This window comes from Streptomyces panaciradicis, assembly GCF_023516615.1.
GTDB classification, from domain to species: Bacteria; Actinomycetota; Actinomycetes; order Streptomycetales; family Streptomycetaceae; genus Streptomyces; species Streptomyces panaciradicis.
The window spans coordinates 1-114,879 of sequence record NZ_JAMGBF010000005.1; the positions used below are offsets into that span (position 1 = coordinate 1).

Here is a 114,879-nt window from a genome sequence, read left to right on the forward strand (position 1 = left end):
CGCGGCCCGGCACCCACAGGCCCGCCGGTCCCGTCGCCTCGCCCCGCGCGCCCCTCCACCTGCCGTCCGCCACCGGCCCCGGTGACGGACGCCCGCACACCACGCTGCTCGCGCCCGCGCCCCCGATGCTGCGTCACCCCCTCGGTCTGCAGCGGGCGTTGCGTCCGCTCAAACGCCGTATCGACTCGCCCGTGGGCCACGAACTCGACGAGCACGCCACCGCCGACCGCATCGCCCGGCTCGGCGCGGCCCCCGAGGGGTGGCTGCCGGTCATGCGCCCGGCCCGGGAGCGCTGGCTGCGCCTGAACCTGGTGTACGACACCGGGCCCACGATGCCGGTCTGGCGCCCCCTGGTGCGCGAACTGCACACCACGCTCGCGCAGTCGGGCGTCTTCCGCACGGTCGTGCCCTACCGGGCCGGAGCCGACGGGACGGTGCGCGGCCCGGGCACCCCCACGACCACCGACGGCCGTACCGTCACCCTGCTGGTCAGCGACTGCATGGGCCCCCAGTGGCGCCAGGGGCCGTCGGGCGCCCTGTGGTTCGCCACGCTGCGCCGGTGGGCGTCGCGGATGCCGCTGGCCGTCGTACAGCCCCTGCCGGAGCACCTGTGGCGGGAGACGGCCCTGCCCACCACACCGGGACGGCTGGCGGCGCCGTATCCGGCCGCGCCGGCGTCGGCGCTCGTCTTCACGCCCTACGAGCCGCGGGAACCGAGTGCGGCCGTGCCGTTGCCCGTCATGGAGCCGGAGGCCGGCTGGCTGGCCAACTGGGCGGCGCTGCTCGCGGCCCCGGGCTGCTCCGACGTCCCGGCCGCCGTCGCCCTGCTGGACCGGCCGGCCGCCACGGAGGACCGCGCGGACGCCGCCCTGCTGTCGGCGGAGGAGCTGGTCCTGCGGTTCCGGGCGACCGCGTCACCGGAGGCGTTCCGGCTGGCCGGGCATCTCGCGGTCGGCCGGCCCGACCTGCCGGTGATGCGCCTGGTCCACGCCGCCCTCGAACCGGACCCCCGCCCGCAGCACCTGGCGGAGGTCATCCTCAGCGGCATGCTCGGCACCGTCCCCGGGCCACCGGGCTCCTACGCCTTCCGCCCCGGCGTGCGCGACCTCCTCCTGCGCGGCCTGCCCCGCACGGCGCGCACCAGGACCGCCGAACTCCTCGAACGGGTGGGCGCGTCGATCGACCGGCGGGCCGGCCGCTCGCGGGGCGAGTTCCGTGCCTCCACCCCGTCGGCCCCGGGCACGGGGACCGGGGCGGGCGCGGACGGCGAGGCGTTCGCGACGGTGAGCGCGGACAGCGTGCGGCGGCTGACCGGTTCCCGGCGTCCGGCCGGTCCCGGCGTGCCGGGCGGCTCCCCGTCCCGGCCCGAGCCCCGGCGCCCCGCCGTGCTCTTCGAGGCCGACGACCTCACCGGCCGGCCCGAGGCCCGGATCGCGCTCGAGTACGCGGTGGACCGGATCCTGGAGCGCTCCGGGCTGCCCCGGCGCGAGGTGCGGGTCCGTGCGGACGGCTACCTGGTGCTGGCCCGGCCCGGCGCCTACACGCTCCCGGTGCTGGTGGCGGCCCTGCGCGGACTCGGCGAGGCGGTCGGCGGGCCGGCCGACCCGCAGCGGCTGCGGGTGACGTTCTGGCACACGGACGGCCCCGGCGATCCCGTCGTACCGCCGGAGGTCCGCGCCCTGCAGGGCCGTACGGCCGCCGACGTCCTGCTCGTCGTCTCGCCGTCCTGGTACGAGGAGTTCGCGGCGAGTTCCGCCGCGCTGGAGGAGCCGCGTTTCAAGCCGCTGCACGGCGACGTCCCGGACGAGCCGCCCGTCGCCTGGTACCTCACGCTGTCGACGGCGGGTCCCGGGCCGGAGGAGCGGGACCTGGTGAAGGGCCCGTTCATCACCCACGACCTGCGCCGGCTGGGCATCCCCGCCCCCGGCCGCACGGCGATCGTGCACACGCAGCCGGACGGCCCCCTGACCCTGCTCAACCCAGCCCGTCCGCACGGTCTGCGCCCGCCCCGGCGCACCACCTACTACGAGGTGGACCTCACCAGCCACCAGGCGTTCCACACCGTCTCCCTGCCGAGTTCCGGCAAGGGCGCCTTCGCGGCCGCCGTCGAACTGTCGTGGCACGTCGTCGATCCGGTGGCGTTCGTCCGCGCCGAGATCACACGGGTCGCGCAGCGGCTCCTCGACCATGTGCTGGACGCGGCCCCCCGCATCACCCGCCGGCATCCGCTGCGCCGGGCGGGCGCGGCGCAGCGGGCGCTCGACTCCGGGCTGGGCAGGTGGCCGGTGCCGGGGCTGGCGATCTCCTGCGCGGTGCGGCTCAGCTCCGAGAGCGCCCCGCCGCCCCTGCCGCGGCCGCCCGCGCCGCGGCCGGTGTCCGCTCTGCTCGCCGACGCCGGGACGGTGCTGCTCGGCTTCGACGGTCCCGTCACCCGGCTGTTCTCCGCGCGGACCGCCCGGGAGGCCACGGTGGACCTGCTGTCCGTGGTGGCCGAACAGCGCGACCCCGAGGACGCGCTGGCGGGCCGGCCGCTGCCGCGGGCCGCGGGGCAGGAGGTGTTCGCGCATCCGCTGGACCTGCTGCGCGCCTTCGCCCACGACCGGCTGGGCCCGCCGCTGCGCGACCGCCTCGACCAGCTCGAACTGCGAGCGGTCCCGGACGCCCCGCTGACCCACAACGCGGTCGTCCTCGTGCGCACCCTGCACCACGCCGACCGGCGGGTGGCCGTGGTCTCGGACGTCTGCGAACAGGCGGTACGCCGGTATCTGCGGCCGTTCCGGCTCCCCCTGACCGGCGTGCACGGCCGCGCCGCCGACCTCGCCCTGCTGATGCCCGACCCGGACTGCCTGCGGCGGGCCCTGTCCTCCGCCGCCGCGCCGGCCTCGGCGAGCGTGCTGATCGGCTCCACGGTCGCCGAGCTGACCGCGGCCCAGCAGCTGGGGCTGCGCTTCATCGGCCTGGCCCGCAATCCGACGATCGAGCACGGCCTGCGGGAGGCGGGCTGCGAGGTCACCGTGCCCTCCCTCGCGCCGCTCCTCGAAGCCGCCCAAGCCCTCTGATCCGCCTTTATCTCTTATTTACTTCGGACATAAGCCGCAAAACCGCCCATTCAGCGGCACCCCGCCCGGCCCCCTCCAAGCGGCGCCCCGCTCCCGGCCCCCGCACGATGCGAGGGAGGCCCGCCGCCCGGCGGGCCTTCCGGAACAGGAACAGAGAACGAGGCCCGCCACTCTCCACCGGCGGCCCCCACGGTCTGCGCTCTCGGGAGGACCTGCCATGACCGCCAGTCTGGAGCAGCTGCGCCGCTGCCATTTCGCCGTCGACCTGGGGGCGGCCCGGACCCGCGTCTACGTGAAGGGCGCCGGGCTCGTCGTCGACCAGCCGTCCGTCGCCGCCGTGAACACCAAGACCGGCGCGCTGATCGCGGTCGGCGAGTTCGCCGAGAAGATGACCGGCCGCACCCCGCACTACATCCGCGTCGTGCGGCCCGTCTCCGGCGGCACCGTCGTCGACATCGAGATGGCCCAGCGGATGCTGCGGCACCTGCTCGGCGACAAGATCCGCCGCACCCTGCGCCGCAAGCCCTTCCTGCGCGCGGCGGCCTGCACCCCGCACGACGCCGACCCGCTGGCCCAGCGGGCGGCCATCGAGACGCTCGTGGGACTCGGCGCCCGGCGCGTGGAACTGGTGGACACGCTGATCGCCGCCGCCGTGGGCTGCGGACTGCCCGTCGAACGCCCCGAGGCCACCATGATCATGGTGTGCGGAGCGGCCGCCACCCAGGTCGCCGTGCTGTCGCTGGGGTCGATCGTGACCGCCGAGCGCATCCCGGTCGGCGGGGAGGCCGTCGACCACGCCATCGTCCAGCACCTGCGCCACGAGCACGAGCTGATGCTGCCGAGCCAGTCCGTACGGCCCCTGCAGCTGGCCCTGTCCGGCAACGGACTCACCCTCCAGGGCCCCGCCTCCACCGAGATCCACGGCCGCGACGTCGCCACCGGCCTCGCCCGGTCGGTGCAGGTCGACACCGCCGCCGTCCGGGACGCCATCGAGACGCCGCTGACCGCCGTGCTCGACGGCATCGGACGGGTGCTGCGGGACTGCCCGCCCGACCTGGTGGCCGACCTCGCCGACCGCGGGATCATGATGGTCGGCGGCAGCGCGCTGCTCCCCGGCCTCGACCAGATGCTGCGCGCGGCCACCGGCATGCCGGTGGCCATCGCCGAACGCCCGGACGTGTGCGCCGTCCAGGGCCTGGGCTACATGCTGGAGGGCCGGATCGAGCCGCTCGTGCTCGACCCGCTGGCCACCTGAGCGGCACGGGTGAGCGACCGTCTCCCGCCGCTCCTCGAGGCCGTCCTCTGCGTCGGCACCGACCTCGAACTGCGCGCCACCCTCCAGCACATCGTCGACAGCGCCGCGGAACTGACCGGCGCCCGGTACGCGGCCCTGGGCACCGGGGACCCCGGCCGGGACGGTCTGACGCAGATCCGCACGGCGCCGCCCGCACCCGGCACCGCGGTCGTCCTGAGCGTGCCGATCCGCGTGCGCGAGGAGGAGTTCGGCGACCTGTACCTCGCCGGCAGGCAGGACGGCACGCCCTTCACCGCCGAGGACGAGCGGCTGCTGCGCGTCCTCGCCGTCCAGGCCGGCATCGCGATCGGCAACGCCCGGCTGTACGAGGCGGCCCGGCAGCGCGAGCGGTGGATCGAGGGCGCCGCCGCGGTGACCACCGCGCTGCTGTCCGGCGGGCGGGCCGCCGACGCGCTGACGACGGTCGCCGAACGCGCCCGCGTCCTCGCCGACGCCGGCGCCGGCGTCGTCCTGCAGCCCACCGCGGAGGGCGGCATGGAGATCGTCACGGCGTCGACGTACGACGACCCGGGTGACATCGTCGGCGCCACCATCCGGCCCGGCAGCCCGGTGCTCGTGCAACTCCTGGGCGGGGAACCGGTGTTCATCGACGACTCCGCCACCGACCCGCGCATGACGACCCATGTGCGGCACCGGTTCGGGCCCAGCATGATGCTGCCGCTGCGGGCCGAGGGCCGGCTCATCGGCACCCTCGCGCTGCCCCGCCGGCGCGGGGAGCGGCCGTACACCGACACCGAACGGCTGCTGGCCACCCAGTTCGCCTCCCAGGCCGCCCTCGCCCTGGTCCTCGCCGACGCCCGGCGCCGCCGCGAGCGCCTCGCGGTGTTCGAGGACCGCGACCGCATCGCCCGCGACCTGCACGACCTCGTCGTCCGGCGGCTGTTCGCCACCGGGATGATGCTGGAGTCCACCCAGCGCCGCGGCCCCGAGCCGGACGTCGACGCCACGCTCTCCGAGGCGGTCGACGAACTCCGGTCGACGGTCCAGGAGGTCCGTACGACGATCTTCGCGCTGCAGCAGCCGCCGGCCGACGCCCCGGCGACCTTCCGCGGCAGGGTGCTCCGGGAGACGGCGGGGGCGGCGGCTCTGCTGGGCTTCGCCCCGTCCACGCGGTTCACCGGCGCCGTCGAGGGCCGGATCACGGACCCGGCCGCCGGCCAGCTGCTCACCGCACTGCGCCGTGCTCTCGCCGCCGCCTCCCGGCGCCCGGGCGTCTCCCGGATCGAGGTCGCCGTGGACGTGACGGCGGCCCTCCCGGACGGCCGGGACGCCGTCCGGCTGACGGTCCGCGACGACGCGACGGCGGACGGGGACACGGGCACGGGCACGGGCACCACGGTCACCTGGCAGGCGCCCCTGTGACCGGCGCCCGGGCGGCGGTCAGCGGGCGAACCAGCAGCGCACCGCGGTCCCTTCCGGACCGGTGTGCACCCGCACGAGGTCGGCGACGAGGTTGACCAGGAGCAGGCCGCGGCCGCCGCGCTGCTCGCGCGGTGCGGGCCGGCGCCCGGCCAGCGGGTCGGTGAGATGGCCCTTGTCGCACACCTCGGTCACCACGTGGCCGTCCTCGGCCCACACCCGGACGGTGCCCGTGCCGCCGCCGTGCACCACGCTGTTGGTGGCCAGTTCGGCGATGACCAGGGCGAGGTCCTCGACCCGGGCGGGCGCCAGACCGAGCCGGGCGCCCTCGCCGGTGACGAGGTGCCGGGTCTCGCTGAGCGAGTCGGCGTCGAAGCGCACGACGGGGGCGTCCGGGGCGGGCGGCAGGGGCTCGTTGTAGCGGGCGACGACCGCCTCGGGGGCGTAGGCGCTGCTCCTTACGGCCTCCCGTGATCCGCCGCGCAGGAGCGTGGGGTGGGTGGCGTGCGCGTCGGCGATGACCTCCGGGGGCAGGCGCCGGGTGTCGTAGGGGCAGAGGATGGTCGCCTCCCGGCCCCGGAACGCCGCGTTGATCAGCGCCTCGTGCTGGGCGCAGGCGGGGTACTCGGCGGGGCTGCGGCCGGCCCAGACCGGCTCGCCGACCATGTGGACGCGCGTGCCGGGCGCATGGGCGTCGGCGAAGGACCGCAGCACGCCGGGGATGATCCGGCCGGGATTGCGCCCGGCCTCGCGCATGTCCAGGAACCGCACGGCGTCGCCGTCGGTTCCCAGGGCGTCGCGGATGATCCGGAGGTTCTCCGCGGGCACGGCCACGGCGACGGGTTCGCCGGCCGTGAGCGCGGCGCGCACGAAGGGGACGGTGCCGTCCAGGTACTCCCGCTCGTCGCCGTAGAGCAGCGCGGGGTGGACGAAGGGGTCCTGCCCGGTGGTCGCGGTGCTCATGACGACGGCACCTCGATCGTGGGGATGCCGGGCCAGAACAGGTCCAGCAGACGGCGCAGACTGACGGGAGGTTGCTGCAGCACGATCCTCCTGCCCTCCTCCAGTGACTGCGCCGCGGCGGCGAGCGCGTCCGTGCCCGCGACGTCGACGAAGGTGAGCGCGGACAGCTCCAGCCGGTACACGGGCCGCGCCTCGTGCGCGGCACGGCTCAGCGCCCCTTCCCACTGCGCCAGGGTAGCGAGTCCGACCTCGCCGCCGACCCGCAGGCCCGCCCCGTCCGGCAGCGGGAACACCGTCAGCCACGGTGCGGGGGCGGGTCCGGACGGCGTCCGGCAGGGGACTTCCACGCCCTTCTCCCCTCTTCTCGCGGCCGCTCGGTCGACCCCGGTGGTCGTGGATCGCGTACCCGGCCGCGGCACGGCCATTCCCGGCGACGGTCGGTGTGTACTCCGTCGCCCTACGGGCAGGCGCAGGGTCAGCACCGCCGGGTCCCCGCGGGGCTGGTACGGGAGGCCCGCGCCCGGCGGCGGCCGGTGACTCAACGTCATGACGACTGTCGGGAGCAGCGAGGCGGACATGACCTCAGTGGTACACACACCTCTCGGGGGGAAGCCGAACACCCTGGTCATCGACGGGAGGGTGGAGGAGGACCGGGCCGTGCTCACCGCACGCGGCGAACTCGTCCACGGCTGTACGGACGTGCTGTCGACGGCCCTGGAGGGGCTGCCGGCGCACGTGCGCCGAGTGGATCTGGACATGACCGGCGTGGTCTTCATGGACACGGCGGGGCTGCAGTTCCTGGAGCGGCTCGGCGCCTTCGGCCGCCGGCGGGAGGTCCCGGTGCGCTCCCGGCACTGGAACGGCCAGCCGCGCCGGATCCTGGAACTGGCCGGCCTGAACCCCGACGCCCCCTTGCGGGACGCGCCCCACCCGGTGGACGGGGAGGCCGAGTCGCCGGGCGCCTCCGCGGTGGCCCGGGAGCGCGCGGAACAGCTGCGGGAGCTGCGCACGGAGGTCGAGCAGCTGAAGCAGGCGATGGCCTCCCGCCCGGTCATCGACCAGGCCCGGGGTGTGCTGATGGCCGTGCACGCCTGCACCTCCGAACAGGCGTGGGAGATCCTGCGCGAGGCCTCGCAGCGCTCCAACATCAAGCTGCGCGCCGTCGCCGCGGCGGTCACGGCCGGCGCGGAGCCCGACGGCCCCGCGCCTTCCGAGGAACTGCGCCGGGCCCTGCGCACGGCGGTCTCGCACCATCTGCGCTGACGCCGGCCGAACCGGTCGGGAACGTCAGTAGGGCAGGATCCGCCCCGACGGCGTCCTGGTGTCGACGGGGGTGTCGCGGGGCTGGCTCGGGCGGCGGCTGACACGGACGCGTATCCGCTGGTTCATGACGACCTCCTCGGGTCTCTCGGTCCCTCTGGCCGACGTGAACCAGCCTGGTCCGCGTACCGCCCCGGCACATCGTGCCGACGAAGGCACCTGCCCTGCCTCTCCAGCGGGACCCGGCCGGGCGCCCGCTACTCCCCGGGAAGGAGGGTGACCCCAAGATCCCCCCGACGTCGCACCCATAAACGATCGTTTTCGGCCACGCCCCGAGTGACCTGGCGGAATCAGCTCAGTCCGAGGGAGGACAGCGCCGTCGTCCAGTCGGACGCGACCGCCTCTCGAGCGTCGTCCAGGCCGACCGTGCCGTTGCACACGGCCTTCTTCAGCTTGTTCTCCACCGTGTCCTTGTTGGCCGCGGTCGTGTCGCCGTAACGCGGCTCGGGCCAGAGGTTCTCCGCGCTCTTGGGCGCTCCGCCGAGTTCGAGCGGGACGAGGTGGTCCTCCTCGTAGTCGGCCGTGCTGGTGTCCTCGTAGCCGTACTCCGCGATCTGCCGGACCTTGAGCGCGTTGGTGTAGGAGGTCGACGGGCGCACGGTGGAGGTCCATCCGGACACGCATATCGTCGAGCCGATGGTGTCCTGCGTGACGTCGGGGTTGTAGGCGCCGGGCTGGCAGACGGGGTCGGGCAGGGGCAGGTAGTCCTGCGAGCAGCCGGACGCGTGGGCGGTGGCGCCCGTACCGAGGATCAGGCCGGCGACGGCGAGACCGAGGGACGTGCTCGTGGCGGTGAGGCGGCGCATGGCGCGCATGGGGGTTCTCCCGCGTTCGGCCCGGGGATTCCGGGCAGTCGTGGGCATGACAGCACCGGCCGGGTCTATGCGGGTAGAAGCATCTGGCGAAGATTCGGTGAACTGGCCGAGTTCTTACCGCCCCATGGCGGCTGGTTTCCCAACCCCTGGCTTGAACTTGGGAGTTGGGAAACCAACCGGATACGAAGAGCGCGCGGTCAGTGCGCGGCGAACTGCACGCGGGTCGGCTGGACGACGTTCGGCTTCACGGCGATCCCGTCCACCGTCAGCCGCTCGCCGTAGATGTCGGTGATCCTCAGCGACCCGCCGCAGCCGCTCCCCTTCTCGGAGAGGAAGTAGTTGTACGAGGTGCGCGGCAGCGCCAGCCATCCGCTCCCGGCGCGCACCTCCAGCCGCGCCACCGGGTTGCGGTGCCCGAGCACCTGGATCCCACACCAGTACCGGCTGGACCCGGTCTTGTACCGCACCGAGAGCGTGCCGGCGCCGGCGGGGCTGACCAGCTCCCAGGACACGGCGATCCGCCCGGCCGACGGCGCGGCGAGCTTGGCGAACGCCTGGACGCTGAGGTCGAGTTGTCCGACGGCGCAGTCCCCCGGGCACTCGTTGACGATCCGCACCGTGACGGAGGCACCGCTCGCGGCGCGGACCCGTACGTACGCCCCGCACGCCTTGGACGTCTCGTAGTCGGCGGTGTTCATCGCCGCGATCATCATGTCCGCGCTCGGACCGAACAAGCAGGCGCCGTCGCCGTCGGCGGCGTCGTAGTGCGTGGCGACGCCCTGGCGGGTGGTGCCGGGGACGATCCGCCCGGCCAGGGAGGCCGCGGCCGGTACCGCGCGCGGCGCCCTGGTCGGCTCGGGCCGCGCCGAGGCACCGGTCGCTCTGGCCGACGGCGTGGCGGAACGGGCCGTGGGCGACGGGGAGGCCGACGCCGGTCTCCGTCCGGACGGCGTCGGCGACGGGCTCGCCTGCTCGACGCCCGCGACGGCCGTGGCCGAGGTGTGCCCGGCGGTGGCGGTCGCGCCCCCGCCGCCGGGCCGGAACGCGACAACCAGGGCCACGACGAGCGCCGCCGCGGCGACGGCGACGACGGACACGAGAGCCGGACGCCGGCCACGGGGCCGGCGGTGCGGAGTTGGGGACGCCACGGGCGAGGTCCTTACCTGGTTCGGTGACGGGATCATCGCCCCTGGGTCGCCGCCGGCGGCGAAAAGGTTGCCGCCGGTTCTCAGGACAGCGCGCTGCCCGCCCGCCAGGTCGCCCAGTCGACGTTCCAGTCCCCGTAGCCGTTGCCCTCGGCGACGGGGTCCTTGGAGTGGACGACGGTGACCGGATCACCGAGGTGGACGTGCCCGAAGAATCACCGCGCGTCGCTCGTGCTCATGCCGATGCAGCCGTGACTGCCGTTGACCCGGCCGAACTTGCCCGCGTTCCACGGCGCCGCGTGCACGAACGTCCCCGAAGGGGTCAGCCGCACTGCCCACTTCACCGAACCGAGGTTGTACGCCTCGGGGCCGAAGATGCCCACGGTCCGCGAGTTCATCCGGATGCTGGGGACCTTCTCCAGGACGACCATGGTGCCGTTCCAGGTCTCGAAACCGGGCTTGCCGCTGGAGACCGGAAGGGTGCGCAGCACCTTCCCGTCCTCCTTGACCGTCATGGTCTTGCGGTGCGTGTCGACGGTGCTGACGACCGCGTGCCCGACGTGGAAGCGGACGACGCGCTGCTGGGTGCCGTACACCCCGCCGCCCGCGTCGACGCCGCTCAGGGCCATCCGCAGGGTGACCTCGGTGCCGGGCGTCCAGTAGCCCCGGGGCCGGTAGTCGACGCGGTCCTTGCCGCTGTGGTCCTTCACCCAGCTCCAGGCGCCGTCGACGTGCGGGCTGGTGGTGACCGAGAGCCTGCGCTCCACGGCCGCCCTGTCCCGGACGGGCTTGTTGAAGGCGACCGACACCGGCATGCCGACGCCGACGGTCGCGCCCTTCTCCGGGCTGTACTCGCCGACGAACGTGCGCGCCCGCGCGGTGGCGAGGGTGGTCCGCCGCGTCACCGTCTTTCCGTCCGCGTCCTCGGCCCGCGCGACGACGGTGTACTTCGTCGCCGGGGCCAGCAGGGCGGACGACGTCCAGGTGTGTCCGTCCGCCGACAGCGATCCGCCGAACTCGTCGGTGTCCGGGGCGCTCACCCGTATGTCCACGAGCCTGCCGCCCGAGGAGTGGACCCGCACCCTGTCCCCCGGCGAGGCGGCCGCGCCGCCGCTTCCCGGCTGCACGGTGATGACCGACGCCGGGCTCTTCGTGGCCTGCTTGCCGTCGCTCTTCGCGCCCCCGCCGCCGTCGCAGGCGGTCAGGAGCAGCGCGGCGAGGCCCACCGCGGCCGTCACTCTCCTCGCCACCCGGCCGCCACCGGGAAGGTCCGCTCCTCGCGGTCGTCGTGCCCGGCGCACCTGCATGAGTCCCTCCTCGTCGAACTCTCCTCCACGCTACGTCGGACGAGTGCCACGCCGGGACCGAGGAATGTGTCGCGCCGCGCGTTTTCAGTGGCTCACCGGCGCGTGGTGGCCGGGGGCCTGCTCGGGGTGCCCTCGGCGCGCAGGGGGCTGTGGCCGGGCCCGGGCCGGCCCGCGGCCTCCGTCGTCCGGCGCGGGTGGTGCCGGGGTACGACGTCCTGCGGGAAGGTCAGCTGGGCGTTCATCCACTTCAGGGCGGCGGGCATCTCCCGTACCCAGGTGGGGAAGTTGTGGCTGCCGTTCTCGGGGAGGATCGAGGCGACCCGCATGGGCGGCTTGACGGCCTTGATGAACGCCTGGGTCTCGGCGTAACCCTTCTCGCCGTGCTTGCTGTTGGCGACCAGCACCGAGACCTGGGGGGCGGGCAGGTGCGCGAGCCGCCACATCAGGTCGTGGCCGTCGACCCGGGCCTGGCGGCCGAGGCCGCTGCCGAAGAGGTTGCCGGTCGTGGGGTCGTCCTTGACCTTGTAGTCGGGCGACAGGGCGGCGGCCGTGGTGTAGACGTGCGGATTGCGCATCGTGAGCTGGAGGGCGCAGCTGGCACCGGACGAGTACCCCATGACGCCCCAGGCGCTGGCGTCGTGGCCGGCCCGGTACACGGACCGCACGGCCTCCGGCAGGTCCTTGGCCAGGAACGTCTCGGTCTGCGGCCCCCCGGGCACGTCCACGCACTCGGTGTCGCGCGGCGGGGCGATCGTCGGCCGGATCATCACCATGATCGTCGGCTGCATCTGGCCCTTGCTCTGCAGATCGCCCGCGGTCTGCGAGACCCGCAGGTGCTGCGCGAGGTTGAAGATGCTGCCCGGGTAGCCGCTCAGCGCGACGATCACCGGGAAGCGCATGCGGTGGTACGCCTTCTGGAAGTACTGCGGCGGCAGATAGACGAAGGCCGGGTCGACGACGCCGGTGCGCTTGCCGATGATCTTGACGGACTCCACCCGGCCGACGGCGGCGGCCGGCCCCTGAGGCAGCCCGCTGACCCGGCTCAGCTGCTCGCTGCCGGCCGGCTGCACGAGTGAGCCGTGCACGCTGCTTATGCCGTTCACCGAGCCGTCGCCGTTCTGGTCGGCCGCCTGCGTCACGCCCACGGGGGCGGTGTCGACGTTGCCGAACAGTTCTCCCCAGGAGCCGAAGAACTGGTACGACGAGTTCACTCCGCAGGCGAAGGCGGCGACGATCGTCACCTGTGTCACACCGATGGCGCACAGCCGTCCCAGCACCTGCCACAGCCCCGGTTTGGCGAGCCGTGGCCACAGCCAGACCAGCAGCGCCACAGACAGGGCTGCCAGCGCCAGCATCGCGTATACGGTCGTTCGACTGGTCAAACCCATGTCACTCAGTCCCTGAGATCCCTGCCCGTGCACTTGTCCTGCACAGGAGGAGGGCTGAAGAGCCTTCCGCGTTCCGTAACGAGAGCTTTGAGCGGAAGACATGGCCTGTTCCGCTATGTCACGCGGCGGGAAGACGGCGGGGCGGTCGAGGTGACCCGGGCGGGTTCTCAGCGCTTCGGGCCGGGCGGGGCGTAGAGCGCCTCGATGTCGGCGGCGAACTTGGCGGCCACGTATCCGCGCCGCACCTTCTGCGAGGGCGTCAGCTCCTCCCCCACGGCGAAGCCCCGGCTCAGGATGCGGAAGCGCCTGATGGACTCGGCCGCGGACACCGTCCGGTTGGCCTCGTCCACCGCGGCCTGGACGGCCGACCTCAACTCCGGATCGTCGCGCAGTTCCGCGACGCCGTGCGTCCGCGGCCGGTCGTGCTCACGCCCCCACCAGACGACGAACTCGGGGTCGAGGGTGATCAGGGCACCGATGTAGGGCCGCCGGTCTCCGACGAGCACGCACTGGTCGATCAGCCAGTGGGCCCGCAGCCGGTCCTCCAGCGGGGCGGGCGCCACGTTCTTGCCGACGGCCGTGACGATGAGGTCCTTCTTGCGGCCGGTGATGGTCAGATAGCCGTCGTCCAGTTGGCCGACGTCACCGGTGCGCAGCCAGCCCTCCTCGTCGAACGCCTCGGCGGTGGCCTCCTCGTCGTGCAGATAGCCGCCGAAGACGTTCGGGCCCTTCACCAGCACCTCGTCCCCCGGACCGATGCGCACCGCACAGCCGGGCAGCGGACGGCCCACGCTGCCGACCCGCTGGGCGCCCGGCAGGTTGAGGGTCACCCCGGAGGCGGTCTCGGTCAGCCCCCAGCCCTCCAGCACGGTGACGCCGGCCCCCCGCATGAAGTGCCCGAGGGCGGCCCCCAGCGGTGCGCCGCCGCTGCACGCGTAGGCGACGTGGCCGCCCAGCGCGGCCCGCAGCTTCGTGAGGACCAGCCGGTCGAACACCCGGTGCCTGGCCCGCAGCCACAGGCCCGGTCCGCCGTGGTCCAGCGCCTCGCTGTAGGCGACGGCCGTGGCCTCGGCGGCCCGGAACATCCGCGCGTGCCCGCCCGCCACCGCCGTGCGCTGGGCGGTGTTGCGCAGTTTCTCGAAGATCCGGGGGACGGCCAGCAGCAGCGTGGGCCGGTAGGTGCGCAGTTCCGTGGTGAGGTTGCCGAGGTCGCTGGTGTGCGCGACCTGCGCGCCGTTGTGCACGGCGGCGAGCGCGACGACCCGTGCCAGGACGTGGGCCGGCGGCAGGAACACCAGGAGCCTGGTGCGGTCGGTCAGGACGTTCTCGGTGATCCCGTCGGCGGCGGCGACGTTGCGCACCTCGGCGACCAGGTTGCCGTGGCTGATCAGACAGCCCCTGGGCCTGCCGGTCGTACCGGAGGTGTAGACGACGGTGGCCAGCGCGTCGGCGCCGACCGCACGCCGCCGCCGCTCGACCAGTTCCGGGGGCACCGTCCGGCCCAGCTCGACGAGGTGCCCGAGCCCGCCGTCCAGGCGCCACACCTGGCGCACCGAGGCCACCTCGGCGGCGGTGACGACGCGGGCGCGCTCCTCGCCCTCGACGAACGCGGCCCTGGCGCCGCTGTCGCGCAGGATCCACTCGACCTGCTCGGCGGACGAGGTCTCGTACACGGGCACGCTGACCGCCCCCGCGGTCCAGATCGCGAAGTCGCACAGCATCCACTCGTAGCGCGAGCCCGACATCAGCGCGATCCGGTCGCCCGGCGCGATCCCGGCCGCCATCAGACCCGCGGCCAGCGCCATGACCTCGTCGGCGAACGCGCGGGACGTGACGGTCCGCCAGCCGCCGTCGGCCTTGCGGGCGAACGCCTCGTGGCCGGGGCGGTGCAGGGCGTTGTCGACGATGTCGTCGGTCGCGTTCGCCCGGGGCGACGTGACGTACTTGGCCGGGGTGTACCACGTCCGCGCGTGCGATGGCTCCTCCATACCACCATGGTCGCGCTCCGCCCGGCCCCGGTAAGGGGACCAACAGCACCGCGTGAGGGCCCACCGGCCCAGGACGGCCCGCGGAAGGGCGCCCGACGATGGGGGCACGATGAGCCTTCAGCCCCGCCCCGACGACGTGCCCGCGGGCTACCCGTTCGCGTACGAGCGCGAACTGCGGCTCCGCGACGGCCGCCGCGTCGTGATCCGGCCGATCGTGCCGTCGGACGCGCCGGACCTGGCGGCGGCGATCCGGTCGGCGGACGCCGACACGCTGCACCGCCGCTTCCTGGGCGGCCCGCCGCGCCTCACACCGGACCTGCTGGACCGGCTGACGCGCCTGGACTACGTCGGCCGGTTCGCCCTCGTCGCCTCGGAAGCCGCCTCCGGACGGGGCGTGGCCATCGCACGGTACGAGCGTCTGGCGGAAGGCGTCGCGGAGGTCAGCGTCGCCGTGGACCCGGCCTGGCGCCGCGTCGGCCTGGCGACCGCGATGGTGGAGTTGCTGGCCCAGGCGGCGCTGGAGCGGCACATCCACAGCTTCAGCGCCTCCTACCTCGCCGAGAACCGCCCGGTGGCGGCGCTGTTGTCCCTCGCCGAACTCACCGGCCCCCAGGAGGTCGACCTCGGACTGGCCGAGTCCGAGGTCGAGCTGGACCGCCGCAGCGTCACCGCGGCCGTGCAGGCGATGGACACGCGGTGGGGGTCAGCCCTTGACCGCGGAGCCGGCGACCCCCTGGACGAACCACCGCTGGAAGAACGCGAAGACGATCAGGACGGGCAGGATCAGCAGGACGCCGAAGGCGAGGACCTGTCCCCAGTCGACCGGCATCTGCCCCTGGAAGACGCTCATCTCCAGCGGCAGGGGCCGCACGGCGGGGTCGGAGACCATCAGCACGGGCCAGAGGAAGGCCCCCCACTGGGTGAGAAAGGTCAGGATCGCGACGGAGGCGAACACCGGCTTCGACATCGGCACGACGATCGCGAAGAAGGTCCGCCAGGGGCCCGCACCGTCGATGCGGGCGGCCTCCTCGATGCTGGGCGGGATCGCGCGGAAGAAGGTCGAGAACTGGTAGAGGGAGAAGGCGTTGGCGATGAACGGGACGGCCTGGATCCAGACGGTGTTGCGCTGGTCGTTGAACAGGTAGAACAGCGGGACGGCGACCGCCTCGAACGGCACGAGCATCAGGAGCAGGACGAGGGCGAAGACGGCGCCCTGGCCGCGCCACCGCAGCCGCGTCAGGCCGTAGGCGGCCATGGAGTTGACGATCAGACCGCCGAGCACCACGACGGTGGCCAGGAGCAGTGAGATGCCCATGAAGCGCCAGAAGTAGCCGGTGGCGTCGGAGTCGAAGCTGCTGAGGACGGCCCGGTAGTTGTCGAAGGACAGATGGGTGGGCAGGAAGCCGGTCAGGCCGTTCAGGACCTGGTCGGAGGGCTTGAAGCTGCCGAGGATCAGGTAGAGGACCGGCAGGACGAAGACGAACGCGAGCACGCCGAGGACGGCGTAGTCGGCGAAGCGGCGCAGGGGTGTGCGGGTCATGATCAGTCCTCGTTGCCGGGGCGGACGACGCGGCGCTGGATGAGGGTCAGGGCGACGACGATCAGGAAGAAGACGACCGTGATCGCGGCGGCCTGGCCGATGTTGTTCTGGTCGAAGGCCGTGGTGACGGCCTGGTACATCACGGTGCGGGTGGCGTCCTCGTCGAGCCCGCCGCCGTGGACGAGGACGTAGACCTGGTCGAAGACGCGGAGGGACAGCACCGAGGTGAGCAGGGCGACGAAGACCAGGGTGCTCCGGATGCCGGGCAGCGTGACGTGCCGGAACTGCTGCCACCGCGTGGCCCGGTCGAGCTCGGCGGCCTCGTAGAGCTCGCCGGGGATCTGCTGGAGGCCGGCGAGCAGGATGACCATCTGGAAGCCGACGCCCTGCCACACGGACAGCACGATCACCGAGGCCATGGCGGTGAGACTGTCCCCGAGCCAGTCGAAGGCGCCCCAGTGGCCGAGGCTGACCGCGTGCAGCGCGGAGTTGAGCAGGCCGTCGCCGCTGCGGGCGAGGATGAGCCGCCAGATGACCGCCACGAGGGCCATGGGGAAGACGACCGGCAGGAAGAACAGCGACCGGAAGACGCCGATGGCCTTGAGCTTGCGGTTGAGCAGGATGGCCAGCGCCAGCGCGAGCCCCGTCTGCAGCGGTACGACGGCCACGGCGAAGGTCAGGTTGTTCAGCAGGGCCCGCAGGAACGGGCCGGACATGTCGGGGTCGGTGAAGATGCGCCGGTACTGCTCGACGCCGAAGAAGCGCGGCGGCAGCGGCGAGCCGAGCCGCACGTTGTAGAAGGACAGGACGACGGCGTAGACGAACGGCACGGCGACGAAGGCGATCAGTCCGCCGAGAGCGGGCGCGGACATCAGCAGGCCGTGCAGCGCGTCGCGGTTCCGGCGCCGCGGGCGTACGGGTTCGGGGCCGGTCGCAGGTGCGCTCGGCTTCCGCCGGTCCGGTGCGGCGGGTGCGGGGTTCACGATGGTCACGGTAGGGGTCCTCTTCCCGGCCGGGAGGGGCGGACGCTGTCAGGGCGCGTACGCCCCTCCCGGCTGCTGGATGCCGGCTACTGCAGCTGGTAGCCGTCGTTGTCCGAGAAGTCCTGGTCGATGGCGCGGGCGGCCTTGGCCAGCGCCGTCTTCGGGTCGGCGCCGCCGTAGACGTCGCTGAGCGCCTGGCTGAACTTGGCGGTCACCGTGGGGTATCCGGCGGTGACCGGGCGGGTCACGGCGACGCAGGTCTTGGTGATGTCGCGGTCGCCGCACGGCTTGGCGAGCTGGTCGGCGAAGAGCTGGAGCGGGCCGCCCTGCTTGTACAGGCTGCTCTTCGTGAGCGCGCTCCTGGTGCCGGGAGGCGCTCCGTTGGCCGTGGTCATCGCGGTGACGTTGGTGTCGTCGAGGAGGGAGTCGAGGAAGGCGCCGGCCGCCTTGCCGTTCTTGGTGTTGGCGCCGATGCCCCATTCCCAGGAGCCCTGGCCGGTCTTGGGGCCGTTGCCGAAGTCGGGCAGCGGCAGCACGACGAGGTCCTTGCCGAGGGCCTTGCCGTAGGCGGGGTACATCCAGTGGCCGACCCAGCTCAGGGCGACGCGGCCCTTGGCGAAGGCGTTGCCGTCGGTGTTGGGGTCGGTGTACTTCTTCCAGGACTGGAAGGTCTTCAGCGCCGAGGCCACCGCCGGGGTGTCCAGGGCGCCTTGCGCCTTGCCGTTCTTCAGCAGCGAGCCGCCGGCCGACCAGACGACGGGGGCGAAGCCGTAGGTGCCCCACTCGTTGGCGAACCCGTTGCTCTCCTGCAGGTCCAGGCTCTTGCCGTCGGGGTCCTTGGCGGCCAGCTTCTTGACGGCGTCGGTGAACTCGGCCGCCGTCCAGGCGTCGGACAGGCCCTTGGGGTAGGTGATGCCGGCGGCGTCCAGCAGCTTCTTGTTGCCGTAGACGCCGAGCCCGGAGTCGTACATGCCCAGCCCGTACTGCCTGCCGTCGACGCTGCCCTCGGCCTTGATGGCGGGCGTGGCGTTGGCCAGGGTCTTCGCGGAGACGTAGGAGCCGATCGCGGCGAGCTTCTTGTTGTAGACGAAGTTGGCCATGGTCGGGCCGTCGAACTCCATCACGTCCGGCAGCCTGGCGGCGTCGGTGGCGGTGATGGTCTTGGTGTAGTCGGTGTCGGGGATCAGCGTCAGCTTGACCTTGACCTTCTTCTGCGAGGAGTTGAAGGTCTTCACCGCGTTCTGCAGTGCGGCGGCCTCGCTCGCCTGCCCCTGGTGGGCCCAGACGGTGATGGTGCCGGTGCCGCTGCCCTGTTCGGCGGAGGTGCCGCTGCCGCTGCCGCCTCCGCAGGCGGCCAGCGCGGCCAGGGGCAGGGCGAGGGCGGCGGCCGTGGCGGCCGTACGGCGGGATCTCGGGGTGCCGGGATTCATGCGGGGTGCCTTCCGGTGTGTGGCGCGGGTGAGAGTGGGTGGTGCGCGACTGTGGGGGTTCGGGACCGGCCTCGGCTCACGGCGACGAGGGCGAGGGCTCCGTGCGGGGGGCCTGGCCGGGGGCCGGGCCGGTGTCGGCGCTGGGCTCCTTGACCGTGAGCGGCAGCAGGTGCCAGGCGTCGACGGTGTAACTCAGGCTCGTGTGGGGCGCGGTGCGGGCCTGAAGGCGCCAGGGGCCGTCGCCCGTGGGGTAGAAGCGGAGGGTGAGCACCTGGCCGGTGGCGGTCAGGAAGACCTCGGCGACGGAGTGGTCGACGACCAGGCGCAGGTCGACGGGGCCCGCGGTGGGGCAGGGCATCCGGTAGGCCCCGCGGTGGGCCCGGTCGTCGGACGAGGCGTGGTCGCGGTCGACGACCAGTTCGCCCGCGGCGGCGTCGAGGCGGAGGTCGAGGTACTCGTCCGGACCGGTGAGCAGCCGCAGGGTCACCGCCCCGGTCGTCTCCAGACGGGCCGTCAGGTCGAAGGCGCGGCCCACGCCGCCCAGTTCGACGGATTCCCGGTGGGCCGAGCCTTCCGCGTGCAGCGTGTGCTCGCCGCGCAGGGCGAGGAGCTCGGCGGCGGGCCGCTGGTGCAGCGTGCCGTCGGCGGCGACGTGGATCTCGCGGGGCAGGGTCAGTACGCCGGCCCATCCGTCCGCGGCCGCCCAGTCCTCCTCGCGGGCCTCCGGGGACCAGCCCCACAGCAGCCAGCGGTCGCCGGGCGCGCGCAGCAGGGCGGGGGCGTAGCAGTCCGGGCCGTGGTCGACGAGGGCGGGCGGGCCGGCCTCGAAGACGCCGTCGTGCTCCTCGCCGATCAGGGCCGTGACGCAGCGGTCGCCGTCATGGTCGTTCCAGGCGCTGAAGACGAGCGCCCCGGGGCGGCCGGATCGCGGCGGCAGGTACTGGGGGCACTCCCAGCCCTCGCCGGTGTGCAGGCCGGTGCCGCCGACCGGCTCCTGCCGGCGCGCGTCGAAGGGACCCCGCGGGGTCCATGTCTCCAGGTCCGCCGACTCGTACAGCAGGGCCGCGCCCCGGCCGTCCGCGAGGGCGGCGCCGACCAGCATCCGCCACCGGCCGCCGTCCCGCCAGACGTAGGGGTCGCGGTACATGGTGCAGTCCTCGGGCCAGGCGGGGATCAGCAGGCCGCCGCGCGGGGCGAAGGTCAGGCCGCCGTCGAGGGAGGTGGCGGTGGTAACCGGCTGGTGCTGGGGCGAACGGTCCCGGCGGTGGGCGGAGTAGAAGACGACGAGGCGGTCGCCGTCGGAGACGGCGTTGCCGGAGAAGCAGCCGTCGGCGTCCACGCCGCCGGGGTCCGGGGAGAGGGCGATGGGCAGCCGTTCCCAGCTCAGCAGGTCGGGGCTGCGGAAGTGGCCCCAGTGCATGTCGGCGTGTGTCGCGCCGTACGGGTTGTACTGGTGGAAGACGTGGTAGTGGCCGTCATGGAAGACCAGCCCGTTGGGGTCGTTGATCCAGTTCCGGGGCGGCCGCAGATGGGCGACGGGCCGGTACGGATCGCAGGGCGCGGTGGACACACGCGTGCCTTTCGATATGTGCGGCGGAGCGGGCGAGGACGGGCGGCCGCCGGGCGCGGCCGGCCGCGATCGCCTCGCGGGACTCCGTGAAGGGGGCCTCCCGCGGCGCCTGCCGAGGGCTCCGTGGCAGGGCGACGGACGCCGGGTCCGGCGCGCGGCCGGCGGCGAGGTGCGGGAGGGGTGGTGTGCGACGCCGGCCGACGGGCCGGCGGGGAGCGCGGCTCAGTACTCCGCGGCGCTGCCGTGTCTCGGCCGGTCGTGACGGTGCGACGGCTCGTCGAGAATCTCGGGGGACATGTGTGTACCCTCACTGTGTTCCACGTACTGGCAGGACCGACGACCGGTTGCGACGGTCGCCTGTCACGGTGCGAGAGCTTCGCCGTCCCGGGGTCAGAGTCGGGGCGGCGAAGCGACCGATGCCCGCGCCACCAGCGGGCAAGGCAGTTCTTCCTTGATGTCCGGGCCCGGTGGCCGGCCCGGAGTCCTGGTGAGTGCGAGCAGTTGGGCCACGGCCCGTGCCCCCATCTCGTAGTGCGGGAGCTGAACCGTGCTCAGCTGCGGGTGAACCGACTCGCAGACCAGCTCCTGGTTGTCGAACCCGATGACCGACAGGTCGCCGGGGATGGACAGGCCCAGTTCGGCCGCGGCCCGGTAAGCGCCCGCGGCCATACGGTCGTTGAAGCAGAACAGCGCCGTCGGGCGCTGATCCGCCGTCAGCAGGCGGCGTGCGGCCCGGTATCCGGTGTCCACGTCACCGCCGACGGTGTTGAACGGCACGGCCGTCTCGGCGGCGACGAGCGACGGGTCGTAGTCGATGCCGGCCTCGGCGAGCGCCCTGCGGTAGCCCTCCAGGCGGCCGTTGCGGGCGGGAAGGTCGACGGTCTGCACGGTCACGCCGATCCGGCGGTGGCCGTGGTCGATCAGCTCGCGCACCGCCACGTAGCCGCCCTGGACCTCGTCGGGCACGACGGAGGGGATGGCGGGGTCGGGCGAGCCGGCGTCGAGCAGCACGGTGGGCGTGGCCCGCAGCGCCTCCGGCAGGGTCACGATCCGGTGGTACATGGCCGCGTACAGCACGCCGTCCACCTGCCGCTGGAGCAGCATGTCGATGCTGGTGCGCTCCAGTGCGGCGTCGCCGCTGGTGTTGACCAGCAGCAGCACCAGGCCCTCGGCCGCGGCGGCCTCCTGAGCGCCCAGGATCATCCGGCCCGCGTGCGGGGTGGTGGCGATCTCGTCGCTGACGAAGCCGATGGTCTGCGACCGCTGCGTCCGCAGTCCGCGGGCCAGTCCGTTCGGCGCGTACCCGAGCTCGTCGGCGGCCTTCCAGACGCGCTGACGCGTCTCCTCGCTGATCCGCTTGCCCTCGACCCGGTTCAGGACATGCGACACGGTCGCGGTCGACACACCTGCCGCCGCGGCCACGTCCTTGATCCCGATCCGGCGCGCCATGTCCCCTGCCCAAAGTGGTGGATTCCGGTATGGCTAATCGTTTAGCCAACCGCGTGGACATGAGAGTGCCGCCACCGGCGGCCACTGTCAATGGCTCGTTACGAACTCGTGGCCACGGGGTGTCGGCGCGCCCGGGACCGCGGGCGGACGCACCCCCGCTGCCGCGCCGGGCGGCCCGTGACGAGCCCGCCCGATCACGGGGACTGGCGCCGATGGTGCTGAGCCCGCCCGATCACGGGGACTGGCGGCGATGGTCTTGAGCCCGCCCGATCACGGGGACGGGCGGCGGGTGCCGGCGAGCAGCCATGTCGACGACGACTGGTCGGCCGGCCGCGCCGACGGCGGCGCGGCGGGACGTACACCTACTCCCCTGCCGTGACGGGTGCGGCCGTCGGCGGCTCAGGCCCGCGGAACCGGTCGGGCCGGGCCGGGTCAGGTCCGGCCCGACCCGGCCCCGAGACTTTCGGCAGCCGTCCAGGCCATGTGGCCTGCCGTCCGTCAACCGACGCGGTTGATCGGCGGGCAGTGCCATCGCGCGTCGATGACCTCGGTGCGAGGGAGGTACATGCGCAGTGCGACGTACCAGACGCCCTGCTGCGGCGTGGGCAGCCAGTTGCACTCTCGCTCGGACCCCGGTGAGTCCGGCTGCAGGTACAGGGTCAGGCCCCCGCCGCTGTCCATGACCAGCCCCCGGGTGCGGTCTCCGATGGCGTACCGGTTGATCGGATTCGCGATCAGGTTCCGGTCCTCGTCGTAGGCGGTCAGCGACCAGAACGCGTCGACCGGGGGCAGCGTCCCCGGCTCGAAGCGCAGCTCGTAGCGGCCGGTGGTCAGCGTCTCACCGGCGCCGTCGGTGAAGGCCGCCAGGTAGACCGCTTCCTCGGGATCGTTGATGGCGATGCCCACCAGGGACTGCTCTCCGGCCCGCCTGAGGAAGTCGTCCCCGAAGTGCCCGATCTGCGGGGGAGGGTACCGCCAGCCGTTGATCAGCTCGCCCCACTGGCCGCTGAGCACCTGCTGTTCCAGCATGGGCACGGCGGTGGCGGCGGCCCGGATCAGGCCCTCCTTCACCGGCTCCGGTTGTGCCTCGACATCCAGCCCCGGGCCGATGCCGATCTCCGCGAACTGCCGGAGCAGGACGGCGTGATGGCTCGGCAGCGGGTTCTCGGCCAGCTCCGCGTTGAGTGTCTTCCACGGACCGAGCGGATCCTTGGCCGGGTCGACCGGTACCGGTACGTCGCGGCGTTCCGGGAGCGTGACGCCCTCCTTGCCGAACAGGTGAAGCGGTGTCAGCCGGTACTGCCGCTGCAGCGCGTGGACGGCCGGGAGGTCGTCCTCGTCCTCGACGAGGGTCCGCCCGACCACCAGGACCCATGGGGTGGGGGCGTTCGCCGTGCGGCGCACGCCCTCCGGAAGGTCCCCGCTCCAGCCCGGGCCGATGAGGGCGAAGTCACCGGCCTCCGATCCGGTCGCCCGCATGCCCACGTAGTCGTAGTTGTCGGAGGTGAAGGCGACCAGTTCGAAGGTGAAGTAGCGGTCGCCCATGTCCGGGTGCGAGAGGATGAGGGGCTCCTCGCGCAGGTCCAGCCATGCCCACGAGTACAGCGTGTCGATGTTGGGGGACACACCCTGGCGATCCGAGACGTCCCAGAGCCTGCTCGCATGCCAGAAGTGGTTCACGGGCATGTACGGCGTCGTTTCCGTCTCGGGCTTCTGGGTCACCCAACGGTGGCGGAGCTCGGCGTTGTAGATGTACGGGAAGCCGTAGACGAAGGCCTGCTCCCCCAGCGTGTACGCGTACTCGCGGCGCCAGTCGTCCACCCGGCCGGTCAGCGCCGGTTTCACCGAATGCCATGCCAACGGCAGGGCCCGCGTCACCTTCCTGGCGCGGTCGATGGTGTCGCCCGGGTGACGTACGGCCGCCGCAGTGGCCTTGCCGGTGGCGGCCGCCGCGTGGCCGATGCCGACTGCCGCCGCGGCGAGGTCGTGGCGCAGACCTCGCCCGGGATCATTGCTGTTGCCTGAGGATGCCATCGCACCGCGTTCCTCTCCTGAGGCCGAACAGCACGGTGTGCCGCCACCATGTGAACTCGGGTACGCGAACCGGGGAAGCCGGCGAGCGTCGACGACGCATCCCGGCCTCTCCCGGTGCGCCACGTGGGGCGTGCTACGCCATGCTTCGTGGGATTACCGGGCCGGGTGCTCCAACACGCACCTACTCTTCGAGTAGATCACCGGGTCCGTGTCCCGGCAACCGGGCTCGCAGGTCACGACGGTCTCCATACGTCGCTCAGCGCGTTCACGGCGTCGGTCACCGCCGGATGGAGGCGCTCCGTGCCGGGGTCGTGCCGGGCCGGCGAGCGTACGGGGCCGACCCGCACCCGGGCCAGATGCGACTCGAGTCCCGGATGGTCGAGGTCGGCGGCGAGTTCCGCCAGGATGTCCGGGACGGGCAGGCCGAGCCGGCAGCTCGCCGTCAGGTCCGCGCCCACCGCGACCTTCTCACGGTCGGCCCTCACCTCGTCGCCCTGGATGCGGGCGAAGCGGCCGGCATTGCCCTCGCCCTCGCCTCCGCCGAAGCCGAGGGCACACTCCTGGTCGCGTACGACTGATCCTCCTGGTCCGAACAGGTGCCGAGCCCTGTGCGTCGTACCGGGGAGGACCGGCCGGCAACCGTGGCCCGGTTACGGTCGGCGAGCGGTCGCCGACGAAACATGGGAGGGCTTGCTGTGTCGAGTGCGGAGCCGCGATCGATGGTCGCGATCCTCCCGATCATCTCGGGACTCGCCCTCGCCTTCACGATCACGGCCGTCGACCCGCTGGTCCTCAGTCTGAACATGCCGCAGGTCAGCCGGGCGCTCCACGTACCGCCCGATGTCGTCGGGTTCCTGGGCGGCGCGGCGACGCTGGTCGTGGCCGCTGCCGTGCTCGCCGTGGGAAGTCTCGGGGACGCTTTCGGGCTCAGACGGCTGCTGATGGTGGGGCTGGTCGGCGACATCGTCGTCAACCTGCTCTCCGCGATCTCCCCCGGCTACACGTTCCTGCTGGTGACGCGACTCCTCGACGGCCTGGCGCTGGCAGCGATCCTGGGCGTGTCGATGGCCCTGCTCAAGGTGTCGGTGCCACCGGAGAGACGGCCGGCGGCCATCGGCATCTTCATGGCCATCGACATGGTGATGTGCGGGGTGACCCCTGCGATCGGGGGCTGGGTGGTGGAGGCCGTCGGCTGGCGGTGGCTGTTCCTGCTGGCCCCGTTACTGTCGTTGATCGCGCTCGGGCTGACGGCCCGCTACGTCACCGAGCCCCCCGTCCGGAAGCGCCGCGGAGTCGACGCGGTCGGCGTCAGCCTGGTCGGCGTGGCCCTGATGACCCTCGTCCACGGCGTCGCCGAGGCGGAGAACGGGATCTCCCACCCCCAGGCCTGGGTGCCGCTGGTGATCAGTGCCGTCGCCCTGCTGCTGTTCGTGCTCCATGAACGCCGTACACCGGAACCGGTTCTGGACCTGTCGCTGTTCCGCAGGGGTCCGTTCGCCGTGGCCGCACTGGCCAGCCTGACGATCAACTTCCTCGTCGCGGGGTTCAGCTTCGCCCTCGGGCAGTTCGGCAGTGTGATCCTCGCGCTGCCCCCGCAGACGATCGGCCTGCTGTTCCTGCCCGGCACACTCGCGATCGCGGTCGCCGTCATCCTCGCCGGGCGCCTGGTCGGGAAGTACACCCCACGGCCGGTCCTCGTCACGGGCCTGCTGGTGATGGTCGCGGGCGGGCTGCTGATGGCGGCCACCGCCACGCCCACGATGGCTCTGTGGATCGTCGTACTGGCCACCTGGCTCACCAACCTCGGCTCGCTGGTGACCTCCTCCGCGGTGGCCGAGACCATCCTCTCGCACGCCCCGCCCGGAAAGTCCGGCGCCGTCGCCTCCGTCCAGCCGGCGTTCGGAATGACCGGCTACGCGCTCGGCCCCGCCGTCTACCTCCTGCTCCTCAACGTCTTCTTCCAGCGGCAGTGGCTCGACGACGCCGACGCACGCGGCATGTCGGTGTCCGAGGCCGATCAGGCCGTGGACGCGACGCGAAGCGCGATGGCGCACAGTCCGGGCACCGCCGGATACGACCCGAACCTGCTCCGGCAGTCCGGACTGGACCTCGGGCTGGACTTCACCAACGGCCTGCGGCTCACCATGCTGGTCGTGAGCCTCCTGCCGCTCGCCCTGGCTGCGGCGGCGTACCTGCTCATGCCCCGCCGAACCGCGACCGCACCGTAGAAACCCCTCCGTGCCGCCGGACTGACGCATCACCAGCTATCGCACACGACGCCGCCGCGCACGAAGCTCCCGTGCACGTGGGCGTCGTTGCCGGGCACTCCATGCCGGGCGTCACGCGCATCACAAAGCGCCACACGATGGACAACCGTTGGCCCTTGGCTCGACCCCTGAGGCCGGTCAGACATCGACAAGACCCCACCCAACCAACGGAGCCGCACACCAGGCACGGCAAAACCGCTCGCCAGAAGGTTTCTCCTCGCGTAGCGCCTGGTGGGGCGGGGTGGGACTCGAACCCACGGCCGACGGATTATGAGTCCTTTGAGGATCTTGGCGACCCTTGTCGATCAGCGCTCATCTTGTGGTGGCTCAGTCCGTCTCGGCCGTTGTCAGTCTTTTCCGATCCTTGTGTCCAACCTGCGTCCGGAACGTGGCTGCGACGTCGGCGAGCGCCCCACCGATGCCACATCCACCTCAACCATGGCTGCGGCGATGACGACGGTCGGGCATGTTCTACGTGCTGTCCGCGCCGTCGGCGATGGTGGATACATCGGTGTGGTCAAACTGTCTCACGGCCCAACCCTCGGTACGGGCCCGCCGCCGCCAGGTCTCTAAGCTGGGAGTCGCTCCAGGATGCAGGCAGAGGGCCGTGACGTGTGAGTCCACGGGCGTGTCTGCCGCGGTCGCCGTCATGGGCGCCCGGCGCCGAGCACGGCGTCCAGGCTGACCGGCCGCTCAGAGCGGGTGGGGCGGCCTGCCGCCGATCCACTCGGCATCCCCGTCGGAGGCAACCGTCTCGTCGCGGAGGCGCTGTCCCCCGCCGAAGGCAGCTCACCGCGCGCAGCCGGGGGAGCTAAACTTCTTCGTCCGCGCACTCAATCTCTCGTGCAGAGCGATGGAGGCATGATTCTTCTCCTCGCGCTCAGCCTGTGCTCCCGCCGAGGCCCTGTCGTGACCGGCCTGCGGGAGAGTGCCGGAGGAGGCGGCCACGACGATCCCGACCGTCTTCCCGCCATCGAGTGCTCGCTCGACGAACAGCACCCCGTCCAGTTCCTGGACCAACGCCTGCGCAATCGACAAACCACGGCCGTGAAGTGATCCGACGTCACTCTGCACGGGTACCGGGCTCCCCGGGTGGCCGTCGTGTACTCCCAGGCGCATGCGGAAGTCGTCGAGCATCTCTATCGTCACGACTGCTTCCGCGGTGGCCGCGGAAGCGTGGAGCACGACGTTCGTCAACAGCTCCGAGACGATCAACCGCACTGTCTGGACGGCATGTTCGTCCACTGTTCCCCATGCGCGGAGCGTGTCGCAGACGGCTCCGCGCACACGAGGAACTCCGCGGGCGTCTGCGGGAACGGTGATGGACCAGGTGCGGCCGCACTGAGCGTTCATGGCGAGAACTCCTCTGCTCGCCCGAGGCACGAAGGCTCTCGGATGCGCCAACGCTAGAAGTTCCGTGAGCACCGGCGACGACGCTTGCCGCGGCGCGGACAAGTATCGGCGGCTCCTGCGCAGGCGGCTGCCACGCACTGCACCCGCGTTGGCGCGACGGGTCGAACTCAGTGGAACAGGACGGTCAGGAGATCGTCGCCGAGGCGGCGTACCCGTTCGAGGTCGAGCTGGTAGTAGGCGCGACGGCCGTCACGCACGACCGTGACGAGGCCGGCCTCACGCAGCCGGGCGAGGTGGCGGGAGACCTGCGGAAGGGACATACCTCCGCGGTCGGCCAGTTCGGACGGGGTGAGCGGTTCTCTCGCGATGGCACGGACGATGCGCTGCCGACCTGCGTCGCACAGCACTTCGAGGCGGCGGTTGACGACGGTGTGGGCAGGCTGGTCGCTGCCCTCCGCAAGCAGGGGGTACTGGACGACCGCGGCGAAGCCGGGCTCGTGCTTCACCAGCAGGTGCGGTCGCCCGAAGACCGACGGCACTATGAGCACCGGGGTGGTGGCCACGTTCACGATCCCGTGGTGGAACTTGTCGAAGACGACACGGGGCGGCTCGTCGCGGTAGGACGCCGAGGGGTCCAGACCGGCGAGGGTTCGGCCCGGACCCTCTCGCTGGATCCTCTTGCACAGTCCCGGCAGCTGTTCGGTGATCACCCGCTCGGCACGGGCCAAGTCCGTCTCCAGGGCCCGGGCGGCGCAGATGAGCAGATCAAGCAGGTCCGTCCGCAGACTGCCGGGGTCGCCCAGAAGTCTGTCGGCGAGCTCGGCTCGTGCGGTGGAGCGGCGCTCCGCCGACGCCAGCAGTCCTGCGCGCTGCCCGGCGTCTCCGAGAATCCGGTTCAGCGGTGGTCCGGAGTTGCCGCCTCTGATCGCGTACCCGGTCAGCTCCGCGAAGAGCGGGAGAGGCAGCCGCTCGATGTCCGCGATCTCCTCGGCGAGCGTGCGGTCTCCCACCGGACTCAGCGGAAGCAGGTACCGGGCCCGGTACGAGGCCCACAAGGGTGCCCATTCCCGAATGTGGCGCCGCGTCTCGGGGCCGAGAGTGGAGACGCTTGTTCCGGTGCCGACCGAGGTGACGCCACGGTCCGGCTCGGCTTCCAGATCACGTGCCCAGCGAAGAGCCCACTGGTGGTGCTCGGTCTCGGTGTAGGCATGGAGTGCTGCCGTCAGCTCCGCGAGGGGAGATGCGCCCGCCACGACGTGAGTCGGACCGACGCCGGCAAGTGAGAGTACGACGCTCACGCTCACCTCCGGTCCACGGCCTGACGCTTATCGCGCCCCCGGTAAGCATTCTAGGGACTGCTCCCCGCACCGCCTACGGTTCCGGCAACCCAGACAGGACCAGCCCGGAGTTGCCATGACCCTTCGTGTCCCCGCCGACCTGTGTGCCGCCGTGCGCGAGCGCCGGGCGGCACTGGACCAGCTCAGCCTCGATCTGCACGGAACACCGGAGACCCGGTTCGAGGAGCACTACGCCGTCGAGCAGCTCGCCGCACGATTGGCGGTAGCGGGTTTCGCGGTGGACAAGGACGTGGCGGGCCTGCCGACGGCGTTCACCGCAACGCACCGGGGCTCCGCGGACGGCCCGACGATCGCGGTGTTGCTGGAGTACGACGCCCTGCCGGACATAGGCCACGGCTGCGGGCACAACCTCATCGCGGCCGGCGGTCTGACCGCCGCCCTCGCCGCGGCTTCCGTGCGTCCCGGCCATCGAGGCACGCTCAAGGTGATCGGCACCCCGGGAGAGGAGGGCGGCGGCGGCAAGATCCTGATGCTGGAACGCGGCGTGTTCGAAGGAGTCGACGCCGCGGTGATGTTCCATCCCGCGGACCGCAGCCTGCGTGCCCGGCACGCTCTCGCCGCAAGCCATCTGCGGGTCGTCTTCCGGGGAGTCTCCGCGCACGCGGCCAAAGCGCCCTGGGACGGCCGTTCGGCAGCCGCAGGGACCCAACTCTTTCTCACGGCGGTCGACTCGCTGCGGCAGTTCATCCCCCCGACCGCCCGGGTGCACGGCGTCGTCGTGCGGGGCGGCGGCGCCCCAAACGTGGTACCCGACCACGCCGAGGTGGACATCTTCGTCCGCGAGGCGACATCCGCGGCTCTGGATGCCCTGCTGCCCCGCGTGCTCGCCGCCGCCGACGGAGCGGCGCTGGCCACCGGCACGACCGTCGACTACGCGGAGACCGCGCCCCGGTACACAGAACGCAACAACAACATGGTGATGGCCGACCGGCTCGCCGCCTACACCACCGGCCTCGGGCTGGAACTGGAGCCGCCGTCGCCGCAGAATCCGGCCGGTTCTTCAGATATCGGTAATGTATCGGCCAAGATACCGGTAATTCATCCATATGTTCAGATATGCCCGCGTGATACTCCCGGCCACTCCGTCCGGATGCGCGAAGCCGCCCGCAGCCCGTACGCACATGATGCGGTCGAGACCATCACGACCGCCCTGGCCGCGCTGGTTCTGGACCTCCTCGATGAGCCGGAGCTGCTTGACGAGGTCCGGGCCGAATTCCGGGCCTCCCTGCCTGTCCCCACCCGTGGTCAGGAATCGCCATGAATGCCTCATCCCCGGTGTCCCTCGCGTCGAACGCCCTGGTCAACACGTTCTTCAACTGGGACCTGATCGCTCAGACCTTTCCCCGGCTGATCACCGAGGGCCTTCTCAACACCCTGATCATCGCCGCCGGTGCCATCATCGTGGGCGTCGTCATCGCACTGCTCGCCGCCATGCTGCTGCTGTCGAACCGATGGTGGATGCGCCTGCCGGCACGGATCTACGTCGATGTCTTCCGCGGCCTGCCCGTGATCATCACGGTGATGCTGGTGGGGGTGGGCCTGCCCGCCGCGGGCATCCGTCTCTTCGGTACCGATCCGTTCGGGTACGCGATCCTGGCGATCGGGATCATCTCCGGTGCCTACACCGCCGAGATCTTCCGTTCCGGGATACAGAGCGTCGATCCCGGTCAGCTGCAGGCGGCCCGCAGTCTCGGCATGAGCTATTTGCGAGCCATGCGCCTGGTCGTGGTTCCCCAGGGCATCCGGCGCGTGCTGCCCGCCCTGGCCGGCCAGTTCGTCAAGGACATCAAGGAAAGTTCGCTGGTCTACCTTCTCGGCCTGGCCGTGGGACAGCGCGAGCTGTACTTCATCGCCCAGGAGGAGGTCGCGCGGACGTACAACTCCTCACCACTGATCGCGGCCGGCATCTGCTACCTCGCCCTCACCATCCCCCTGACCTACTTCGTCAACCACCTCGACGGGCGGCTGCGCGAAGGGCCACGCCCCGAGAGCACTCCGGCTCCAGCCGACCCCGACCTGCCCGACACCCCGGTTGCAGCATCGGGAGGAGAGAGCCGATGATCCCCACCACCGGAGAAGAACCGATGTCCAGCGCAGCCAAGGCGCCCCCCGCCTCCGCGGCCTTGCGCGTCACCGCTCTGAGCAAGAGCTACGGCTCCACGACCGTCCTGCGTGACATCAGTCTGGACATCCAACGGGGAGAAACGCTCTGTCTCATCGGCCCGTCCGGATCCGGCAAGTCCACGCTGCTGAAGTGTCTCAACCTGCTGGAACGGCCCGACACGGGCGACATCTGGCTCGGTGAGACCTGCCTGACCGCCCCCGGCACCGACGTGGACGCGGTCCGCGCCCGCATCGGCATGGTCTTCCAGCACTTCAACCTCTTCCCGCACATGAGCGTCGAGCGCAACATCACGGTTGCACTGACCTCGGTCAAGGGCTTCACCCGCGAACGGGCCAGGTCGGTTGCGCGACGTCGTCTGGACGAGGTGGGCCTCGCGGCGTTCGCCGACCAGAGGCCCGGCCGCCTGTCGGGCGGGCAGCAACAGCGCGTGGCCATCGCCCGTGCTCTCGCCATGGAACCCGAGGTCATGCTCTTCGACGAGGCGACCTCGGCGCTCGACCCCGAACTCGTCAAGGACGTGCTCGCCGTGATGCGTGACCTCGCTCAGGGCGGCATGACCATGGCCGTCGTCACCCACGAAATGGGCTTCGCCCGGGAGGCCGCCGACCGCGTCGCCTTCATGTGCGACAGCCGCCTCGCCGAGATCGACACCCCTGACCGGATCTTCGAAGGCGCCCAGCACCCCCGGCTGCGCCAGTTCCTCAACCAGGTCCTGTGAACGCCCCTCCTCAGCAGAAAGCCCAGCCCATGCACCCCTGTTCCCGCAGATCCCTGCTCGCCGGCACCGCGGCCACCGTGCTGCTGCTCACCCTCACCGCCTGCGGCGGCGACAGCGAGGCGGCAGGCTCCTCGGCCGGCAGGTACAGGCTCGTCCAGTCCGGCGTGATCACAGCCGGCACGCAGGCCGAGCAGCCGCCCTTCGCCGTCACCGACGCCTCAGGCAAGCCGAGCGGGTTCGCCGTGGACCTGATGAACGAGGCCGCCGAGCGTCTCGGCGTCAAGGTCCAGTACAAGACAACGAACCTGCAGGGCATCCTCGCAGGCCTGTCCGCCGGCCAGTACGACATCGGCGTCGCGGGGGTCGGCGCCACCCCCGAGCGCAAGAAGCAGGTCGCCTTCACCACCCCGTACTACTGGGGCTTCACCGATGTCCTCACCCTCAAGGGTGGCAAGCAGACCAGGCTCTCCGACTTCGACGGCAAGCGGATCGGTGCCGTCAGTGGGTCCGTGCAGGAAACGTTCGTCACTCGCGAGATGCCCCGCGCCGAGCTGGTCAAGTTCAAAGACCAGACAGCACTGATCACCCAGCTCCTCTCCGGTGGTGTCGAAGGAGTGGTCCTGGGCGGCGCCGACGCCGACGAATACGCCCAGAAGCAGCCGGTGCGCATCGCGGTGGAACTCGACAGCCTGCAGGGCAGCGCCTTCCCCCTGCGCAAGGACGGCGACCCGAAGCTGCTGAAGGACATAGACGCCGCGATCGACGCGATGATCGAGGACGGCACCTACGTCCGGCTCTACAAGAAGTACTTCCACGATCCCATTGCCAAGGACATGCTCAGAGAGCGTCCAAAGCTGGTCTGGCAGATCAACAAGCACCCAGACCTGTCCCCGCCCGGAAACTGACGTCACAGCCGACGGATCCAGCCTCCCGTCCTCCCCTCGGGAGGATGCCACCGGGCCGGGTCACGGAATTCGTTCCGTGACCCGGCGACCGGCATATCCACCGGCGCCGTGGGCAGTCACCACCGGCTTCAGCAGCTTGAGGGAACCGCCCACTGTGGGACGGCATCGGATCCATCACCTGGGCGGGTCTGACCAACTGGACTCCGTTCTCCAGGCGGCCCCGAGACCGTCTCAACTTCGGGCGGGCCGCGGACGGGACCGGGTTCAGTGGTCGCCTCAGCGTGGTGCACTGGGTGTCGGCTCTGCAGCTCGTTCAGGCCGAATACGTATGCTGGGGCAGTGACCTGGGGTGTCGGTCATCGAGAGGTCTACACACCGACAGCGTGAACTGGCTCCAGAAGATCAGGCTCGTACGTCTCGCTGCTGGACTTCCTTGAGGACTCCGGCCACCGCCGCGAAGTCATTGTCCACGTGGAGGACGGTGTGCCCATGGTGCACAGCTGTCGCACACACCAACAGGTCGATCGCTCCAGCCGCGCGGTGCTGGCCCCGTTGGGTCAGTTTGTACTGCGCGGTGTCGACCCAACGCCAGGCGTTCTTCGGAACCGGAGAGAGCAAGCAGAGCGCGTCCAGTTCCTCTGCGAGATCATCCCGATGGGACGGACTGGTTGCCGAGTAGAGAAATTCGGCCCGTGTCGGCTCGCAGAGGTGGAAAACCCCGGCAGCAATGTGCCCCTCCCAGGCACGCAACGCACCTGGGGTGCGAAACAGATGCCACAGAGCCGAGGTGTCCACCAGATACGTGATCACTCGAAGGCCTCGCGTCGCGCACGCTTCTCCGCGTCATGCGCCGCCGCAGCCTGCTCGAACTCGCCGCGCGCGCCTCGCTCGGCCAGCTTCTCCGCAGCCTCAAGCCGCTTGATCCGCGCAACGTAGTCCCGCAGGGCCGCGTTGACGGTCTCCTTCTTCGTCGTGACACCCATGAGCCGCATGGCCTCGGCCAGCGCCTCGTCGTCGAGATCAATCTGCGTGACGGACATCGGGCACCTCCATCATCCACGATGTATGCATCCAGGATACATCACCAACATTGACGCGGGCGTGCGCACGCACCCACTGGTACTCGCGACCGCCACTGTGCTCGCCGCGCGACCGGCCACGCGCATCAGGACTCCCTTGACAAGCGCGCGAAGGCCGACGGCTCAGTCCGCGTGCGTGCCGGGGTGCGGTACATGAACGCCAGCGTCTCCTCAGTCGGCACATCACATCTCCCGGGATCGACCGGGTCCGCTCGGCGCAACGGTTCGAGAGGACCGGCGCACCGGACTGACCCACCCGACATCGGGTGCGAGCCGCACAGCAAGTGGGCGCCCCCGTGCACCACCGAGCCGCCAGTCGGGACTCCCCGGCAGCGGCGAGGGGCGGAACCGGCACAGGTGATGCGGACCACGCCGTCAGCGGCGCTCAGGAGACTTCCGGGCGCGTTTCAGGTTTCTCGGGCGAGGGGCAGCGCGTCGGCTTCGTCGGTGCCCCGGGGGACGAGAGTGCTGGGGACGGTGACGGTACGCGGCGGTCGCTCGGGCTCGGCGATGCGATCGATGGCCAGCCGTGCCGCCTGGCGGCCGACTTCCTGGGGATCCTGGTTTCCCTGGCTCCTTGACCACCCGCGAGACCCACTCCGCGCGGAGCTGCAACCCCAGGCAGCCGCCACCTGAAACGCCCTATGCCGTATGCGGACGACTCTTCGGGGAGCCCTCCGCAGTGCTCCCCCCCGATGCCTCCGGCCTCAGGACGGCCTCAATCAATCCTCCGGCCACGGCGGAGCCGGGCCCCGGCCCCAAACCCACGAGCAGCGGATTCAGTCCGTTCAGGCAAAGTTGACGATCCGACAGACAAAATGAACGTTTCCGCAGTTCACAGCCATGCACTGGTGGGGCGGGTGGGACTCGAACCCACGGCCGACGGATTATGAGTCCGCTGCTCTAACCGGCTGAGCTACCGCCCCATAGCGGCGTGTCGCGTACATGTGTGCGCGCCGTCTGCCGCAGCATAGCCGCTCATACGATCTCCTGCTTCGCAGGGGCGACTTCGCATGCCCTTCAAGACTCCGCCCTGACCTGCACGGTTCCCCCGCGCGCGGCCGGACATGAAAAAGGACCCCGCGGGGTCCTCGTTCAGCATGCTCCCCCGACTGGACTCGAACCAGTAACCTGCCGGTTAACAGCCGGCTGCTCTGCCAATTGAGCTACGGAGGACCGAGCTCCCCCGACTGGACTCGAACCAGTAACCTGCCGGTTAACAGCCGGCTGCTCTGCCAATTGAGCTACGGAGGACCGAGCTCCCCCGACTGGACTCGAACCAGTAACCTGCCGGTTAACAGCCGGCTGCTCTGCCAATTGAGCTACGGAGGAATGCATCGTTGCATCGAACGCACCTACCTGGGTATTCGCCAGGGGGCGGGCGCTCGCTGCGACACATACATTAGCGCAAGCAGGGGGGTGCTCCGCCAATCGGTATCCCCCATGGACGGAAGGGTGGCTCCCCCATGCGCTACAAGCTCACGTTCGTCGTCGGCCTGGCACTGGGTTACGTGCTGGGCACGCGCGCCGGACGCGAACGCTACGAGCAGCTGAAGAAGTCCGCGCGCCAGGTCGCCCAGAACCCGGCGGTCCGCAACACCGCCGAGACGGCCGCCCAGCAGGGCCGCCAGTTCGCGGGCAAGGCGTACCACGTGGTCAGTGACAAGGTCGGGGACCGAGTGCCGGACTCGGTGACGGACCGGGTGCGCTCGCTCAAGGGCCGGCACGCCAACGGCACGGGCGAGGACGACTGGGGCACCAGCAACACCTAGGCGTACCTCTCCGCGAACTCCCGCGGCCCGGCGCCCATAGAATTTTCGCCATGGGGATAGTCGCCGGGCTGGACAGTTCGCCCGATTTCACTCGCATCGTCGTCTGCGACACGGACACGGGCGCCGTGCTCAGGCAGGGGTACGCCCCGCACCCGCTGGACGGCGACCGCCCCGCCGACGTCGATCCGCAGGCCTGGCTGCTCTCCCTCGGGGAGGCGGCCGGCGGCGGACTCCTCGAAGGCGTGCAGGCCATCGGCGTGTCGGCGCAGCAGAACGCCGTGATCGCGCTGGACGCCCAGGGCAACACGGTGCGCCCGGCGATGGTCGGCGGCGACAGGCGGACGCAGGTCGCGGCGGCGGATCTCATCGACGCGCTGGGCGGCCGGGAGGCGTGGGCGCAGGCGGTGGGGTCCGTGCCGCAGGCGGCGCAGCCCGTCACCAAGCTGCGCTGGCTCGCCAAGAACGAGCCGGACGCCGCGCTGCGCGCCGCGATCCTGATGCAGGCCCACGACTGGCTGGTGTGGCAGCTGCTGGGCCGGCCCGTGCGACGGACCACCGACCGGGGCGGCGCCTCCGGGACCGGCTACTGGTCGGCGGCCACCGGCTCCTACCGCACGGACCTCGTGGACCTGGCGCTCGGTCACCAGGTCATGCTGCCCGAGGTGATCGGCCCGGCGGAGGCGGCCGGTACGACGCCGGAGGGGCTGCTGATCTCCGCCGGGACCGGCGAGACCATGGCCGCGGCCTTCGGGCTCGGGATCGGGCTGGGCGACGCGGTGGTCTCGCTGGGCGCCTCGGGGTCCGTGATGGCGGTGCACCCCGAGGCCCTCGTCGACGGCACCGGGATGATCACCGCCCTCGCCGACGCGACCGGCATGCACCTGCCGGTGGTGACCACCCTGAACGCCGTGCGGACCCTGCGCGGGACCGCCGAACTGCTCGGGCTGTCGGACCTGGAGAGCCTGTCCGACCTGGCGATGAAGTCGACGCCCGGCTCGCACGGACTGGTGCTGCTGCCCTATCTGGAGGGCGAGCGCACGCCCAGCCTGCCGCACACCGCCGGAACGCTCGCGGGCCTGCGGCGCGAGTCGATGAAGGCCGAGCACCTCGCCCGGGCCGCGTTCGAGGGCATGCTGTGCGGGCTCGCCGACGCGCTGGACGTGCTGCGCGGCCGGGGTGTCGACGTACGGCGGATCTTCCTGCTCGGGGCGGCCGCCGAGCTGCCCGCCGTGCAGGCCGCGGCGCCCGCGCTGTTCGGCGTGCAGGTCGTCGTCCCGCAGCCCGCCGACTACGCGGCGATCGGCGCCGCCCGGCAGGCCGCGTGGGCGCTGGGGGTGTCGCAGGGCGCGCTCGACCCGCGCAATCCGCCGGCCTGGCAGGGCGCGGCGGCGCAGGTGCTGGAGCCCGGTGAGGAGCTGGCGGTCGGGCAGGCGGTGCGGCAGCAGTACGTGTCGGTGCGGGAGCAGACCCATCCGGGGGCGTTCCGGGCGTAACGGGCCGGCGGTGGAACGTAAGGATCCGGTAGGAGCCGTACTCGGACGGTCGTACGAAGCGTGCTGTCGGCTTAATCGGTTGAGGTAACGCGGGGGGAATGTTCGACGATAGGGGCGACGGGCAACGAACCCGCCCCCCACCGCCGACTCCGAGAGACGTAGCGTGCTCATACGACTTCTACGGACCTATCTCAGGCCGTACAAGAAACCCATCGCCGCGGTGGTGCTGCTGCAGTTCCTGCAGACCTGCGCCACCCTGTATCTGCCGACGCTGAACGCGCACATCATCGACAACGGTGTCGTCAAGGGCGACACCGGCTACATCCTCTCCTTCGGCGCGCTGATGATCGGCATCTCGCTGGCGCAGGTCGTGTGCAACATGGGGGCCGTGTACTACGGCGCCCGGACCGCGGCCGCGCTCGGCCGGGACGTGCGCGCCGCGGTGTTCGACCGGGTGCAGTCCTTCTCCGCGCGCGAGGTCGGCCACTTCGGGGCGCCCTCGCTGATCACCCGGACCACCAACGACGTGCAGCAGGTCCAGATGCTGGCCCTGATGACGTTCACGCTGATGGTGTCGGCGCCGATCATGTGCGTGGGCGGCATCGTCCTGGCGCTCGGCCTGGACGTGCCGCTGTCCGCGGTGCTGGTCGCGGTTGTGCCGACGCTGGGCATCTGCGTGACGTTGATCGTGCGGCGGCTGCGGCCGCTGTTCCGGGCCATGCAGACCCGCCTGGACACCGTCAACCGGGTGCTGCGCGAGCAGATCACCGGCAACCGCGTGATCAGGGCGTTCGTCCGGGACGATTACGAGAAGGAGCGGTTCGGGAAGGCCAACGGCGATCTCACCGAGATGCAGCTGGCCACCGGCAACATGCTCGCGCTGATGTTCCCGATCGTCATGACGGTGGTGAACCTGTCGTCCATCGCGGTGGTGTGGTTCGGCGCCCACCGCATCGACAGCGGCGGAATGCAGATCGGCGACCTGACCGCGTTCCTCGCCTACCTCATGCAGATCGTGATGTCCGTGATGATGGCCACCTTCATGTTCATGATGGTGCCGCGCGCGGAGGTGTGCGCCGAGCGGATCGAGGAGGTCCTCGACACCTCGTCGAGCGTCGTCCCGCCGACGGCCCCGGTGCTGGAGCTGCGCCGGCACGGCCACCTGGAGATCCGGGGCGCGGGCTTCCGCTACCCGGGTGCCGAGGAGCCGGTGCTCAAGGCCGTCGACCTGGTCGCCCGGCCCGGTGAGGTGACCGCCGTGATCGGCTCGACCGGCAGCGGCAAGTCCACGCTGCTCGGCCTGGTCCCCCGGCTGTTCGACGCGACCGACGGCGAGGTCCTGGTCGACGGCACGGACGTGGCGACCATCGAGCCGAAGCTGCTCGCGAAGACGGTCGGCCTGGTCCCGCAGAAGCCGTACCTGTTCGCGGGGACGGTCGCGACCAACCTGCGCTACGGCAACCCGGACGCCACGGACGAGGAACTGTGGCACGCGCTGGAGGTGGCGCAGGCCAAGGACTTCGTCTCGAAGCTGGAGGGCGGGCTGAACGCGCCGATCGCCCAAGGAGGCTCGAACGTCTCCGGCGGCCAGCGCCAGCGGCTCGCGATCGCCCGCACCCTGGTGCAGCGGCCGGAGATCTACCTCTTCGACGACTCCTTCTCCGCCCTCGACTACGCGACCGACGCCGCCCTGCGCGCGGCGCTCGCCGAGGAGACCGCCGAGGCCACCGTCGTGATCGTCGCCCAGCGCGTGGCGACCATCCGGGACGCCGACCGGATCGTCGTCCTCGACGAGGGACGGGTCGTCGGCACCGGCCGGCACCACGAGCTGATGGCGGACAACGAGACCTACCGGGAGATCGTGCTCTCCCAGCTGACGGAAGCGGAGGCTGCCTGATGGCCGGGCCGATGGCGCGGATGATGGGTCAGGGCGGCGGTCCCGACAGCCGTTCGATGGACTTCAAGGTGTCGGGCCGGCGCCTGATCGCCCAGTTCAAGCCGGAGCGGCTGACGATCTACGCACTGCTGTGCTGCGTGGTCGTCAGCGTCGGCCTCAACGTGATCGGGCCGAAGATCCTCGGCCGGGCCACCGACCTGGTGTTCGCCGGGATCGTCGGGCGGCAGATGCCGGCGGGGGCCACCAAGGAACAGGTCCTGGACTCCATGCGCGCGCGGGGCCAGGGGCAGATCGCCGACATGCTGCGCAGCACCGACTTCACCCCGGGCCAGGGCATCGACTTCGACGCGGTGGGCCGGGTCCTGCTGCTCGCGCTCGGTACGTTCCTGGTCGCCGGTGTGCTGATGGCGGTGGCGACCCGGCTGGTGAACCGGACGGTCAACCGCACCATGTACCGGCTGCGCGAGGACGTGCAGACGAAGCTGTCGCGGCTGCCGCTGTCGTACTTCGACAAGCGGCAGCGCGGTGAGGTGCTCTCGCGGGCCACCAACGACATCGACAACATCGGCCAGACGCTGCAGCAGTCGATGGGCCAGCTCATCAACTCGCTGCTGACCATCATCGGTGTGCTCGCGGTGATGTTCTGGGTGTCGTGGCTGCTGGCGCTGGTGGCCCTGGTGACCGTGCCGCTGTCGTTCGTCGTCGCCACGCGCGTCGGCAAGCGGTCGCAGCCGCACTTCGTGCAGCAGTGGCGCTCCACCGGCAAGCTGAACGCCCACATCGAGGAGATGTACACCGGGCACACCCTGGTGAAGGTGTTCGGTCGGCAGGACGAGTCGGCGCAGCAGTTCGCCGAGCAGAACGAGGCGCTGTACGAGGCCGGGTTCAAGGCGCAGTTCAACAGCGGGATCATGCAGCCGCTGATGATGTTCGTCTCCAACCTCAACTACGTGCTGGTGGCGGTCGTCGGTGGTCTGCGGGTCGCCTCGGGCGCCCTGTCCATCGGTGACGTGCAGGCGTTCATCCAGTACTCGCGGCAGTTCTCGATGCCGCTGACGCAGGTCGCGTCCATGGCGAACCTGGTGCAGTCGGGTGTCGCGTCGGCCGAGCGGATCTTCGAACTCCTGGACGCGGAGGAGCAGGAGGCGGATCCGGTCGAGAGCGCCCGGCCCGAGGAGCTGCGGGGGCTGGTGGAGCTGCAGAACATCTCCTTCCGCTACGACCCCGAGAAGCCGCTGATCGAGGACCTGTCGCTGAAGGCGGAACCGGGCCACACGGTCGCCATCGTCGGCCCGACCGGCGCCGGCAAGACGACCCTGGTCAACCTGCTCATGCGGTTCTACGACGTCTCCGGCGGGCGCATCACCCTCGACGGCGTCGACATCGCCGCGATGAGCCGGGACGAACTGCGGGCCCGCATCGGCATGGTGCTGCAGGACACCTGGCTGTTCGGCGGCACGATCGCGGACAACATCGCCTACGGCGCCTCGCGCGAGGTCACCCGGGGCGAGATCGAGGAGGCGGCCCGGGCCGCGCACGCCGACCGGTTCATCCGTACGCTGCCCGACGGCTACGACACGGTGATCGACGACGAGGGCTCCGGGGTGAGCGCCGGTGAGAAGCAGCTGATCACCATCGCGCGGGCGTTCCTGTCCGACCCGGTGATCCTGGTCCTGGACGAGGCGACGTCGTCGGTCGACACCCGGACCGAGGTGCTGATCCAGAAGGCGATGGCCAAACTCGCCCACGGGCGGACCTCGTTCGTGATCGCGCACCGGCTGTCGACCATCCGGGACGCGGACACGATCCTGGTGATGGAGAACGGCTCGATCGTCGAACAGGGCTCGCACACCGACCTGTTGGAGGCCGACGGGGCGTATGCGCGGCTGTACAAGGCGCAGTTCGCGCAGGCGGTGGCGGAGGTCGACTAGTGGGTTGCCACGACGGGTCGTCGGTCGTCCGACGGCCCGTCGTGGCTCGTCGCGCAGTTCCCCGCGCCCCTGGTCGGCTTCAGTCGAGGTATCCCCGCAACTGATCGGCGAATGCGTGATCCCTCAGCTTGTTCAAGGTCTTCGACTCGATCTGCCGTATCCGCTCGCGGGTCACGCCGAAGATGCGGCCGATCTCCTCCAGCGTGCGCGGGCGCCCGTCGGCCAGGCCGTACCGCAGCTGGACGACCTTGCGCTCCCGCTCCCCCAGCGTGGACAGCACGGCCTCCAGGTGCTCCCTCAGGAGCAGGAACGCGGCCGACTCCACGGGGCTCGCCGCGTCGCCGTCCTCGATCAGGTCGCCGAGGGCGACGTCGTCCTCCTCGCCCACCGGGGCGTGCAGGGAGACCGGCTCCTGGGCCAGCCGGAGCACCTCGCCGACGCGCTCGGGCGCCAGGTCGAGGTGGGCGGCGACCTCCTCGGGGGTCGGCTCGTAGCCCCGTTCCTGCAGCATCCGGCGCTGTACGCGCACGACGCGGTTGATCAGCTCGACGACGTGCACCGGGACCCGGATGGTGCGGGCCTGGTCGGCCAGCGCCCGGGACATGGCCTGCCGGATCCACCAGGTGGCGTAGGTGGAGAACTTGTAGCCGCGGGCGTAGTCGAACTTCTCGACCGCCCTGATCAGGCCGAGGTTGCCCTCCTGGACGAGGTCGAGCATGGTCAGGCCGCGGCCGACGTACCGCTTCGCGACGGACACCACCAGCCGCAGGTTCGCCTCGATGAGGCGGCGCTTGGCCATGCGGCCCATGACCACCAGGCGGTCCAGGTCCAGCGCCAACTCGCTGTCCAGGTCGGGGGTGTTGCTCAGCTTCTCCTCGGCGAACAGGCCGGCCTCGACCCTGCGGGCCAGCTCGACCTCCTCGGCGGCCGTGAGCAGCGGGATGCGGCCGATCTCCCGGAGGTACTGGCGGAACAGGTCCGAGGACGGTCCGCCGGTGTCGGCGCGGGCCCGCTCGGCGGCGGGCGTCTCCACGGGCTCGGGAGTCTCCGTCTCCAGTGCCTCGGCGGGCGGTTCGGCCGCCTCGGGCGGCCCTTCGGGTTCCACGGGGTCCGCCTCTGGGTGGTGCACGGCACGGGTCTGCGGGGGGACCGCGACGAGGACGTCGGCCTCCGCGTCCGGCTCCGTGACGTCGTTGCCGGTGTCGGTCTGGGTGAGGGTCTGGGTCTGCACGCGGGCGACCTCCAGGATGATCGCTGCCAGGGGGTGCGGCAGCGGTACTTCGGGGGCGGAGTCGGCGGCCTCGCCGCTGTCCGTCCCGTACGCGTTGAACGGAACCGCGGGGGTCTGGGACCCGTACGGGACGGATCGGCCGCGCTCCGAGGACTCAGGCACCGGAACCCAGTGTGGAGTACGACACATCGCCGCCACGAGGGGCGTGCGGTGACTTTTTGCAATCGGCCCGTGACCGGGCGGTGACCGTGTCGTACGGGCGCCTCAGAGAGCCGCGGCGCCGTGTTCGCGCAGGGCCTGGTCGTACTGCTGCAGTACCCACAGCTCGTTCTGTACGGCGGCCAGTTGGGCGGGGTCGCCGGAGGTGCCGAGGCGGGTGAGGGTGGAGGTGATGTCCCGGACCCGGCGCTCGACGGCCCGGCGGCGGACGGTGACCAGCTGGGCGCCCGCGTACACCTCGTCGACCGTCTTGCGCATGATCGCCTCCACGGCCAGCTCGGTGACCATGGCGCGCACGGTGTCGTCCGGGGCGGCCTCGCGCACCCGGACCAGGTAGTCCTGGGGGTCCTGCGTGCCGTACTCGGTGCCGCCCGCTTCCATGATGGCCTCGCGTACGGCGGCGTAGGGCGCGGCGGTGAACTCGTCGGCGCCGTAGGCGTCGAAGGCCGGGGAGACCAGGTCCGGCCGCTGGAGGGCGAGCTTGAGCAGCTCGCGCTCGGTGGCGTAGACGGGGTTGCGCAGGGTGAGGGCGGGGCCCGAGGCGGTGGGGCGCGGGGCGGCGTCGTAGGGCTGCTGGGGGCCGCGGCTGTTCGGCGCGGGGCCCTTGCCGCCGCGGTCGCGGGCCCAGCGGGCGAGCTGGGCGACGCGCTTGACGACGAACTGGGTGTCGAGGATGCCGAGCATGCCGGCGAGCTGGACGGCGACCTCGTGCTGGGCGCCGCTGTTCTTGATGCGGGCCACGATGGGCGCCGCCTCGTCGAGGGCGGCGGCGCGGCCGGCGGGGGTGTCGAGGTCGTAGCGGACGACGATCTGGCGCAGCGCGAACTCGAAGAGCGGGGTGCGGGGTTCGACCAGGTCGGCGACGGCCTCGTCGCCCTTGGCCAGGCGCAGCTCGCAGGGGTCCATGCCGTCCGGGGCGATCGCGATGTAGGTCTCGGCGGCGAACTTCTGGTCGTCCTCGAAGGCGCGCAGGGCGGCCTTCTGGCCGGCCGCGTCGCCGTCGAAGGTGAAGATCACGCGGGCCGAGCCGTTGTCCATCAGCAGCCGGCGCAGGATCTTGATGTGGTCGCCGCCGAAGGCGGTGCCGCAGGTGGCGATGGCCGTGGTGACGCCGGCGAGGTGGCAGGCCATGACGTCGGTGTAGCCCTCGACGACGACGGCGCGGCTGGCCTTGGCGATGTCCTTCTTCGCCAGGTCGATGCCGTACAGGACCTGGGACTTCTTGTAGATCGCCGTGTCGGGGGTGTTGAGGTACTTGGGGCCGTTGTCCGCCTCGTAGAGCTTGCGCGCGCCGAAGCCGACGACGTCTCCGCCGATGTCGCGGATGGGCCACATCAGGCGGCCGCGGAAGCGGTCGATGGGGCCGCGGCGGCCCTCCTGGGAGAGGCCGGAGAGGACGAGCTCCTTGTCGGTGAAGCCCTTGCCGCGCAGGAAGCGGGTGAGGTGGTCCCAGCCCTGGGGGCTGTAGCCGACGGAGAAGTGCTGGGCGGCGGCCTGGTCGAAGCCGCGCTCGGCGAGGAAGATCCGGCCGGTGTCGGCCTCGGGGCTGGTGGCGAGCTGCTCGGCGTACCACTCGGCGGCGATCTTGTGGGCCTCGACCAGGCGGATGCGCTCGCCGCGCTGGTGGGAGGGGTTGTAGCCGCCCTCCTCGTACCGCAGGGTGATGCCGGCCTGGGCGGCGAGGCGCTCGACCGCCTCGGAGAAGGAGAGGTGGTCGACCTTCATCACGAACGTGATGGTGTCGCCGCCCTCCTGGCAGCCGAAGCAGTGGAAGAGCCCCTTGCTCGGACTGACCTGGAAGGACGGCGACTTCTCGTCGTGGAACGGGCACAGGCCCTTGAGGTTGCCGCCGCCCGCGTTGCGCAGCTGGAGGTACTCGGACACCACGGCGTCGATCGGGACCGCGTCCCGTACCGCCTTCACGTCCTCGTCGTTGATCCGTCCTGCCACGCGTGAATTCTACGGTGGTGGTCGGACATCTAAGGGACGAGGCTTTCGAGCGGAACGTGCGGGTCCGCCAGGGAGTCGGTGTTCACAGGGGTCCTGGCGCGGATCAGCTTCTGGATGGGGTCAGTGACGTTCCACACGTTCACGTTCATCCCGGCCAGCACCCTGCCGTCCTTGACCCAGAAGGCGATGAACTCGCGCTTGCCGGCGTCTCCCCGGATGACCACTTCGTCGTAGGTGCCGGGGGGCGCCCAGCCGGAGTACTCCATGCCGAGGTCGTACTGGTCGGAGAAGAAGTAGGGCACGCGGTCGTAGGTGATGTCCCGGCCGAGCATCGCCCGGGCCGCGGCGGGTCCGCCGTTGAGGGCGTTGGCCCAGTGCTCGACGCGCAGCCGGGTGTCGAACAGGGCGTGCGGGAAGGAGACGACGTCTCCGGCGGCGTAGATGTCGGGGTCGGAGGTGCGCAGCCGTTCGTCGACGGCGACGCCGCCGCCGTAGCGCCGGTCGGCGAGCTCCAGGCCCGCCGCCTCCGCGAGGCCGGTGCGCGGGGCCGCGCCGATCGCGGCGAGGACGTCGTGGGCGGGGTGCTCCTCGCCGTCGTCGGTGCGGGCCGCCAGGACCATGCCGTCCTGGCCGACGATCTCGGTGAGCCGTGCGCCGAAGTGGAAGCGGACGCCGTGCTCGCGGTGCAGCTCGGCGAAGAGGTTGCCGAGCTCGGGGCCGAGGACCGCGTGCAGCGGGGTGGCGAGCGGCTCGACAACGGTGACCTCGGCGCCGTACTCGCGGGCCGCGGCGGCGACCTCCAGGCCGATCCAGCCGGCGCCCGCGATGACGATGTGGCCGTTGTCCCGGCCGAGCGCGGCGAGGACGTGCTTGAGCCGTTCGGCGTGGGCGAGGCGGCGCAGGTGGTGCACGCCCGCGAGGTCGGTGCCGGGGATGTCGAGGCGGCGCGGCTCCGCGCCGGTGGCGAGCAGGAGCTTGTCGTAGCGGACGAGCGTGCCGTCCTCGCCGAAGCGGACCGTCTTCGCCTCGCGGTCGATGGCGTCGACGGTCTCGCCGAGGTGCAGCTCGATGTCGTTGCGCGCGTACCAGGCGGGTTCGTGGACGAAGACGCTGTCGCGCTCCTCCTTGCCCAGCAGGTAGCCCTTGGAGAGCGGGGGACGCTCGTACGGGTGGTCGCGCTCGTCGCAGATCAGTATCACGCGGCCGGTGAAGCCCTCCGCTCGGAGCGTCTCGGCCGCCTTCGCGCCGGCGAGGCCGCCTCCGACGATGACGAATGTCTGATCCGCGTCGACCACTTGATGCCTCCTACGGGGGATCCGGGGGGTGTCCTCACAGAAAACACTGTGGGTGCCGCCACATGCGAGCGTCCCGCACGGAGCGTGATGGGGGAAGAGGGAGTGGCCCGATCAGGCCACGGAGTGTCACATTCGGGCTCATTCCTCGTCACCCGCGCCCCCTCAGTCTCCCGTCCGCCCCGTCAGGCGTCCGTGAAGCGACCGGGCCGAGGCGTCGGTGAGGGAGGCGATCTGGTCGACGATCACCCGTTTGCGCGCGCGGTCGTCGCCGGCCTGCTCGAACAGGGACCGGAACTGCGGGTCCAGGCCGTCGGGCGCACGCGCGGTGAGTGCGTCGGCCAGTTCGGCCACGACGATCCGCTGGTCGGCGCGCAGCCGCTCCTGCTCGGCGCGCTGCATCACGTAGCGGTGGGCGACGGCCTTGAGGATCGCGCACTCCAGCCGGGTCTCGCGCGGGACGACGAGAGCCGCGTCGTACCGGGTGAGGCGGCCGGTGCCGTACGCGGCGCGGGTGGCGGTCTCGGCGGCGAGGGCGAAGCGGCCGATGAGCTGGCTGGTGGCGTCCTTGAGGCGGGCCTGGGCGACGGCCGTCCCGTCGTAGCCGTGCGGCCACCACTCCTGGTCCTGCAGGCGGTCGAGGGCGGCGGCGAGTTCGGCGGGGTCGGTGTCCGCCGCGACGTACCGGCCGCGGGCCACCGCGAAGACCTCCTGGCGCTCGGGCTCGGCGTGCAGGCAGTCGGGGTCGATGTGGCCGGCGTGCAGACCGTCCTCGACGTCGTGCACCGAGTACGCCACGTCGTCGGACCAGTCCATGACCTGGGCCTCGAAGGTGGTGCGGGTGCCGGGGGCCTCCTTGCGGACCCAGTCGAAGACGGGGCGGTCGTCCTCGTAGACACCGAACTTGGGCGAGGCGGGATCGGTGGGGTGGGCGCCCCTGGGCCAGGGGTACTTGGTGGCGGCGTCCAGGGTGGCCCGGGTGAGGTTGAGGCCGACGGAGCCCTCCGGGGTGAAGCGCTTGGGCTCGATGCGGGTGAGCAGCCTCAGGGACTGCGCGTTGCCCTCGAAGCCGCCGCAGTCCTGGGCGAATTCGTTCAGCGCCTGTTCGCCGTTGTGGCCGAACGGGGGGTGGCCGAGGTCGTGGGAGAGGCAGGCGGCCTCCACCAGGTCGGGGTCACAGCCGAGGGCCGCGCCGAGTTCGCGGCCGACCTGGGCGCACTCCAGGGAGTGGGTGAGGCGGGTGCGGGGGCTGGCGTCCCAGACCTGGGTGCGGGTGCCGGGGGTGACGACCTGGGTCTTGCCGGCGAGCCTTCGCAGGGCCGAGGAGTGCAGTACGCGCGCGCGGTCGCGCTGGAAAGCGGTGCGGCCGGGGCGTTTGTCGGGTTCTGGGGCCCAGCGTTCTGTTGCCTGCGCGTCGTACGACATGTCTCGACAGTACGGGCAGGGACCGACAATCCGCGTACGTGTCCGCCGGGATCGCTCACATGGCGAGTGCGGGCCGTGCGTGGCTTGTCGCCCAGTCCCCCGCGCCCTTTACGGCGTTGTCGTACCGGTGCAGGAGCAGTTCCGCCATCGCCGGGTGGGTGCCCAGGGGGGCCGAGGCGATCCACGGGGCCGCCTCGGCGCACTCGGTGGCGAAGCGGCCCGGGGCCGTGAAGTAGGAGGCCACCGCGACACGGTGACGGCCCCTCGCCGCCAGGGCCCGGATCGCGTCCGGGACGGTCGGGGCCGACGTCGTGGCGTAGGCGGGGACCACCGGGACGCCCAGGCGCTCGGCGAGGAGTTCGGCCGTGCGACCGGTGTCGACCCTGGACTCGGGGTCGCGGGAGCCCGCGGCGGCGAGGACGACCGCGCTCGCGCGCCGCGTCTCCTCGTCCGTGCGGGTGCGCCAGCCGGCCTCGACGAGGCGGGCGTACAGGGCGTCGACCAGCAGCGGGTGCGGGCCCAGGGCGCCCGCCACGCGCGCGTGCACGTCCGATGCGGCGGCCATCTCGGGGATGTCCCGCTTGATGTGATAGCCGCGGCTGAGCAGCAGGGGGACGAGGACCGCCTGCCGCCCGCCGAGGCCGGCCAGGGTGTCGGGGAGCAGGGGCTCGTTCAGTTCGATGTGGCCCAGGTGGACGGGCAGGCCGGGACGCCGCTCGCGGACCCGCTCCAGGAGCGCGCGGACGGTGCTCAGGGCCCGCGGGTCGCGGCTGCCGTGCGCCACGACGACCAACGCGGGAGGGGCCGGGCGGCGCCGGCCGTCCAGGGAGACGAGGCTCAGCTGGCCGGCGAGCCGGCTGCCGATCTGGCTCAGGAGGTGCGCCGTACTGTCCGTCATGCACCGATCCTCGCCGGGGCACGTTGCCGTCCCGTTGCCTGGTGATGACGGGCGTTTTCCAGCCCTTCACCCCGCCGGACGCGGGCCTGTGAGCCGCCACGACCTGCGGTTTCGTCGCACGGAGTGAACCTGGTCACGTAGGGTGTGCCGAACCGCCGGGCCCGGCGCGACGTCTCTGACTGTCGAGAAGCAGGCGGAAGACAGGGGACGTTCGAATGCGCAGACCGCGGCTGCCCCGCACCCGGACCGGACAGCGGCGGCTCGTGCAGGCCGTGATGGCCGGGTGCGTGCTGGCGCTCCTTCCGTCGACCTGGCTGTACGTCTCCACGGCCGGCCGGCTGGGCACGGTCGCGGACGCGCCCCGCACCGAGGTCGCCGTCGTCTTCGGCGCCGGCCTGTGGAACGGCGAGCCGTCGCCGTACCTGGCCAACCGGCTCAACGCGGCGGCGAAGCTGTACCGCGACAACCGCGTCGAGGTGGTCCTCGTCACCGGCGACAACAGCCGCAAGGACTACGACGAGCCCGACGCCATGCGCGCCTACCTGACCCGGCACGGCGTGCCGGACCGGCGGATCGTCAGCGACTACGCGGGCTTCGACACCTGGGACTCCTGCGTGCGCGCGAAGAAGATCTTCGGCGTGGACCGGGCGGTGCTGATCAGCCAGGGCTTCCACATCCGGCGGGCGGTGGCGCTCTGCCAGGCCGCGGGCGTGTCGTCGTACGGCGTCGGAGTGGCCGCCAAACACGACGTGACCTGGTACTACGGCGGCACGCGCGAGGTGTTCGCGGCCGGCAAGGCGGCGCTGGACGCCGTGTTCCACCCGGACCCGCAGTTCCTCGGGCGCAAGGAGACGGGGGTCGCGAAGGCGCTGGCCGACGCCCGGTGACGCGGGGCTCACGCCGGCCGGCGCGGCACGGGGAGGCGGCCGTCCCGTCCGCGTAACAGGGGGCCGCGCCGCGCGTAACACGGCCGACGCACGCTGGCCGGTATGCAGAACACCGTGACGCCCACGCACTGCCCGTACTGCGCCCTGCAGTGCGGGATGAACCTGACTCCCGCCGCGGACGGCACGGTCGAGGTGAGCGAGCGCACGGACTTCCCGGTGAACCGGGGCGCGCTGTGCGGCAAGGGCCGTACCGCGCCGGCCGTGCTCTCGTCCCGGGTGCGCCTGACCTCCCCGTTGGTGCGCTCCGACAAGGGCACGCTGGTGCCCGCCACCTGGGACGAGGCACTGGACCGGATCGCCGGCGGGCTCGGGCGGACGCGCGCGGAGCACGGGCCGGACGCCGTCGGGGTGTTCGGCGGGGGTGGGCTCACCAACGAGAAGGCGTACACGCTCGGCAAGTTCGCGCGGGTGGTGCTCGGCACCTCCCAGATCGACTACAACGGGCGTTTCTGCATGTCGTCGGCCGCGGCGGCCGGCATGAAGGCGTTCGGGCTCGACCGGGGGCTGCCGTTCCCGCTGGAGGACATCCCGAGGACCGGCTGCGTGATCCTGGTCGGCTCCAACCTCGCCGAGACCATGCCGCCGTCGCTGAGGTTCTTCACCGAGCTGAAGGAGAACGGCGGCACGCTGATCGTCGTCGACCCGCGGCGCACCCGCACCGCCGAGCAGGCCGACCTGCACCTGGCCCCGCGGCCCGGAACCGACCTCGCACTCGCCCTGGGCCTGCTGCACCTGGTGGTCGCCGAGGGGCGGGTCGACGAGGAGTACGTGGCCGGGCGCACCGCCGGCTGGGAGGACGCGCGGGCGGCGGCGATGGCGCACTGGCCGGAGTACGTGGAGCGGATCACGGGGGTGCCCGTTCCGCAACTGCGGGAGGCGGTACGGCTGTTCTGCGAGCCCGAGCACGCGATGGTGCTGACGGCGCGCGGGCCGGAGCAGCAGTCCAAGGGCACGGACACCGTGGGCGCGTGGATCAACCTGTGCCTGGCGACCGGCCAGGCGGGACGGCCGCTGAGCGGCTACGGCTGTCTGACCGGGCAGGGCAACGGGCAGGGCGGGCGCGAACACGGCCAGAAGGCCGACCAGTTGCCCGGATACCGCAAGCTCGACGACCCGGCGGCGCGGCGGCACGTCGCCGAGGTGTGGGGCGTGGACCCGGACAGCCTGCCGGGCCCGGGACGCAGCGCGTACGAGCTGCTGGACGCGCTGGGGACGGACATCAGGTCGCTGCTGCTCATGGGTTCCAACCCGGTGGTGTCGGCGCCGCACGCCGCGCACGTGGAGGAGCGCCTGAAGTCCCTCGACTTCCTTGCCGTGTGCGACGTGGTGCTGTCGGAGACGGCGGCGCTCGCGGACGTGGTGCTGCCGGTGACGCAGTGGGCGGAGGAGACGGGCACGACGACCAGCCTGGAGGGCCGGGTGCTGCTGCGGCGGCGGGCGATCACGCCGCCCGACGGCGTGCGCAGCGATCTGGAGGTCCTGCGCGAACTCGCCGACCGGCTGGGCGTGGAGAAGGGCTTCCCGACCGATCCGGAGGAGGTCTTCGAGGAGTTGCGCCGGGCGAGCGCGGGCGGACCCGCCGACTACTCCGGGATCACCTACCGCAGGCTCGCGGAGGAGAACGGGGTGTTCTGGCCGTGTCCCCAACTCCCGCCGCAGGAGGCCGAGGAGGCCCACCCGGGCACTCCACGGCTCTTCCTCGACCGGTTCGCCACCCCTGACGGCCGGGCCCGGTTCGTGCCCGTCTCGCACCGGCCGACCGCAGAGGAACCCGACGCCGAGTACCCGGTCCTGCTGACGACCGGCCGGGTCGTCGCCCAGTACCAGTCCGGCGCCCAGACCCGCCGCGTCGACGAGCTGAACGCCGCCGCGCCGGGCCCGTTCGTGGAGCTGCACCCGCGGCTGGCGGCGCGGCTCGGGGCGGCGGAGGGCGATCCCGTGGCGGTGGTGTCGCGGCGCGGCCGCGCCGTCGCCCCGGCCCGCATCACGACCGCCATCCGGCCCGACACGGTCTTCATGCCCTTCCACTGGCCGGGCGAGGGACGCGCCAACACCCTGACCAACCCGGCGCTGGACCCGACCTCGCGGATGCCGGAGTTCAAGACGTGCGCGGTGCGGCTCGAACCGGTCACCGCCCCGGTGAAGAACTCCTGAGCAGCCAGTCCCCGCCCTCGATGGGCCGCCCACGGGCCCGCAGCCGGGCGGCGACCGCGGGGGCGGCGACGTACACCCAGGCGCGGACCAGGACGCCGTCGGCGTCGCGTCGCACCGCGCGCTCGACGCGCTCGTAGAGGTTGCGGGGGTCGCCGGGCGCGTACTCCTCCAGCCGGTCCAGAGCGACGAGCAACTCCGCGTACCGCTCGGGCATCGCGGTCACCAGCTCGCCGCACACCTCGCCGGCGCCGGGCGCCTCCACGGCGTACGGGTAGCCGGGTCCGGCGTACAGCACCGAGCCGGTCAGCCGCCCCGGTTCCTCGGCGCGGGTGCGGCCGCGCAGGAAGAGGTCGTGGTTGACCTCGCCGGGGCGGAGGGTGCCGTAGACGAAGAAGGGCAGCTGGGGGCTCACAAAAACGATTCTCTCTCCACACACACCTCCTCACACGCGCTCTTTACGGCCGCCTGTCATGGCCCCTTAAATTCTGGTCAACACAGCGCCGACCCACCCCCACGCGCCCTCCCGGCGCCCTACCGAGGAGATCGATGAGTCGGATCCGGCTGCACCCCACCACCGCACGCAGGTCCCGTCGTCTCGCCGCCGCCACCGCGGTTGCCGCCACCACCGCCGCCCTGCTGGCCTCCGCGCTCTCCCCCGGCGCCGTCGCCGCCGGCAGACCGACCAGGGCCGGCGCCATCGAGAACGCGGCCTCGGCCCTTCTCACCCACGCCGCGAGCCTGGGCCTGACGTCCGCCGAGGGCACCTCCGTGCGGGACGTGATCGTCGACGCGGACGGCACGCAGCACGTCCGCTACGACCGCACCTACCGCCGACTGCCCGTCCTGGGCGGCGACTTCGTGGTCCACCTGGCGCCGGACGGAAAGTACCGCGGCGCGAACCGGGCGACCCGGAGCGAGATATCCCTGGCCTCGATCGTGCCCTCCGTATCGGCGCCCAAGGCCGCCGACCTCGCGGCGAACGCCCTGCGCGCCGTGAACCTCGGCGAGACCCTGAAGCAGCTGACGGCCAAGCCCCACCTGGTCGTCGACGCCCTCCACGGCACCCCGAAGCTGGCCTGGCGCACCCAGGTGGCGGCCAAGGACTCCCTGGGCAACCCGGTCGCCCGCACGGTGCTCACGGACGCGAAGACCGGCCGGCAGATCGACGCCTGGGACGACATCGAGACCGCGACGGGCGACGGCAAGTCCCTCTACAGCGGCACGGTCCCGCTGGAGACGACCCTGTCGGGGTCGACGTACCAGCTCAAGGACCCCACCCGCGGGAACACCTACACGGGCGACGCGGCGAACAAGACCGACCTGTGCTTCCTGACGAGCATCTGCATCAGCCGCGCCCCCTCGACGGTGTTCACCGACACCGACAACCACTGGGGCACCGGCGCGACTTCGGACCGTTCGAGCGCGGCGGTCGACGCCCAGTACGGCACGGACGTCACCTGGGACTTCTACAAGAACACCTTCGGCCGCAACGGCATCGGCGGCGACGGCAAGGGCTCCTACAACCGCGTCCACTACGGCAACGCGTACAACAACGCCTTCTGGGACGACAGTTGCTTCTGCATGACCTACGGCGACGGTGACGGCACGACGTTCGGCCCGCTGGTGTCGCTCGACGTCGCCGGCCACGAGATGACCCACGGCGTCACCTCCAAGACCGCCGCGCTGACGTACTCGGGCGAGTCCGGCGGCCTGAACGAGGCGACCTCCGACATCCTCGGCACGCTGGTGGAGTGGTACGCGAACAACTCCTCCGACCCCGGGGACTACCTCATCGGCGAGAAGATCGTGAAGTCCGGCTTCGGACGCGAGGCGCTGCGGTACATGGACAAGCCCTCGAAGGACGGCAACTCGGCCGACTACTGGAGCAGTTCCGTCGGCAACCTCGACGTCCACTACTCCTCCGGGGTCGCCAACCACTTCGCGTACCTGCTCGCGGAGGGCAGCGGCGCCAAGACGATCAACGGCGTCAGCTACAACTCGCCCACCTCCAACGGCTCCACGGTCACCGGCATCGGACGGGACAAGCTGGGCCGGATCTGGTACCGGGCGCTGACGGTCTACATGACCTCGTCGACGAACTACGCGGGCGCCCGGACGGCGACCCTGAACGCGGCCAAGGACCTCTACGGGGCCGGGAGCACGGAGTACAACGCGGTGGCGGCGGCCTGGAGCGCCGTGAACGTGAACTGACCCCGCGCCGACCGCAAACGGCGGCCGCTCCGGTGTCCGACCGGAGCGGCCGTCCCCCTTCCCCGGGCCGCCGGTCATCCCCCGTACGGCCGGCGCTCCCGCGCCTCCCTCAACCCGCGCGCCCACCACACCAGTTGGTCCAGCATCGTCTTCGCCGCCGCCTCCGGACCCGTCGGGTCCTTCGGACGGCCGTCCTCGAAGGCGCCGCGCGCGTTGTGGAAGGAGACGGTGTCCCGCACCGTCACGGCGTGCAGTTCGGCGAAGACCTGGCGCAGGTGTTCCACGGCGCGCAGGCCGCCGGAGACACCGCCGTAGGAGACCAGGGCGACCGGCTTGGCCTGCCATTCCGTGTAGTGCCAGTCGATGAGGTTCTTCAGAGCCGCGGGATAGGAGTGGTTGTACTCGGGGGTGAGCACGACGAAGGCGTCCGCCGCCGCCAGTTTCGGGGTGACCGAGCACAGGGCGGCGGCCGTCTCCGGGGTCCGGGCCAAGGTCGTGGGGAGCTCGGCGTCGGCCACGTCCACGACCTGCGTGATCAGGTCCTCGCGGGCGCGCAGGCGGCTCAGGAGCCAGTCGGCGACGACCGGGCCGAAACGGCCGTCGCGGTTGCTGCCGAGGACGACGGCGACCTGGAGAGGGGCATCGGGTGTCTGCATGCGGATCAGCGTCGTCCCTCAAGTCCGGTTGAGGTCAAGCCCGGGCTCCGCCGACACCGGGTCACCCGTTCACACGCGCGCTCTGCGCCCTTCGGGTGCTCTTCCGCCGATCACCCTCAGAACGCCGTTGACCTGCTGAAACCACCCGCGGAGAGGGCCTGGGCGCACGGGTCTGACACCCATTCACCCCATTTCTGACGCTCCTTCAGGAAGCGCGCTCGCTCCGCTGCCACTTACCTCGGAAGGGCAGAGGACACCAGCAAGAGCTCGGAGGAGCACCGATGCGCCGTACCGCCCGTCTGCTGTCCGCCGCCGCGCTCGCCGTCGCGGCCGCGGGGCTCGTCGCGGCGCCCGCGTACGCCGACGACGAGGGCAGCCTGGAGGTGTATCCGTCCTCGGCCGAGCCCGGCGGGCAGGTCACCGTGAACACCGCGGCGTGCGAGGGCGGTACGGCGGAGGGCGACGCCGGGGCCGTGGGCGCCGGCGCGTTCACGCTCGCGCCCAGCACGCACGAGGACGACGCCATCGGGCAGTTCCGGGTGCCGCCGAGCGCGCAGCCGGGGACGTACGAGATCGTCGCGAAGTGCGCCGAGGGCGACCACGAGGTCTCCGGCGACCTGGTGGTGACGCTGTCCCCGGCGCGGGGCCAGGTGCAGCCCCGAGGAAGTGTGAAGACGGGGGTCGGCGGCGTGATGGGCCCCGACCCCGTGCAGACCGCGGCCGGCGTGGCGGCTCTCGCCGTCGCCGCCGCGGGCGGTACCTGGCTCCTGCATCGCCGGGCGAGAGGCGACGGGATCTGACGGACACCCTCCGCTGTCCGTCCGCCGGTACCGCATGTCCCTCCCCCTCCGGGTCCGACGCCCCTCGCGGCCCGGAGGGGGACCGGGGTTCCCCACCGTGACAGGGTCCGCCCGCTCCGAGGCAGGAGGCTCGAGTGCGCAGGTTCAGCAATGTCGCCATAGCGTCCGTGACCGTCGTCTCCCTGTGCACGGGCGCCTGGCTGCTCGAGAGCGGTGAGGAGACGCACGCGCCGCCGCAGCCCTCGGCGGCCGAGGCCCGCTCGGGCCGGCCCGCCGACCCCGGGTCCGCGCCCGCGCCGGCGCCCGCGCTGCCGGCCTCCCCGCCGGAACGCATCCGCATCCCGTCGATCCGCGTGGACGCCCCTCTCATGGGCCTGGGCCTCACCCGGTCCGGCAGCCTGGACGTCCCGCCCGCCGGGAAGAAGAACCTCGCCGGCTGGTACGAGGCCGGCACCGCCCCCGGCGAACGGGGCACGGCGATCGTGGCCGGCCACGTCGACAACGCCGACGGACCCGCCGTCTTCTACGACCTCGGTGCAGTGAAGAAGGGCAGCGCGATCGACATCGCCCGGCGGGACGGCAGCGTCGCCCGGTTCACCGTGGACGCGGTCGAGGTGTACAAGGCGAGCGACTTCCCCGACCAGAAGGTGTACGGCGCCGCGGACCGGCCCGAGCTGCGGGTGATCACCTGCGGCGGCGGCTACTCGCGGTCGACCGGCTACCAGGGCAACGTCGTCGTCTTCGCGCACCTCACGGGCGGTCACCGCTGACCACGGCCGCCACGACGGTCCGCGCGCAGTCCAGGGCCTCGGTGTGGGTGGTGTCCACCTCGAGGTCGTAGACCACCCCCTGGTGGACGGCCTCCGCCTGCTTCTCGGCCATGCCGGGGGCCCGGTCGCCGCGGACGATCTCCCGGCCCGCGGCCACCGCCGCCTCGCAGCGCACACCGACCCACAGCACGTCGAGGCCGGCCAGCGGCTCGCGCCAGCGGTCCTGTGACGCCGCGCCGGAGAGGAAGACGTCGTCGACGATCACCCGGGCGCCCGCCCGCGCCGTCGCCGCCACGCCACGCCGCCAGGCGGCCTCCAGCCTGCCGAACTCCGGGCCCACCTGCACCGAGCCGTCCGGCGAGACGAGCGCGGCCTGCAGGGAGGCCGGCATCGCCTCGACGAGGCCGTCGATCCCGAACGCCAGCCACGGCTCGGGCAGCAGCGCCTGCAGGCACCGTACGATCCCGGACTTGCCGGAGCTGGAGCCGCCGTTCAACACGATCACCTCAGTCGCCATGCCGCGACCGTACCGCGGGGGCGCCGGCTTGCCGTAGGCGATATTCGGGGGGCGCAAGCCTTGGTGTGCGCGGGGCGGGGGCCTGGGTGTGCGCGGGGCGCGGGTCCGATCTCCGCGGGGCGCGGGCCCGACCTTCGCCGGGTGCGGGGCCGATGCCGGCGGGGCACGGGCCCGACCTTCGCCGGGTGCGGGGCCGATGCCGGCGGGGCACGGGCCCGACCTTCGCCGGGTGCGGGGCCGATCCCCGCCGGACACGCACCCCGACCCTCACCGGTTGGGGGGCCGATCCCCGCGGGACACGCGCCCCGATCCTCACCGGCCGCGGGACCGATCCCCGCAGGGCACGCACCCCGACCCTCACCCGCCGCAGGACCCATCCCCGCCGGGCACAGGGCCGATCTCCGCCGGGCCCAGGCCCGATCTCACAGCACGCCCCCTGCGGGTGCGCCGAACCCTCACACGTACCCCGCGCCGTGGCTGAGGGCAGCGTTCCTCGCGGGAAACAGGCGTGATGCGGTCGGGTAACACCGGCACCGCACGCTCCTGGACATGACCTCGAATACGCGTGTGGTGGTGATCGGCGCCGGGCTCGCGGGCGTCCGGCTCGCCCGGCGGCTCGGTGAGCTCGGCACGCCCGTGACGCTGATCGGCGAGGAGGAGCACCGCCCGTACAACCGGGTGCTGCTCGCCGAGGTGCTGGCCGGGCGCTACAGCCCGGACGTCATCGCGCTGCCCGCGCCCGCGGAGCTGACCCGCGGCCGGGTCACGGGCATCGACCGCGAGGTGCGAGCCGTACACCTCGCGGACGGCTCGAAGATCGCATACGACACCCTGGTCCTGGCCACCGGCTCCAACCCGGTGCTGCCGCCGTTGCGCGGCCTGTTCAGGGAGGCATACCTCGCCTCCGCCCGCCGGGGCGAGCAGCCGACCGGCTCCTCCGGCCGGGAGTCCGGGGATTGTCCCCCGGAAAGGCACAGCACCCCGGATCACGTGCTGCCCGAGGGCGTGCACGCGTTCCGGACGATGGACGACTGCCTGGGCCTGTCGAAGGCCGTACGGCCCGGCGTGCGGGCGGTCGTCATCGGCGGCGGGCTCCTCGGGGTGTCCGCGGCCCGCGCGCTCGCCCTGCGCGGCGCGCAGGTCGTCCTCGCCCAGCAGTCCGAGCGGCTGATGGAGCGCCAGCTCGACCCGGCCGCCTCGAAACTGGTCCGCCGGCACCTGACCGACCTCGGCGTCGAGGTCCACACCGAGTGCCGGGTGCGGGACGTGCGCTGCGTCGGCGGCGCGGTCCGCTCGGTCGAGATGCACGACGGGTACGCGCTCGACGCCGACCTCGTCGTCCTGGCCTGCGGGGTGCACCCCCGCGTCGGCCTCGCGCAGACCGCCGGGCTGGAGGTCCGCAAGGGCGTCCTCGTCGACGACGAACTGCGCACCTCCGACCCGCGCGTCCGGGCGATCGGCGACTGCGCCCAGCACGACGGGACGGTGTACGGGCTCGCCACCCCGGCGCTCGAACAGGCCGAGGTGCTGGCCGAGTTGCTCGCGGGCCGCGCCGACGCCCGCTACACCGGCACCCGTTCGCTCACCCGGCTGACGCTGGCCGGTGAGGGCTTCTTCGACCTCGCCGCGTTCGGCGAGACGGAGCCGCGTCCCGGGGACGACGTCGTCCAGCTCGCGGACGCCACCCGCGGCACCTACCGCAAGGTCGTCGTCCGCGACGACCGCCTGGTCGGCGGGGTCCTCGTCGGCGAACTCGGCACCGTCGGCGCGCTCGCCCGCGCCTGGGAGGGAGCAGAGCCGCTCCCCGACGACGGCCCCCTGCTCCACCTGCTCACCAATGATGGAGGCTCCTGATGACCGCCGCCCTGGAGGCCACCCCCACGATCGTGCTCGTCGGCCACGGCATGGTCGGCCAGCGCTTCCTCGAAGCGCTCGCCGCCCGCGGCCTGACCGCCACGCACCGCGTGGTCGTGCTGTGCGAGGAGCCGCGTCCCGCCTACGACCGCGTCGCCCTCACCTCGTACTTCTCGGGCCGGACACCCGAGGAACTCTCCATGACCGACCTGGAGTTCATCGCCGACCACGGCATCGAACTGTACGTCGGCGACCCGGCCGAGACCGTCGACCGCGAGGCGCGCAAGGTCACCGCCCGGTCCGGCAAGGTCTTCGCGTACGACACCCTCGTCCTGGCCACCGGCTCCTATCCGTTCGTGCCGCCGGTGCCGAACAAGGACGCCGAGGGCTGCTTCGTCTACCGCACGATCGAGGACCTGCTCGCCATCGAGGAGTACGCGAAGTCGAAGGCCACGACCGGCGCGGTGGTCGGCGGCGGGCTGCTGGGATTGGAGGCGGCCGGCGCTCTGAAGGGCCTCGGACTGACCTCCCACATCGTGGAGTTCGCGCCGCGGCTGATGCCCGTCCAGGTCGACGAGGGCGGCGGCGCGGCCCTGCTGCGCACCATCGAGGAGATGGGCCTGAGCGTCCACACGGGCGTCGGCACGCAGGAGATCGTGGTCGGCGAGGACGGCGCGGTCACCGGCATGAAGCTGTCCGACGGTTCCGAACTCGCCACGGACATGGTGGTGTTCAGCGCCGGTGTCCGCCCCCGCGACCAGCTGGCCCGCGACTGCGGACTGACCGTCGGCGAGCGCGGCGGCATCGCCGTCGACGCGCAGTGCCGTACCGTCTCCGACCCGAGCGTCTTCGCGATCGGCGAGTGCGCGCTGGCCTGCGACGGCCGGGTGTACGGCCTGGTCGCCCCCGGCTACGAGCAGGCCGAGACGGCCGCCGCGACGATCGCCGAGGACGAGGCGTCCTTCACCGGCGCCGACCTGTCGACGAAGCTGAAACTGCTCGGCGTCGACGTGGCCTCCTTCGGCGACGCGCACGGCGCCACCGCCGACTGCCTGGACGTCGTCTACTCCGACTCCCGCGCCGGGCTGTACAAGAAGCTGGTCATCGGCCGCGACGGCACGCTGCTCGGCGGCATCCTGGTCGGCGACGCGGAGGCTTACGGCACGCTGAAGGCGTTCACCGGTTCCGTCCCGCCGGTCAGCCCCGAGTCGCTGGTGCTGCCCGCCGGCGCCGGCGAGTCCGTGCAGCTCGGCCCGACCGCGCTGCCGGACGACGCGATCATCTGCTCCTGCAACAACGTCACCAAGGGCACGATCCGCGGCGCGGTCACCGAGCACCGCTGCACCACCGTGCCCGAGGTGAAGAAGTGCACCAAGGCCGGTACGACGTGCGGCAGTTGCGTCAAGGTGCTGGGCCAGCTCGTCGACGCCGAGCTGGAGGCGTCGGGCGTCGAGGTCGACAAGGGCCTGTGCGGCTGCTTCTCCCAAACCCGCGAGGAGCTGTACGAGATCGTCCTCGCCCTGCGCATCAACACCCACCGGGACCTGCTCGACCGCTACGGCCGCGACGGCGCCCGGGGCGGCGAGGGCTGCGAGGTCTGCAAGCCGGCCGTCGGCTCGATCATCGCCTCCCTCGCCCCGACGATCGGCGCCAGCACCTACGTCCTGGACGGCGAGCAGGCGGCCCTGCAGGACTCCAACGACCACTTCCTCGCCAACCTGCAGAAGAACGGCTCGTACTCGGTCGTGCCCCGCATCCCCGGCGGTGAGATCACCCCCGAGGGCCTCATCGTGATCGGCGAGATCGCCCGCGACTTCGGCCTCTACACGAAGATCACCGGCGGCCAGCGGATCGACATGTTCGGCGCCCGCGTCGAACAACTCCCGCTGATCTGGATGCGGTTGGTGGACGCCGGGTTCGAGTCCGGCCACGCCTACGGCAAGGCCCTGCGCACCGTGAAGTCCTGCGTGGGCTCCACCTGGTGCCGCTACGGCGTCCAGGACTCCGTCCGCATGGCGATCGACCTGGAGCTGCGCTACCGGGGGCTGCGCTCCCCGCACAAGCTCAAGTCCGCGGTGTCGGGCTGCGCCCGCGAGTGCGCGGAGGCCCAGTCGAAGGACTTCGGCGTCATCGCCACCGCGGGCGGCTGGAACCTGTACGTCGGCGGCAACGGCGGCGCCACCCCGCGCCACGCCGACCTGCTGGCCCAGGACCTCTCCGACGCCGAACTGATCCGTCTCATCGACCGGTTCCTGATGTTCTACATCCGCACCGCCGACCGCCTGGAGCGCACCTCGACCTGGCTGGAGCGCATCCCCGGCGGCCTGGACCACGTCCGCGAGGTGGTGGTGGAGGACTCCCTCGGCATCTGCGAGGAGCTGGAGTCCCTGATGGCGGCGCACGTGGCGAACTACGCCGACGAGTGGGCCACCACCATCAACGACCCCGAGAAGCTGGCCCGGTTCGTGTCCTTCGTGAACGCGCCGGACACCCCGGACCCGGTCGTCGGCTTCGTCCCCGAGCGCGACCAGATCAAGCCCGACCTGCCGCTGCTGTCCATCGGCATGCGCCCCGCCGACAGCCTCCTGGAAGGAAGCGCCCAGCGATGACCCTGGCACCCGAGACCACCGACCTCAAGATCCAACTGCAGCTGGAGGAGGGCTGGCTGACGGTCTGTGACCTGACCCAGCTGGTCCCCGGCCGGGGGGTGGCCGCGCTGCTGCCCGACGGCCGCCAGGCGGCCCTGTTCCGCGACCGCAACGGCGAGCTGTACGCCGTGGACAACCGCGACCCCTTCGGCGGCGCGGCCGTCCTCTCCCGCGGCCTGACCGGCACCCACCGGGGCCGCCCGTTCGTCGCCTCGCCCCTGCTGAAGCAGCGGTTCGACCTGGTGAGCGGGCAGTGCCTGGACGACGAGTCGGTGCGGATCGCCACGTACGAGGTGCGGGCGGCGTAGCTCCACACCTCGCTTTCTTGACCGATCGTTCTGCCTTTCATTAGGCTGCGTTCCGTGGCCAGGACCAAGGAGTTCGATCCGGAGGCCGCGCTGCAGGCGGCCCTGGAGCTGTTCTGGCAGCGCGGCTACGAGGCGACGTCGATGTCCGACCTGGTGGACCACCTCGGCATCGGCCGCGCCAGCATCTACGCGACCTTCGGCAGCAAGCACGAGCTGTACCTGAAGGCGCTGGACCGCTACGACCGGGCGGGCCTGGAGCCGATCATGCGGAAGCTGTCCCGGCCGGGTCCGGCCCTGCCCGCCGTACGGGCCCTCGTACGACGCTATGCCACCGAGGCCGCCGACGACCGGCTGCGCCGCAGCGGCTGCCTGGTCACCAACACGGCGGCCGAACTCGCCCCGCACGACCCGGCCGCCGCACGGCGGGTCGAGCGCAACTGGGACCAGCTGGAGACGGTCCTGCACTCGGCCCTGCTGCGCGCCCAGGCGCAGGACGAACTGCCCGCCGGCCGCGACCCGCTCGCCCTCGCCCGCACACTGCTGGTACTGATGCAGGGGCTGCGGGTGGTCGGCAAGGCGTCCGACGACCCGGCCCGGGTGCGGGACGCGGCGGAGCAGGCGCTGACACTGCTGGACTGAGCCGCCCCTCCTCACCGAGGGGCGTTTTTCCTGCTCTCATACTGAACCGATCGGTCAAGAAAAGGGGAGATCATGACCAGAGGCCGTTTCACGGGGAGGACCGCCCTCGTCACGGGCGGGGGGTCGGGCATCGGCCGGGCCGTCGCGCTCGCGTTCGCGGCGGAGGGCGCGCACGTGGTCGTGGCCGGACGGCGCCAGGAACCGCTCGACGAGACGGTCGCCCTCATCGAGGGCTCGGGCGGCAAGGCGCTCGCCGTGCGGGCCGACGTCTCCCGCGACACGGAGGCGGCCGCCGCGGTCCGGGCCGCCGTCGAGACCTTCGGCTCCCTGGACGTGGCCGTCAACAACGCGGGCGTCTTCCGGGGCGGCGCTCCCCTGGCCGACCTGTCCGAGGAGGGCTGGCGGACACAGCTCGACGTCAACGTCACGGGTGTGTTCCTGGCGCTGCGGGCGCAGGTGCGGCAGATGCGCGGCCAGCCCTCGGGCGGCGCGATCGTCAACATCTCCTCCACCTTCGGGGTCCACACCAGCCCCGCCGGCGCCGCCGCCTACTCCGCCGCCAAGGCCGCGGTGACGGCGCTGAGCCGGGGCGCGGCCCGGGACCACATCGGTGACGGCGTCCGCATCAACGTCGTCAGCCCCGGCGCCACCGACACCCCCATGTCGCTGCGGCCCGGCGAGACGGAGTCCGACCGCACCCGACGGGCCGCGGCCACCCTGCCGTTGGGCCGCATCTCGGCGACCGAGGAGATCGCGGCCGCCGTCCTGTACCTGGCCTCCGACGACGCGGCCTCGGTGGTGGGCACGGACCTGGTGGTGGACAGCGGCGGCTCCCTCTGAGCGGGCGTACGGACGCTCAGGCCTTCAACGCGTCGCAGGACACCCCGGTGAGCCGCTCCGAAGCAGCCCAAAGCCGCTCGCCCGCCACGTCGTTGAGGGTCCACGAAGCCCGCCACGACGGGGCCGGCGCCCCGCGCCACATCATGAACGACGGTCCCGTGAACGAGTCCGGACGCACGCCGGGCGCCGTCGCCGCGTACAGGACGGGCAGGGCGCCGGCGTCCGCAGACTGGGCGAGGACCCGGTTGCCGAGCTCCACCAGCCGGCCGGCCAGCCGGCGCCCCTCCATGCGGGGGCCTTCGGCCTGCAGGTTGGTCGAGGCGTATCCGGGGTGCGCGGCGGCGGCCACCACGTCCGAGCCGTGGGCCGTCAGCCGCCGCGCCAGCTCGTGCGTGAAGAGCAGGTTGGCGGTCTTGGAGCGGCCGTAGGCGATCCAACGGCGGTAGCGGCGCTCGCTGTTGAGGTCGTGGATGTCGATGTTGGCCACCGCGTGCATCTCACTGGAGACCGTCACGACCCGGGCGCCGGAGGTGGCGAGCAGCGTGGGCAGCAGCAGGCCGGTCAGGGCGAAGTGCCCGAGGTGGTTGACCCCGAACTGCGTCTCGAAGCCGTCCGCCGTCGTCCCGTACGGCAGCGCCATCACCCCGGCGTTGTTGACGAGCAGGTCGAGGTGCTCGTACGGGAACCGGTCGGCGAAGTCCCGCACCGAGCGCAGGTCTCCGAGGTCGAGCCGCGCGCACTCGGCGACGGCGTCCGGGACCTCGGCGACGATCCGGTCCACGGCCGCGTTCCCCCGCACCTCACTGCGGCACGCGAGCACGACCCGCGCCCCCTTGCGGGCGAGCTCCCGCGCGGCGACGAACCCGATACCGCTGTTGGCACCGGTGACCACGGCGATCCGCCCGCTCAGATCGGGAATGTCGTCGACGCTCCAGCCGGCCATGGCGGAACCCCCTTCACAGCACACGAACGAAGCCTGTCGGCGCCCCAGCCTAGGAGACCCCGGCCCCACCGGCCGGAAGCAGACTCCTGACACGACGTCAGTCGGCCGGTGATCGGACACCTGAGGGAGTTCCGGCCCGGCCGGGCGGGAAGGCCCAGCGACGGCCGACGCCCACGAACACGGACGGCTGATGCGCAGGTCGCAGCATTGATCGATCGCACGACCGCGGTCAGGGACGGCCTCTTCGCTTCTTCGGCCTTGGGTCGACCACGAGTCAACCGAGCACTGTGTTAACCCGAGTTGACATGAGTGGCCCCAGATGCGCCCGAATGGGGCAAAGCGTAGCGTTGAAAAGCGGAGGGCCTCTGAGCCACCAGGCAGCGGCCCTCACTGACCGCTCGCGAGAAGACGTAGGAGGCAGAACATGTCCAAGGACGTCAGGGGTCAGTGGCAGATCATTCAGACCAGCGGCCACGTCGTGGACCTGAACATCGGCGACGAGGACGCCAACGGCACGTTCGACGACAACGGTGGCCAGAAGAGCGCGCACGAAAGGTTCAGCGGCGATGGCATGATCTCCGACGCCAGGGCCACTGACGACGAGTTCGTCTGCTTGATCTCCTGGGACAACGGAGCCAAGGGGCGGTACTCGGGACGGTTCGACTTCCAGGGCCGGCTCACGGGTGTGTGCCACGACGAAGTCCATCCGAGCGCTGTCGCCTCCTGGTTCGCCAGAAGGCCGCCTTCCGACGAGTTCGGAGCGCTGTAGCCGTAGTGCTGCCGCCGACCATGCCGAAGAGGCGGCACCTCCGCACAAGGTGTCCGGCTGACTCCCCCACCTGGGAAGTCAGCCGGACCCCATGCCCTCAGGGCACTGTCAGGGCACATCGCCCAGTACGGCCTCCATCATGCCGGCCGTGCGATCCGCCTCCGCCTCCCACAGATGGGTGTAGACGTTGAGCGTGATCGATGGCTTCGCGTGACCGAGGCGCATCTGAACTTGCTTCGGCGTCGCCCCGTTCCTGATGAGCACGGAGGCGTAGAAATGCCGCAGGTCGTGGAGCGTGGCCCCGTCGGGGACGCGGGCCTTGCTGCCAGCCTTCGCCAGGTAGGCGTTCGCCCGCTTGACGTTGCGAGCCCAGACCTTTGCCCAGCTCCCCCGTCGGATAGCCCCACCCGTTTCGCTCGTGTACAGCAGCCGAGCGTGGCGCCACACGGGCTTACGCGGGTTCGTCCGGTCCTCGATGTGCACGACCTTGGGCGGGAACTCCTTCCGATGAAGTTCGAGCGCGTCCACGACTGATTGTCCCTGAGGCACCGTTCTGTAGCTCTGCCTGGTCTTCGGCTCACCCAGGTACGGCACTCCCTTGTCGGGGCCGATCAGCTGCTGATTGACCCTGACGGTTTCGGCTGGCTCCTCGTCCTCCAGGCCGAACAGTTCACCCTGGCGCAGCCCGGTCGATGCGGCATGCCGCACCAGGGCCCGGTACCGCGGGGAGGCAGTGGCAATCAGCGCCTTCACTGCCTCCGGGTCGAGCGGGTGAATCTCCGGATAGAACACCTCGGGCGGCTTCAGCCCCTCCCACGGGTACTTCGGGATGATGCCCTCCTGATGGGCCATCTTCAGGATGCTGGTGCAGACGTTCCAAGGTGTCGCGAACGTCGACGGCGCGATGACCGAGGACCGATCTTTGATCCACTTCTGGCCATCTGCCCGCTGGATACTGCCGATCTCCCTGTTACCAAACGTCGGGTAGATGTGCAGCCGTAGGGCCCGCTCCACGTTCGTCTCGGTCCGCTCCCGATGGACCGCCGTCTCTCGCCAGCGCTCCGCGACGTCCCTGAATTTCTGCTTGCCAAGCTCCCGGCTCACGAACGTGCCGCCGTCGAGTTCAGCCTTCACCTTGGCGGCCCGGGAGTCCGCCGCCGTCCTCTTGTCGAAGTTTTCCTTGCACTGCTTGCCAGACAGATCCCGGTAGCGCACCTGCCAGCGCTTTCCGACTCCATGCTCTGCGCTCGGGTACGCGGTCGTTGTTTTGGTGCTGTGCGCTTCGCACGGCTCTGCGCCGGCCGGTGGACGGGAGAGGTGCCAGCGGTCATAGACGTCAGCCATCGACGCCCCTCCCCTGGTCGCCGTCTCGGGTCATGCTGCGCATCGAGCTCCCATCTCTTCGGCGTCGTACTTGTCGAGTGCGGCAGCGTCATACAGAACGTGTCGACCGCGCCGGATGAAGCACTGGGGGCCGGTTCCCGCGTAGCGCCAGTAGCGGACCGTTGCGGGCGACGTGCGGTAGCGCTCGGCGACTTCGGCAGTCGTCAGGTACCTCTTCATGACGTCCTTCCTGAGAAGTCAGGTGTCGCGGGAGGGGAAGGGCTCGCACCTGTCCGAGGTGTGGATTTCTGCGTCACCTGCGTCATCTGCGTCACTCGCGGCCCTGACCTGCGGTTTCACCGTGACGCAGGGCCCTGGGGATGTGTCACCGGTGACACAGACCTGCGTCATAGGGTGACGCAGGTGACGCAGGATGACGCAGGAATTGGCTGTCTGCGTCACCGCTGTTTCGGCAGGTCACCGAATGTTTTCGGGGAGTGGGTGACGCAGGTGACGCAGCGTCTTCCTACTTCGGACAAAGAGGGGGTGGTTTCTGTTGTGGTGGCGTGGCTCAGAGCGTGAAGAAGGGGCCGCTTCGCGGCGCGACCATTGCAGGGCGGCGTTGCCGCCGAACAACAAGAGGAGCACGTGGGGCCGGGTGCTCCTCTTGCTTGTGCGGGAGGTCTGATGCCGCAACGATCAGAAGGCCGCTTCCTGCTCGTTCGGCGTGGGTGGCGCGGCCGGCCGCGCGATTTCGATGTAGCGGGATGCGTTGGTGCGTCCCCAGTCGATGAGAACGCCCCTGGCGGCGAGGGTGGGTTGAAGGCGCTTGAGACGGTCTGAGAGCACCTTTCCGGTCGTGGGCCATCCTTTGGGCAGGGGGCGGAAGTCCTCGCCCGTGTAGAGGCCTGTGAGGCTGTGCAGCCATTCGGCCGACGTCATCCGCTGCTCGGTCCCGGGGTCGATGCCGGCGGCGTGCTTGAGCACGGTCTGTGCCAACAGGTCGCCCTCGATGACGTCGTCGTTGAGGTCGTCCAGGCTGGCCCGGTAGGCGGCGAGCGCCCCGAGACCGGTGGCCGCGTCGAGCTGCGCGCAAAGGTGGGCGAAGTCGGCCATCCGCAGGTCGGTCGGGATATCCGCGTCCGCCGCCCGCACCTGCACCGTGAGGTCCAGGAGCGAGCCGAGGATGACCGGCAGCACCTCAGCGAAGTCGGACCACAGCTCCGCCTCGGTCCGCCGGACGCGCGGGCGTTCCAGCCGCAGCGGCAGGAGCCGTTCCGCGAGGTCGGGTCGGATGACGCCGACGTCGATGCCGGTCAAGAGCAGGGGGCGACGGTAGCCGACGCGGAAGACGTCCCCGTCGGTGAACAGGGCGCGCTTGACGTTCTCGGCGCCGGTCACGATGCAGCACATCGCATCCGAGAGTTCCGGGGTCATGTGGGAGAGATTGTCGAGGGCGGTGACCCACCCGGCCGCCACCGCCGTGATCAGGTTCTCCTCGTCCTTCGGTGCCCGGCGCAGGTCCCCGCTCATGCCCTCGATGATCCGCACGAGCATGCGCCCGCCGGTGGACTTGCCCGCGCCTTGCGGGCCGGTGAGGAACGGGGCCGGGACGGGCACGTTCGGTCCCAAGCAGCCGATGAGCCAGGCGATGGCCAGGCATTCGGTCTCTGCGGTGGCGAAATTGCACAGCCGCATGAGCAGGTCGATGCCCTTGCCGTTGGTGTCTTTGACCGGCAGGGGCAGTTCCCCGGTGAGCTGGGTACGCCGCCAGCAGACTTCCCGCGGGGCCGGGGTGCGGACGTCCCAGCCGGTGGGGTGGATGCGGACGGACTGCCCGTCGTCGCGGCCCAGGTCCAGCCACGTGGCCCCGTCGTATCCGGGGGCGACGCGGATGTGGACGGGCTGCACGTCCTCGGTCAGCGCGAGGGCTTCGATCAAGTCCAATGCTTCCTTCATGGCGGTGCCGTTGAACACGCCGATGCCGTCCCTGAACAGTCCGACCATGAGTTCCTGCCGGTGGCTGCCGGTGGTGCCCTGGGAGCGGATCGGGCGGGCTACGGGGTGGCCGTTGCGCTGTGCGTAGACGGTGCCGTCGGCGGTGCGGAAGTACCGGAAGTGGGTCTGTGCGTAGTCGGTGATGATCTGGCGGGCGGGGTTCTTGTCGTCGTCAGACATGGTCACAGTCCCAACGTGATGCGGGCGTTGGTCCACGCGTCGGTGCAGTGCCGGGCTGTTTCGCCCTTGGCCTGCGCGGCGGTGAACAGGCGGGCGACGTGGGTGTCTGTGAGGCAACCGCACCGGCCGTGCGTCGACAGCACCGCCAGGAACGTGCGGTAGACGGTCGCGTGCACCGCGCTACGCGCCTCCGTGATCCGCCGCTCGGCCATGGCGATCCCCCGGTCCAAATAGGCCGGTGTGCGGTGCCTGCACTCGCCCCCATGGCCCCCCGGAGTCGCTGTGAGGCTCTGTCGCTGCCTGCGGGTAGGCGATGGGTCCTTTAGGGCCAGGGCACGCACAGCGTCCGGAAGAGGGGCCGTGACGCCCGAGCCGTGGCCGAGCCAACGGGCGTATGCCATAAGGGACTTGATGTCAACTCCGGGCCGTACAGCGTTGGAGGACGGCATGGTGCCCCGGTAGATCCAGTGCTCGCCCCGGGTGGTGGTCACGGTCCGGGTCGCGGGCAGGGTCTCGCGGGCCCACGCGATGGCGGCGGGGTCGTCCAGGTCGACGACGGTCACGCCGGCGCCGCCGGGGTGGTAGGCGACGGCGGCGGCCCGACGCCACGCGGTGGCCCACGCGGGTGAGGTGAGGGTGCGCGGGTCGGTGGTGGCGGCGGCCCAGCCGTGGCACGGTGCCGGGCAAGTGCAGGGGCCAGGGGTTTTCATGTTCGGCCGGCCGCCGCACGCGTTGCCGGTGCAGTTCGGGCAGTTGCCGAACGGGACCTTGCCCGCCCGCAGGGGCAGGGGTGGGATGCCGTGCGCGGCGAGCATGAGGGCGGTGTCCAGCAGGGTCGGGGCGCTCATGCGGCGACCTCCAGCGCGGGGGTGTGGGCGGCGAGGAACGCGCGGCCGATCCACTCGGTGTAGGCGGGCGGGAGCGCCTCACGGAGGCGAAGGTGGTCGGTGGACCAGTCGATGCCCTTGGCGTCGCGGATCTCGTCCACGGTGGCCTTGCCTCCGCCGGCGCCGTAGGCGGCGACGTAGGGGCCGTCCCGGTACTCGCCGTGGCGCCAGCCGCGCACGTAGCCCCGATGCCGGGGGTGTGCCGGCTGCGCGGTGGTCCAGCCGCCGAGTTCGAAGTAGCGGTGCATGAGCACGGCGAGGCCGAACTGTTCCCCGCACAGCCGGATGTCTTTGCGCACCTCGGAGCCGGGCACGTTCTCGATGACGTACGGGCGCTCGGTGGCCTGAAGGGCGGCGCGGGTGGGGACGATGAGCCGGGGGTAGGTGCGACCGATCGCCGCGTTGCGGGCGGCGTTCGTGCCCTTGGTCGGGGCGCCCTCGCCCTGGCACGGCGGGGACGCGTGGATGAAGTCGAACTCGTGCCCGTGCTCGCGGATGAACTCCACCGCGTCGCCCTGGTGGAACGCGTCGCCCCGGTAGTCCGGCTGGGCTTCCTTGTCCACGCCGGTGATGTGGCAGTTCCTGAACGCGCGCCGGTAGCCCTCGGTGCCTCCGCCGATGCAGCAGTAGGCGTCCAGCACCCGAATGGGTTCGATCCGGGAAACCAGGGCGAGTACTCGCCGGATGGGGGTGGGTTGGGTCATGCTGGGAGACCTCCAACAGGTCTGGTGAGGACTGGTTGGGAAGGGCGGCCCCGCGACTTTGGCGAGACGAGGGGGCCGCCCTTGGCAATGCTGGGTGCCGTGGAAGCTTCGTTACTGGATCAGCGGCCACGGGTAGTGCCCCGGTACTTTCAATCCGGGGGGCGAAGTGGGCGATCTATTCGGGGTGATTGCTTCCGTCGGCGTGGTGGCTTCTTTGCTGATTTCTGCTTGGCAGACGCGAGAACTCACGCGACAAACCGTGATCAATAATCGGATCGCCGGAACGACGGCGATGTACAACGGGCTGGAGAGGCTGCACGCCGTAGATGGGTTCATCGCCAGTCAGCCGTGGATGTATGACCACTTCTACGGTGGTGCGTCTGTTCCGGAGGAACCAGAACAGCGGGCTCGCGTGCTCGCACTGGCGAACATTCTGGCGGACGCGGTCGACTACGGGCTGATGACTACGGAACTGACTCCGGTGCAGGGATTCGACGGGTGGCGGGACTTCGCCCTCGTGATGTTTCGTACGTGCCCTGCCCTGGTGCAGACAGTGAGCGAGCATCCGGCTTGGTATCCGGGGCTGTCGTCTCTTTGGCGTGCTGATTCCATGACTGCCGACTGAGTCAGCCGTGGAAGTGGTTGCGCTTGAAGACTGCCCTGCGGATGTTGACGGTGGTGCTGGCCTGACCGTTGGGCTTGAGGATTTGCACGGCGACGAATCCGCCGAAGCAGACGGCGGCGAGGGTGATGAGCTGGGTGATCAACGCCGTGAGGGCGGTGATGAACGTGGTTAGCAGCAGCAGTCCGCCGCACACGGCGAGAAATCCAATGCCTCCGAGGGCTACGTTCACCGCAGCGTGTGACACGGCGGGCTTGACCGCACCCGGTTCGGGTTTGGTGGGTTCGATGGCGTAACCGGTGACCACGCGACCGTCGGGCAGGACGATGCTCGCCACCGTCGGGATGGTGCCCGGCTGGACCGGGACGAGGGGTGCTGGCGCGTGGACGACGGGTTGCATCGGGGTTGGCTGATGGGTGACCACGACCCGTTCGACGGCCGTGTGGTGAGCAGGCTCGGGGTGCATGCGGAATCCCTTCCGGAGCTCGTTCGGGGAGGCAGACGCACCCCCTTGGGGTGCGCTGTGGAGGGGGTTTCGGGGGGTTGAACTGGGAGACTCCCCGCCTCCCCGAAACGGTGTTTTCGCTGATCAACTTGGGGGAGGTGGTCCGGGGAGCGGGTTGGGGAGTTCTCCCCGCCTCCCCGGGCCCGACGGTGGTTCCTCCCCGCTACTGAGCAGCGGAAGCGGAACCGTTCTCGTCGCGGTTGGCGAGCGCCCGCAGGACGTGATCGCGGTGGATGACCATGACCCCGTGGGACTTCTTCGGCTCCTCACCGTGCTCCTCCAACAGCCGCTTGAGCCGGTCGTTGGTCCACTGGTCGCCGTACGCCTTGGCGTCCAGCGCGTGGAGCCGCTTGAGGACCTCATTGGTCCGCAGACGAGCCGCGTCGCCGAGCACGCTCGCGACGTCGGCGAGCGCGTCGCGCTCCTCGCCCTGGTCGACCACGCGCAGGGTGGCGACGCCGTCGCGCAGGGCCTTGGCCCGGTCGGCGATCTCGGCGGCCGGCTCGTCGTCGATGAAGTGGGTCCGCACCGTGATGGACGCCTGCCCGGCAGGGATCGTGATGCCGTCGGAGGCGACCACGAGAGTGCCCTTGTCGAGACCCTGGCGCAGCAGGTGCGGGGCGGCGCCGCCATCGACGGCCTTGTCGCCCAACGCCATCCGGGCCTGCGACTCCGTGCCCAGCACGAGGGAGGCACGGGTGTGCGCGCCCTCCCGCACAAGCTTGGGAAGGTTCTGGTCGGTGGGGTCCTGGGTGCCCTGCCACATCAGCACGTCGACCGCACGCCCCTGGTTGTGAATCTTGCGGACGCCCATGAAGTACCTTGAGGTGGCCTTGGACCCGCCATACGGGCGCTTGTCGTCGCCGATGACCGGGCACATGAACGCCAACTGCGCCTCGTCCACCACCACGATCAGCGGTTCGAACACGATGCTCGGGTCTCGGCGGCGCTCCTCGATCCTGCGGTTCATCTCCTCCACCGCGTCCTCGACCATCTCGGTCGCCTGGATGACGTGGTCGTCGGAGGGGCCCTCGATGAGCACCTGGGCGATGCCGTCGAACATGGCCCAGTCACCGATGCCCTTGAGGTCGGCGATCCAGAACTGCACCGACCTGTCGAGGGCGAGCCACAGGGCGAGGGCACGCAGAGCGGCCGTCTTGCCCTGGTTCGACAACCCTGTGACCAGCAGGTGCCGCTGATACAGGCTGATCGTGGCGGCGTCGCCACGCAGATCCTGCCCCCATGGGGCCTTGCCGGTCTTGTAGTTGGCGGTCATCGTCTCGTCGGTGACCAGCGGAGACGGGCCGATCGGCTCGTCCAGCGCCCCGGAGTCGGCGATCCACAACCGGACGGTGCGGGCCGCTTCGGGGATGGTGATGAACACCTCGTGTTCGTGCCGGGTCAGGTTTTCGGCGAGCTTGCGGCGCTTGTTCTGCACCTCGTTCGTCGCCACCCCGGACGGGAGGGTGACGTCGACCTCGACGCCGCATCCGGCGATCCGGATCGGTCCGAGCATGGATGCGCCGGCATCGCCCATCTCCTTGATGGCGTTCTTCAGCGGAGCGATGCCGAGGTCGCGCAGGGCCTTGACCACGATGGACGGCGTGATCGGCTCCCCCTCGTCAGAGCGGACGTTGGCGGGCAGGGCCCACGCGGGGGCGGCATGCTGCTTGCGACCGACCGACCACAGGGCGAGCAGCGCCAGGAGGGGACCGATGGTGAGGGCCGGGCCCCACACGATCTGCACGATCCGGATGAGCAGGGCGATGAAGTCAATCGTGGCCGACAGTGGGGTGATGACGTCGCCGACGTGGCCGGTGTTGATGGCCATCACGACGCCAAGGGCGACCAGGACCCCGACGCTCATCCCGGCGCCGACGGCTACGCCCTTGGCAGCGTCCACGGGCGAGTGGAGCAGGTCCATGCGGCGGTGGTGGCGGGCGGCGCGGAAGCGCTGGAGGCGTTCCTCCCATTCCTCGGCCGCTTCGAGGTTCCCCGCGGCTTCCGCCGCACGGATCATGCGTTCGTAGCGGGCACCGGTGCGGCCGTCCCAGGTGCGGCGGGCCACGATCCGCCCGCCGTTGAACGTGTAGGACGTGTGCCGGGCCGCCGCGCGGACGGTGGCCTTGGTCGTCTCGTGCGTGACGGCCGGCTTCACCGCGCGCCCGGAGCGCACCCACAGCGGCACCGGACGGGCGGGCGGCGCGTCGGGCACGACTGTGAGGACGGTGGGAGCGGTGTCGGGGGTGGGCGGGTCGGTGGGCTTGTGGAGGTGGACGACGTTCTCGGACATGCTGGAACTGCTCCTGACTGCCCCCCGGTGGGGGCGGGAGGTGAGGGAGTGAGCCGGGGTGGCCGGGTCCGTGGAAAGAGCGGCCACCCCGGTTGTGATGGCTGGTCAGAACCAGCCGGACGACTTCTTGGGCGCGACGTTCGGGCAGCCGTTGCGCATGTGGTCAAGGCACGGATTGCAGTCCTCGCGCGGGCGGAGCCTGCGGTGAATGCTGCGGTCGTGCGCGTGCTGCCAGCACTGCGGGCACTCACCCGGAGGCGTGGGCTTGGCGGCCACGGTCACCACCACCCCGAGGACTTCTTGGCGGCCTTGGCGCGGGCGGCCTCGGTGATGAGCCGCTGGCGCTCGCCGTGCAGCGCGGTCAACTCGGCGTTCAGCCGCATCTCGGCGGCGTTGCCGGTGCTGTCCATGCGCTGCTCGGCGCGGCCGGCGCTGCGGCCCCGGGTGATCTGGTAGGCGCCGACGGCGAGGGAGCGGGCCATGGCGCGGCGCTCACTGCCGTTCAGCGGCCACCACTCACCCCGCCGGACGGCGTCCAGCTTCTTCCTGGTCTTCTCGATCTCGCGGTCCAGACGGCGGATGTCGGCGTTGCCCATCAGGTGTTCCCTTCGGAGCGGTCCGGGTCGGGGTAGGCGCACGGCGTGCAGGTGCCGACCGCGGTGGGGATGACGTATCCGGCATCGCGCCGGCAGGCGGGGCAGATGCGGCGGGCGGTGTTGGCCTTGGCCAGGGCCGCCCGCCGAGCCGGGGTCATCGGCCTGACCGGCTGGGCCAGGTCGATGCGGTACAGGTAGGCGACCAGTGGGCCCCGACGGCGGCGCGGCCGTTCGAGCTGAGCGGCCACCTCCTGACCACCGGGCCGCAGGCCGGCGGACCGGAGTTGGCGGCGGGTGGCGTAGCCGTCGGGGGCCAGCCGCCACCGGTAGACCGGCAGCGCGGCCATCAGGCGACGCGCTTCCACGCCGCCCGCAGGCGGACCTCGGATGCGGAGTGGCCGGCCGCACGAAAGCGGACAGCCATCTCTCGGTAGGACAGGGCCGGTGTCTGACTGTTGCGGATGGAGTCGACCAGGACGTCGAGTTCCGCGTCCGTGAGCGCGGGCCCCGCGTCCAGCGCGGGAACCTGCTCGGTCGGGCCCCAGACGGGCAGCTCCCAACGCGGCGCGACGTCGGGCGTGACGCGGGCCGTCACGCTGGTCAGTGCCCTGCCGGTGTCCTCCCCAGCACGCGCCTTCTCCAGCGTCGACCAGGCCCCGGCGAGCGTGTCGGCGGTGCGGGCCTGAACGCGTGCGACGCGGGCCCCGGCTTGCGTCACGGCCGTCAACCGCGTCTCCTCCGTGGCCGCCTCCGCCCGCAACCGGGCACGCGCCACGGCCGCCTCGTCCCGGGCCTCCTGCTGGATACCCCGGATCGCTCCGAGGGCGGACGGGGTGAGCGCGGTGCGCTCCCACATGCCGTGCACCAGCCACAGCGCCTTGGCCGCGAGGGGAAGCCAGGCGACGGCCAGCCACGCACCGGCGGAGCGGTCGGCGGTCAGCGCGTGGGCGACCAAGACACCGGCGGCGAGGAGGCCGAAGGACCAGCCCACGGCGGTCACCGCGTTGCTGTGGTCGCCCTGCGCCGCAAGGCGGCGTTCGTAGGCGAGGGTGGCCAGCCATCCGCCATCGATGCCGAGTCCGACGACCAGGGCGACCGGCCACGGCACCGCCGTGCCCAGCCACATCACGACCACGGCCAGAGTCAGCACCATGGACACGGCCGTCATGGCGACGGCGGGCAAAACGGTTCGGGTGGTCTTCATACCGCACCTCCCAGGGCGAGCAGCAGCGCGAGGACGAGGAGGGCGCCGCCCGCGGCGGTGAGGTCGACCGCGCGGCGCAGGCAGGTGAACTTGGCGACCGCCAGCCGGGACAGTCCGGCGACGTCGGCGGCGAGGCTGCCCGTCAGGGCGGCGGGGATCTCGTCGGCGGTGAGGGTGGCCCACAACGGGAAGCCGTGCCGGCCGGACAGGTTCGGGCGCACCGAGCGCAGCAGCAGTCCGGCCGCCGCGACCAGCAGCACCATCCCCGCCCCGCCCGTAAGGCAGGCGGCGACGTTGAGGGGCAGGTCGCGGGCGATGGACCAGGCTCCCGCGAGGACCGCGCCGACGAACGCCAGCAGCAGTGCCGTCTTGTTGTCGGTGCGGGCGATCTCCGCCTTCACCTCCGCATGCGCGGCGGCCAGGTTCTGTCCGTTCGCGTTCATGCGGCACCCCCGGTGGCGCCGGGGGTGCGGTTGGCCAGCTCCCGCCGTTCCGCCAATACCCGGCGACGGGCGCGGCGGATGCGGCGGGCGTCCAGCTCACTCGAGGTGCGGTCGAGGGTGATGATCAGTGCGTCGAGGAGGTCGACGTCCGCGAGGATCGCGGGCATCTCCCGCTCGATGGCGTCCAGCTCAGCGTCCGTCGGCTCCATGAAGTCGGCGAACGCGGTAACAGCGTCCTGAACAGTAACGATGGGGTTCATGGGTCGTGATCTCCCTAGCAGGTGAAACGGCCCGAACAGCGGCCCCGGAGTTGCACCTCCGGGGTCGCGCGCCGTTGATAGGTGATTAGCTGGCCTAGTAAGCGGGGCGCGGCCACTGAGCAGGGCCGCAGAGTCTCGGACCGGCCTCGAACCGGTCGGGCTGCCGTACGGGGTACGCCGGTCTTCTCCGCCTTGTTTCCGACCCCTTCGGGCAGGCGGACCACGGGTTACCGGCAGTTCCCTGTGTGGAGTTGTCAAGGTGCCTGCGCTTCCTTCGAGCCCGTTTCACGGGGCCCTCCGGGCGACATGGGAGCAGCCGAATAGAGACACTCCCGGCCCGCTGTCCCAGGACTGCGAGCCACCGGGTAAGACCATGCCGCACAGTCCCAGGACTGTCAACAGTCCTGGGACTGTGCTTCACTGGTCGGTGTCGAGAGGAGTGCGGTATGGCGCCCAAGTGGCGGGAGCTGGCGGACCGACTGGCCGAACAGATCAAGAACGGCGAGTACGCGCCTGGGGCTCAGTTGCCGCAGATCAGGGACCTGGTGGAAGCGGGCGAAGGCTCGAAGTCCACCGTCCATGCGGCCTACAAGGCGTTGGAGGCCGAGGGGCTGGTCACGTCGTCGCGCGGACACGGCACGGTCGTCCGTGAGCGGGCCCCGCTCAAGCGACTTGGCATCGCGCGGTACGACAAGGTCAAGTGGCGGGACGGCGACGAAGTGGCGTTCATCGCCGATCGTGTGGCATCCGGACGCACCTACAAGCGCAACGAACAGACTCAGACCGTCAGCCGTATGGCGGCGCCAGCCGCCGTCGCTCAGGCACACGGCCTACCGGAAGGTGCGGAGGTCTACGCACGTGCCCGCGTGGTCAAGGAGGGTTCCCAGCCGACGCACACCCTGACGAGCTACTACCGTCCCGAGCACGTGGAAGGGACGCGCATCGTCGACCCGACGCCGGGGCCCGCCGGCCGTGGTGGCGGCTTCCGTGTCCTGTATGACGCCGGATACGAGATCGACCACATGCAGGAGACGCTGTTCGCGCGTATTCCCACGGCGGACGAAGTCCAGCTCCTCCAGCTCGCACCTGGGGAATGGGTGGTAGAGCTGCACCGGACGACCTACACGGCCGACGGCACCGTGGTGGAGTTCGCAATCGGCGTTCACGCGGCGACGCGCTTCGCTTGGACGTACGACTTCAAGGTCCCTGACTCGGCGAAAGCGGAGGACGAGAGCAAGTGATCTCAGCACAGGCATGGGCCGACGCTCAACGGCTATGGGACTTCCAGCAGATGGGGCACGACCTGCACCCATGCTCGGTCGCGATCGGACTCGGCAGTCATGACATCGGAGTCGCGGACACAACCGCCGATCTCTACCACCGGGGCATGATGCCGCTGATCGTCTTCTCTGGGGCCACCAGCCGCACCACGCGCGACCGTATGCCACGTGGCGAGGCTGAGCACTATCGCGAGCGGGCGATGGAACTGGGGGTACCGGGCGGTGCCATCCTCGTTGAGTCGCGGGCCCGGAATACAGGAGAGAACATCCGTTTCTCTCGCGCACTGCTCGACGAGCACCGGGCGATCGTGTCGTCCGTCCTACTGGTCAGCAAACCATACGAGGAGCGCCGGGCTTACGCGACCGCTCGCAAGCTGTGGCCCGAAGTCGAATGGATTAGCGCGTCCACGCCCATAACCCTGGCTGCCTACGTCGACTCCATAGGAGACGCACGCCTGGTCATTGACATGCTGGCCGGCGCGCAACAACGGCTCATGATCTACCCACAGCAGGGATTCATGATCGAGCAGCACATTCCCGATGACGTGGCCGCAGCGTACGAGCGCCTGCGCGACGCCGGGTTCACTAGCCGACTGGTGGCAGACACGCAGAGCGGGAGCGACAGACTCACGTGAGTCGTGTGAGGGCCCTGTCCTGGATGAGTTTGCTCGACAGACGTCTCAGGAGAGTCCAACCACACCAAGCTACAGGCGTCACGCCTCCGGAGAACCCTGGGCAGCCTGGTCGATCCATTCCTGAGGGATGAGCTTCTCGCCGCGCCAGTTGTGGACCACGGACTCCTGGAACCAGTCCTCGGCGAGGTTGGCGTGGTCACAGATGATCACCTGCAAGTCGGGGGCGAGCTCGTGCACCACGTCGTAGATGAGACGGAACAGCCGGCTCACGGCCTCGCGGTCAGTGTCGCTGCGCGGTTGGCCGGATCGTTGGTCGACCTCCGATCGATACCAGGCCTGGGTGGGCTGGTCGAGCATCAAGATCCGAGGAACAGGCCTGTGCTGGCCCACGAAGTAGCGGTGCAGCGCAAGGTGGGCGACAAGGTGATACCCGACCCAGTTCTCACCGCTTCCGATACGGAAGAGTGGGGCGGGGCCTTGTGCGGTGTCAGCAACGACGGTAAGGCGACTCAGATCCAGACGTACGCTGCTTCCGCCGTGCTCGAGGTGGAGTCTGTTCGCCCACGCAGTCATGTCCTGGCTGACCGCCACCAGCCGGGAGGTCACCTGCTCGCGTTCCTCCGCAGGATCGAGTTCCGCCTCCAAAGCACTGACTCGTCCCTGAGCGAACTCCAGCAGCTGGCCCAGCCGCTGGAGCTCGGCGTCCGAGGCGGCGGGCAGCGACGCAAGGGTGGCGTGGATGCGCCCGCGCATGAAGTTTCGTGCCGCATCCTGGGGCATCTGGTCGGCGGCGGATGTCGCTGCGGTGAGCTGGCGCAAAGCCGCCTCGACGGTGCGCAGCTGACCTCGAAGATCATCGGACCGTTCGTCCAGAGCCGTCAGCGCTGCGCGGCGGGCCGGGCGGGCCGCCTCGATGCCGTTCAGCTGGTCGTTCAGCCGGCGCAGGTGCTGGTCCAGGTCGGTGACCGAGGGATCGGGATCTTCCATGGTGCTGCCGCATAGGGCGCAGGACGTGAGAGGGCTATTGCCCTCAGGGGGGATACCCAGTAGGTGCAGGCTTGCCAGTCTGGCGGTCTGGGTGCGCACAGCGCCCTCGAAGCCGACCTCAGTCGATTCCTGCTGTAGCAGGATCTCCCGCTCGGCTGCGACGCCGCGCAGTTGGTTACGCAGATCGTCACGCGTCTGCAGCAACTGTTCCGTGCGGGTGGCAATCTGCCTGTCGACCGCCTCCGGAGGCCCGGAATCCGCAGGAACAATTGCCAATTGCAGTTCGGCGACGGCAGCGGCGCGCTCCGGCTCTTCGAGGGTTGTCACCATCCCGAGCGCGTACGCTTCCTGCCACAGGGCTGACAGGGTACCTCCGGCAAGCTGGGCGGCCTCCTGGGCTCTACGGTATGCCGTCTCGGCCGTTTTAAGGTCGCGTTTCGCTGCGGAGAGTTGGGCGCGCCGGAGCGCCTGGTCACGAGGGACAGCGCCGAGGAAGTAGGGGATTGTGTCTTTCAAGGTCTGGGCCATGCCCTGCTCACCCTGTCGGTGGAACAGGAAGTTCGGGTCGGCGATCTCGCTCTGCCGTTGCAAGCAAAGCAACGTGGCATGACCGAGATGAGCTTCGACATTTTGGCGGGCGGACCCGGGCGGAGGTTCGTGGAGGTTCTCCTCGATGCCGATTCTGCGCCCAAGCTGCTCGCGGACCGCATTGGAGTCCACGTCGGCTTCAAGTTGCTCGAACGCCAGCGCCTCCAGGTCGCTGCCGAACCGCAGCATGGCACGCTGCGTCGAGCTCCTGCCCGGTAGCGGAGCGGGGCGCGCGACAAACGCCCGGCCGCCGCCCAGGTCGAGTAGCACCGCATACCAGGCGACGGTCTGAGTGATCGGCCCGATAGGCATCTGGAGGCTGTCGCGTCCGAGGCAGTACTCCAGGATGTCCAGCAAGGCGCTCTTACCGGTTTTCGACTCGCCGGTTACGACGTTCATCGCCCCTGGCTCGAACTCCAGGATTCGCCGGTCACCGGTGTTGCTGTAAAGGATGATCGCGAGCAGCTGCACCGGATCAGGGTGCCACGCCCAGCAGCGCAAGGACAGTTGCCGGACTGTCGGTCTTCGCTAGCCACCGCCCCACGAGACTGGCTTTGCGCAGAATCTCGTCGAGCTGAGGCGGAGGGCGCACTCCGCGCGGCCGCTTGCGCGGGACAGCGGACAGGCGATCCCGTTCAAGGAAGAGCACGTCGTGGGCCAGGCCGAAGCGGATGCCCGCCCTAACGGGTTCCACGAGACTGACCGCGCGTTGTGGGAGCCCAGCACGCAATACCGGGTTCCGTGATACCCAGGTTGCTAGGTGGGTAGCCGTGGATGCCGGGAGGGCTTCGCGGGTGCCCCTGTGCAGCACAAGTGGGGCGGCGACGAACGACAGCACCACAGGTACGCCCTGGCTGGTCTCCTTGGCGTGTCCCTCGGCCGTAGTCGCCAGCAGCGCGGCGATCAATGCCGGATTGAGCATTGCCGCGACGACGGAGGGTTGCCTACTCCACCCGGTCATCCGCGCTTCCCCCAGATTGCTCGCATGCACGGCTCAGGCGTTGACCTGCAGCAGCTGCTTGATACGTTCCTCAAACCCAGGATGCCATCCGACCTTGCCGGCGTCAGCCAGTACATGGCGGTGGCCGCGGGCGAAAAATGGGTCGTTGTAGCGGGAGCGGACGGTGATACCCGTCTGTCCCAGCAAGGTGCGCAGCAGACTTCGTCCCGCTGCTTGCCTAGCCTTCTCGTCCGAATCGTCAGCAAGTCCCTCCGTCATCCACTCGAACTCGCGTTCCCATTCATCGATCAACTCGGCTTCGAAACGTTCGAGTTCCGCGATGCCAATGAGGTCTTCGGCCACCCACTGTGCCGACTGGGTGTAGGCCCGGTAGTAGTCGACAATCGCCTTCTGCAAGTTGCGGGGCGGGTAGGCGACCCACTCCATCTGCTGCACGAACGGGCGGGTGCGGTGCGCCTCGCCGATCTCGACCTCATTCACGTCCAACAGATGCACCAGCGTGGGCAGGTTTTCGCTGGTGAACTGGTCTCGAATCTCCGCGATCGCAGCCTGAGCTGATCCCACGTCCAAGCTAGCCAAGCGGCCCTGCAGTAGAGCTAGCGCTTGACCATCCCACCACTTCCACACCATGGCCAGGAATAGTTCCTCATGTCCGGTGGGCAGCGTCCACTGCAGAGCAGCCCTAGCCACCGCATGCACCTCCTCGGCGTGCGGAGAGCCGTCAGCCACACGAATGCGGTGCACGAACGTGCGCCGCACCGAAGGGCCGAGCGCAAGGAACTGGCGCCGCGTTGCACGCGTTTCGCCAGATCCCTCCTCGGCGGCGACTGCTTCCAAAACTCCTAGAGCGGACGCCTCGTCCCGACCCTCGGCCCGGAGGAGGGCCATCGCGCTTCCCGGTGCTGCCGTTTGCGTCGTTACCAGGACCAGAGACGGCCCACTGGCATCACCGGGCGATGACTGATCCATCCACACCTGGATGGTCTTCCAAACATCCACCGCCCGGTCAGTCAGTCGCCGGGCACTCCCCCGATGGTGTTTGACCTGAAGCAACTCAGTGGGGGTCCCCTGATCGTCCCAGGCGATGTCGTCGTACATCTCCAGCGTGAGGGAAGAGTCCGGACGCTCGGGGCCGGAACGAAGGAGCTCCACCAGCGCCCACCACGTCTGATGCTGGTAACCGACCGCGCTGTGAGCGGCGTCGTGCGATCCCTGGGACATGTCCCCGAGTGTCCAACAAGGCAAAGCGTCGAGTCCAGACGACAAACTGGACATCAGCGGAAGGTTCGATCCATTCGAACGTGACAGGTGCTCAGCGTGCCGGCGTGCCCTAAACGGGACCAACCCCATGGACTCGCGCTCATGCGCGACGTGGGCAGCACCAAACCCCGCCCGCAGGCCCGCGACCGGTGCCAGTGCGGCCGAATGGGACAATTAGTAGCATTCACCACATATCAGCAAAACGTCAACACTGAAGAACGCATGCCTATAACTTGCCTCTACTGTCACAACGACAGCAGTAGAGGCAAGAGTTCACGGCTGCAACACCGGCTAGGGATGCTGATATGAAGATCACAAATATCTCGGTTAGTAACTTTCGCGGGATCCGCGATCTAAGCATCCCAATTTCTAACTTCAGCTGCATTATCGGAGAGAACAACGCGGGTAAATCATCGATTTTGCAAGCTCTAGATATCTTTTTTAGCAATCCCGGACTAAAGGAGAGCGACTTCTATCGACAAGGCAATCAGGTTCGAGTGGAGGTGGCATTTGAGGAAATCAAGGACGAGGATCTGAGTCGCCTCACGGAGGAACATCGATCTCGAATCACAGAGCACGTATCTGAAGGGAAGCTATCACTTTCACGTATCTACTCAGAGCCTGGCAAGGGAGTCCTGCGCATGGTCAGGCCGATGCCGATTGACAAGAAGTATTGGCCTGACACTCTTACTGAAGTGATGACGGGAAAACAACGAGAGGAACTTCGCGAAGCCGCCGTATTCCACATTCCTGAACTGGCAACGGTATTGAGCCCACGTCCAACACAAAAACAAATTCGGGCAGAAGTTGAGAAATTGATTGAGACATTGCCAGAGGACCAGAAGAAGCCTGAGGACGTTCCACTGGTGACGGGCATGGACAAGTCGATCCACGCCCTCCTTCCTGAAGTTATCTATATTCCCGCAGTCAAGGATCTCTCTGACGATCTGAAGACTGCAGAGACGGCATCCTTTGGTAAACTCCTAGGTATCTTGTTCAACTCGATCAAGCCGCAACTCGCAAACGTGGATGCTCTATTCAGCAGGTTGGAGAGCCTTCTTAACGTGACGGAAATTGACGGCATCGAAGTGGATGAACGTCTGGACGATGTCGTCTCGGTCGAGCGTGCAGTCGAGAAGAATCTCCAGGAGGCTTTCCCTGAGACTTCCATCAGAATCGAAATCCCGCCGCCGGATTTGAGGAGCGTTCTGAGCAATGCCCAGATCGCAATCGACGACGGAATCCGCAGCGGCTTCAAAAGTAAGGGCGATGGCCTCCGCAGATCTGTGACCTTTGCTATCTTGCGTGCGTATGCCGACATGAGGAGCCAGGAGCGGACGACGGATCCATCGACTGCGCCTCGACCCTACCTTCTTCTGTTCGAGGAGCCAGAACTCTTTCTCCACCCTCGCGCTCAGATGCAACTCTTTGAGGCACTGAAGGTGTTCGCCGAGGAAAACCACGTTATGGTCAGTACTCATTCTTCGGCGTTTTTCAGCCCTCAGGCCACAGGCACCTTTGTGAAGCTGATCAAAGACCGCTCGGTCGCGCCGCCGTGTGCAAAAGCCTATCCCGTTGATCTGTCTGACCTCCGAACCAAGGATCTGTTCCAGATGGTCAGACAGGAAAACAACGATGCCGCCTTCTTCTGTGATTCGATCCTGCTAGTTGAAGGAGACAGCGATCACATCGCAATTCCCCACATCGCTCGGATCCTCAACCCTTCCTGGGACTTCACGAAAAGGTGTGTAGCGATCGCCCGCGTGAACGGAAAACACAATATTCAGCGATACCGTTCCTTCTTTGAACGCTTCGGCGTATCCGTTGCAGTTCTGGTAGACCTCGATGCCCTTACCGAAGGATTCGAAAAGCTCGGCGCTTCACCTGCTAGTACGGAACTGCGCAACCGGCTGATGGAAGACGTAGGAAACATGGTAGCCGGCACCCACACAAGCGAAAGCGACATCTCTGGCAATCAGCTTCGCAAGATCAAGGACTCGCCCTCGGTCAAGGATCTCTGGGCCGACGTAAAAAAGCATGGTGAGCGTTTCACCTCGCGCGAATGCACATGGCAAGAACTTGAAGAGAAAGTTGATAGATTCTTCCATCAGATCGTGACTCGTGATGCGCGTTTTAAGGTCATGAAGGAGCTGAAAGGTGGCCCCGTAGCACAGAAGAAGAACACAGTTCTTGAAGCTCTGCGTCGAGAAAGAATCTATGTCCTGTCTAAGGGAGCCATCGAGGCCTACTACCCAAAGCCCGCTTCTGGAGACAAACTCAGGGCCGCTCAAGAATTTTGCGACGAGTTCGCTGACTTCCGACAACTCCGCCAGCTAGTAAATGGTATCGAGGATGAGGGTCCGTGCGAGTTCGATCTAATCTTTGCCAGCTTCTTTGGTGACAGCCCTCTGCCACATCAGCGTCAAAGTGGAGTGACTGGCGGAGCCGTCTCCATCGAGTCATAAGTGAGTGCGCAGTAAGCCGCAAGCCGCGAGAGTTGCTGCTGCTCAGAGTGGCTCCGCACGGCTATCGGCAGCCTGTGTAGGAGCGGGACAGGACAGCCCTCCCTCTGCCGTCACGGAGGGCACTATGAGGGCACAACGTTCTCGCGTAGGGTCAGCGGCAACCAACGCCAGTAAACACTGTCTTGCCTGTTCAGCGGCTTGGCTTGACAGTCTCCGCAGACCATGCCCGAAGGGGCGGCACCTCCGCACAAGGTGCCGCCTCTCTTGGTGGTCCGGAGCCGCCGCCCATCGGTGTTGAGGGTCGGGGACGGGCGGCGGCTCCGGGGCTGGGGTGGGTCAGCGGTGGTCGCTGCCCTCCGACTGGACGGCCGCGCGACCGGCCTCCAGGCGCGCCACCGGGATCCGGAACGGCGAGCAGGAGACGTAGTCGAGGCCGACCTCGTGGAAGAAGTGGACCGACTCCGGGTCGCCGCCGTGCTCGCCGCAGACGCCGAGCTTGAGGTCGGGACGGGTCTCGCGGCCCGCCTTCGCGGCCAGGCTGACCAGGGAGCCGACACCGTCCTTGTCGATGGTCTCGAAGGGGCTGACGCCGAAGATGCCCTTCTCCAGGTAGGCGGTGAAGAACGAGGCCTCGACGTCGTCCCGGCTGAAGCCCCACACCGTCTGGGTGAGGTCGTTGGTGCCGAAGGAGAAGAACTCCGCCGCCTCCGCGATCTGGCCCGCCGTCAGCGCGGCCCGCGGCAGCTCGATCATCGTGCCGATGGCGAGCTTGAGCTGCGTGCCGGTGGCGGCCTCGACCTCGGCGACGACCTGGTCGGCCTCGTCGCGGACGATCTCCAGCTCCTGGACGGTGCCGACAAGCGGGATCATGATCTCGGCGCGCGGGTCGCCCTTGGCGGCCTTGCGCTCGGCCGCCGCCTCGGCGATGGCGCGGACCTGCATGGTGAACAGGCCGGGGATGACCAGACCGAGGCGTACGCCGCGCAGGCCCAGCATCGGGTTCTGCTCGTGCAGCCGGTGCACCGCCTGCAGCAGGCGCAGGTCGTTCTCGTGCGACTCCTGCCGGGACTCGGCGAGCGCGACGCGCACCGACAGTTCGGTGATGTCGGGCAGGAACTCGTGCAGCGGCGGGTCGAGGAGCCGGATGGTGACGGGCAGCCCGTCCATCGCCTTGAACAGCTCCACGAAGTCCGCCTTCTGCAGCGGGAGCAGCTCCTTCAGGGACTCCTCGCGCTCGGCCTCCGTGTCGGCCAGGATCAGCCGCTCGACCAGCTCGCGCCGGTCGCCGAGGAACATGTGCTCGGTGCGGCACAGGCCGATGCCCTGGGCGCCGAAGCGGCGGGCGCGCAGCGCGTCCTCGGCGTTGTCGGCGTTGGCGCGTACCCGCAGGCGGCGCATCCGGTCGGCGTACCCGATGATCCGGTGCACGGCCTCGACCAGCTCGTCGGCGTCGTCGGCGCCGGCGTGCATCCGGCCCTCGAAGTACTCCACGACCGGCGACGGCACGACCGGCACCTCGCCGAGGTAGACCTTGCCGCTGGAGCCGTCGATGGAGATGACGTCGCCCTCTTCGACGACGTGTCCGCCGGGGACCGTCATCCGGCGCCGCTTGGTGTCGACCTCCAGCTCCTCGGCGCCGCAGACACAGGTCTTGCCCATGCCGCGGGCGACGACGGCCGCGTGGGAGGTCTTGCCGCCGCGGCTGGTCAGGATGCCCTCGGCGGCAATCATGCCGTCGAGGTCGTCGGGGTTGGTCTCGCGGCGCACGAGGATGACCTTCTCGCCCGAACGCGACCACTTCACGGCGGTGTACGAGTCGAAGACGGCCTTGCCGACGGCCGCGCCCGGCGAGGCGGCGATGCCGCGGCCGACCTGCGCGACCTTCGCGTCCTCGTCGAAGCGCGGGAACATCAGCTGGGCGAGCTGGGCGCCCGTGACCCGCTGCAGCGCCTCGGCCTCGTCGATGAGCCCCTGGTCCACCAGCTGGGTGGCGATGCGGAAGGCGGCACCGGCGGTCCGCTTGCCGACGCGGGTCTGCAGCATCCACAGCTGGCCGCGCTCGATGGTGAACTCGATGTCGCAGAGATCCTTGTAGTGGTTCTCCAGGGTCTCCATGATCTGCATCAGCTGGTCGTACGACTTCTTGTCGATCGACTCCAGCTCCGCCAGCGGCACGGTGTTGCGGATGCCGGCGACGACGTCCTCGCCCTGGGCGTTCTGCAGGTAGTCGCCGTAGACGCCCTGGTGGCCGCTGGCGGGGTCGCGGGTGAAGGCGACGCCGGTGCCCGAGTCGGGGCCGAGGTTGCCGAAGACCATGGAGCAGACGTTGACGGCGGTGCCGAGGTCGTGCGGGATGCGCTCCTGGCGGCGGTAGAGCTTGGCCCGGTCGCCGTTCCAGGAGTCGAAGACCGCCTTGATGGCGAGGTCCATCTGCTCACGCGGGTCCTGCGGGAAGTCCCGGCCCGCCTCCTTCTTGACGATCTTCTTGAAGGCGGTGACCAGCTTCTTGAGGTCGGCGGCCTCCAGGTCGGTGTCGACCGTGACGTTCTTGGCCTCCTTGGCCTTCTCCAGCGCCTCCTCGAAGAGGTCGCCGTCGACGCCGAGGACGGTCTTGCCGAACATCTGGATGAGGCGGCGGTAGGAGTCCCAGGCGAACCGCTCGTCGCCGGCCTGGTCGGCGAGACCCTTCACGGACTTGTCGGAGAGCCCGATGTTCAGGACGGTGTCCATCATGCCGGGCATCGAGAACTTCGCACCGGAACGGACGGAGACCAGCAGGGGGTTGTCGGGCTGGCCGAGCTTCTTGCCCATGCGCTGCTCCAGCGCGTCGAGGTGCGCACTCACCTCGTCACGCAGTGCCGCCGGCTCCTCGCCGCTGTCGAGGTAGACCTTGCAGGCTTCCGTCGTGATGGTGAAGCCGGGGGGAACGGGGAGTCCCAGGTTGGTCATCTCGGCGAGGTTCGCGCCCTTGCCACCGAGGAGGTCCTTGAGATCCTTGTTTCCCTCGGTGAAGTCGTAAACGAGCTTCGCTACGTGAGGTTCTTTGTTTTCCGACACGGGTCTCGACTCCCTCGAAGACGCGGTGGCTGCCCTGACGGCCAGGAACATACCCAGATCGAAGGCGTCTGGGTACGTCTACTTGTGCGTCATGTGCCCGTAACCAGCGCTCCGCCAGAGGATTGAAAGTCAAAGCTCGGCAAGCAACCAGCCGCTTATGTTTTCACTTCTTGAACGCAACCACGCCCACAGGTGCGGTTTTGCGCTCAGATGAGCGGCGCTCACGCGCACCTGTTTTCGCTCGATGAACGATCAAACGGTGGCACCCAGTGCCACTCCTTGGAGAAGTGCAGCCGCTCAAGATCCGCTCATCTGAGCGCAACCCTTATCAAGGGTGGCGAGAATCACGCTGCCACAGCGGCCCGGATTTCACCATGCGGACGCGCCCTGGACCTGCGCCGGAACCCGAAACGCGGACGTCACACGCCCATCGCCGACAGCCGCTCCTCCACCCGCTCGGGCGCGTACAGGTACTCCACGACCAGCGCCCCGGCCCCCACCAGGCCCGCCCGCTCGCCCAGCCGCGAGGTGACGACATCCAGATGAGCGGTGGAGCGGGGCAGCGCCCGCTGGTACAACAGCTCGCGCACCCCCGTGAGGAAGGGGGTTCCGGCCAGATCCCCGGCGATCATCAGCACCCCGGGATTCAGCAGCGTCACGACGGTCGCCAGGACGTCCCCCACCCGCCGCCCGGCCTCCCGCGCCAGCCCGACGGCCTCGGGGTGCCCGGCCGCCAGCAGCTCCCGCACGTCCGAGCCGGAGGCCGCCGGCACCCCCGCCTCCGCCAGCCGCCGCGCCACGGCGCCGCCACTGGCCACGGCCGCGAGACACCCGTAGGACCCGCACCGGCACAGCGCCTCCGCGCCCACCCGGATGTGCCCGATGTCCCCCGCGCCCCCGTCGATGCCACGGAAGACGGACCCGCCGACCACGACCCCCGCCCCGATGCCGGTCGACACCTTCACCAGCACGAACGCCGAGCAGTCGGGGTATCCGGTGCGCTGCTCGCCGTACGCCATGAGGTTCGCGTCGTTGTCGACGAGCACGGGGATCGCCCCGGTGCCCGTGCGCTCGCCGAAGGCTCTGCTCAGGCGCCCTCTTATGTCGTAGCCGTCCCAGCCCGGCATCATGGGCGGCTGCACCACCCGCCCGGTCTCGCTGTCGACGGGCCCCGGCACGGCGAGCCCGATCCCGCAGGCCGACTCCGCCGGCCGCCCGGCCTTCTGCAGCAACTCGGCGAACCAGCCGCCCAGTTCGCCCAGTACGGCGTCCGGGCCGTCCTCGATCAGCAGGACGCCGGAGCGCTCCGCGAGGATCTCGCCGGTCAGCGTCAGGACGGCGGCGCGCGCGTGCCGGGTGTCGAGGTCGGCGGCGAGGACGACGGCGTGCTCGCCGTCGAACTCCAGTGTGATCGAGGGCCGTCCGCCCAGCGGCGAGTCGACCGGGCCCCCCGCCCCCTCCCTCAGCCAGCCCGCGCGGAAGAGACGGTCGAGGCGCTGACCGACGGTGGCGCGGGACAGTCCGGTGACCTGCTGGAGCGCTCCGCGCGTGGTCGCGCGTCCGCTTCGTACCAGTTCGAGCAGATCGCCGGCGCGTGCCTGTCCACGTCCCGTCATGCGCACCCCCTTGTGCTTCTCAACTCTGCATTACATATTGAGTTTTGCGTGTTAAATAGACGTAACTCTACGATGGCTACGACCGAACCGGTCGCCCGCACCTCTTTCGGGGAGCCCCGAGTGGACCGCACCGCCCAGTTGACCAGCCGTGCCACCAAGCACCCCACTGCATACGATCCACCCCTCACCCAGGACGCGCCGCACGCCAGGGCCGCCCGGGTGCTGGAGGAGAACTGGACGGGCTCCTCCACGGTCCCCTCGCGCAGCCTGTACCCGCACCAGTGGTCCTGGGACTCGGCGTTCATCGCGATCGGCCTGCGCCACCTGTCGCCGTTACGGGCGCAGACGGAGCTGGAGACGCTGCTGGCCGCCCAGTGGGGCGACGGCCGCATCCCGCACATCGTCTTCAACCCCTCCGTACCCCTCGACGCGTACTTCCCGAGCCCCGACTTCTGGCGCTCCTCGACCGCGGGGCGCGCTGCGGGCGCCCCGCGCACCGTACAGACCTCCGGCATCGTGCAGCCACCGGTGCACGCGCTCGCGGCCTGGCTGGTGCACTGCGCCGACCCCGGGCTCTCCCGTGCGCGCGGCTTCCTGGCCCGCCTGTACCCCCGCCTGGCCGCCTGGCACCGCTATCTGCTGCACCGCCGGGATCTGGGCGGCGGCGGACTCGCGTCCGTCGTCCACCCCTGGGAGCAGGGCATGGACAACAGCCCCTGCTGGGACGCCCCGCTCGCCCGGATCACCCCCGCCCCGGCCCGCTCCTTCCGCCGCGCCGACCTCGACCACGGCGCCCCCGAGGACCGGCCGACGGACCTCGACTACGGCCGCTACGTGCGGCTGGCGACGGACTACCGGGATCGCGGGTACGCCGACGGGGGCGGCGAGTTCGCAGTCGAGGACCCGGCGTTCAACGCGCTGCTGATCGCCTCCGAGCACGCGCTCGCCCGGATCGCCCGCGAACTGGGCGCGACGGGCACGGCCCGCCACGCGCGCGCGGAACGCCTGACGGCAGCGCTGGTGCGGCGTCTGTGGAACCCGACGAGGGAGATGTTCCTGTGCCGCGATCTGCGGGCCGTCGCAGGAGCCGGGGAGATCGGTGCTCTCGGTTCGGAGCGACGCTCCGGGAACGGTGCTCTCGGTTCGGAGCGACGCTCCCGGAGCGGTGCTCCCGGCGGAGAGCAGTGCTCACAAAGCACCGCTCACACTCCAGAGCAGTGCTCACGGAGCACCGCTCCCACCCCAGAGCACCGCTCACACACCACCGCCCACACCCCAGAGCACCGCTCCCAGAGCACCGCTCACACAGCAGAGCACCGCTCACACACCACCGCCCACACCCCAGAGCACCGCTCCCAGAGCACCGCTCACACAGCAGAGCACCGCTCACACACCACCGGCATCCTCCTCCCCGAGCGCAGCGTCTCCGGCCTCGTGCCGCTGATCCTCCCCGGCCTCCCCCGCGACGTCGTCGCCCCGCTCCTGCGCACCCTGCGCGGACCGCACTTCGGCCTCGGGGACAGCACCCGCCTGGTGCCCAGTTACGACCTGCTCGGCGAGGCCTTCGACCCGCACCGCTACTGGCGCGGCCCCGCCTGGTTCAACATCAACTGGCTGTTGGAGAGCGGACTGCGCACCCACGGCGAGCCGGAAGCGGCCGACGCGCTGCGCGCGGCCGTCCTGGACGCCGCCGACGCGTCCGGCTTCGCGGAGTACGTGGACCCGCACACCGGCGAGGCCTGCGGAGCGCTCGGCTTCGGCTGGACCGCCGCGCTCGCGCTGGATCTGCTCCACACGCGCCCCGGAGACGGCGTGTCCCCGACGGGCATCGACACGTTCGACGAGATGAGCGACGAGAACAGGGGAGGGGACCGGGGATGAGCGACCGGCATCATCTGCTCGTGCACGGCGGGACGTTCGCGGCCGTGGGTGACGGCGGGGACATCAGCGGGGTCCGGGGAGCCGGCTCCCCGGACGGTCTGTTCGTGCGGGACGCCCGGCACTTGAGCCGTTGGCAACTGACGGTCGACGGCGCCGTGCCGGAGTCCCTCACGCCGGTCGCGGACGGGGACACGGCGCGCTGTGTCCTCGTCCCGCGCGGCGGACGCCAAGAGCCGCCCGCCTACACGGTGTTCCGTGAACAGGCCGTCGGGGACGGCGCGTTCGTGGAGTCCCTGAAGGTCACCAGCAACCGCCCCGCACCCACCACGGTCCGCCTGGCGATCACCGCGGACGCCGACTTCACCGACCAGTTCGAACTCCGCTCCGACTACCGCACCTACGCCAAGACCGGCGCCGTCCGCTCCCGCCAAGTCCTGGACGACGGAGTGGAGTTCGCCTACCGGCGCGGCGAATGGCGGTCCTGTACGACGGTGACGGCCGAGCCCGCCCCGGACGGCGTGGAGGAGACAGGGACAGGGGCCCGCCGCCTCGTATGGACCCTCGACCTCGCCCCGCACGGCACCGCGGAGCTGGTCCTGCGCGTCATGGCCCGCCCGCACGGAGACAAACGGGCCCTGCGCGTACCGGCCTCCCCCACCTCCGTCACCGAACAACTCCTCTCCCTCGAAGGCGAGTTCGTGGAGGGCGTGGCCTTCCCGACCGGCTGGCCGGAGCTGGCGGCGGCGTGCGCACGGGGCCTGGCGGACCTCGCCTCGCTCCAGCTGCCGGCGACGGGCCCGGACGGCGAGGAACTGCGCGTGCCGGCCGCCGGCGCCCCCTGGTTCCTGACCCTGCTGGGCCGGGACGCCCTGCTCACCTCACTCTTCGCCCTCCCCTACCGCCCGCAGCTGGCCGCCGCGACCCTGCCCGCGCTGGCCGCCACCCAGGCGACCGAGACGGACGTGGACTCGGTGGCCCAGCCGGGAAAGATCGTGCACGAGGTCCGCCACGGCGAACTGGCGCACTTCGGCCAGGTCCCGTACGGCCGCTACTACGGCTCGGTGGACGCCACGCCCCTCTTCCTCGTCCTCCTCGGCGCCTACACCGAACAGACCGGCGACACCGGACTGGCCCGCCGCCTGGAGCCCCACGCCCGCGCCGCGATCGGCTGGATGCTGGACCACGGAGGCTTGACCTCCCGCGGCTACCTGATCTACCGCGCCGACCAGGGCGGCCTGGCCAACCAGAACTGGAAGGACTCCCCCGGCGCGATCTGCTCCGCAGACGGCACCCGGGCGAGCGGCGCGGTGATGGCGGCCGGGGCCCAGGGATACGCGTACGACGCGCTGCGCCGCACGGCGTGGATCGCGCGCACCGTGTGGGCCGACGAGACGTACGCGGCGCTGCTGGAGCAGGCGGCCGGCGACCTGCGGGACCGTTTCCAGCGGGACTTCTGGATGCCGGAGCGGTCCTTCCCCGCCCTGGCGCTGGACGGCGAGGGCAGGCAGCTCGACGCCCTGGCGTCGGACGCCGGCCACCTCCTCTGGTCGGGGCTGCTGGACAAGGAGTACGGGGAGGCGGTGGGCCGGCGGCTGCTGGAGCCGGACTTCTTCTCCGGCTGGGGCGTCCGCACCCTGGCATCGGGCCAGGCCGCGTACCACCCGCTCTCCTATCACCGGGGCTCGGTGTGGCCGCACGACAACGCGCTGATCACCCTGGGGCTGGCGCGGTACGGGCTGCACGACGAGGCGCGCACGGTCGCGCACGGCCTGGTGGACGCGGCGAACGCCACCGGCCACCGGCTGCCGGAGGTCATCGCCGGGTACGGCCGGGACGCGCACGCCGAGCCGGTGCCGTATCCGCACGCCTGCGTCCGGGAGTCGCGCGCCGCGGCGGCGCCCCTGGCCCTGCTGACGGCGGTCGGCGGCGCCTGACGCCCGGAGCCGTTGACCGGCCGTTTGCCGGGTGTTTGCCCGGTGCCGTGAACACCCGCGCGGGGCCCGCCGTACGGAAGGTCGGCGGGTCCTTGCCTCCCCAGCGTGACCCGCCCCTCCCTCCCCGGGCCTCGCTACGGAAGGACCTTCGGGTGCCTGTCTTCACGCGCCTTCGCCACCAGCCGGAAACCGCCGACGCCGTCACCGAGGGCACGACGCCCGAGCAGGAGACGGCCGCGCGGGCCACCCTGCGGTCGCGGTTCGCCGCCTGGCGCGAAGGGCATCCCGCGGTCGTCCGCGGCACCCGCTGGACGATCACGGCCCTCGCCGCGGCCCTGATCTTCCTGGCCCTGGTCCTGCCGAACAAGCAGAGCGCCCTGCACGCGGACCGGTTCGTCCGGATACCGGTGGAGGCGATCCTCGGGGCCGCCGCGGCCCTCACCCTCCCCCGCCGCCCCCGCCTGACGACAGCGGCGCTCTCCGGCGCCGCACTCGGCGCGATGACCATCCTCAACCTCCTGGACATGGGCTTCTGGGAGTACCTGGGCCGCCGCTTCAACCTCGTCCTGGACTGGGAACTCCTCCCCGACGCCCAGTCGTACGTCAAGGACTCGATGGGCAAAACGGTGGCGACCCTCGCCACCGTGGGCGCCTTCGTCCTGGTCCTACTCCTCCTCACCGTCATGGCACTGGCGATGGTCCGGCTCAGCAACGCGCTCGCCCGCAACAAACAAGCAGCGACCAGGGGAACCCTCGCCACCGCCGTCGTATGGGTCCTCTGCTCCGCGCTGGGACTCCAGATAGCCGGGTCGCCGGTCGCGGCCGACCGCGCCGCGGGAGGGGTGCTGTCCCAGGCCCGGCTGGTCCACACGACCCTGCGCGACGAGGCGGAGTTCCAGAAGATCGCCAAGATCGACGCGTTCGGCAACACCCCGCCCGGCCAGCTGGTCCCCGATCTGCGCGGCAAGGACATGGTCTTCACCTTCATCGAGAGCTACGGCCGCAGCGCGATCGAGGACCCGGTGGAGGCACCCGGCGTCGACGCGACCCTGGACGCCCGCACCAAGGCCCTGGCGAAGGCCGGCTTCCACGCCAAGAGCGGCTGGCTGACCTCGGCCACCTACGGCGGCAGCAGCTGGCTCGGCCACTCCACCACCATGTCGGGCCTGTGGATCGACAACCAGCAGCGCTACCGCACCCTCATGGCGAGCGACCACATGAGCCTGACCGAGGCGTTCAAGAAGACGGGCGCCTGGGACACGGTGGGCATCATGCCCGGCGTGCAGAAGAGTTGGCCCGAGTCCAAGTTCTACGGCCTCGACTCCTACCGCAACGCCTTCCAGATGGGCTACAAGGGCCCGAAGTTCAGCTGGTCCACCATGCCCGACCAGTACGCACTCCAGCAGTTCCAGAACCTGGAGCACGGCAAGAAGCGCACCAAGCCCCTGATGTCCCTGGTGATCCTGACCTCCAGCCACCAGCCCTGGGCGCCGATCCCCAAGATGGTCCCCTGGGACAAGCTGGGCGACGGCAAGATCTTCAACGCCGTCCACGCGGCCGGCAACAAGCCCTCGGACATCATCGCCAGCTCCCCCAAGTCCCAGGCGGAGTACGGCAAGTCAGTCCAGTACTCCGTCACGGCCCTCACCGAGTGGCTGGAGCGCTACGGCACGAAGGACACCGTGCTGGTCTTCCTGGGCGACCACCAGCCCATCCCCCGCGTGAGCGGCAACCACGCCAGCCGCGACGTCCCGGTCTCCATCGTCGCCAAGGACCCCAAGGTCCTGGACAAGATCTCCACCTGGAACTGGACGGACGGCCTGCGCCCGGCCCACGACGCCCCGGTCTGGAAGATGAGCGCGTTCCGCGACGCGTTCCTCACGGCATACGGCTCGACGAAACACCCCAAGAAGGGGTGAGCAGCGCCGTACACAAACGGACCCGCCGTCGTGGTCGCTCGCGCAGTTCCCCGCGCCCCTTGCGGCGCGGCAGGCGCCCTCGGCGAGAAGGGGGCGGGGCGGGGGGTGTCCGCCCGCAGCGGCGGGCGTCCATCACCGGCACAGCCCCGGAGACGGCCCCGCCCGACCGAGGACGGACACCCCCCGCCCCGCCCCCGACCCACGACGAAACCGCAGGCGGCGAACCTCAGCCCCCCGACGTGTCGAGCTCCGCGTCCTCCCCGACGCCCGCGCAGTCGTAAGGGTCCTTCAACCACCCGTCCGGCAGCACCACCCTGTTGTTGCCGGACGTACGTCCCCGAGGCCCGTCGGCCCCCACCGGCCAGGCCTGGTCCAGATCCAACTCGTCCAGCCCGCCCCGCAGTTCCTCCAAAGAAGAAGTAACGGCAAGCCGCTTGCGCATCTCGCTGCCGACCGCGAAGCCCTTCAGATACCAGGCGACATGCTTCCGGAAGTCGACAACACCCTTCGCCTCGTCGCCGATCCACTCCCCCAGCAGCCGAGCGTGCCGGACCATGACATCGGCGACCTCACGCAGCGACGGCCGAGCGATGTCCTGCTCCCGCCCCTCGAACGCCGCGACGAGGTCGGCGAACAGCCAGGGCCGCCCGAGGCACCCGCGCCCCACGACCACCCCGTCGCACCCGGTCTCCCGCACCATCCGCAGCGCGTCCTCGGCCGACCAGATGTCCCCGTTGCCCAGCACGGGAATCTCCGGCACGTGCTCCTTCAGGCGCGCGATGGCGTCCCAGTCCGCCGTACCGCCGTAGTGCTGCGCGGCCGTACGCCCGTGCAGGGCGATCGCGGTGACGCCCTCCTCGACGGCGATGCGCCCGGCGTCCAGATAGGTGATGTGGTCGTCGTCGATGCCCTTGCGCATCTTCATCGTCACGGGCAGATCCCCCGCGCCCGAGACGGCCTCGCGCAGGATCGCCCGCAGCAGGTTGCGCTTGTACGGCAGCGCGGACCCGCCGCCCTTCCGCGTCACCTTCGGCACCGGGCACCCGAAGTTCAGGTCGATGTGATCGGCGAGCCCTTCCTCCGCGATCATGCGGACGGCCTTGCCGACGGTGGCGGGATCGACGCCGTACAGCTGGATCGACCGGGGCTTCTCGCTCGCGTCGAAGTGGATGAGCTGCATGGTCTTCTCGTTGCGCTCGACCAGCGCCCGCGTGGTGATCATCTCGCTCACGAAGAGGCCCTTGCCGCCGCTGAACTCCCGGCACAGTGTCCGGAAGGGAGCGTTGGTGATCCCGGCCATGGGGGCGAGGACGACAGGGGGCTGGACGGTGTGCGGACCGATCTGCAGGGGCGTGGACATTAGCCCATTGTCACCCATGAGAAAGAACCGAATCCCCACCCCCCAAGGATCATGCATCCACCATTAGTTAGCACCACTATTAGTTAGACACACTATCGACATCGGCGTACGATAAAACGCATGCCCGAGCTCAGTCACCGCCGACGTCTGCTGGTTCTGGCGATCTGCTGCATGAGCCTGCTGATCGTGAGCATCGACGTCACCGCTCTGAACGTCGCCCTCCCCGACATGCAGCGCGAACTGCACGCGAGCACGTCCGGCCTGCAGTGGACGATCGACGCCTACACCCTCGTCCTGGCCTCGCTGCTGATGCTCGCGGGCTCCACGGCCGACCGGATCGGCCGCAAGCGCGTGTTCATGACCGGCCTGGTCCTGTTCGTCGTAGGCTCACTCCTCTGTTCGCTCGCCCCGAACCTCGACTCGCTGATCGTGTTCCGCATGATCCAGGCGGTCGGCGGCTCGATGCTCAACCCCGTCGCGATGTCGATCATCACGAACACCTTCACGGACCCCCGCGAACGGGCCCGGGCGATCGGTGTCTGGGGTGCCGTGGTCGGCATCTCCATGGCGGCCGGCCCGCTGGCCGGCGGCCTGCTCGTGGAGTCGGTCGGCTGGCGGTCGATCTTCTGGGTCAACCTCCCGGTCGGCCTGACGGCCCTGCTGCTGACCCTGCGCTTCGTCCCCGAGTCCCGGGCCCCCAAGGCCCGCCGCCCGGACCCGGTCGGGCAGCTGCTGGTCATCGCGCTGTTCGGCTCGCTGACGTACGCGATCATCGAGGCCCCGGACTCCGGCGTGGCCGCGGTCCTGCCGTTCGCGGTGGTCGCCGCGGCGGCTCTGGGCGGCCTGCTCTGGTACGAGCCGCGACGCGACGAGCCCCTCATCGACCTGCGCTTCTTCCGCTCCGTACCGTTCAGCGGGGCGACGGCGATAGCGATCGCGGCGTTCGCCTCGCTGGGCGGCTTCCTGTTCCTGTCGACGCTGTACCTGCAGAACGTGCGCGGGTACGACGCGCTGCACGCGGGGCTGTGGATGCTGCCGATGGCGGTGCCGATGTTCCTGTGCGCACCGGTGTCCGGACGGCTGGTCGGCAGCCGGGGGCCGCGGCTGTCGCTGGTGGTCGCCGGTGTGGCGATGACGGTGAGCGCGGTGCTGTTCGCGGCGTTCGACGCGGAGACGTCGAACACGACGCTGTTCCTCGGGTACGTGCTGTTCGGTGTCGGCTTCGGGTTCGTGAACGCGCCGATCACCAACACGGCGGTGTCGGGCATGCCGCGGGCGCAGGCGGGGGTCGCCGCGGCGGTGGCCTCCACGAGCCGGCAGCTGGGTCAGACGCTGGGCGTCGCGGTGATCGGGGCGGTGCTGGCCTCCGGCGTGGAGGGGTCGTCGTACAGGGCGGCGTTCGTGTCGGCGTCGGTGCCCGGGTGGTGGATCTTGGTCGCGTGCGGGGTGGCGGTGTTCACGCTGGGGGCGGTGACGACGGGGCGGTGGGCGCGGGGTACCGCCGAGCGGACGGCGGAGAAGTTGCAACCGGCGGAGGTGCGCCAGCCCACGGGGGTGAGTGCGTAGTTCGGCGACCGCGGCCGGGTGGGGGCTGATCGCGCAGTTCCCCGCGCCCCTTCAGGGCGCGTCCAGGCCCCCGGCGTAATCCCGCGCAGTCCCTCACACACACCCCTACCCCCCTCAGCCCCCCCAACAAAGACCAGCCCCCTTCAGCCCCCCCAAAAAAAGGCCAGCCCCCTTCAAGCCCCCCAACAAAGGCCAGCCCCCTCAGGGCCCCAAAGGCCACCCCCTCAGGGCGTCTCCCTGGCCAGCGCGATCTCGTGGAGCTTCTCCATCCTGGCCCGCGTCTCCGGGTCCGCCGGGACGTAGGTCACCAGCCGTGAGCCCACCTCCGGCCCCAGCCACAGTTCGGTCTGGTCGACGACCAGCCGCCCCACGAGCCGGTTGAGGAACTCCTTGCGCTTGCTGTGGGCCACGACCACCTCGTGCCGCTCCCACGCCTCGCAGAACTCCGGGTACGCGCGCAGCCGCTTGAGCAGGAGCTTCCAGGCCGGCTCGCCGAGGTGCCCGGCCTGGGCGGCGCGCAGCCGGGCGGCCATGAGCCGCCGCGTCTCCTCCAGGTGGACGATCGAGTCGCGCCACTCCTGGTTGGTGTAGGAGAGCAGGACGCAGTTGCGGTCCTCCGGGGCCACCGTCGACAGGTCGCACAGCAGCAGCCCGAGGACGCGGTTGTGGGCGAGGATGTCGTACCGGCTGTTCTGGATGCTCGCGGCGTACGGCTCCAGCTGCTCCAGCATGGCCCGCAGCCCCGGCGTCACCGACGGGCAGATCAGGGCCGGTGTGGGGTCGACCGCGCCGGCGAGCTGGAAGAGGTGGGCGCGCTCGGTGGGGTCGAGCTTCAGGGTGCGGGCGAGGGCGTCGAGGACCTGGACGGACACCTGGATGTCACGGCCCTGCTCGAGCCACGTGTACCAGGTGACGCCGACCGCGGAGAGCTGGGCGACCTCCTCGCGGCGCAGCCCGGGCGTGCGGCGGCGCCGGCCGCGCGGCAGGCCGACCTCCTCGGGGGCGATCCGCTCGCGGCGGCTGCGCAGGAAGGCCGCCAGCTCGTGCCGCCGCACCTCGGCGCCCGTGCCGCGCGTGCGCGCGGTCGCCGTCTCCTGGGCCATGGTCGTCATGGCTCCACCCTGCACCCTTCGGCACCCTGTTTCCAGGTACTGCTTCTACCAGGATAAAGACACTCTGGTACCACGCTGGGCGGGGGCGCAGCCTCGATGACGTGACCGAAACCATCGCTACACGCACCGTCCGACCGCCGGCCGCGACACCGTCGCTCGGCGGTGTCGGGCTCTTCACCGTGCTGCTGGCAGCGGCGCTGCCCCTCATCGACTTCTTCATCGTCAACGTCGCCCTGCCGACGATCGGCCGGGACCTGCACGCGAGCGAGTCCGTCCTCGAACTCGTCGTCGCCGGTTACGGGTTGGCGTACGCCGTGCTCCTCGTCCTGGGCGGCAGGCTCGGGGACCTGTTCGGCCGGCGCCGCTTCTTCCTCGGCGGCATGGCGGCCTTCGGCCTGACCTCGCTGGCCTGCGGGCTCGCGCCGAGCGCCTGGACGCTGGTCGCGGCGCGGGTGGCGCAGGGCGCGTCGGCCGCCGCGATGCTCCCGCAGGTCCTCGCCACCATCCAGGCGGCGACCGCCGGACCCCGACGGGCGAAGGCGATGGGCCTGTACGGCGCCACGGCCGGCCTGTCCATGGTCGCCGGGCAGATCCTCGGCGGGGTCCTGGTCGCGGCCGACATCGCGGGCACCGGCTGGCGCGCGGTGTTCCTGGTGAACGTCCCGGTGGTCGTCGTGGGCCTGCTGCTGGCGGCCCGTGCCGTCCCCGAGACGCGTTCCCGGCACCCCGAGCCGGTCGACGGCCCCGGCACCGTCCTGCTGACGGCGTCCCTGCTGGCCCTGCTGGCGCCGCTCACGGAGGGCCGGTCGGCGGGCTGGCCGCTGTGGACGTGGCTGTCGCTGGCGGCGTTCCCGTTCCTCGCGGCGGCGTTCTACGCGGTGGAGCGCCGGGCCGACCGCCGGGGCCGTACGCCCCTGGTTCCCCCGTCGCTGTTCGAGCTGACGTCGTTGCGGCGCGGCCTGGTGATGATCCTGCCGTTCTCCGTCGGCTTCAGCGGCTTCATGTTCGTGATCGCGGTGGCGTTGCAGCGGGGTGCGGGTCTGGGACCGGTCCGGGCCGGTCTGGCCCTGGCGCCGATGGCGGCGGTGTTCTTCTTCGTCTCGCTCGCCGGTCCCCGCCTGGTCGCCCGCTACGGCACCCGGGTCGTCACCGCAGGGGCGCTGCTGCAGGGGCTCGGCATCGGTCTGATGGCGCTGGCGGCCTGGCGGTCCTGGCCGGATCTCGGCCTGGTCGCGCTGCTGCCGGGGGCGGTGTTCGCGGGCGGCGGTCAGGCGCTGCAGCTCCCCATCGTCTACCGGGTGGTGCTCTCCGAGGTGGAGCCGGTCCGGGCCGGTGTGGGCAGCGGGGTGATGATGACCACCCAGCAGTCGGCCCTGGCGCTCGGCGTCGCCGCGCTGGGCACGCTGTTCCTCTCCCTCGTCCCGGGCAGCGGGATGCGGGACGCGCTGGTCGTCACGCTGCTGGCGCAGCTCGGCTGCGTCGTCGTGACGGGCCTGCTGAGCCTGCGGCTGCCCCGCACGGTCGGCTGAGGGGGCGGCGTCGTGTGTGGGATCGGCCACGGGTTGGTCAACTCGCCGTGGAGGGTCTCCTGTTGATGTTGGTCTTGCTGCACACTCCTGTGCCGGAGGGGAGGCGGCATGCTGGAGATCAACACGAGCAGGGTGCGGCGCTGGGACGGGCACGGTCGTGAACACGTCGTCCGCGTGCAGCGCACCGGTCTGCAGCGGACGATCAGATGTGACACCTGCGGCTGGCGGCAGGGGGCGCAGTTCCTGCCCTGGCTGAAGGCCGAGGAGCATCTGGCCCAGGCGCACCAGGCGACGGTGGACCCGACGGAGCCGGAGCCCTCGGGCTGAGGCGCCGGGGAGATGAGTTTCCGGCGCGGCAGGAGTCGTAGAACCGACCGCACGCCCCGCGCACCGGAAGGCCGGAGATGACCGAGACCGAACTGAAGGCCGTGCTGCGGCGCCATGTCGAGGACGGCACGGTGCCCGGCGCCGTCGCCCTGGTGGCGCGCGGCGAGGACGTCGAGGTGGTGACCGTCGGCTCCGTGGACACCGAGGGAACCGCGCCGATGGCACGCGACTCGATCTTCCGTATCGCCTCCCTCACCAAGCCGATCACGGCGGCGGCGGTGCTGATGCTGATGGAGGAGGGCGCGTTCGCCCTCGAGTCGCCGGTGGAGGAGTGGCTCCCGGAGCTGTCGAAGCCGACGGTGGTGCGGACGCCGACGGGCCCCGTGGACGACGTGGTCCCGGCCGCCCGCCCGATCACGGTCGAGGACCTGCTCAGCTCGCGCACCGGCTGGGGCTTCCCCTCCGACTTCTCGCTCCCGGCGGTGCAGTCGCTGTTCACGGTGCAGAAGGACGGCCGCGCCCTGCAGGACTGGCCGGACGCGGACACCTGGCTGGGGCTGCTCGCGCGGGTGCCGATGCTGTACCAGCCGGGCGAGGCGTGGCTCTACGGCACCTCCTCCGACCTGCAGGGCATCCTGGTCGAGCGGGCGTCCGGCCGTACGCTCCCCGACTTCCTGCGCGAGCGGCTCTTCGCGCCGCTGGGCATGAGGGACACGGCGTTCGAGGTCCCGCCGTCGAAGCGGCACCGCTTCACCTCGGCCTACGCGCCCGGCCCGGACGGCTCCCCGCGGTTGTCGGACACCCCGGACGGCGAGTTCGCCCGGGTCCCGCGTTTCCACTCGGGCGGCGGCGGCCTGGTCTCCACGGCCGACGACTGGCTGGCCTTCGCCCGTCTCCTGCTGAACGACGGCACCGCCCCGGACGGCCGCCGCCTGCTCAGCTCGACCTCCGTCAGCCGTATGACCACCAACCACCTCACGGCCGGGCAGCGCGAGCGCGCCACGCTCTTCCTGGAGGGCCAGGGCTGGGGCTACGGCGGCCAGGTCGACGTCACCCCGTCCGACCCCTGGAACGTCCCCGGACGCTACGGCTGGGTCGGCGGCACCGGCACGACGGCCCACATCGTCCCGCCCGCCGGAACCGTCGCGATCCTGCTCACCCAGGCGGGCATGGCCAACCCGACCCCCACACCGGTGATGCGGGACTTCTGGCGTCACGTGGCCGGCGGCTGAGACCCCCGGTCGGCGCCGTCCGGGCCCGCCCTGCGTCCACGCACCCGCTCGCCTGCCTCCCAGGCATCAGGTGGCCGCCGAACTGGCCCGGCTGATGCGGTCCAACAGATTCCCCCAGTGGCTCGCCCGCGCGCGAACACGACGCCATCCGCCGGGACGCGGTCGAGGCCGCCCGTGCCGGCCTTCGCCGGGCTCACCCTGAGGGCACCTCGACGGGCGCGGCGAGCGACGGCTGCCGGGAGCGGGCCACGGCTGTCTCGACGGCCTCCCCAGGAACGCCGTCGTCGACGTCGGCGCGCCCCGCCCCCGCGGGGCCCTCCGCCGCGGCCCGCCGTGCCGCCCTACGCGGACAGACCCCGCACCAGCAGGTCCACCACCGCCTCGAACTCCTCCTCCACGCCGGGCTGTTCCCACTCCCTGGCGTAGCCGGGGTCGTGGAAGCGGGCGGTGGCCTGGAAGAGGGCGCGGGCGGCGGTCGCGGGGTCGGTGACCGTGAAGGTGCCGGTCTCCGTGCCGGCGCGGACGATCTCGGTGAGCTGGTCGGTCAGTTCGGTGATGTGGGTGCCCACCACCTCGCCCGCGCCGTCCGTGAGCACGGAGTACGTGGCGAACAGCTCGGGGTCGTCGCCGGCCTTGCGGCGCTTGGCGGCGAAGAGGGCCGCGAGCCACTCGCGCACCCGCAGCCGCGGGTCCCGTCCGGCGTCGGCGGCGATTCCGGCGAGGACCTCGGTCGTCCGGTCCAGCCACCTCTTGGTCACCGCCTCGCGCAGGGCGGCCTTGGTGCGGAAGTGCCGGTAGACGCTGCCGTGGCTGACGCCGAGTGCGCGGGCCACGTCGACCACGGTGGCCTTGGCCGGGCCGTGGCGGCGCAGCACCTCCTCGGTGGCGGCGAGGATGCGCTCGGCGGTCAGGGTCTCGCTGGTCGGGGGCATGGCTAGACGGTACCCGGCACCGGGATCAGCGTTCGCTGTCGAGCATGGCCATCTGCGCGGGCGCGTACCGCTCGCCGGCCGCCGCGTCGGCCGGTACGGCCGCCTCGACGGCGGCGAGGTCGTCCGCGTCCAGGGTCACGTCCAGGGCGCCCAGGGCCTCGCCGAGCCGCTCGCGGGTGCGGGCGCCGATCAGCGGCACGATGTCGTCGCCCCGCGAGAGCACCCAGGCGATGGCGAGCTGGGCGACGGAGACGCCCTTCCGCTCGGCGATCTTGCGCAGGGACTCGACCAGGCCGAGGTTGTGCTGGAGGTTGTCGCCCTGGAAGCGGGGGGTGTGGGCGCGGAAGTCGTTCGCGGCGAACCCCTGGCCGGGCGTGACGTGGCCGGAGATCAGGCCGCGGGAGAGGACCCCGTAGGCGGTGACGGAGATGCCCAGCTCGCGCAGGGTGGGCAGGATCTCGCGCTCGGGTCCTCGGGAGATGAGCGCGTACTCGATCTGGAGGTCGGCGATCGGGGCGGTGGCGGCGGCCCGGCGGATGGTCTCCGCGCCGACCTCGCTGAGTCCGATGTGGCGGACGTACCCCTTCTCGACCAGTTCCGCGATCGCGCCGACGGTCTCCTCGATCGGCACGTTCGGGTCGAGGCGGGCGGGGCGGTAGACGTCGATGTGGTCGACGCCGAGGCGCTGGAGGGAGTACGCGGCCCAGGTCTTCACGGCGGCGGGGCGGGCGTCGTAGCCGAGCCATTCGCCGTCCGGGGCGCGGTGTGCGCCGAACTTCACGCTGACCAGGGCGTTGTCCCGGAGGGCGGCCGGGGCGGTGCGCAGGGCCTCGGCGATCAGGAGTTCGTTGTGGCCCATGCCGTAGAAGTCGCCGGTGTCGAGCAGGGTGACGCCGGCCTCCAGGGCGGCGTGGATGGTGGCGATGGACTCCGCGCGGTCCGTGTCGCCGTACATGCCGGACATGCCCATGCAGCCGAGGCCGAGAGCGGAGACCTGGGGGCCGGTGGTGCCGAGGGTTCGGGTTCGCATCGTCATGCCACCACCCTGACATGACGGCTGACAGATTTCAATATCTGTCAGTCCATATGTGTCAGCGGATGCTCCGCCGACCTGTCGGCACGAATTGGTCCAGACCCATTGACGTCAGGTCTGGACCAGTTCACTGTCATGGCTACGACACCTCACCGCACCCCCACCGGGAGGCCCGTATGCTCCGCCGCGCCCTGTCCCTGCTCGCCGCCGCGCTGGCGACGGCCTGTCTCACCCAGCTCCCGGCGGCCCCCACCGCCTCCGCCGCCGACACCTGCGCGCCGAAGCCGCGGCCGTCCGGCAAGGTCCTGCAGGGCTACTGGGAGAACTGGGACGGCTCCGCCAACGGCGTCCACCCGCCGTTCGGCTGGACCCCGATCACCGACTCCCGCATCGCCGCCCACGGCTACAACGTGATCAACGCGGCCTTCCCCGTGATCCGTTCGGACGGAACGGCCCTGTGGGAGGACGGCATGGACGCCGGTGTGAAGGTGGCCACGCCCGCGGAGATGTGCGCGGCGAAGGCCTCCGGCCAGACCGTCCTGCTGTCGATCGGAGGCGCCGCGGCCGGCATCGACCTCAGCTCGACGGCCGTGGCCGACAGGTTCGTTGCGACGATCGTGCCCATCCTGAAGAAGTACAACTTCGACGGCATCGACATAGACATCGAGACGGGCCTGGTCGGCAGCGGGAACATCACGCAACTCTCCACGTCCCAGGCCAACTTGATCCGCATCATCGACGGAGTCCTGGCGCGGATGCCGGCGGGCTTCGGGCTGACCATGGCCCCGGAGACGGCCTACGTCACCGGCGGGAGCGTCACCTACGGCTCGATCTGGGGCGCGTACCTGCCGATCATCAAGAAGTACGCCGACAACGGCCGCCTGTGGTGGCTGAACATGCAGTACTACAACGGCAGCATGTACGGCTGCTCGGGCGACTCCTACCAGGCGGGCACGGTGCAGGGCTTCACGGCGCAGACGGACTGCCTGGACAAGGGCCTGGCCGTGCAGGGCACGACGATCAGGGTGCCCTACGACCGGCAGGTCCCCGGCCTGCCCGCCCAGCCGGGCGCCGGCGGCGGCTACCTGTCACCGTCCCTCGTCTCCCAGGCCTGGAAGCACTACGGCACCTCCCTCAAGGGCCTGATGACCTGGTCGGTCAACTGGGACGGCTCGAAGAACTGGACGTTCGGCGACAACGTCAAGTCCCTGCAAGGGCGTTGACGCACGAACGCCGGACGGGGCCGAGTCTCCTCGGCCCCGTCCGGCGCGTGCGCGGTTATCGCGGCGGACGTCAGCAGCCCAGCAGGCGGCCCGCCAGGTACCCCTCGATCTGGTCCAGCGAGACCCGCTCCTGCTTCATCGTGTCGCGCTCGCGCACCGTCACCGCGTTGTCGTCCAGCGTGTCGAAGTCGACGGTCACGCAGTACGGCGTGCCGATCTCGTCCTGGCGGCGGTAGCGGCGGCCGATGGCGCCGGCGTCGTCGAACTCGATGTTCCAGTTCTGCCGCAGCGCCTGGGCGAGGCCCTTGGCCTTCGGCGACAGCTCCGGGTTGCGGGACAGCGGGAGCACGGCGACCTTCACCGGGGCCAGGCGGTGGTCGAGCCGCAGCACCGTGCGCTTCTCCATCTTGCCCTTGGCGTTCGGCGCCTCGTCCTCGACGTAGGCGTCGAGGAGGAAGGCCAGCAGCGTACGGCCGACACCGGCCGCGGGCTCGATGACGTACGGCGTCCAGCGCTCGCCGGCCTCCTGGTCGAAGTAGGAGAGGTCCTGGCCGGAGGCCTTGCCGTGGGCGTTCAGGTCGTAGTCGGTGCGGTTGGCGACGCCCTCCAGCTCGCCCCACTCGTTGCCGCCGAACTGGAAGCGGTACTCGATGTCAGCGGTGCGCTTGGAGTAGTGGGAGAGCTTCTCCTTCGGGTGCTCGTACCACCGCATGTTCTCCTCGCGCAGGCCGAGGCCGGTGTACCAGCTCCAGCGCTGCTCCATCCAGTACTCCTGCCACTTCTCGTCCTCGCCCGGCTTGACGAAGAACTCCATCTCCATCTGCTCGAACTCGCGGGTGCGGAAGATGAAGTTGCCGGGCGTGATCTCGTTGCGGAAGGACTTGCCCATCTGCGCGATGCCGAACGGCGGCTTGCGGCGCGAAGTGGTCTGCACCTGGGCGAAGTTGGTGAAGATGCCCTGGGCGGTCTCGGGGCGCAGGTAGGCGATCGAGCCGCTGTCCTGGGTGGGGCCGAGGTGCGTGGAGAGCAGACCCGAGAACTGCTTGGGCTCGGTGAACTGGCCCTTGTTGCCGCAGTTCGGGCAGTTCACGTCCGCCAGGCCGTTCTCCGGGAGGCGGTGGTGCTTGGCCTCGTAGGCCTCCTCCAGGTGGTCCGCGCGGAACCGCTTGTGGCAGGAGGTGCACTCGGTCAGCGGGTCCGTGAAGGTGGCGACGTGACCGGAGGCCACCCAGACCTCGGGGGCCAGGATCACGGACGAGTCGATGCCGACCACGTCCTCGCGCGACGTCACCATGTAGCGCCACCACTGGCGCTTGATGTTCTCCTTGAACTCGACACCCAGCGGCCCGTAGTCCCAGGCGGCACGCTGGCCGCCGTAGATCTCACTGCAGGGGAATACGAAGCCACGGCGCTTGCTCAGGCTGACGATGGTGTCGATCTTGTCGGCGGCCACGGTGCTCTCTTCATTACGACGACGGGCGACGAAGCGAGATGCTTCCAGCGAATGCTTCAGCGTACCGGCGGGGACTGCCCCTCAATCAAATCGGTGCCCGTCGGATCGTTTATTGACAACGGTTTCCATGTTTGATGAAAATGACTGTCATGAACGTACGACGACAGCACATACCCGCGGTGGCCGTGGCGGCCGTCACCGCACTCGGCCTCGGCTCGCTCACCGCCTGCTCCGGCGACAGCGCGGCGGCCACCGGCACCGGGAAGTTCGACGTCGTCGCGTCGTTCTACCCGATGGCCTTCCTCGCCGAGCGGATCGGCGGCACCCACGTGCACGTCACGAGCCTGACCCAGCCCGGCCAGGAGCCGCACGACCTGGAGATCAGCGCCCGGCAGACCGCCCAGCTCCAGGACTCCGACGCGGTGCTCTACCTCAAGAACCTCCAGCCCTCCGTCGACGACGCGGTCGCCCAGTCCGAGGTGAAGACCAAGATCGACGCCGCCTCCCTGACCTCGCTGGAGAAGCACGGCAACGAGGTCGGCGGCCACGCGGCCTCCCACGACGGCTCCGAGAACGACGAGCTCTCCGGCCTCGACCCGCACATCTGGCTCGACCCGGTGCGCTACGCCCAGGTCGCCGAGGGCGTCGGCAAGGCCTTCCAGAAGGCCGACCCCAAGCACGCGGCCGACTACCGGAAGAACACCGCGGCCCTGGTGAAGAAGCTGGACGCGCTGAACACCGCGTTCAAGGACGGCCTCGCGCACACGCAGTCCAAGGTCTTCATCACCACCCACGCCGCCTTCGGCTACCTCGCCGAGCGCTACGGCCTGACCGAGGAGGCCATCAACGGCCTCGACCCCGAGTCCGAACCCAGCGCGGCACGGGTGAAGCAGCTGGAGACGATGGCGAAGGCCGACGGCGTCACCACCGTCTTCTACGAGACCCTCGTCAGCGACAAGACCGCGAAGACGATCGCCTCCGACGCCGGGCTGAAGACGGACGTCCTGGACCCGATCGAGGGCATCACCTCCAAGTCCCGCGGCACGGACTACTTCTCCGTCCAGGAGGCCAACCTCAAGGCCCTGCAGAGCGCTCTGGGAGAGAAATGACAGCGCAGCACGGTACGACCGAGCCCGCCGTGTCCCTGCGCGGCGTCCGCGCCGACCTGGGCTCGCGCCCCGTGCTGCGCGGGATCGACCTCACCGTGGCACGCGGTGAGGTCGTCGCGCTGCTCGGCGCCAACGGCTCCGGCAAGTCGACGGCCATCCGCACGATCATCGGCCAGGTGCCGGTGAGCGCCGGGAGGATCGAGCTGTTCGGCACCGAGCGCGAGCGGTTCCGGGACTGGGCGCGGGTGGGCTACGTCCCGCAGCGCACGACGGCCGCCGGCGGCGTCCCCGCCACGGTCACCGAGATCGTCTCCTCCGGCCGGCTGTCCCGGACCCGCTTCGGCGTGCTGCGCAAGGCCGACCACGCGGCCGTGCGCGGGGCCCTGGAGCTGGTCGGCATGGCGGACCGGGCGAAGGAGTCCGTGAACGCCCTGTCCGGCGGCCAGCACCAGCGCGTCCTGATCGCCCGCGCGCTCGCCGCCGAACCGGAACTGCTGATCATGGACGAGCCGATGGCGGGCGTGGACCTGGCCAGCCAGGAGGTGCTGGCGCAGACCCTGCGCGAGCAGGTCGCGGCCGGTGCGACCGTCCTGCTCGTCCTGCACGAACTCGGGCCCCTGGAACCGCTGATCGACCGCGCGGTGGTGCTCCGCGACGGCTGCGTCCTGCACGACGGGCCGCCCCCGAAGGCGGTCGGCCAGCATGCCCTCCCCGGCCACGACCACGTCCACCCGCACGAGCCCGGGCCGCTGCGCACCGGACTGCTGGGCTGAAGGAACAGTGATGGACTTCCTCGACTACGCCTTCATGCAGAGGGCCCTGCTCGCCGCCGTCCTCGTCGGCGTCACCGCCCCCGCGATCGGCATCTACCTCGTCCAGCGCCGCCAGGCCCTGATGGGCGACGGCATCGGCCATGTGGCGATGACGGGCGTCGGCCTCGGCTTCCTGCTCAACGCCTCCCCGGTGTGGATGGCGACGCTCGTCTCCGTGCTCGGCGCGGTCCTGATGGAGCTGATCCGCTGGTACGGCCGCACCCGCGGCGACATCGCCCTCGCGATGCTCTTCTACGGCGGCATGGCCGGCGGCGTGATGTTCATCAACCTCGCGCCCGGCGGCTCCAACGCCAACCTGACCTCGTACCTCTTCGGCTCGCTGTCGACGGTCTCGCCGTCGGACGTGACGGCGATCTGCCTGCTGGCCGGCTTCGTCGTGCTGGTCACGCTCGGCCTGCGCCGCCAGCTGTTCGCGGTCAGCCAGGACGAGGAGTTCGCGCGGGTGACGGGCCTGCCCGTGCGCGCACTGAACCTGCTGACCGCCGTCACGGCGGCGGTCACCGTGACGGTCGCGATGCGGGTGGTGGGCCTGCTGCTGGTCAGCGCGCTGATGGTGGTGCCGGTGGCCGCCGCGCAGCAGCTCAGCCGCAGCTTCGCGGCGACCTTCGCGATCGCCGTGGCGATCGGGGTGAGCGTGACCATCGGCGGCACGGTCACCTCCTACTACCAGGACGTGCCGCCCGGCGCGACGATCGTGCTGCTGACCATCGCGGCCTTCCTGGTGCTGACCGCGCTCGCCACTCCCCTGGCCCGGCGGCGGGCCCGGGCGGCGGCGGCCGCGCGGCCCGTCGGTGAGCCCGCCGAGTGCGCGATCCCGGCCGCCCGGGAGGCCGTCGGCGACGTCGGCGTCTGACCGCGCCCGGGCCGGGCTGGCACAATGGCCCGGCAGGCGTCGTGGACGCGAGCCGTAGAAGGAGGACCCGGTGACGACCGCTGGACCGCCCGTGAAGGGCCGCGCCACCCGGCAGCGTGCCGCCGTGGCGGCGGCCCTCGACGAGGTCGACGAGTTCCGCAGCGCGCAGGAGCTGCACGACATGCTCAAGCACAAGGGCGACTCGGTCGGTCTGACCACCGTCTACCGCACCCTGCAGTCCCTCGCCGACGCCGGCGAGGTCGACGTCCTGCGCACCTCCGAGGGCGAGTCCGTCTACCGCCGCTGCTCCTCCGGCGAGCACCACCACCACCTGGTGTGCCGGGTGTGCGGCAAAGCCGTCGAGGTCGAAGGACCGGCGGTGGAGAAGTGGGCGGAGGCGATCGCCGCCGAGCACGGCTACGTGAACGTCGCCCACACCGTGGAGATCTTCGGAACCTGCGCGGAGTGCGCCGCCGCCGGGAACTGACTCAGACGCGGGTCAGGTGCCGGTCGAGGATCTCACGCAGCCGGTCCGCGTCCGCGGGGGCGGCGAGGCCCCGCTTGGGCAGCAGTGTGAAGCAGCTGGCGTTCTTGTCGTCGCTGTAGGTGTAGAAGGCGTCCCCGGTCTCCCGATAGCGGGGCTGCGCGGCCCACTTGACCGACGTCGTGCTGTTGTCGGTGGCCACCGTCAGCCCGGCGTCCGTCACCGTGGCGCGGCAGGTGCCGTTGCGCACGGCGAGCTTGAGGAACGCGCGGGCCTGGAGACGGGGCGTGAGGAGCAGCAGCACCAGCGCCAGGGGCAGCCAGATCAGCACCACCCAGTCGGGCTTGTCCCGCCCCGCCACGGAGAGGGCGCCGTTCAGCACGAAGGCGAACACCAGCAGGCCGACGGCCCAGGACCGCACCCATCCCCGCTTCCTGAGCCGGTTGCGCTCCTTCAGTGCCCCCAGGAAGTCCCCCACGACCGGCTCGTACGTCAGCTCGACCGTGCCCTGCTCGGCGTCCCGCCCCATGTCCATGACCATGAGGCGGGATGGTACCGGCGATCTTCGGCCGGGTGACTACTCGGCGGGGTCGTTGCCTCGCATCGCGGCTTCCATGGCGAGCAGTTGCTCGTTCGGGACGGCGCCGCCGAAGCGGCGGTCGCGGGAGGCGAACTCGACGCAGGCCCGCCACAGGTCGCGGCGGTCGAAGTCCGGCCACAGCACGTCCTGGAAGACCATCTCGGCGTAAGCGCTCTGCCAGATCAGGTAGTTGGAGGTGCGCTGCTCCCCGCTCGGGCGCAGGAACAGGTCCACGTCCGGCATGTCCGGGTAGTACAGGTACTTGGCGAGGGTCTTCTCGTTGACCTTCGACGGGTCGAGCCGGCCGGCCTTCACGTCCTCCGCCATGGCCTGCGCGGCGTCGGCGATCTCGGCGCGGCCGCCGTAGTTCATGCAGAAGTACAGGGTCAGCCGGTCGTTGTCCTTGGTCTGCTCCTGGGCGATCTGGAGCTCCTTGGCGACCGACTTCCACAGCTTGGGCATCCGGCCCACCCACCGCACGCGCACGCCGAGTCGGTCGAGCGTGTCCCGGCTCTTGCGGATGAAGTCGCGGTTGAAGTTCATCAGGAAGCGGACCTCGTCGGGCGAGCGCTTCCAGTTCTCGGTGGAGAAGGCGTACAGGGAGATGCTGCCGACGCCCATCTCGATCGCGCCCTGCAGGACGTCGACCACCCGCTCGGCGCCGACCTTGTGGCCCTCCGTGCGGGGCAGCCCGCGCTCCTTCGCCCAGCGGCCGTTGCCGTCCATGACGATGGCCACATGGTTCGGGACCAGCTCGCCCGGGAGCTTCGGCGCGCGGGCGCCGGACGGGTGCGGCTCGGGCGCCTTGTACTCGCGGCGCCGGTTTCCCAGGATCCCGCGTACGACCATGTGCTTCTCGTCTCCTCTTACCGCTTACTTCTCTACGTAACGAAGCGAACGCAGCCCGCGTTCCATGTGCCAGTGCAGATAGGCGGACACCAGCCCGCTCCCCTCCCGCACGTGCCGCGGCTCGCACGCGTCCGCGGTCTCCCAGTCTCCCGTAAGCAGCGCGGCGAGGAGCTCCAGGGTCTGCGGGGAGGGTACGACGCTGCCGGGCACCCGGCAGTCCACACAGACCGCGCCGCCGGAGGCGACGGAGAAGAAGCGGTTCGGGCCGGGCATGCCGCACTTGGCGCAGTCGCCGAAGCTGGGGGCGTAGCCGTTGACGGCGAGGGAGCGCAGCAGGAAGGCGTCCAGCACGAGGTGCGGGGCGTGCTCGCCGCGGGCCAGGGTGCGCAGGGCGCCGACGAGCAGCAGGTACTGCTGCACGGCCGGCTCGCCCTCGTGGTCGGTGAACCGCTCGGCGGTCTCCAGCATGGCGGTGCCGGCGGTGTAGCGGGCGTAGTCGGTGACGATCCCCCCGCCGTACGGGGCGATGGTCTCGCTCTGCGTGCACAGCGGCAGGCTGCGCCCCACCAGTTCGCTGCCCCGGGCGAAGAACTGGACGTCGACGTGGGAGAAGGGTTCGAGGCGGGCGCCGAACTTGGACTTGGTGCGCCGCACTCCCCGGGCCACGGCCCGGACCCGTCCGTGCCCGCGCGTGAGCAGCGTGATGATCCGGTCCGCCTCGCCCAGTTTCTGGGTGCGCAGGACGATGCCGTCGTCCCGGAAAAGACTCATCGCGTGCCCCTCATGGAGTCCATTCTCCCGTACGCCGGCGGGTCAGCGTGCGCGGTCGGGGCGACTGATCGCGTCCCAGGGGGCCAGGTTCCAGGGGCTGGCGCGGTTCGCCGGGTCCAGCAGGGCGCGCAGGTGCGCGTCGGCGACGGCCTGCGGGGCGGGCGGGGAGGGGTCCTGGGCGGCCTCCAGCCCGTCCCGCCACACCTTGCGGCCCAGCAGGTAGTGGTCGGCGTACTCCTGCCAGGAGCCGTACGCCGAGACCACCGACGGCACGATGTTCTTCAGCGCGGTCCAGGCGTCGGCCTCGGTGATCAGTCCGGCGGCGAAGCCGCGCCGGGTGATGTCGGCGTACAGCGCGGCGTCCCAGGCGAGGGGCGCGACGCCGAGCAGCCGCTGGGCGCGGGCCCGGTAGCCGCTGCGGGACAGGTCGTCGAGCCGGTCGACGAGTTCCGCGCGCGAGGTGATCTCCCACTGCTCGGCCAGCCAGCTGCGGGCGCTGTCGTCGTCGATGCGGGTGAAGGGGTAGAGGGTGGTGCGGGAGGCGTCGTGGTCACGGCTCACCGGGGCGCTCAGCGACACCATCCACAGCTGGTGCGCGGTGAGCGGGGTGGGGTACCGCCTGCCGGTGCGCGGCTTCGGCTTCGTCCGTCTCCGTATGTTCCACAGACCCATGGCCCCGCACCCTACTCACGTCAGGGGACCTCACCGCCGCTGCGGGCGTCGGCCCGGGCCGTGGCCGCGCCGAGCCGCTCGGCACGGGTGGCCGCCCGCAGCGCCGCGGGCTCGGCGTCCCACTCCCGCCCCCCGCCGTACGGTCTGAGTTGGACGTACGGCCCTTCGTGGCCCATGACGATGCCGATTCTTCCGGTACCGGTGTCCACGACATGAGTTCCGACGGGAGGCTTCATTTCCTCTCCTTAACGACCGTAACAAAAACAGTTCACAATTCCGGCGGCGGCGCGGGATTGCGCCTCACAGCGTGCTCCCCTTTCTTTTTGGGTTTCACGCTTTTCCGTAACCCGGAGACCTGCGGCCCCTACACTTGGCAGGAGTATGTGAACTGCGACCACGGCGCAGCCGAAGAGTTTGTGGTATTCGGATTATTTCATTCGGCGACCCTGCGCAGCCGGCGGGGCGCGGTCCTGCCGGCGTCCGGTTGGGGCTCGGGTTCCGGCTCGGTCGCCGCCCACAGCTCGTCGAACTGGCTGATGCGGTCCTCGACGTGTTCCCGCTTCATCCTCAGCATCGTCATGTCGGGCCTGACATGGTGGTCCGGCCGGGTCTCGTAGCAGAGTTCGCCGTCGAAGATGATGAAGTCCATCACCGTGCCGCCCGGGTCGAGCTGGGACTGCACGCCGATCCGCGCGTCGATGCCGTACCTGCGCTGGCGCTGGCAGATCTGCCGCAGGGCGTCGGTGACCTCGTCCGGCTCGTCCACGAGAAACAGCCGCCGGACCTCCACGCCGCGGGTCTTGATGGCCTTCTCCTGGGCGACCAGATAGCGTTTCGCGGGCTCGCTGGACCAGAAATCCCGGTCGACGGTCGTACTGGTGGCGTAAAGCGTCTTCTTGACGCACAGGGCGAGGTCGATCAGCCATTCGTGGTTCTCGAAAGAGGAGTCGGCCCGGCCGCTGATGAGGTCCTCCATCAGTTCGGCGAGACGCTTCAGCTCCTCCTCCGCGAAGCTCTTGACGATGCCCGGCGCCTCGTCGCCGACCTGCGTGTACGCCTTGACCAGCCGGGTCACCTCCTCGGAGCGGAGCACCGAGCCGTCGACCTTGCTGAACAGCTCCGTCGCCTCGTTGATCTTGGCGAAGCTCTGGTCGACCGCCGTCCGCATCTCCGCGTGGTGGTTGGCCAGGCTCTGCTTCATGTCGTCGATGTGCCGGCGCTGGCTGTTCTCGACCACCTCGAGGCGCTCGCCGAAGTCCACGAGGTACTGCACGATCAGGGTCGCGCTGCCCAGGACGATGGACGCCACCCATTGCCAGATGTTGTTGTCGTCCCCGTTCAGCAGCACGGTCAGCAGGAAGGCGCCGCCCGCCGCCGACGCGGTGATGAGGATCTTCCAGAACAGCTTGGGGATGCCCTGCCGCGGCAGTACCGCCCCGTTGTCCCCTGTCCCTAACGACGCTCCGCTCACGTGTCTCCCCCGTCGGGTAGGTGGTTGGTGCCGTCCTCGCTCAGTTGGTGCTCAGTGCCTGGTGCGGCAACCGGATCGCCTGGACGGCCAGTTGGTCCCGGATGCGCTGGACCAGGTTCTGCCACTGGCGGGTGAACCCCGGTTCCCGCTCCAGTGCTTCCCACAGGTGGACCAGTGAACGCTCCACCCGCGCGTGCGGCATCCACAGATGCAGCAGATGGTCGACGGCCGGGCGCAGGGCCTGGACCGCCACGGGGCCGTCCGCCGCGGCGAACCGGCCGCTCTCCAGCATGTGCACCACGGTCGTCAGAAGCCAGTCGTGCAGCGCGAGGTCCTCGCACAGCCCGGCGGCCGCGGCGGCCGGCGTGTCCTCCGGCAGTCTCAGTTCCACGGTCCGCAGGCCGTCCTCGGCCAGCGTGAACCGGGTCAGTTCCGCCCGCTCCCCCTCGGGGACCCGGCGGGCGACCCACCGCAGGTGCGTACGGCGGGACTTGAAGGGGACCTTGCGGTCCAGCAGCGGGTGGCGCAGCAGCCGTGCCAGCAGCGCCTCGGCGACCGCCCCGAGGTCCAGCTCCCCGCGGCCCGGGCCCCGCAGCACGCCCTGCGCGGTGGCCTGTTCGGGCAGCCTGCCGAACGGCTCGACGACACCGGGCCGCACCAGGTAGTGCCCCCAGGGGCGGCGGGTGTCGGGCCCCGCGGCCGGGGCGCTGAACCAGGCCGTGGCCTGCAGCAGCCGGCCCTCGGTGAGCGCCGCGCGGGCGGCCACCGTGCCGACGGCGCGGACCTTGCTGCCGTCGGCGGTGGGCAGCCGGCAGTCCACCCCGGTCAGCGTCTCGGGGGAAAGGGCGTACAGGTTGGGGCGTTCGGAGATCCGGACGTGTTCGTCGGCGCGCAGCCTGAGCAGCCCGGCGGCGGCCCGGCCGTCCAGTGCCTGGAAGGACGCCAGCAGACAGGTGCGCACCTCCCCGCAGACCAGGGCGGGGCGCGCGGGCTGTCCGGGACGCCGCGTCATGTCAGCGCCCGCCGGAGACCGGGCCGGTGGCCGGGTCCTCGTAGAAGATGTACGTGGCCCGCTGGGCGACGGCGTCCGGTACCTCGAGTCCTTCGCCCTTCGAGCGGGCGGCGACCTGTCGCAGGGCCTCGGCGTCGACCTGGGTCTGGTCGAGGATGAGCCGCACGGCGTCCTCGACGGCGAGGAAGCGGTTGGGCAGCAGGGTGCAGGTGCGGTAGGCGCTGAAGGCGGCGGCCCGCGGGTCGAGCTGGAGCAGGGGCGGCAGCCGGTCCCAGTCGTGCGGGAACTCCGCGCCGTCCCAGGGGCGCGGGACGAGCACCGGCTCGCCGAGGTGGCGTAACAGCCCGAGCCGGGCCAGCTGCCAGACGGCGGCCAGGAACGGGCAGGACCACAGCCGCCGGCCGTCCTGCTCGGACCACAGCTCGACGTCCATGAACACGGAGTGGTTGCGGGCCGCGGTCTCCTCCGGCGGCTGCCAGCCCCTGACCTCGCCCAGTGCGGCCCGCTCGGTGGTGGGCGTGCGCCGGCCGTTGGCGAGCCAGCCGGTCTGGCCCACGGGCGGGCGGGAGCCGTTGCTGCCCGGCGGCGGCGACTCGACCAGGCGGTGCGCGACGGACTCGGCGATCTCGATGCGGTCGGCCACCGCGCAGCCCGACTCACGGGCCAGGTAGTCGATGGCCAGGCCCGCCTTCTCGGCCTCCTCCAGCACCAGGGGGAGCAGTTCGGCGGGCGTGGAGAAGCGGGTGAAGTAGTCGTCGATGAGGAAGCAGGTGCTGATGCGGGGCCGCTTGCCACCGGTGCGGCGGGCGGCGGAGGCCCGGACGGCCTCCACCCACAGCCGCACCTCGGCGAAGTGCGCGCGCAGCCGCTCCGGGCCGGCCTCGAAGTCCTCCATGTAGAGATGCCCCAACTCCAGGGAGAGGTGGGACAGTTGCACGGACCGGGTGCGGGGCTGCGCCGTGGTCTCCCGGAAGACGGCCTCGCTCACGCCTGCTCCCAGTGTTTGTCGTCGGTGAGCCGGGCGGCCAGCCGGCTGAGCGCCTGCCACGTCTCCATGTTGGCGATCTGGCTGTCGAGCACGTCCTCGTCGGTGATGAGCTGCTCGCGCCACTGCAGGACCGGTTCGAGGGGGACGGAGCCGAGGACCTGGCTGTAGCCGATGCCGTGGGCGGAGGCGAGCTGCTTGAGGTCGGCGTCGGCCTTGCGCAGCCACGCCGACTGGGTGGGCGAGACCTGGGACCACAGC

100 protein-coding genes, 4 tRNA genes and 1 pseudogene (1 of these 105 only partly in view) are annotated in these 114,879 nt (G+C 70.7%); 41 read left to right on the forward strand and 64 right to left on the reverse strand.

Going from position 1 to position 114,879, the window contains the following annotated elements; all coding sequences use genetic code 11:
• The 3 genes from M8J74_RS44390 to M8J74_RS02340 all read left to right on the forward strand — a co-directional run.
• On the forward strand, positions 1-3,059 hold a 3,059-nt coding region (locus M8J74_RS44390), incomplete at its 5' end, for an SAV_2336 N-terminal domain-related protein (RefSeq protein ID WP_283947696.1).
• Positions 3,060-3,276: 217 nt separating this feature from the next.
• A complete protein-coding gene (locus tag M8J74_RS02335) occupies positions 3,277-4,314 on the forward strand; it encodes a rod shape-determining protein (RefSeq protein ID WP_249834790.1) in 1,038 nt (345 codons plus the stop codon).
• Between the two features lie 9 nt (positions 4,315-4,323).
• Positions 4,324-5,736: a GAF domain-containing protein gene (locus M8J74_RS02340; RefSeq protein ID WP_249834791.1), complete on the forward strand. Its 1,413-nt coding sequence runs from the start codon at positions 4,324-4,326 to the stop codon at positions 5,734-5,736.
• 18 nt (positions 5,737-5,754) lie between these two features.
• Here the strand turns inward: M8J74_RS02340 and M8J74_RS02345 are convergent, their stop codons facing one another.
• Both M8J74_RS02345 and M8J74_RS02350 read right to left on the reverse strand, forming a co-directional pair.
• Positions 5,755-6,696 (reverse strand): anti-sigma factor RsbA family regulatory protein, encoded by a 942-nt coding sequence (locus M8J74_RS02345; protein WP_249834792.1) that lies wholly within the window; start codon positions 6,694-6,696, stop codon positions 5,755-5,757.
• On the reverse strand, positions 6,693-7,043 hold the full coding sequence (locus tag M8J74_RS02350; protein WP_249834793.1) for an STAS domain-containing protein: 351 nt from the start codon (positions 7,041-7,043) through the stop codon (positions 6,693-6,695). The genes M8J74_RS02345 and M8J74_RS02350 overlap by 4 nt, the downstream gene beginning before the upstream one ends.
• A gap of 229 nt (positions 7,044-7,272) precedes the next feature.
• Between M8J74_RS02350 and M8J74_RS02355 the strand changes: the two genes are divergently transcribed.
• Entirely contained in the window at positions 7,273-7,959 is a 687-nt protein-coding gene (locus M8J74_RS02355; RefSeq protein ID WP_249834794.1) for an ANTAR domain-containing protein, read from the forward strand.
• A gap of 347 nt (positions 7,960-8,306) precedes the next feature.
• Here M8J74_RS02355 and M8J74_RS02360 read toward each other — a convergent pair whose 3' ends face one another.
• The 5 genes from M8J74_RS02360 to M8J74_RS02380 all read right to left on the reverse strand — a co-directional run bounded on the left by M8J74_RS02360 (position 8,307) and on the right by M8J74_RS02380 (position 14,659).
• On the reverse strand, positions 8,307-8,831 hold the full coding sequence (locus M8J74_RS02360; RefSeq protein WP_249834795.1) for a hypothetical protein: 525 nt from the start codon (positions 8,829-8,831) through the stop codon (positions 8,307-8,309).
• Positions 8,832-9,028: 197 nt separating this feature from the next.
• The gene (locus M8J74_RS02365; protein WP_249834796.1) at positions 9,029-9,979 is read right to left on the reverse strand and encodes an expansin EXLX1 family cellulose-binding protein; all 951 of its coding nucleotides are present in this window, start codon (positions 9,977-9,979) and stop codon (positions 9,029-9,031) included.
• Between the two features lie 212 nt (positions 9,980-10,191).
• A complete protein-coding gene (locus M8J74_RS02370; protein WP_249834797.1) occupies positions 10,192-11,283 on the reverse strand; it encodes a L,D-transpeptidase in 1,092 nt (363 codons plus the stop codon).
• Between the two features lie 92 nt (positions 11,284-11,375).
• Positions 11,376-12,671 carry an alpha/beta hydrolase gene (locus M8J74_RS02375; protein ID WP_249834798.1) on the reverse strand — a complete coding sequence of 432 codons (1,296 nt, stop codon included), beginning with the start codon at positions 12,669-12,671 and terminating at the stop codon, positions 11,376-11,378.
• 167 nt (positions 12,672-12,838) lie between these two features.
• Positions 12,839-14,659 carry an AMP-dependent synthetase/ligase gene (locus M8J74_RS02380; RefSeq protein ID WP_249834799.1) on the reverse strand — a complete coding sequence of 607 codons (1,821 nt, stop codon included), beginning with the start codon at positions 14,657-14,659 and terminating at the stop codon, positions 12,839-12,841.
• 109 nt (positions 14,660-14,768) lie between these two features.
• On the opposite strand from M8J74_RS02380, the pseudogene M8J74_RS44950 reads away from it, so the two are divergent.
• A pseudogene (locus tag M8J74_RS44950) lies at positions 14,769-15,233 on the forward strand (GNAT family N-acetyltransferase); the annotation flags it as partial.
• A gap of 129 nt (positions 15,234-15,362) precedes the next feature.
• On the opposite strand, the gene M8J74_RS02385 reads toward M8J74_RS44950, so the two are convergent.
• The 7 genes from M8J74_RS02385 to M8J74_RS02415 all read right to left on the reverse strand — a co-directional run bounded on the left by M8J74_RS02385 (position 15,363) and on the right by M8J74_RS02415 (position 24,150).
• Positions 15,363-16,199 carry a carbohydrate ABC transporter permease gene (locus M8J74_RS02385; RefSeq protein ID WP_249834800.1) on the reverse strand — a complete coding sequence of 279 codons (837 nt, stop codon included), beginning with the start codon at positions 16,197-16,199 and terminating at the stop codon, positions 15,363-15,365.
• A gap of 2 nt (positions 16,200-16,201) precedes the next feature.
• Positions 16,202-17,182, reverse strand: a complete 981-nt coding sequence (locus M8J74_RS02390) for a carbohydrate ABC transporter permease (RefSeq protein ID WP_249834801.1) — start codon at positions 17,180-17,182, stop codon at positions 16,202-16,204.
• Positions 17,183-17,268: 86 nt separating this feature from the next.
• Positions 17,269-18,612 (reverse strand): ABC transporter substrate-binding protein, encoded by a 1,344-nt coding sequence (locus M8J74_RS02395; protein WP_249834802.1) that lies wholly within the window; start codon positions 18,610-18,612, stop codon positions 17,269-17,271.
• Positions 18,613-18,688: 76 nt separating this feature from the next.
• Positions 18,689-20,182, reverse strand: a complete 1,494-nt coding sequence (locus tag M8J74_RS02400) for a glycoside hydrolase family 32 protein (protein WP_249834803.1) — start codon at positions 20,180-20,182, stop codon at positions 18,689-18,691.
• 390 nt (positions 20,183-20,572) lie between these two features.
• Positions 20,573-21,631: a LacI family DNA-binding transcriptional regulator gene (locus M8J74_RS02405; RefSeq protein WP_249834804.1), complete on the reverse strand. Its 1,059-nt coding sequence runs from the start codon at positions 21,629-21,631 to the stop codon at positions 20,573-20,575.
• A gap of 498 nt (positions 21,632-22,129) precedes the next feature.
• A complete protein-coding gene (locus tag M8J74_RS02410; protein ID WP_249834805.1) occupies positions 22,130-23,665 on the reverse strand; it encodes a DUF1254 domain-containing protein in 1,536 nt (511 codons plus the stop codon).
• 233 nt (positions 23,666-23,898) lie between these two features.
• Positions 23,899-24,150 carry a hypothetical protein gene (locus tag M8J74_RS02415; RefSeq protein ID WP_249834806.1) on the reverse strand — a complete coding sequence of 84 codons (252 nt, stop codon included), beginning with the start codon at positions 24,148-24,150 and terminating at the stop codon, positions 23,899-23,901.
• A 234-nt stretch (positions 24,151-24,384) separates the two neighbouring features.
• Between M8J74_RS02415 and M8J74_RS02420 the strand changes: the two genes are divergently transcribed.
• Entirely contained in the window at positions 24,385-25,893 is a 1,509-nt protein-coding gene (locus tag M8J74_RS02420; protein ID WP_249834807.1) for an MFS transporter, read from the forward strand.
• An 828-nt stretch (positions 25,894-26,721) separates the two neighbouring features.
• Here the strand turns inward: M8J74_RS02420 and M8J74_RS02425 are convergent.
• Positions 26,722-27,285, reverse strand: a complete 564-nt coding sequence (locus tag M8J74_RS02425; protein ID WP_249834808.1) for an ATP-binding protein — start codon at positions 27,283-27,285, stop codon at positions 26,722-26,724.
• 167 nt (positions 27,286-27,452) lie between these two features.
• Positions 27,453-28,589 (reverse strand): ArsR/SmtB family transcription factor, encoded by a 1,137-nt coding sequence (locus M8J74_RS02430; RefSeq protein WP_308405994.1) that lies wholly within the window; start codon positions 28,587-28,589, stop codon positions 27,453-27,455.
• A gap of 145 nt (positions 28,590-28,734) precedes the next feature.
• On the opposite strand from M8J74_RS02430, the gene M8J74_RS02435 reads away from it, so the two are divergent.
• Genes M8J74_RS02435 through M8J74_RS02450 form a run of 4 tightly spaced genes read left to right on the forward strand, consistent with a single transcriptional unit; the run spans position 28,735 to position 32,391 of the window.
• The gene (locus M8J74_RS02435) at positions 28,735-29,904 is read left to right on the forward strand and encodes an amidohydrolase (RefSeq protein WP_249834809.1); all 1,170 of its coding nucleotides are present in this window, start codon (positions 28,735-28,737) and stop codon (positions 29,902-29,904) included.
• Positions 29,901-30,704: an amino acid ABC transporter permease gene (locus M8J74_RS02440; RefSeq protein WP_249834810.1), complete on the forward strand. Its 804-nt coding sequence runs from the start codon at positions 29,901-29,903 to the stop codon at positions 30,702-30,704. The genes M8J74_RS02435 and M8J74_RS02440 overlap by 4 nt, the downstream gene beginning before the upstream one ends.
• Positions 30,701-31,486 (forward strand): amino acid ABC transporter ATP-binding protein, encoded by a 786-nt coding sequence (locus M8J74_RS02445; protein ID WP_249834811.1) that lies wholly within the window; start codon positions 30,701-30,703, stop codon positions 31,484-31,486. The genes M8J74_RS02440 and M8J74_RS02445 overlap by 4 nt, the downstream gene beginning before the upstream one ends.
• 29 nt (positions 31,487-31,515) lie before the next feature.
• Entirely contained in the window at positions 31,516-32,391 is an 876-nt protein-coding gene (locus M8J74_RS02450; RefSeq protein WP_249834812.1) for a substrate-binding periplasmic protein, read from the forward strand.
• 402 nt (positions 32,392-32,793) lie between these two features.
• Here M8J74_RS02450 and M8J74_RS02455 read toward each other — a convergent pair whose 3' ends face one another.
• From M8J74_RS02455 to M8J74_RS02485, 7 genes are all read right to left on the reverse strand, one after another.
• A complete protein-coding gene (locus M8J74_RS02455) occupies positions 32,794-33,201 on the reverse strand; it encodes a PIN domain nuclease (protein WP_249834813.1) in 408 nt (135 codons plus the stop codon).
• Positions 33,198-33,431: a type II toxin-antitoxin system VapB family antitoxin gene (locus M8J74_RS02460; protein WP_249834814.1), complete on the reverse strand. Its 234-nt coding sequence runs from the start codon at positions 33,429-33,431 to the stop codon at positions 33,198-33,200. The genes M8J74_RS02455 and M8J74_RS02460 overlap by 4 nt, the downstream gene beginning before the upstream one ends.
• A 446-nt stretch (positions 33,432-33,877) precedes the next feature.
• A complete protein-coding gene (locus M8J74_RS02465; RefSeq protein ID WP_249834815.1) occupies positions 33,878-34,102 on the reverse strand; it encodes a substrate-binding domain-containing protein in 225 nt (74 codons plus the stop codon).
• 217 nt (positions 34,103-34,319) lie between these two features.
• A tRNA-Ile gene (locus M8J74_RS02470) sits at positions 34,320-34,396 on the reverse strand.
• Positions 34,397-34,573: 177 nt separating this feature from the next.
• Positions 34,574-34,646: transfer RNA gene (locus M8J74_RS02475), tRNA-Asn, on the reverse strand.
• Between the two features lie 5 nt (positions 34,647-34,651).
• A tRNA-Asn gene (locus M8J74_RS02480) sits at positions 34,652-34,724 on the reverse strand.
• A gap of 5 nt (positions 34,725-34,729) precedes the next feature.
• Positions 34,730-34,802, reverse strand: a tRNA-Asn gene (locus M8J74_RS02485).
• 134 nt (positions 34,803-34,936) lie between these two features.
• Between M8J74_RS02485 and M8J74_RS02490 the strand changes: the two genes are divergently transcribed.
• The 4 genes from M8J74_RS02490 to M8J74_RS02505 all read left to right on the forward strand — a co-directional run bounded on the left by M8J74_RS02490 (position 34,937) and on the right by M8J74_RS02505 (position 40,563).
• Positions 34,937-35,242: a hypothetical protein gene (locus tag M8J74_RS02490; RefSeq protein ID WP_058925457.1), complete on the forward strand. Its 306-nt coding sequence runs from the start codon at positions 34,937-34,939 to the stop codon at positions 35,240-35,242.
• Between the two features lie 50 nt (positions 35,243-35,292).
• Positions 35,293-36,735 (forward strand): FGGY family carbohydrate kinase, encoded by a 1,443-nt coding sequence (locus M8J74_RS02495; RefSeq protein WP_249834816.1) that lies wholly within the window; start codon positions 35,293-35,295, stop codon positions 36,733-36,735.
• 163 nt (positions 36,736-36,898) lie between these two features.
• Positions 36,899-38,632: an ABC transporter ATP-binding protein gene (locus M8J74_RS02500; RefSeq protein ID WP_249834817.1), complete on the forward strand. Its 1,734-nt coding sequence runs from the start codon at positions 36,899-36,901 to the stop codon at positions 38,630-38,632.
• Positions 38,632-40,563, forward strand: coding sequence for an ABC transporter ATP-binding protein (locus tag M8J74_RS02505; RefSeq protein ID WP_249834818.1), 1,932 nt, complete (start codon positions 38,632-38,634; stop codon positions 40,561-40,563). Before M8J74_RS02500 ends, M8J74_RS02505 begins: the two co-directional genes overlap by 1 nt.
• A gap of 79 nt (positions 40,564-40,642) precedes the next feature.
• Here M8J74_RS02505 and M8J74_RS02510 read toward each other — a convergent pair whose 3' ends face one another.
• The 5 genes from M8J74_RS02510 to M8J74_RS02530 all read right to left on the reverse strand — a co-directional run bounded on the left by M8J74_RS02510 (position 40,643) and on the right by M8J74_RS02530 (position 47,578).
• The gene (locus M8J74_RS02510; RefSeq protein WP_249834819.1) at positions 40,643-41,956 is read right to left on the reverse strand and encodes an RNA polymerase sigma factor; all 1,314 of its coding nucleotides are present in this window, start codon (positions 41,954-41,956) and stop codon (positions 40,643-40,645) included.
• A gap of 102 nt (positions 41,957-42,058) precedes the next feature.
• Entirely contained in the window at positions 42,059-43,963 is a 1,905-nt protein-coding gene (gene dnaG, locus M8J74_RS02515) for a DNA primase (RefSeq protein ID WP_249834820.1), read from the reverse strand.
• A 29-nt stretch (positions 43,964-43,992) separates the two neighbouring features.
• Positions 43,993-45,258 (reverse strand): NAD(P)/FAD-dependent oxidoreductase, encoded by a 1,266-nt coding sequence (locus tag M8J74_RS02520; RefSeq protein WP_249834821.1) that lies wholly within the window; start codon positions 45,256-45,258, stop codon positions 43,993-43,995.
• 162 nt (positions 45,259-45,420) lie between these two features.
• Positions 45,421-46,680, reverse strand: a complete 1,260-nt coding sequence (locus M8J74_RS02525) for a deoxyguanosinetriphosphate triphosphohydrolase (protein WP_249834822.1) — start codon at positions 46,678-46,680, stop codon at positions 45,421-45,423.
• Between the two features lie 55 nt (positions 46,681-46,735).
• Positions 46,736-47,578 carry a sirohydrochlorin chelatase gene (locus tag M8J74_RS02530; protein WP_249834823.1) on the reverse strand — a complete coding sequence of 281 codons (843 nt, stop codon included), beginning with the start codon at positions 47,576-47,578 and terminating at the stop codon, positions 46,736-46,738.
• 215 nt (positions 47,579-47,793) lie between these two features.
• Between M8J74_RS02530 and M8J74_RS02535 the strand changes: the two genes are divergently transcribed.
• Together M8J74_RS02535 and M8J74_RS02540 are read left to right on the forward strand one after the other, a co-directional pair.
• A complete protein-coding gene (locus M8J74_RS02535; RefSeq protein ID WP_249834824.1) occupies positions 47,794-48,465 on the forward strand; it encodes a SanA/YdcF family protein in 672 nt (223 codons plus the stop codon).
• 102 nt (positions 48,466-48,567) lie between these two features.
• A complete protein-coding gene (locus M8J74_RS02540; protein WP_249834825.1) occupies positions 48,568-50,679 on the forward strand; it encodes a molybdopterin oxidoreductase family protein in 2,112 nt (703 codons plus the stop codon).
• Here M8J74_RS02540 and M8J74_RS02545 read toward each other — a convergent pair.
• The gene (locus M8J74_RS02545) at positions 50,654-51,091 is read right to left on the reverse strand and encodes a gamma-glutamylcyclotransferase family protein (RefSeq protein WP_249834826.1); all 438 of its coding nucleotides are present in this window, start codon (positions 51,089-51,091) and stop codon (positions 50,654-50,656) included. The two genes, M8J74_RS02540 and M8J74_RS02545, sit on opposite strands and share 26 nt — an antisense overlap.
• Positions 51,092-51,225: 134 nt before the next feature.
• Between M8J74_RS02545 and M8J74_RS02550 the strand changes: the two genes are divergently transcribed.
• Positions 51,226-52,890: a M4 family metallopeptidase gene (locus M8J74_RS02550; protein WP_249834827.1), complete on the forward strand. Its 1,665-nt coding sequence runs from the start codon at positions 51,226-51,228 to the stop codon at positions 52,888-52,890.
• Between the two features lie 74 nt (positions 52,891-52,964).
• Here M8J74_RS02550 and M8J74_RS02555 read toward each other — a convergent pair whose 3' ends face one another.
• The gene (locus M8J74_RS02555) at positions 52,965-53,546 is read right to left on the reverse strand and encodes an NADPH-dependent FMN reductase (RefSeq protein ID WP_249834828.1); all 582 of its coding nucleotides are present in this window, start codon (positions 53,544-53,546) and stop codon (positions 52,965-52,967) included.
• Positions 53,547-53,827: 281 nt separating this feature from the next.
• On the opposite strand from M8J74_RS02555, the gene M8J74_RS02560 reads away from it, so the two are divergent.
• A complete protein-coding gene (locus M8J74_RS02560) occupies positions 53,828-54,346 on the forward strand; it encodes a hypothetical protein (RefSeq protein ID WP_249834829.1) in 519 nt (172 codons plus the stop codon).
• Between the two features lie 134 nt (positions 54,347-54,480).
• A complete protein-coding gene (locus M8J74_RS02565; protein WP_249834830.1) occupies positions 54,481-55,116 on the forward strand; it encodes a class F sortase in 636 nt (211 codons plus the stop codon).
• On the opposite strand, the gene cpt is transcribed toward M8J74_RS02565, so the two are convergent.
• Positions 55,097-55,633, reverse strand: a complete 537-nt coding sequence (cpt, locus tag M8J74_RS02570; protein WP_249834831.1) for a chloramphenicol phosphotransferase CPT — start codon at positions 55,631-55,633, stop codon at positions 55,097-55,099. The two genes, M8J74_RS02565 and cpt, sit on opposite strands and share 20 nt — an antisense overlap.
• A 549-nt stretch (positions 55,634-56,182) precedes the next feature.
• Between cpt and M8J74_RS02575 the strand changes: the two genes are divergently transcribed.
• From M8J74_RS02575 to M8J74_RS02595, 5 genes are all read left to right on the forward strand, one after another.
• Complete coding sequence (locus M8J74_RS02575) at positions 56,183-57,487, forward strand: NAD(P)/FAD-dependent oxidoreductase (protein WP_249834832.1); 1,305 nt, start codon at positions 56,183-56,185, stop codon at positions 57,485-57,487.
• Positions 57,487-60,096: a nitrite reductase large subunit NirB gene (gene nirB, locus M8J74_RS02580; RefSeq protein WP_249834833.1), complete on the forward strand. Its 2,610-nt coding sequence runs from the start codon at positions 57,487-57,489 to the stop codon at positions 60,094-60,096. The genes M8J74_RS02575 and nirB overlap by 1 nt, the downstream gene beginning before the upstream one ends.
• Positions 60,093-60,443, forward strand: coding sequence for a nitrite reductase small subunit NirD (gene nirD / locus M8J74_RS02585; protein WP_249834834.1), 351 nt, complete (start codon positions 60,093-60,095; stop codon positions 60,441-60,443). Before nirB ends, nirD begins: the two co-directional genes overlap by 4 nt.
• A 54-nt stretch (positions 60,444-60,497) precedes the next feature.
• On the forward strand, positions 60,498-61,082 hold the full coding sequence (locus M8J74_RS02590) for a TetR/AcrR family transcriptional regulator (protein WP_249834835.1): 585 nt from the start codon (positions 60,498-60,500) through the stop codon (positions 61,080-61,082).
• A 72-nt stretch (positions 61,083-61,154) separates the two neighbouring features.
• Positions 61,155-61,922, forward strand: coding sequence for an SDR family NAD(P)-dependent oxidoreductase (locus M8J74_RS02595; protein WP_249834836.1), 768 nt, complete (start codon positions 61,155-61,157; stop codon positions 61,920-61,922).
• 16 nt (positions 61,923-61,938) lie between these two features.
• On the opposite strand, the gene M8J74_RS02600 is transcribed toward M8J74_RS02595, so the two are convergent.
• Positions 61,939-62,865, reverse strand: coding sequence for an oxidoreductase (locus M8J74_RS02600; protein ID WP_249834837.1), 927 nt, complete (start codon positions 62,863-62,865; stop codon positions 61,939-61,941).
• A gap of 424 nt (positions 62,866-63,289) precedes the next feature.
• On the opposite strand from M8J74_RS02600, the gene M8J74_RS02605 reads away from it, so the two are divergent.
• Complete coding sequence (locus tag M8J74_RS02605) at positions 63,290-63,634, forward strand: hypothetical protein (protein ID WP_249834838.1); 345 nt, start codon at positions 63,290-63,292, stop codon at positions 63,632-63,634.
• 108 nt (positions 63,635-63,742) lie between these two features.
• Here M8J74_RS02605 and M8J74_RS02610 read toward each other — a convergent pair whose 3' ends face one another.
• The 5 genes from M8J74_RS02610 to M8J74_RS02630 form a co-directional block, all read right to left on the reverse strand.
• A complete protein-coding gene (locus tag M8J74_RS02610) occupies positions 63,743-64,978 on the reverse strand; it encodes a tyrosine-type recombinase/integrase (protein ID WP_249834839.1) in 1,236 nt (411 codons plus the stop codon).
• 30 nt (positions 64,979-65,008) lie between these two features.
• On the reverse strand, positions 65,009-65,197 hold the full coding sequence (locus M8J74_RS02615) for a helix-turn-helix domain-containing protein (RefSeq protein WP_249834840.1): 189 nt from the start codon (positions 65,195-65,197) through the stop codon (positions 65,009-65,011).
• A 459-nt stretch (positions 65,198-65,656) separates the two neighbouring features.
• Positions 65,657-67,135, reverse strand: coding sequence for an AICE element replication initiation protein (locus tag M8J74_RS02620; RefSeq protein ID WP_249834841.1), 1,479 nt, complete (start codon positions 67,133-67,135; stop codon positions 65,657-65,659).
• 2 nt (positions 67,136-67,137) lie between these two features.
• On the reverse strand, positions 67,138-67,983 hold the full coding sequence (locus M8J74_RS02625) for a bifunctional DNA primase/polymerase (protein ID WP_249834842.1): 846 nt from the start codon (positions 67,981-67,983) through the stop codon (positions 67,138-67,140).
• Positions 67,980-68,726: a class I SAM-dependent methyltransferase gene (locus M8J74_RS02630; RefSeq protein ID WP_249834843.1), complete on the reverse strand. Its 747-nt coding sequence runs from the start codon at positions 68,724-68,726 to the stop codon at positions 67,980-67,982. The genes M8J74_RS02625 and M8J74_RS02630 overlap by 4 nt, the downstream gene beginning before the upstream one ends.
• A 184-nt stretch (positions 68,727-68,910) precedes the next feature.
• On the opposite strand from M8J74_RS02630, the gene M8J74_RS02635 reads away from it, so the two are divergent.
• Positions 68,911-69,351, forward strand: coding sequence for a hypothetical protein (locus M8J74_RS02635; protein ID WP_249834844.1), 441 nt, complete (start codon positions 68,911-68,913; stop codon positions 69,349-69,351).
• 1 nt (position 69,352) lies between these two features.
• On the opposite strand, the gene M8J74_RS02640 is transcribed toward M8J74_RS02635, so the two are convergent.
• From M8J74_RS02640 to M8J74_RS02675, 8 genes are all read right to left on the reverse strand, one after another.
• On the reverse strand, positions 69,353-69,814 hold the full coding sequence (locus M8J74_RS02640) for a hypothetical protein (protein WP_249834845.1): 462 nt from the start codon (positions 69,812-69,814) through the stop codon (positions 69,353-69,355).
• A 202-nt stretch (positions 69,815-70,016) separates the two neighbouring features.
• Positions 70,017-72,146 carry an FtsK/SpoIIIE domain-containing protein gene (locus M8J74_RS02645; protein ID WP_249834846.1) on the reverse strand — a complete coding sequence of 710 codons (2,130 nt, stop codon included), beginning with the start codon at positions 72,144-72,146 and terminating at the stop codon, positions 70,017-70,019.
• Between the two features lie 105 nt (positions 72,147-72,251).
• Positions 72,252-72,434: a pRL2-8 gene (locus M8J74_RS02650; RefSeq protein ID WP_372500095.1), complete on the reverse strand. Its 183-nt coding sequence runs from the start codon at positions 72,432-72,434 to the stop codon at positions 72,252-72,254.
• Positions 72,425-72,742: a hypothetical protein gene (locus tag M8J74_RS02655; RefSeq protein ID WP_249834847.1), complete on the reverse strand. Its 318-nt coding sequence runs from the start codon at positions 72,740-72,742 to the stop codon at positions 72,425-72,427. The genes M8J74_RS02650 and M8J74_RS02655 overlap by 10 nt, the downstream gene beginning before the upstream one ends.
• Entirely contained in the window at positions 72,742-73,089 is a 348-nt protein-coding gene (locus M8J74_RS02660; protein WP_249834848.1) for an RRQRL motif-containing zinc-binding protein, read from the reverse strand. Before M8J74_RS02660 ends, M8J74_RS02655 begins: the two co-directional genes overlap by 1 nt.
• Entirely contained in the window at positions 73,089-73,946 is an 858-nt protein-coding gene (locus tag M8J74_RS02665) for a protein spdB (protein ID WP_249834849.1), read from the reverse strand. The genes M8J74_RS02660 and M8J74_RS02665 overlap by 1 nt, the downstream gene beginning before the upstream one ends.
• Complete coding sequence (locus M8J74_RS02670; RefSeq protein WP_249834850.1) at positions 73,943-74,389, reverse strand: Pycsar system effector family protein; 447 nt, start codon at positions 74,387-74,389, stop codon at positions 73,943-73,945. Before M8J74_RS02670 ends, M8J74_RS02665 begins: the two co-directional genes overlap by 4 nt.
• A complete protein-coding gene (locus M8J74_RS02675) occupies positions 74,386-74,649 on the reverse strand; it encodes a DUF6284 family protein (RefSeq protein ID WP_249834851.1) in 264 nt (87 codons plus the stop codon). The genes M8J74_RS02670 and M8J74_RS02675 overlap by 4 nt, the downstream gene beginning before the upstream one ends.
• Positions 74,650-75,095: 446 nt before the next feature.
• On the opposite strand from M8J74_RS02675, the gene M8J74_RS02680 reads away from it, so the two are divergent.
• Positions 75,096-75,890 (forward strand): GntR family transcriptional regulator, encoded by a 795-nt coding sequence (locus M8J74_RS02680; RefSeq protein ID WP_249834852.1) that lies wholly within the window; start codon positions 75,096-75,098, stop codon positions 75,888-75,890.
• Positions 75,887-76,564: a YdcF family protein gene (locus M8J74_RS02685; protein ID WP_249834853.1), complete on the forward strand. Its 678-nt coding sequence runs from the start codon at positions 75,887-75,889 to the stop codon at positions 76,562-76,564. Before M8J74_RS02680 ends, M8J74_RS02685 begins: the two co-directional genes overlap by 4 nt.
• A 78-nt stretch (positions 76,565-76,642) precedes the next feature.
• On the opposite strand, the gene M8J74_RS02690 is transcribed toward M8J74_RS02685, so the two are convergent.
• Genes M8J74_RS02690 through M8J74_RS02700 form a run of 3 tightly spaced genes read right to left on the reverse strand, consistent with a single transcriptional unit; the run spans position 76,643 to position 80,321 of the window.
• The gene (locus tag M8J74_RS02690) at positions 76,643-78,610 is read right to left on the reverse strand and encodes a DUF3732 domain-containing protein (protein WP_249834854.1); all 1,968 of its coding nucleotides are present in this window, start codon (positions 78,608-78,610) and stop codon (positions 76,643-76,645) included.
• A gap of 4 nt (positions 78,611-78,614) precedes the next feature.
• Positions 78,615-79,100: a three component ABC system middle component gene (locus M8J74_RS02695; protein WP_308405995.1), complete on the reverse strand. Its 486-nt coding sequence runs from the start codon at positions 79,098-79,100 to the stop codon at positions 78,615-78,617.
• A 33-nt stretch (positions 79,101-79,133) separates the two neighbouring features.
• On the reverse strand, positions 79,134-80,321 hold the full coding sequence (locus M8J74_RS02700) for an ABC-three component system protein (RefSeq protein WP_249834856.1): 1,188 nt from the start codon (positions 80,319-80,321) through the stop codon (positions 79,134-79,136).
• A 344-nt stretch (positions 80,322-80,665) separates the two neighbouring features.
• Here M8J74_RS02700 and M8J74_RS02705 point away from each other — a divergent pair, with 344 nt between their 5' ends.
• Complete coding sequence (locus M8J74_RS02705) at positions 80,666-82,825, forward strand: ATP-dependent nuclease (RefSeq protein WP_249834857.1); 2,160 nt, start codon at positions 80,666-80,668, stop codon at positions 82,823-82,825.
• Between the two features lie 336 nt (positions 82,826-83,161).
• On the opposite strand, the gene ppdK is transcribed toward M8J74_RS02705, so the two are convergent.
• Positions 83,162-85,882 (reverse strand): pyruvate, phosphate dikinase, encoded by a 2,721-nt coding sequence (ppdK, locus tag M8J74_RS02710; RefSeq protein WP_058925431.1) that lies wholly within the window; start codon positions 85,880-85,882, stop codon positions 83,162-83,164.
• Positions 85,883-86,301: 419 nt separating this feature from the next.
• Positions 86,302-87,498, reverse strand: coding sequence for an ROK family protein (locus M8J74_RS02715; RefSeq protein WP_249834858.1), 1,197 nt, complete (start codon positions 87,496-87,498; stop codon positions 86,302-86,304).
• Between the two features lie 120 nt (positions 87,499-87,618).
• Here M8J74_RS02715 and M8J74_RS02720 point away from each other — a divergent pair, with 120 nt between their 5' ends.
• The 3 genes from M8J74_RS02720 (at position 87,619) to M8J74_RS02730 (ending at position 93,232) form a co-directional block, all read left to right on the forward strand.
• The gene (locus M8J74_RS02720) at positions 87,619-89,379 is read left to right on the forward strand and encodes an MGH1-like glycoside hydrolase domain-containing protein (RefSeq protein WP_249834859.1); all 1,761 of its coding nucleotides are present in this window, start codon (positions 87,619-87,621) and stop codon (positions 89,377-89,379) included.
• Complete coding sequence (locus M8J74_RS02725; RefSeq protein ID WP_249834860.1) at positions 89,376-91,313, forward strand: amylo-alpha-1,6-glucosidase; 1,938 nt, start codon at positions 89,376-89,378, stop codon at positions 91,311-91,313. The genes M8J74_RS02720 and M8J74_RS02725 overlap by 4 nt, the downstream gene beginning before the upstream one ends.
• A gap of 152 nt (positions 91,314-91,465) precedes the next feature.
• Complete coding sequence (locus tag M8J74_RS02730; RefSeq protein WP_249834861.1) at positions 91,466-93,232, forward strand: alkaline phosphatase family protein; 1,767 nt, start codon at positions 91,466-91,468, stop codon at positions 93,230-93,232.
• Between the two features lie 226 nt (positions 93,233-93,458).
• Here the strand turns inward: M8J74_RS02730 and dusB are convergent, their stop codons facing one another.
• Positions 93,459-94,592 (reverse strand): tRNA dihydrouridine synthase DusB, encoded by a 1,134-nt coding sequence (dusB, locus tag M8J74_RS02735; protein WP_249834862.1) that lies wholly within the window; start codon positions 94,590-94,592, stop codon positions 93,459-93,461.
• A 120-nt stretch (positions 94,593-94,712) separates the two neighbouring features.
• On the opposite strand from dusB, the gene M8J74_RS02740 reads away from it, so the two are divergent.
• Positions 94,713-96,158 (forward strand): MFS transporter, encoded by a 1,446-nt coding sequence (locus M8J74_RS02740; protein WP_249834863.1) that lies wholly within the window; start codon positions 94,713-94,715, stop codon positions 96,156-96,158.
• Positions 96,159-96,382: 224 nt separating this feature from the next.
• Here the strand turns inward: M8J74_RS02740 and M8J74_RS02745 are convergent, their stop codons facing one another.
• Positions 96,383-97,270 (reverse strand): helix-turn-helix transcriptional regulator, encoded by an 888-nt coding sequence (locus M8J74_RS02745; protein WP_249834864.1) that lies wholly within the window; start codon positions 97,268-97,270, stop codon positions 96,383-96,385.
• A gap of 101 nt (positions 97,271-97,371) precedes the next feature.
• On the opposite strand from M8J74_RS02745, the gene M8J74_RS02750 reads away from it, so the two are divergent.
• The 3 genes from M8J74_RS02750 to M8J74_RS02760 all read left to right on the forward strand — a co-directional run bounded on the left by M8J74_RS02750 (position 97,372) and on the right by M8J74_RS02760 (position 100,358).
• The gene (locus tag M8J74_RS02750) at positions 97,372-98,799 is read left to right on the forward strand and encodes an MFS transporter (protein ID WP_249834865.1); all 1,428 of its coding nucleotides are present in this window, start codon (positions 97,372-97,374) and stop codon (positions 98,797-98,799) included.
• A 108-nt stretch (positions 98,800-98,907) separates the two neighbouring features.
• Positions 98,908-99,126 carry a hypothetical protein gene (locus M8J74_RS02755; RefSeq protein ID WP_249834866.1) on the forward strand — a complete coding sequence of 73 codons (219 nt, stop codon included), beginning with the start codon at positions 98,908-98,910 and terminating at the stop codon, positions 99,124-99,126.
• Positions 99,127-99,203: 77 nt separating this feature from the next.
• Positions 99,204-100,358 carry a serine hydrolase domain-containing protein gene (locus M8J74_RS02760; protein ID WP_249834867.1) on the forward strand — a complete coding sequence of 385 codons (1,155 nt, stop codon included), beginning with the start codon at positions 99,204-99,206 and terminating at the stop codon, positions 100,356-100,358.
• 341 nt (positions 100,359-100,699) lie between these two features.
• Here the strand turns inward: M8J74_RS02760 and M8J74_RS02765 are convergent, their stop codons facing one another.
• A complete protein-coding gene (locus M8J74_RS02765; RefSeq protein ID WP_249834868.1) occupies positions 100,700-101,290 on the reverse strand; it encodes a TetR/AcrR family transcriptional regulator in 591 nt (196 codons plus the stop codon).
• Positions 101,291-101,315: 25 nt separating this feature from the next.
• Positions 101,316-102,326, reverse strand: a complete 1,011-nt coding sequence (locus M8J74_RS02770) for an aldo/keto reductase (RefSeq protein ID WP_249834869.1) — start codon at positions 102,324-102,326, stop codon at positions 101,316-101,318.
• A 173-nt stretch (positions 102,327-102,499) separates the two neighbouring features.
• Here M8J74_RS02770 and M8J74_RS02775 point away from each other — a divergent pair, with 173 nt between their 5' ends.
• Positions 102,500-103,546, forward strand: coding sequence for a chitinase (locus M8J74_RS02775; RefSeq protein ID WP_249834870.1), 1,047 nt, complete (start codon positions 102,500-102,502; stop codon positions 103,544-103,546).
• Between the two features lie 70 nt (positions 103,547-103,616).
• On the opposite strand, the gene M8J74_RS02780 is transcribed toward M8J74_RS02775, so the two are convergent.
• A complete protein-coding gene (locus M8J74_RS02780; protein WP_249834871.1) occupies positions 103,617-104,999 on the reverse strand; it encodes a glycine--tRNA ligase in 1,383 nt (460 codons plus the stop codon).
• A 149-nt stretch (positions 105,000-105,148) separates the two neighbouring features.
• Here M8J74_RS02780 and M8J74_RS02785 point away from each other — a divergent pair, with 149 nt between their 5' ends.
• The 4 genes from M8J74_RS02785 to M8J74_RS02800 all read left to right on the forward strand — a co-directional run bounded on the left by M8J74_RS02785 (position 105,149) and on the right by M8J74_RS02800 (position 108,281).
• Entirely contained in the window at positions 105,149-106,108 is a 960-nt protein-coding gene (locus M8J74_RS02785) for a metal ABC transporter substrate-binding protein (RefSeq protein ID WP_249834872.1), read from the forward strand.
• The gene (locus M8J74_RS02790) at positions 106,105-106,881 is read left to right on the forward strand and encodes a metal ABC transporter ATP-binding protein (RefSeq protein ID WP_249834873.1); all 777 of its coding nucleotides are present in this window, start codon (positions 106,105-106,107) and stop codon (positions 106,879-106,881) included. The genes M8J74_RS02785 and M8J74_RS02790 overlap by 4 nt, the downstream gene beginning before the upstream one ends.
• A 10-nt stretch (positions 106,882-106,891) precedes the next feature.
• Entirely contained in the window at positions 106,892-107,794 is a 903-nt protein-coding gene (locus M8J74_RS02795; RefSeq protein ID WP_249834874.1) for a metal ABC transporter permease, read from the forward strand.
• A 70-nt stretch (positions 107,795-107,864) separates the two neighbouring features.
• Positions 107,865-108,281 (forward strand): Fur family transcriptional regulator, encoded by a 417-nt coding sequence (locus M8J74_RS02800; protein ID WP_058925414.1) that lies wholly within the window; start codon positions 107,865-107,867, stop codon positions 108,279-108,281.
• Position 108,282: 1 nt separating this feature from the next.
• On the opposite strand, the gene M8J74_RS02805 is transcribed toward M8J74_RS02800, so the two are convergent.
• From M8J74_RS02805 to M8J74_RS02845, 9 genes are all read right to left on the reverse strand, one after another.
• Positions 108,283-108,819, reverse strand: a complete 537-nt coding sequence (locus M8J74_RS02805) for a YcxB family protein (RefSeq protein WP_249834875.1) — start codon at positions 108,817-108,819, stop codon at positions 108,283-108,285.
• Positions 108,820-108,855: 36 nt separating this feature from the next.
• Entirely contained in the window at positions 108,856-109,707 is an 852-nt protein-coding gene (locus tag M8J74_RS02810; RefSeq protein ID WP_058925412.1) for an isoprenyl transferase, read from the reverse strand.
• 24 nt (positions 109,708-109,731) lie between these two features.
• A complete protein-coding gene (gene recO / locus M8J74_RS02815; RefSeq protein ID WP_249834876.1) occupies positions 109,732-110,478 on the reverse strand; it encodes a DNA repair protein RecO in 747 nt (248 codons plus the stop codon).
• A 42-nt stretch (positions 110,479-110,520) separates the two neighbouring features.
• The gene (locus M8J74_RS02820) at positions 110,521-111,150 is read right to left on the reverse strand and encodes a DUF1266 domain-containing protein (RefSeq protein WP_249834877.1); all 630 of its coding nucleotides are present in this window, start codon (positions 111,148-111,150) and stop codon (positions 110,521-110,523) included.
• Between the two features lie 20 nt (positions 111,151-111,170).
• Positions 111,171-111,386 (reverse strand): hypothetical protein, encoded by a 216-nt coding sequence (locus M8J74_RS02825; RefSeq protein ID WP_249834878.1) that lies wholly within the window; start codon positions 111,384-111,386, stop codon positions 111,171-111,173.
• Positions 111,387-111,583: 197 nt separating this feature from the next.
• Complete coding sequence (locus tag M8J74_RS02830) at positions 111,584-112,621, reverse strand: DUF6879 family protein (RefSeq protein WP_249834879.1); 1,038 nt, start codon at positions 112,619-112,621, stop codon at positions 111,584-111,586.
• Positions 112,622-112,661: 40 nt separating this feature from the next.
• Positions 112,662-113,633, reverse strand: a complete 972-nt coding sequence (locus M8J74_RS02835) for an SCO2521 family protein (RefSeq protein ID WP_249834880.1) — start codon at positions 113,631-113,633, stop codon at positions 112,662-112,664.
• A gap of 1 nt (position 113,634) precedes the next feature.
• Positions 113,635-114,621, reverse strand: a complete 987-nt coding sequence (locus M8J74_RS02840; RefSeq protein WP_249834881.1) for an SCO2522 family protein — start codon at positions 114,619-114,621, stop codon at positions 113,635-113,637.
• On the reverse strand, positions 114,618-114,879 hold the 3' end of the coding sequence (locus M8J74_RS02845) for an SCO2523 family variant P-loop protein (protein ID WP_249834882.1). It continues 656 nt past the right edge of the window; the window shows 262 of its 918 coding nt (coding positions 657-918); the start codon falls outside the window, past its right edge; the stop codon is at positions 114,618-114,620. The genes M8J74_RS02840 and M8J74_RS02845 overlap by 4 nt, the downstream gene beginning before the upstream one ends.

Coding starts and splice junctions, on each gene's coding strand:
- M8J74_RS02335 (WP_249834790.1), top strand. CDS start 3,277: ATGACCGCCAGTCTGGAGCAGCTGCGCCGCTGCCATTTCGCCGTCGAC.
- M8J74_RS02345 (WP_249834792.1), bottom strand. CDS start 6,696: ATGAGCACCGCGACCACCGGGCAGGACCCCTTCGTCCACCCCGCGCTG.
- M8J74_RS02355 (WP_249834794.1), top strand. CDS start 7,273: ATGACCTCAGTGGTACACACACCTCTCGGGGGGAAGCCGAACACCCTG.
- M8J74_RS02360 (WP_249834795.1), bottom strand. CDS start 8,831: ATGCGCGCCATGCGCCGCCTCACCGCCACGAGCACGTCCCTCGGTCTC.
- M8J74_RS02370 (WP_249834797.1), bottom strand. CDS start 11,283: ATGCAGGTGCGCCGGGCACGACGACCGCGAGGAGCGGACCTTCCCGGT.
- M8J74_RS02375 (WP_249834798.1), bottom strand. CDS start 12,671: ATGGGTTTGACCAGTCGAACGACCGTATACGCGATGCTGGCGCTGGCA.
- M8J74_RS02380 (WP_249834799.1), bottom strand. CDS start 14,659: ATGGAGGAGCCATCGCACGCGCGGACGTGGTACACCCCGGCCAAGTAC.
- M8J74_RS02385 (WP_249834800.1), bottom strand. CDS start 16,199: ATGACCCGCACACCCCTGCGCCGCTTCGCCGACTACGCCGTCCTCGGC.
- M8J74_RS02395 (WP_249834802.1), bottom strand. CDS start 18,612: ATGAATCCCGGCACCCCGAGATCCCGCCGTACGGCCGCCACGGCCGCC.
- M8J74_RS02405 (WP_249834804.1), bottom strand. CDS start 21,631: ATGGCGCGCCGGATCGGGATCAAGGACGTGGCCGCGGCGGCAGGTGTG.
- M8J74_RS02410 (WP_249834805.1), bottom strand. CDS start 23,665: ATGGCATCCTCAGGCAACAGCAATGATCCCGGGCGAGGTCTGCGCCAC.
- M8J74_RS02420 (WP_249834807.1), top strand. CDS start 24,385: ATGGTCGCGATCCTCCCGATCATCTCGGGACTCGCCCTCGCCTTCACG.
- M8J74_RS02425 (WP_249834808.1), bottom strand. CDS start 27,285: ATGAACGCTCAGTGCGGCCGCACCTGGTCCATCACCGTTCCCGCAGAC.
- M8J74_RS02440 (WP_249834810.1), top strand. CDS start 29,901: ATGAATGCCTCATCCCCGGTGTCCCTCGCGTCGAACGCCCTGGTCAAC.
- M8J74_RS02445 (WP_249834811.1), top strand. CDS start 30,701: ATGATCCCCACCACCGGAGAAGAACCGATGTCCAGCGCAGCCAAGGCG.
- M8J74_RS02450 (WP_249834812.1), top strand. CDS start 31,516: ATGCACCCCTGTTCCCGCAGATCCCTGCTCGCCGGCACCGCGGCCACC.
- M8J74_RS02460 (WP_249834814.1), bottom strand. CDS start 33,431: ATGTCCGTCACGCAGATTGATCTCGACGACGAGGCGCTGGCCGAGGCC.
- M8J74_RS02490 (WP_058925457.1), top strand. CDS start 34,937: ATGCGCTACAAGCTCACGTTCGTCGTCGGCCTGGCACTGGGTTACGTG.
- M8J74_RS02495 (WP_249834816.1), top strand. CDS start 35,293: ATGGGGATAGTCGCCGGGCTGGACAGTTCGCCCGATTTCACTCGCATC.
- M8J74_RS02505 (WP_249834818.1), top strand. CDS start 38,632: ATGGCCGGGCCGATGGCGCGGATGATGGGTCAGGGCGGCGGTCCCGAC.
- M8J74_RS02525 (WP_249834822.1), bottom strand. CDS start 46,680: ATGTCGTACGACGCGCAGGCAACAGAACGCTGGGCCCCAGAACCCGAC.
- M8J74_RS02530 (WP_249834823.1), bottom strand. CDS start 47,578: ATGACGGACAGTACGGCGCACCTCCTGAGCCAGATCGGCAGCCGGCTC.
- M8J74_RS02535 (WP_249834824.1), top strand. CDS start 47,794: ATGCGCAGACCGCGGCTGCCCCGCACCCGGACCGGACAGCGGCGGCTC.
- M8J74_RS02540 (WP_249834825.1), top strand. CDS start 48,568: ATGCAGAACACCGTGACGCCCACGCACTGCCCGTACTGCGCCCTGCAG.
- M8J74_RS02550 (WP_249834827.1), top strand. CDS start 51,226: ATGAGTCGGATCCGGCTGCACCCCACCACCGCACGCAGGTCCCGTCGT.
- M8J74_RS02555 (WP_249834828.1), bottom strand. CDS start 53,546: ATGCAGACACCCGATGCCCCTCTCCAGGTCGCCGTCGTCCTCGGCAGC.
- M8J74_RS02560 (WP_249834829.1), top strand. CDS start 53,828: ATGCGCCGTACCGCCCGTCTGCTGTCCGCCGCCGCGCTCGCCGTCGCG.
- cpt (WP_249834831.1), bottom strand. CDS start 55,633: ATGGCGACTGAGGTGATCGTGTTGAACGGCGGCTCCAGCTCCGGCAAG.
- M8J74_RS02575 (WP_249834832.1), top strand. CDS start 56,183: ATGACCTCGAATACGCGTGTGGTGGTGATCGGCGCCGGGCTCGCGGGC.
- nirB (WP_249834833.1), top strand. CDS start 57,487: ATGACCGCCGCCCTGGAGGCCACCCCCACGATCGTGCTCGTCGGCCAC.
- nirD (WP_249834834.1), top strand. CDS start 60,093: ATGACCCTGGCACCCGAGACCACCGACCTCAAGATCCAACTGCAGCTG.
- M8J74_RS02595 (WP_249834836.1), top strand. CDS start 61,155: ATGACCAGAGGCCGTTTCACGGGGAGGACCGCCCTCGTCACGGGCGGG.
- M8J74_RS02600 (WP_249834837.1), bottom strand. CDS start 62,865: ATGGCCGGCTGGAGCGTCGACGACATTCCCGATCTGAGCGGGCGGATC.
- M8J74_RS02605 (WP_249834838.1), top strand. CDS start 63,290: ATGTCCAAGGACGTCAGGGGTCAGTGGCAGATCATTCAGACCAGCGGC.
- M8J74_RS02610 (WP_249834839.1), bottom strand. CDS start 64,978: ATGGCTGACGTCTATGACCGCTGGCACCTCTCCCGTCCACCGGCCGGC.
- M8J74_RS02615 (WP_249834840.1), bottom strand. CDS start 65,197: ATGAAGAGGTACCTGACGACTGCCGAAGTCGCCGAGCGCTACCGCACG.
- M8J74_RS02620 (WP_249834841.1), bottom strand. CDS start 67,135: ATGTCTGACGACGACAAGAACCCCGCCCGCCAGATCATCACCGACTAC.
- M8J74_RS02625 (WP_249834842.1), bottom strand. CDS start 67,983: ATGAGCGCCCCGACCCTGCTGGACACCGCCCTCATGCTCGCCGCGCAC.
- M8J74_RS02630 (WP_249834843.1), bottom strand. CDS start 68,726: ATGACCCAACCCACCCCCATCCGGCGAGTACTCGCCCTGGTTTCCCGG.
- M8J74_RS02640 (WP_249834845.1), bottom strand. CDS start 69,814: ATGCACCCCGAGCCTGCTCACCACACGGCCGTCGAACGGGTCGTGGTC.
- M8J74_RS02645 (WP_249834846.1), bottom strand. CDS start 72,146: ATGTCCGAGAACGTCGTCCACCTCCACAAGCCCACCGACCCGCCCACC.
- M8J74_RS02655 (WP_249834847.1), bottom strand. CDS start 72,742: ATGGGCAACGCCGACATCCGCCGTCTGGACCGCGAGATCGAGAAGACC.
- M8J74_RS02660 (WP_249834848.1), bottom strand. CDS start 73,089: ATGGCCGCGCTGCCGGTCTACCGGTGGCGGCTGGCCCCCGACGGCTAC.
- M8J74_RS02665 (WP_249834849.1), bottom strand. CDS start 73,946: ATGAAGACCACCCGAACCGTTTTGCCCGCCGTCGCCATGACGGCCGTG.
- M8J74_RS02670 (WP_249834850.1), bottom strand. CDS start 74,389: ATGAACGCGAACGGACAGAACCTGGCCGCCGCGCATGCGGAGGTGAAG.
- M8J74_RS02675 (WP_249834851.1), bottom strand. CDS start 74,649: ATGAACCCCATCGTTACTGTTCAGGACGCTGTTACCGCGTTCGCCGAC.
- M8J74_RS02680 (WP_249834852.1), top strand. CDS start 75,096: ATGGCGCCCAAGTGGCGGGAGCTGGCGGACCGACTGGCCGAACAGATC.
- M8J74_RS02695 (WP_308405995.1), bottom strand. CDS start 79,100: ATGACCGGGTGGAGTAGGCAACCCTCCGTCGTCGCGGCAATGCTCAAT.
- M8J74_RS02700 (WP_249834856.1), bottom strand. CDS start 80,321: ATGTCCCAGGGATCGCACGACGCCGCTCACAGCGCGGTCGGTTACCAG.
- M8J74_RS02705 (WP_249834857.1), top strand. CDS start 80,666: ATGAAGATCACAAATATCTCGGTTAGTAACTTTCGCGGGATCCGCGAT.
- M8J74_RS02715 (WP_249834858.1), bottom strand. CDS start 87,498: ATGACGGGACGTGGACAGGCACGCGCCGGCGATCTGCTCGAACTGGTA.
- M8J74_RS02725 (WP_249834860.1), top strand. CDS start 89,376: ATGAGCGACCGGCATCATCTGCTCGTGCACGGCGGGACGTTCGCGGCC.
- dusB (WP_249834862.1), bottom strand. CDS start 94,592: ATGTCCACGCCCCTGCAGATCGGTCCGCACACCGTCCAGCCCCCTGTC.
- M8J74_RS02740 (WP_249834863.1), top strand. CDS start 94,713: ATGCCCGAGCTCAGTCACCGCCGACGTCTGCTGGTTCTGGCGATCTGC.
- M8J74_RS02745 (WP_249834864.1), bottom strand. CDS start 97,270: ATGACGACCATGGCCCAGGAGACGGCGACCGCGCGCACGCGCGGCACG.
- M8J74_RS02755 (WP_249834866.1), top strand. CDS start 98,908: ATGCTGGAGATCAACACGAGCAGGGTGCGGCGCTGGGACGGGCACGGT.
- M8J74_RS02760 (WP_249834867.1), top strand. CDS start 99,204: ATGACCGAGACCGAACTGAAGGCCGTGCTGCGGCGCCATGTCGAGGAC.
- M8J74_RS02765 (WP_249834868.1), bottom strand. CDS start 101,290: ATGCCCCCGACCAGCGAGACCCTGACCGCCGAGCGCATCCTCGCCGCC.
- M8J74_RS02770 (WP_249834869.1), bottom strand. CDS start 102,326: ATGACGATGCGAACCCGAACCCTCGGCACCACCGGCCCCCAGGTCTCC.
- M8J74_RS02775 (WP_249834870.1), top strand. CDS start 102,500: ATGCTCCGCCGCGCCCTGTCCCTGCTCGCCGCCGCGCTGGCGACGGCC.
- M8J74_RS02785 (WP_249834872.1), top strand. CDS start 105,149: ATGAACGTACGACGACAGCACATACCCGCGGTGGCCGTGGCGGCCGTC.
- M8J74_RS02790 (WP_249834873.1), top strand. CDS start 106,105: ATGACAGCGCAGCACGGTACGACCGAGCCCGCCGTGTCCCTGCGCGGC.
- M8J74_RS02795 (WP_249834874.1), top strand. CDS start 106,892: ATGGACTTCCTCGACTACGCCTTCATGCAGAGGGCCCTGCTCGCCGCC.
- M8J74_RS02805 (WP_249834875.1), bottom strand. CDS start 108,819: ATGGTCATGGACATGGGGCGGGACGCCGAGCAGGGCACGGTCGAGCTG.
- M8J74_RS02810 (WP_058925412.1), bottom strand. CDS start 109,707: ATGGTCGTACGCGGGATCCTGGGAAACCGGCGCCGCGAGTACAAGGCG.
- recO (WP_249834876.1), bottom strand. CDS start 110,478: ATGAGTCTTTTCCGGGACGACGGCATCGTCCTGCGCACCCAGAAACTG.
- M8J74_RS02820 (WP_249834877.1), bottom strand. CDS start 111,150: ATGGGTCTGTGGAACATACGGAGACGGACGAAGCCGAAGCCGCGCACC.
- M8J74_RS02825 (WP_249834878.1), bottom strand. CDS start 111,386: ATGAAGCCTCCCGTCGGAACTCATGTCGTGGACACCGGTACCGGAAGA.
- M8J74_RS02835 (WP_249834880.1), bottom strand. CDS start 113,633: ATGACGCGGCGTCCCGGACAGCCCGCGCGCCCCGCCCTGGTCTGCGGG.